Source organism: Candidatus Curtissbacteria bacterium, from assembly GCA_024654445.1.
Classification (GTDB): Bacteria; Patescibacteriota; Microgenomatia; order Curtissbacterales; family GWA2-41-24; genus JANLHP01.
This window is the reverse complement of sequence record JANLHP010000017.1, coordinates 113,057-228,399: the sequence shown is the minus strand read 5'-3', so window position 1 is coordinate 228,399 and position 115,343 is coordinate 113,057. Positions and strand designations below refer to the sequence as shown.

118 protein-coding genes, 1 pseudogene and 1 riboswitch (1 of these 120 cut by a window edge) are annotated in these 115,343 nt (G+C 42.8%); of the genes and pseudogenes, 76 read left to right on the top strand and 43 right to left on the bottom strand.

What is annotated here, in order from left to right; all coding sequences use genetic code 11:
• Window positions 1–108: 108 nt before the first annotated feature.
• The 12 genes from NUV69_03465 (at window position 109) to NUV69_03410 (ending at window position 11,418) form a co-directional block, all read left to right on the top strand.
• Window positions 109–1,251, top strand: coding sequence for a pilin (locus tag NUV69_03465; GenBank protein MCR4324722.1), 1,143 nt, complete (start codon window positions 109–111; stop codon window positions 1,249–1,251).
• 1 nt (window position 1,252) lies between these two features.
• Entirely contained in the window at window positions 1,253–1,885 is a 633-nt protein-coding gene (locus NUV69_03460; GenBank protein MCR4324721.1) for a pilin, read from the top strand.
• Between the two features lie 154 nt (window positions 1,886–2,039).
• On the top strand, window positions 2,040–2,348 hold the full coding sequence (locus NUV69_03455) for a hypothetical protein (protein MCR4324720.1): 309 nt from the start codon (window positions 2,040–2,042) through the stop codon (window positions 2,346–2,348).
• 101 nt (window positions 2,349–2,449) lie between these two features.
• Complete coding sequence (locus NUV69_03450; protein ID MCR4324719.1) at window positions 2,450–2,959, top strand: pilin; 510 nt, start codon at window positions 2,450–2,452, stop codon at window positions 2,957–2,959.
• 17 nt (window positions 2,960–2,976) lie between these two features.
• Window positions 2,977–3,393 (top strand): pilin, encoded by a 417-nt coding sequence (locus NUV69_03445; GenBank protein ID MCR4324718.1) that lies wholly within the window; start codon window positions 2,977–2,979, stop codon window positions 3,391–3,393.
• Window positions 3,394–3,428: 35 nt separating this feature from the next.
• Window positions 3,429–3,707 carry a pilin gene (locus tag NUV69_03440; protein MCR4324717.1) on the top strand — a complete coding sequence of 93 codons (279 nt, stop codon included), beginning with the start codon at window positions 3,429–3,431 and terminating at the stop codon, window positions 3,705–3,707.
• A gap of 121 nt (window positions 3,708–3,828) precedes the next feature.
• On the top strand, window positions 3,829–5,946 hold the full coding sequence (locus tag NUV69_03435) for a hypothetical protein (GenBank protein MCR4324716.1): 2,118 nt from the start codon (window positions 3,829–3,831) through the stop codon (window positions 5,944–5,946).
• Window positions 5,940–6,431: a hypothetical protein gene (locus tag NUV69_03430; protein ID MCR4324715.1), complete on the top strand. Its 492-nt coding sequence runs from the start codon at window positions 5,940–5,942 to the stop codon at window positions 6,429–6,431. Before NUV69_03435 ends, NUV69_03430 begins: the two co-directional genes overlap by 7 nt.
• Before the next feature lie 292 nt (window positions 6,432–6,723).
• Window positions 6,724–6,886: riboswitch (cobalamin riboswitch) on the top strand.
• 230 nt (window positions 6,887–7,116) lie between these two features.
• The gene (locus NUV69_03425) at window positions 7,117–8,400 is read left to right on the top strand and encodes a hypothetical protein (GenBank protein MCR4324714.1); all 1,284 of its coding nucleotides are present in this window, start codon (window positions 7,117–7,119) and stop codon (window positions 8,398–8,400) included.
• A 22-nt stretch (window positions 8,401–8,422) separates the two neighbouring features.
• Window positions 8,423–8,752 carry a hypothetical protein gene (locus tag NUV69_03420; GenBank protein ID MCR4324713.1) on the top strand — a complete coding sequence of 110 codons (330 nt, stop codon included), beginning with the start codon at window positions 8,423–8,425 and terminating at the stop codon, window positions 8,750–8,752.
• Complete coding sequence (locus NUV69_03415) at window positions 8,752–9,870, top strand: hypothetical protein (GenBank protein ID MCR4324712.1); 1,119 nt, start codon at window positions 8,752–8,754, stop codon at window positions 9,868–9,870. Before NUV69_03420 ends, NUV69_03415 begins: the two co-directional genes overlap by 1 nt.
• 66 nt (window positions 9,871–9,936) lie before the next feature.
• Window positions 9,937–11,418 (top strand): hypothetical protein, encoded by a 1,482-nt coding sequence (locus NUV69_03410; GenBank protein MCR4324711.1) that lies wholly within the window; start codon window positions 9,937–9,939, stop codon window positions 11,416–11,418.
• Between the two features lie 60 nt (window positions 11,419–11,478).
• Here the strand turns inward: NUV69_03410 and NUV69_03405 are convergent, their stop codons facing one another.
• Window positions 11,479–15,660: a hypothetical protein gene (locus NUV69_03405; GenBank protein ID MCR4324710.1), complete on the bottom strand. Its 4,182-nt coding sequence runs from the start codon at window positions 15,658–15,660 to the stop codon at window positions 11,479–11,481.
• 636 nt (window positions 15,661–16,296) lie between these two features.
• On the opposite strand from NUV69_03405, the gene NUV69_03400 reads away from it, so the two are divergent.
• The 6 genes from NUV69_03400 (at window position 16,297) to NUV69_03375 (ending at window position 25,395) form a co-directional block, all read left to right on the top strand.
• Entirely contained in the window at window positions 16,297–17,640 is a 1,344-nt protein-coding gene (locus NUV69_03400; GenBank protein MCR4324709.1) for a PrgI family protein, read from the top strand.
• A gap of 115 nt (window positions 17,641–17,755) precedes the next feature.
• Window positions 17,756–18,910 (top strand): hypothetical protein, encoded by a 1,155-nt coding sequence (locus tag NUV69_03395; protein MCR4324708.1) that lies wholly within the window; start codon window positions 17,756–17,758, stop codon window positions 18,908–18,910.
• A 316-nt stretch (window positions 18,911–19,226) separates the two neighbouring features.
• Window positions 19,227–21,080 (top strand): ATP-binding protein, encoded by a 1,854-nt coding sequence (locus NUV69_03390; GenBank protein ID MCR4324707.1) that lies wholly within the window; start codon window positions 19,227–19,229, stop codon window positions 21,078–21,080.
• A gap of 276 nt (window positions 21,081–21,356) precedes the next feature.
• Window positions 21,357–24,506 (top strand): hypothetical protein, encoded by a 3,150-nt coding sequence (locus NUV69_03385; GenBank protein MCR4324706.1) that lies wholly within the window; start codon window positions 21,357–21,359, stop codon window positions 24,504–24,506.
• A gap of 1 nt (window position 24,507) precedes the next feature.
• Window positions 24,508–25,077 carry a hypothetical protein gene (locus NUV69_03380; GenBank protein ID MCR4324705.1) on the top strand — a complete coding sequence of 190 codons (570 nt, stop codon included), beginning with the start codon at window positions 24,508–24,510 and terminating at the stop codon, window positions 25,075–25,077.
• Between the two features lie 132 nt (window positions 25,078–25,209).
• Window positions 25,210–25,395 (top strand): hypothetical protein, encoded by a 186-nt coding sequence (locus NUV69_03375; GenBank protein ID MCR4324704.1) that lies wholly within the window; start codon window positions 25,210–25,212, stop codon window positions 25,393–25,395.
• Between the two features lie 44 nt (window positions 25,396–25,439).
• On the opposite strand, the pseudogene NUV69_03370 reads toward NUV69_03375, so the two are convergent.
• From NUV69_03370 to NUV69_03355, 4 genes and pseudogenes are all read right to left on the bottom strand, one after another.
• Window positions 25,440–25,769: pseudogene (locus tag NUV69_03370) on the bottom strand (four helix bundle protein).
• 69 nt (window positions 25,770–25,838) lie between these two features.
• Complete coding sequence (gene dnaN / locus NUV69_03365) at window positions 25,839–26,978, bottom strand: DNA polymerase III subunit beta (GenBank protein ID MCR4324703.1); 1,140 nt, start codon at window positions 26,976–26,978, stop codon at window positions 25,839–25,841.
• Between the two features lie 301 nt (window positions 26,979–27,279).
• Window positions 27,280–28,638 (bottom strand): chromosomal replication initiator protein DnaA, encoded by a 1,359-nt coding sequence (gene dnaA / locus NUV69_03360; protein MCR4324702.1) that lies wholly within the window; start codon window positions 28,636–28,638, stop codon window positions 27,280–27,282.
• Between the two features lie 284 nt (window positions 28,639–28,922).
• Window positions 28,923–29,156, bottom strand: a complete 234-nt coding sequence (locus NUV69_03355; protein ID MCR4324701.1) for a hypothetical protein — start codon at window positions 29,154–29,156, stop codon at window positions 28,923–28,925.
• Between the two features lie 143 nt (window positions 29,157–29,299).
• Here NUV69_03355 and rpmH point away from each other — a divergent pair, with 143 nt between their 5' ends.
• From rpmH to NUV69_03295, 12 genes are all read left to right on the top strand, one after another.
• Window positions 29,300–29,437, top strand: coding sequence for a 50S ribosomal protein L34 (gene rpmH / locus NUV69_03350; GenBank protein MCR4324700.1), 138 nt, complete (start codon window positions 29,300–29,302; stop codon window positions 29,435–29,437).
• A gap of 55 nt (window positions 29,438–29,492) precedes the next feature.
• Window positions 29,493–29,819 carry a ribonuclease P protein component gene (rnpA, locus tag NUV69_03345; protein MCR4324699.1) on the top strand — a complete coding sequence of 109 codons (327 nt, stop codon included), beginning with the start codon at window positions 29,493–29,495 and terminating at the stop codon, window positions 29,817–29,819.
• Window positions 29,816–30,025, top strand: coding sequence for a membrane protein insertion efficiency factor YidD (gene yidD / locus NUV69_03340; protein MCR4324698.1), 210 nt, complete (start codon window positions 29,816–29,818; stop codon window positions 30,023–30,025). Before rnpA ends, yidD begins: the two co-directional genes overlap by 4 nt.
• Window positions 30,025–30,855 (top strand): YidC/Oxa1 family membrane protein insertase, encoded by an 831-nt coding sequence (locus NUV69_03335; GenBank protein MCR4324697.1) that lies wholly within the window; start codon window positions 30,025–30,027, stop codon window positions 30,853–30,855. Before yidD ends, NUV69_03335 begins: the two co-directional genes overlap by 1 nt.
• A 4-nt stretch (window positions 30,856–30,859) precedes the next feature.
• Window positions 30,860–31,339, top strand: a complete 480-nt coding sequence (locus NUV69_03330; GenBank protein ID MCR4324696.1) for a hypothetical protein — start codon at window positions 30,860–30,862, stop codon at window positions 31,337–31,339.
• Between the two features lie 97 nt (window positions 31,340–31,436).
• Window positions 31,437–32,678 carry an O-antigen ligase family protein gene (locus NUV69_03325; GenBank protein MCR4324695.1) on the top strand — a complete coding sequence of 414 codons (1,242 nt, stop codon included), beginning with the start codon at window positions 31,437–31,439 and terminating at the stop codon, window positions 32,676–32,678.
• Between the two features lie 48 nt (window positions 32,679–32,726).
• On the top strand, window positions 32,727–33,968 hold the full coding sequence (locus NUV69_03320; protein ID MCR4324694.1) for a flippase: 1,242 nt from the start codon (window positions 32,727–32,729) through the stop codon (window positions 33,966–33,968).
• The gene (locus NUV69_03315; GenBank protein ID MCR4324693.1) at window positions 33,965–34,360 is read left to right on the top strand and encodes a ribonuclease HI family protein; all 396 of its coding nucleotides are present in this window, start codon (window positions 33,965–33,967) and stop codon (window positions 34,358–34,360) included. Before NUV69_03320 ends, NUV69_03315 begins: the two co-directional genes overlap by 4 nt.
• A 24-nt stretch (window positions 34,361–34,384) precedes the next feature.
• Window positions 34,385–34,939 (top strand): hypothetical protein, encoded by a 555-nt coding sequence (locus tag NUV69_03310; protein ID MCR4324692.1) that lies wholly within the window; start codon window positions 34,385–34,387, stop codon window positions 34,937–34,939.
• Between the two features lie 128 nt (window positions 34,940–35,067).
• Entirely contained in the window at window positions 35,068–37,941 is a 2,874-nt protein-coding gene (locus tag NUV69_03305; GenBank protein ID MCR4324691.1) for a DUF4012 domain-containing protein, read from the top strand.
• A gap of 69 nt (window positions 37,942–38,010) precedes the next feature.
• Window positions 38,011–38,760 (top strand): 50S ribosomal protein L25, encoded by a 750-nt coding sequence (locus NUV69_03300; protein ID MCR4324690.1) that lies wholly within the window; start codon window positions 38,011–38,013, stop codon window positions 38,758–38,760.
• Between the two features lie 10 nt (window positions 38,761–38,770).
• Window positions 38,771–39,439: a hypothetical protein gene (locus NUV69_03295; protein ID MCR4324689.1), complete on the top strand. Its 669-nt coding sequence runs from the start codon at window positions 38,771–38,773 to the stop codon at window positions 39,437–39,439.
• Here the strand turns inward: NUV69_03295 and NUV69_03290 are convergent.
• The 7 genes from NUV69_03290 to NUV69_03260 form a co-directional block, all read right to left on the bottom strand.
• The gene (locus NUV69_03290) at window positions 39,436–39,762 is read right to left on the bottom strand and encodes a hypothetical protein (protein ID MCR4324688.1); all 327 of its coding nucleotides are present in this window, start codon (window positions 39,760–39,762) and stop codon (window positions 39,436–39,438) included. The two genes, NUV69_03295 and NUV69_03290, sit on opposite strands and share 4 nt — an antisense overlap.
• The gene (locus tag NUV69_03285; GenBank protein ID MCR4324687.1) at window positions 39,750–41,849 is read right to left on the bottom strand and encodes a valine--tRNA ligase; all 2,100 of its coding nucleotides are present in this window, start codon (window positions 41,847–41,849) and stop codon (window positions 39,750–39,752) included. The genes NUV69_03290 and NUV69_03285 overlap by 13 nt, the downstream gene beginning before the upstream one ends.
• A gap of 127 nt (window positions 41,850–41,976) precedes the next feature.
• On the bottom strand, window positions 41,977–42,309 hold the full coding sequence (locus tag NUV69_03280) for a hypothetical protein (protein MCR4324686.1): 333 nt from the start codon (window positions 42,307–42,309) through the stop codon (window positions 41,977–41,979).
• A 5-nt stretch (window positions 42,310–42,314) separates the two neighbouring features.
• Window positions 42,315–42,701, bottom strand: a complete 387-nt coding sequence (locus NUV69_03275) for a hypothetical protein (protein ID MCR4324685.1) — start codon at window positions 42,699–42,701, stop codon at window positions 42,315–42,317.
• Window positions 42,702–42,880: 179 nt separating this feature from the next.
• Window positions 42,881–43,858 (bottom strand): tRNA (adenosine(37)-N6)-threonylcarbamoyltransferase complex transferase subunit TsaD, encoded by a 978-nt coding sequence (gene tsaD / locus NUV69_03270; protein ID MCR4324684.1) that lies wholly within the window; start codon window positions 43,856–43,858, stop codon window positions 42,881–42,883.
• A gap of 162 nt (window positions 43,859–44,020) precedes the next feature.
• Complete coding sequence (locus NUV69_03265; GenBank protein MCR4324683.1) at window positions 44,021–44,527, bottom strand: DUF192 domain-containing protein; 507 nt, start codon at window positions 44,525–44,527, stop codon at window positions 44,021–44,023.
• A gap of 88 nt (window positions 44,528–44,615) precedes the next feature.
• Complete coding sequence (locus tag NUV69_03260) at window positions 44,616–46,478, bottom strand: VanW family protein (GenBank protein MCR4324682.1); 1,863 nt, start codon at window positions 46,476–46,478, stop codon at window positions 44,616–44,618.
• 72 nt (window positions 46,479–46,550) lie between these two features.
• Between NUV69_03260 and NUV69_03255 the strand changes: the two genes are divergently transcribed.
• A complete protein-coding gene (locus NUV69_03255) occupies window positions 46,551–47,879 on the top strand; it encodes an extracellular solute-binding protein (protein ID MCR4324681.1) in 1,329 nt (442 codons plus the stop codon).
• Between the two features lie 47 nt (window positions 47,880–47,926).
• The gene (locus NUV69_03250) at window positions 47,927–48,931 is read left to right on the top strand and encodes a hypothetical protein (GenBank protein ID MCR4324680.1); all 1,005 of its coding nucleotides are present in this window, start codon (window positions 47,927–47,929) and stop codon (window positions 48,929–48,931) included.
• A 7-nt stretch (window positions 48,932–48,938) separates the two neighbouring features.
• Here NUV69_03250 and NUV69_03245 read toward each other — a convergent pair whose 3' ends face one another.
• Entirely contained in the window at window positions 48,939–49,529 is a 591-nt protein-coding gene (locus tag NUV69_03245) for a hypothetical protein (protein MCR4324679.1), read from the bottom strand.
• Window positions 49,530–49,680: 151 nt separating this feature from the next.
• On the opposite strand from NUV69_03245, the gene NUV69_03240 reads away from it, so the two are divergent.
• The 4 genes from NUV69_03240 to groL all read left to right on the top strand — a co-directional run bounded on the left by NUV69_03240 (window position 49,681) and on the right by groL (window position 53,828).
• A complete protein-coding gene (locus NUV69_03240; protein MCR4324678.1) occupies window positions 49,681–51,303 on the top strand; it encodes a CTP synthase in 1,623 nt (540 codons plus the stop codon).
• A 64-nt stretch (window positions 51,304–51,367) separates the two neighbouring features.
• Window positions 51,368–51,766, top strand: coding sequence for a hypothetical protein (locus NUV69_03235; GenBank protein ID MCR4324677.1), 399 nt, complete (start codon window positions 51,368–51,370; stop codon window positions 51,764–51,766).
• A gap of 114 nt (window positions 51,767–51,880) precedes the next feature.
• Window positions 51,881–52,165 carry a co-chaperone GroES gene (locus NUV69_03230; GenBank protein MCR4324676.1) on the top strand — a complete coding sequence of 95 codons (285 nt, stop codon included), beginning with the start codon at window positions 51,881–51,883 and terminating at the stop codon, window positions 52,163–52,165.
• A gap of 37 nt (window positions 52,166–52,202) precedes the next feature.
• Complete coding sequence (groL, locus tag NUV69_03225; GenBank protein MCR4324675.1) at window positions 52,203–53,828, top strand: chaperonin GroEL; 1,626 nt, start codon at window positions 52,203–52,205, stop codon at window positions 53,826–53,828.
• Window positions 53,829–53,874: 46 nt separating this feature from the next.
• Here the strand turns inward: groL and NUV69_03220 are convergent, their stop codons facing one another.
• Complete coding sequence (locus NUV69_03220) at window positions 53,875–54,123, bottom strand: DUF5654 family protein (GenBank protein MCR4324674.1); 249 nt, start codon at window positions 54,121–54,123, stop codon at window positions 53,875–53,877.
• A 333-nt stretch (window positions 54,124–54,456) separates the two neighbouring features.
• The gene (locus NUV69_03215; GenBank protein MCR4324673.1) at window positions 54,457–55,080 is read right to left on the bottom strand and encodes a hypothetical protein; all 624 of its coding nucleotides are present in this window, start codon (window positions 55,078–55,080) and stop codon (window positions 54,457–54,459) included.
• Window positions 55,081–55,123: 43 nt separating this feature from the next.
• On the opposite strand from NUV69_03215, the gene NUV69_03210 reads away from it, so the two are divergent.
• Entirely contained in the window at window positions 55,124–55,702 is a 579-nt protein-coding gene (locus NUV69_03210) for a PH domain-containing protein (GenBank protein ID MCR4324672.1), read from the top strand.
• 7 nt (window positions 55,703–55,709) lie between these two features.
• On the opposite strand, the gene NUV69_03205 is transcribed toward NUV69_03210, so the two are convergent.
• Window positions 55,710–56,441, bottom strand: a complete 732-nt coding sequence (locus NUV69_03205; GenBank protein MCR4324671.1) for a M23 family metallopeptidase — start codon at window positions 56,439–56,441, stop codon at window positions 55,710–55,712.
• 384 nt (window positions 56,442–56,825) lie between these two features.
• Here NUV69_03205 and NUV69_03200 point away from each other — a divergent pair, with 384 nt between their 5' ends.
• The 5 genes from NUV69_03200 to NUV69_03180 are packed head-to-tail and all read left to right on the top strand — an operon-like array spanning window position 56,826 to window position 59,586.
• Window positions 56,826–57,614 (top strand): PEGA domain-containing protein, encoded by a 789-nt coding sequence (locus NUV69_03200; GenBank protein ID MCR4324670.1) that lies wholly within the window; start codon window positions 56,826–56,828, stop codon window positions 57,612–57,614.
• 40 nt (window positions 57,615–57,654) lie between these two features.
• Entirely contained in the window at window positions 57,655–58,194 is a 540-nt protein-coding gene (locus tag NUV69_03195; protein MCR4324669.1) for a hypothetical protein, read from the top strand.
• On the top strand, window positions 58,191–58,637 hold the full coding sequence (locus NUV69_03190) for a hypothetical protein (GenBank protein MCR4324668.1): 447 nt from the start codon (window positions 58,191–58,193) through the stop codon (window positions 58,635–58,637). The genes NUV69_03195 and NUV69_03190 overlap by 4 nt, the downstream gene beginning before the upstream one ends.
• A gap of 50 nt (window positions 58,638–58,687) precedes the next feature.
• On the top strand, window positions 58,688–59,266 hold the full coding sequence (locus tag NUV69_03185; protein ID MCR4324667.1) for a hypothetical protein: 579 nt from the start codon (window positions 58,688–58,690) through the stop codon (window positions 59,264–59,266).
• 14 nt (window positions 59,267–59,280) lie between these two features.
• Window positions 59,281–59,586 (top strand): hypothetical protein, encoded by a 306-nt coding sequence (locus NUV69_03180; protein MCR4324666.1) that lies wholly within the window; start codon window positions 59,281–59,283, stop codon window positions 59,584–59,586.
• A gap of 82 nt (window positions 59,587–59,668) precedes the next feature.
• Here the strand turns inward: NUV69_03180 and NUV69_03175 are convergent, their stop codons facing one another.
• The 5 genes from NUV69_03175 to NUV69_03155 form a co-directional block, all read right to left on the bottom strand.
• A complete protein-coding gene (locus NUV69_03175) occupies window positions 59,669–60,265 on the bottom strand; it encodes a hypothetical protein (protein ID MCR4324665.1) in 597 nt (198 codons plus the stop codon).
• Between the two features lie 18 nt (window positions 60,266–60,283).
• Complete coding sequence (locus NUV69_03170) at window positions 60,284–61,294, bottom strand: UbiA prenyltransferase family protein (protein MCR4324664.1); 1,011 nt, start codon at window positions 61,292–61,294, stop codon at window positions 60,284–60,286.
• Complete coding sequence (locus NUV69_03165) at window positions 61,255–62,340, bottom strand: undecaprenyl/decaprenyl-phosphate alpha-N-acetylglucosaminyl 1-phosphate transferase (GenBank protein MCR4324663.1); 1,086 nt, start codon at window positions 62,338–62,340, stop codon at window positions 61,255–61,257. The genes NUV69_03170 and NUV69_03165 overlap by 40 nt, the downstream gene beginning before the upstream one ends.
• A gap of 392 nt (window positions 62,341–62,732) precedes the next feature.
• Entirely contained in the window at window positions 62,733–64,211 is a 1,479-nt protein-coding gene (locus NUV69_03160) for a glycosyltransferase family 39 protein (GenBank protein MCR4324662.1), read from the bottom strand.
• Between the two features lie 2 nt (window positions 64,212–64,213).
• Entirely contained in the window at window positions 64,214–65,533 is a 1,320-nt protein-coding gene (locus NUV69_03155) for a glycosyltransferase family 39 protein (protein MCR4324661.1), read from the bottom strand.
• A gap of 468 nt (window positions 65,534–66,001) precedes the next feature.
• On the opposite strand from NUV69_03155, the gene NUV69_03150 reads away from it, so the two are divergent.
• On the top strand, window positions 66,002–66,289 hold the full coding sequence (locus NUV69_03150; GenBank protein MCR4324660.1) for a hypothetical protein: 288 nt from the start codon (window positions 66,002–66,004) through the stop codon (window positions 66,287–66,289).
• Between the two features lies 1 nt (window position 66,290).
• Here NUV69_03150 and NUV69_03145 read toward each other — a convergent pair whose 3' ends face one another.
• The 5 genes from NUV69_03145 to metG form a co-directional block, all read right to left on the bottom strand.
• On the bottom strand, window positions 66,291–67,361 hold the full coding sequence (locus NUV69_03145) for a hypothetical protein (GenBank protein MCR4324659.1): 1,071 nt from the start codon (window positions 67,359–67,361) through the stop codon (window positions 66,291–66,293).
• Window positions 67,362–67,363: 2 nt separating this feature from the next.
• Window positions 67,364–68,602 carry a glycosyl hydrolase family 18 protein gene (locus NUV69_03140; protein MCR4324658.1) on the bottom strand — a complete coding sequence of 413 codons (1,239 nt, stop codon included), beginning with the start codon at window positions 68,600–68,602 and terminating at the stop codon, window positions 67,364–67,366.
• Between the two features lie 130 nt (window positions 68,603–68,732).
• Complete coding sequence (locus NUV69_03135) at window positions 68,733–70,226, bottom strand: glycosyltransferase family 2 protein (GenBank protein ID MCR4324657.1); 1,494 nt, start codon at window positions 70,224–70,226, stop codon at window positions 68,733–68,735.
• Window positions 70,227–70,393: 167 nt separating this feature from the next.
• A complete protein-coding gene (locus NUV69_03130; protein MCR4324656.1) occupies window positions 70,394–71,389 on the bottom strand; it encodes a TatD family hydrolase in 996 nt (331 codons plus the stop codon).
• A complete protein-coding gene (gene metG, locus NUV69_03125; protein MCR4324655.1) occupies window positions 71,389–72,807 on the bottom strand; it encodes a methionine--tRNA ligase in 1,419 nt (472 codons plus the stop codon). Before metG ends, NUV69_03130 begins: the two co-directional genes overlap by 1 nt.
• A 193-nt stretch (window positions 72,808–73,000) precedes the next feature.
• Between metG and NUV69_03120 the strand changes: the two genes are divergently transcribed.
• The 3 genes from NUV69_03120 (at window position 73,001) to NUV69_03110 (ending at window position 74,422) form a co-directional block, all read left to right on the top strand.
• The gene (locus NUV69_03120; protein ID MCR4324654.1) at window positions 73,001–73,660 is read left to right on the top strand and encodes a hypothetical protein; all 660 of its coding nucleotides are present in this window, start codon (window positions 73,001–73,003) and stop codon (window positions 73,658–73,660) included.
• A 184-nt stretch (window positions 73,661–73,844) separates the two neighbouring features.
• Window positions 73,845–74,048 carry an AbrB/MazE/SpoVT family DNA-binding domain-containing protein gene (locus NUV69_03115; GenBank protein ID MCR4324653.1) on the top strand — a complete coding sequence of 68 codons (204 nt, stop codon included), beginning with the start codon at window positions 73,845–73,847 and terminating at the stop codon, window positions 74,046–74,048.
• Window positions 74,045–74,422: a type II toxin-antitoxin system death-on-curing family toxin gene (locus NUV69_03110; protein ID MCR4324652.1), complete on the top strand. Its 378-nt coding sequence runs from the start codon at window positions 74,045–74,047 to the stop codon at window positions 74,420–74,422. The genes NUV69_03115 and NUV69_03110 overlap by 4 nt, the downstream gene beginning before the upstream one ends.
• Before the next feature lie 149 nt (window positions 74,423–74,571).
• Here NUV69_03110 and pbpC read toward each other — a convergent pair whose 3' ends face one another.
• Complete coding sequence (pbpC, locus tag NUV69_03105) at window positions 74,572–76,875, bottom strand: penicillin-binding protein 1C (protein MCR4324651.1); 2,304 nt, start codon at window positions 76,873–76,875, stop codon at window positions 74,572–74,574.
• A gap of 330 nt (window positions 76,876–77,205) precedes the next feature.
• Here pbpC and NUV69_03100 point away from each other — a divergent pair, with 330 nt between their 5' ends.
• Complete coding sequence (locus tag NUV69_03100; protein ID MCR4324650.1) at window positions 77,206–77,685, top strand: Ig-like domain-containing protein; 480 nt, start codon at window positions 77,206–77,208, stop codon at window positions 77,683–77,685.
• Window positions 77,686–77,776: 91 nt separating this feature from the next.
• Here the strand turns inward: NUV69_03100 and NUV69_03095 are convergent, their stop codons facing one another.
• Window positions 77,777–78,151 carry a hypothetical protein gene (locus NUV69_03095; protein MCR4324649.1) on the bottom strand — a complete coding sequence of 125 codons (375 nt, stop codon included), beginning with the start codon at window positions 78,149–78,151 and terminating at the stop codon, window positions 77,777–77,779.
• 212 nt (window positions 78,152–78,363) lie between these two features.
• On the opposite strand from NUV69_03095, the gene NUV69_03090 reads away from it, so the two are divergent.
• Entirely contained in the window at window positions 78,364–79,359 is a 996-nt protein-coding gene (locus NUV69_03090) for a DNA recombination protein RmuC (GenBank protein ID MCR4324648.1), read from the top strand.
• A 90-nt stretch (window positions 79,360–79,449) separates the two neighbouring features.
• Here the strand turns inward: NUV69_03090 and NUV69_03085 are convergent, their stop codons facing one another.
• A complete protein-coding gene (locus NUV69_03085; GenBank protein MCR4324647.1) occupies window positions 79,450–81,306 on the bottom strand; it encodes a DUF2207 domain-containing protein in 1,857 nt (618 codons plus the stop codon).
• 53 nt (window positions 81,307–81,359) lie between these two features.
• On the opposite strand from NUV69_03085, the gene NUV69_03080 reads away from it, so the two are divergent.
• Together NUV69_03080 and NUV69_03075 are read left to right on the top strand one after the other, a co-directional pair.
• On the top strand, window positions 81,360–84,254 hold the full coding sequence (locus NUV69_03080) for an ATP-dependent helicase (GenBank protein MCR4324646.1): 2,895 nt from the start codon (window positions 81,360–81,362) through the stop codon (window positions 84,252–84,254).
• Window positions 84,254–84,778: a 50S ribosomal protein L11 methyltransferase gene (locus NUV69_03075; GenBank protein MCR4324645.1), complete on the top strand. Its 525-nt coding sequence runs from the start codon at window positions 84,254–84,256 to the stop codon at window positions 84,776–84,778. Before NUV69_03080 ends, NUV69_03075 begins: the two co-directional genes overlap by 1 nt.
• A gap of 143 nt (window positions 84,779–84,921) precedes the next feature.
• On the opposite strand, the gene NUV69_03070 is transcribed toward NUV69_03075, so the two are convergent.
• The 5 genes from NUV69_03070 to NUV69_03050 form a co-directional block, all read right to left on the bottom strand.
• Window positions 84,922–85,500, bottom strand: coding sequence for a hypothetical protein (locus NUV69_03070; GenBank protein MCR4324644.1), 579 nt, complete (start codon window positions 85,498–85,500; stop codon window positions 84,922–84,924).
• 11 nt (window positions 85,501–85,511) lie between these two features.
• Window positions 85,512–85,955, bottom strand: a complete 444-nt coding sequence (locus NUV69_03065) for a hypothetical protein (protein MCR4324643.1) — start codon at window positions 85,953–85,955, stop codon at window positions 85,512–85,514.
• Between the two features lie 125 nt (window positions 85,956–86,080).
• The gene (locus tag NUV69_03060; protein MCR4324642.1) at window positions 86,081–87,088 is read right to left on the bottom strand and encodes a peptidoglycan bridge formation glycyltransferase FemA/FemB family protein; all 1,008 of its coding nucleotides are present in this window, start codon (window positions 87,086–87,088) and stop codon (window positions 86,081–86,083) included.
• Window positions 87,085–87,747, bottom strand: a complete 663-nt coding sequence (locus NUV69_03055; protein ID MCR4324641.1) for a ferric reductase-like transmembrane domain-containing protein — start codon at window positions 87,745–87,747, stop codon at window positions 87,085–87,087. Before NUV69_03055 ends, NUV69_03060 begins: the two co-directional genes overlap by 4 nt.
• Window positions 87,748–87,775: 28 nt before the next feature.
• Window positions 87,776–88,357: a hypothetical protein gene (locus NUV69_03050; protein MCR4324640.1), complete on the bottom strand. Its 582-nt coding sequence runs from the start codon at window positions 88,355–88,357 to the stop codon at window positions 87,776–87,778.
• A 43-nt stretch (window positions 88,358–88,400) separates the two neighbouring features.
• On the opposite strand from NUV69_03050, the gene NUV69_03045 reads away from it, so the two are divergent.
• Entirely contained in the window at window positions 88,401–88,991 is a 591-nt protein-coding gene (locus tag NUV69_03045; protein ID MCR4324639.1) for a retroviral-like aspartic protease family protein, read from the top strand.
• Here NUV69_03045 and NUV69_03040 read toward each other — a convergent pair.
• Window positions 88,988–90,820, bottom strand: coding sequence for a UvrD-helicase domain-containing protein (locus NUV69_03040; GenBank protein ID MCR4324638.1), 1,833 nt, complete (start codon window positions 90,818–90,820; stop codon window positions 88,988–88,990). The genes NUV69_03045 and NUV69_03040 overlap by 4 nt on opposite strands.
• Before the next feature lie 126 nt (window positions 90,821–90,946).
• Here NUV69_03040 and trxA point away from each other — a divergent pair, with 126 nt between their 5' ends.
• From trxA to NUV69_03025, 3 genes are read left to right on the top strand one after another with little or no spacing between them, the layout of a single operon-like run.
• Window positions 90,947–91,210 carry a thioredoxin gene (trxA, locus tag NUV69_03035; GenBank protein ID MCR4324637.1) on the top strand — a complete coding sequence of 88 codons (264 nt, stop codon included), beginning with the start codon at window positions 90,947–90,949 and terminating at the stop codon, window positions 91,208–91,210.
• Complete coding sequence (locus NUV69_03030) at window positions 91,203–91,865, top strand: triose-phosphate isomerase (GenBank protein ID MCR4324636.1); 663 nt, start codon at window positions 91,203–91,205, stop codon at window positions 91,863–91,865. Before trxA ends, NUV69_03030 begins: the two co-directional genes overlap by 8 nt.
• Window positions 91,865–93,013: an LCP family protein gene (locus NUV69_03025; protein ID MCR4324635.1), complete on the top strand. Its 1,149-nt coding sequence runs from the start codon at window positions 91,865–91,867 to the stop codon at window positions 93,011–93,013. Before NUV69_03030 ends, NUV69_03025 begins: the two co-directional genes overlap by 1 nt.
• Before the next feature lie 67 nt (window positions 93,014–93,080).
• On the opposite strand, the gene NUV69_03020 is transcribed toward NUV69_03025, so the two are convergent.
• From NUV69_03020 to rpsT, 3 genes are all read right to left on the bottom strand, one after another.
• Complete coding sequence (locus tag NUV69_03020; protein ID MCR4324634.1) at window positions 93,081–93,254, bottom strand: hypothetical protein; 174 nt, start codon at window positions 93,252–93,254, stop codon at window positions 93,081–93,083.
• A gap of 63 nt (window positions 93,255–93,317) precedes the next feature.
• Window positions 93,318–93,551, bottom strand: a complete 234-nt coding sequence (locus NUV69_03015; GenBank protein ID MCR4324633.1) for a hypothetical protein — start codon at window positions 93,549–93,551, stop codon at window positions 93,318–93,320.
• 107 nt (window positions 93,552–93,658) lie between these two features.
• A complete protein-coding gene (gene rpsT / locus NUV69_03010) occupies window positions 93,659–93,940 on the bottom strand; it encodes a 30S ribosomal protein S20 (GenBank protein ID MCR4324632.1) in 282 nt (93 codons plus the stop codon).
• A 139-nt stretch (window positions 93,941–94,079) separates the two neighbouring features.
• Here rpsT and murJ point away from each other — a divergent pair, with 139 nt between their 5' ends.
• The 11 genes from murJ to NUV69_02955 all read left to right on the top strand — a co-directional run bounded on the left by murJ (window position 94,080) and on the right by NUV69_02955 (window position 104,636).
• Window positions 94,080–95,744 carry a murein biosynthesis integral membrane protein MurJ gene (gene murJ / locus NUV69_03005; protein MCR4324631.1) on the top strand — a complete coding sequence of 555 codons (1,665 nt, stop codon included), beginning with the start codon at window positions 94,080–94,082 and terminating at the stop codon, window positions 95,742–95,744.
• Between the two features lie 29 nt (window positions 95,745–95,773).
• Window positions 95,774–97,654 (top strand): elongation factor 4, encoded by a 1,881-nt coding sequence (locus NUV69_03000; protein ID MCR4324630.1) that lies wholly within the window; start codon window positions 95,774–95,776, stop codon window positions 97,652–97,654.
• Window positions 97,651–98,139 carry an NUDIX domain-containing protein gene (locus NUV69_02995; protein ID MCR4324629.1) on the top strand — a complete coding sequence of 163 codons (489 nt, stop codon included), beginning with the start codon at window positions 97,651–97,653 and terminating at the stop codon, window positions 98,137–98,139. The genes NUV69_03000 and NUV69_02995 overlap by 4 nt, the downstream gene beginning before the upstream one ends.
• A 68-nt stretch (window positions 98,140–98,207) precedes the next feature.
• On the top strand, window positions 98,208–98,435 hold the full coding sequence (locus NUV69_02990) for a hypothetical protein (GenBank protein ID MCR4324628.1): 228 nt from the start codon (window positions 98,208–98,210) through the stop codon (window positions 98,433–98,435).
• A gap of 127 nt (window positions 98,436–98,562) precedes the next feature.
• Window positions 98,563–98,847 (top strand): hypothetical protein, encoded by a 285-nt coding sequence (locus NUV69_02985; protein ID MCR4324627.1) that lies wholly within the window; start codon window positions 98,563–98,565, stop codon window positions 98,845–98,847.
• A 140-nt stretch (window positions 98,848–98,987) separates the two neighbouring features.
• On the top strand, window positions 98,988–99,710 hold the full coding sequence (locus tag NUV69_02980) for a hypothetical protein (protein MCR4324626.1): 723 nt from the start codon (window positions 98,988–98,990) through the stop codon (window positions 99,708–99,710).
• A gap of 6 nt (window positions 99,711–99,716) precedes the next feature.
• A complete protein-coding gene (locus NUV69_02975; GenBank protein ID MCR4324625.1) occupies window positions 99,717–100,280 on the top strand; it encodes a nucleotide exchange factor GrpE in 564 nt (187 codons plus the stop codon).
• Between the two features lie 146 nt (window positions 100,281–100,426).
• Complete coding sequence (dnaK, locus tag NUV69_02970) at window positions 100,427–102,334, top strand: molecular chaperone DnaK (protein ID MCR4324624.1); 1,908 nt, start codon at window positions 100,427–100,429, stop codon at window positions 102,332–102,334.
• Between the two features lie 93 nt (window positions 102,335–102,427).
• Window positions 102,428–102,859: a hypothetical protein gene (locus NUV69_02965; protein ID MCR4324623.1), complete on the top strand. Its 432-nt coding sequence runs from the start codon at window positions 102,428–102,430 to the stop codon at window positions 102,857–102,859.
• 164 nt (window positions 102,860–103,023) lie between these two features.
• Window positions 103,024–103,878 carry a DnaJ domain-containing protein gene (locus NUV69_02960; protein MCR4324622.1) on the top strand — a complete coding sequence of 285 codons (855 nt, stop codon included), beginning with the start codon at window positions 103,024–103,026 and terminating at the stop codon, window positions 103,876–103,878.
• Window positions 103,879–103,997: 119 nt separating this feature from the next.
• Window positions 103,998–104,636, top strand: a complete 639-nt coding sequence (locus tag NUV69_02955; GenBank protein MCR4324621.1) for a DUF3800 domain-containing protein — start codon at window positions 103,998–104,000, stop codon at window positions 104,634–104,636.
• 76 nt (window positions 104,637–104,712) lie between these two features.
• On the opposite strand, the gene NUV69_02950 is transcribed toward NUV69_02955, so the two are convergent.
• Window positions 104,713–104,907: a DUF5678 domain-containing protein gene (locus NUV69_02950; protein ID MCR4324620.1), complete on the bottom strand. Its 195-nt coding sequence runs from the start codon at window positions 104,905–104,907 to the stop codon at window positions 104,713–104,715.
• Window positions 104,908–105,180: 273 nt separating this feature from the next.
• On the opposite strand from NUV69_02950, the gene NUV69_02945 reads away from it, so the two are divergent.
• On the top strand, window positions 105,181–105,348 hold the full coding sequence (locus tag NUV69_02945; GenBank protein ID MCR4324619.1) for a hypothetical protein: 168 nt from the start codon (window positions 105,181–105,183) through the stop codon (window positions 105,346–105,348).
• Here NUV69_02945 and NUV69_02940 read toward each other — a convergent pair.
• Window positions 105,341–105,541: a hypothetical protein gene (locus tag NUV69_02940; protein MCR4324618.1), complete on the bottom strand. Its 201-nt coding sequence runs from the start codon at window positions 105,539–105,541 to the stop codon at window positions 105,341–105,343. The genes NUV69_02945 and NUV69_02940 overlap by 8 nt on opposite strands.
• Window positions 105,542–105,622: 81 nt before the next feature.
• Here NUV69_02940 and NUV69_02935 point away from each other — a divergent pair, with 81 nt between their 5' ends.
• From NUV69_02935 to NUV69_02925, 3 genes are read left to right on the top strand one after another with little or no spacing between them, the layout of a single operon-like run.
• Window positions 105,623–106,195 (top strand): hypothetical protein, encoded by a 573-nt coding sequence (locus NUV69_02935; protein ID MCR4324617.1) that lies wholly within the window; start codon window positions 105,623–105,625, stop codon window positions 106,193–106,195.
• Entirely contained in the window at window positions 106,196–106,699 is a 504-nt protein-coding gene (locus tag NUV69_02930) for a hypothetical protein (GenBank protein ID MCR4324616.1), read from the top strand. It begins immediately after the preceding gene.
• 40 nt (window positions 106,700–106,739) lie between these two features.
• Window positions 106,740–106,901, top strand: coding sequence for a hypothetical protein (locus tag NUV69_02925; GenBank protein ID MCR4324615.1), 162 nt, complete (start codon window positions 106,740–106,742; stop codon window positions 106,899–106,901).
• Here the strand turns inward: NUV69_02925 and NUV69_02920 are convergent.
• The 3 genes from NUV69_02920 to NUV69_02910 are packed head-to-tail and all read right to left on the bottom strand — an operon-like array spanning window position 106,898 to window position 108,067.
• Entirely contained in the window at window positions 106,898–107,203 is a 306-nt protein-coding gene (locus NUV69_02920; GenBank protein ID MCR4324614.1) for a hypothetical protein, read from the bottom strand. The two genes, NUV69_02925 and NUV69_02920, sit on opposite strands and share 4 nt — an antisense overlap.
• Window positions 107,204–107,250: 47 nt before the next feature.
• A complete protein-coding gene (locus NUV69_02915) occupies window positions 107,251–107,859 on the bottom strand; it encodes a uracil-DNA glycosylase (protein MCR4324613.1) in 609 nt (202 codons plus the stop codon).
• Between the two features lie 49 nt (window positions 107,860–107,908).
• Window positions 107,909–108,067 (bottom strand): hypothetical protein, encoded by a 159-nt coding sequence (locus NUV69_02910; GenBank protein MCR4324612.1) that lies wholly within the window; start codon window positions 108,065–108,067, stop codon window positions 107,909–107,911.
• Here NUV69_02910 and NUV69_02905 point away from each other — a divergent pair.
• The 7 genes from NUV69_02905 to NUV69_02875 form a co-directional block, all read left to right on the top strand.
• Window positions 108,006–108,149, top strand: coding sequence for a DUF378 domain-containing protein (locus tag NUV69_02905; protein ID MCR4324611.1), 144 nt, complete (start codon window positions 108,006–108,008; stop codon window positions 108,147–108,149). The two genes, NUV69_02910 and NUV69_02905, sit on opposite strands and share 62 nt — an antisense overlap.
• A 276-nt stretch (window positions 108,150–108,425) precedes the next feature.
• Window positions 108,426–109,787, top strand: coding sequence for a transcription termination factor NusA (gene nusA / locus NUV69_02900; protein MCR4324610.1), 1,362 nt, complete (start codon window positions 108,426–108,428; stop codon window positions 109,785–109,787).
• Window positions 109,788–109,821: 34 nt separating this feature from the next.
• Window positions 109,822–111,258 carry a translation initiation factor IF-2 gene (gene infB / locus NUV69_02895; GenBank protein ID MCR4324609.1) on the top strand — a complete coding sequence of 479 codons (1,437 nt, stop codon included), beginning with the start codon at window positions 109,822–109,824 and terminating at the stop codon, window positions 111,256–111,258.
• Window positions 111,259–111,269: 11 nt separating this feature from the next.
• Complete coding sequence (locus NUV69_02890; GenBank protein MCR4324608.1) at window positions 111,270–112,286, top strand: hypothetical protein; 1,017 nt, start codon at window positions 111,270–111,272, stop codon at window positions 112,284–112,286.
• A 42-nt stretch (window positions 112,287–112,328) separates the two neighbouring features.
• Complete coding sequence (rpsO, locus tag NUV69_02885) at window positions 112,329–112,595, top strand: 30S ribosomal protein S15 (protein MCR4324607.1); 267 nt, start codon at window positions 112,329–112,331, stop codon at window positions 112,593–112,595.
• Window positions 112,596–113,001: 406 nt separating this feature from the next.
• Window positions 113,002–115,194, top strand: a complete 2,193-nt coding sequence (locus NUV69_02880; protein MCR4324606.1) for a polyribonucleotide nucleotidyltransferase — start codon at window positions 113,002–113,004, stop codon at window positions 115,192–115,194.
• Window positions 115,195–115,197: 3 nt separating this feature from the next.
• Window positions 115,198–115,343, top strand: partial view of a hypothetical protein gene (locus NUV69_02875; GenBank protein MCR4324605.1) — the 5' portion only. It continues 826 nt past the right edge of the window; 146 of the gene's 972 nt are visible here — the first part of the coding sequence; it begins with the start codon at window positions 115,198–115,200; the stop codon falls past the right edge of the window.

The window sequence follows — 115,343 nt, the reverse complement described above, 5'->3', positions numbered from 1 at the left end:
GAAGGATGAGACCTTTTCCCTAACAATTTATCAATCACCAATTTAACAATGTAACAATTATCATTTCTTTTGCTACCTACACTTTCCTAGTGCTAAACTGAAATTGAGATGAATTTCAAGAAACTTTTTGTCGGACTAGCCGTCCTCGCAACCTCGCTTGTAGCCCAAGTCAATTCCGCCCACGCTCAAGAAATCATATTTCCTCCCACCTTTACAGAACTTAACGAAACAGTTCCTTTCGTAGACATTGTCTTTTCGGGATTACAGCCGAATAAAGATTATGACCTTTGTGTATTGTCTGACCCACATCACTGCGAGTCTATAACTCACAACCGGATAATCGTCAATGACGCTTGGGCTAGAAAAGATGTAAGGTCTGACGCAGAGAATAAGATATCTGTAAGAGTATGCGGAGACGGCCAGGATGCCGTTAAAATAAACCAGGACTGTGGCCCCGACGACTATTTTCACGGCGGACATACTTATAGGATTAGGCTTTACCCCGAAGGCAGTAATAGCGAGGTTCAAACAGCAGCCTTTAAGGTAAAACACGAATACCTATCGATAAACGTAACGGTTACTTCTTCGGGAACCTTCACGCCCTCGGACCAAACGTTCGTCGATGCAAGTGGCAGAAGACCAGGCCCCGACGACCGCAATAATTACCAAGCTGTTATGAAAACTCAAACCGGAGGCGGATTTAAACAGGAAAGATGCTTCACGATCCCAGAAACAGGCTCTACAAGAGTTTCTTTCCCCCCTGTAGAAGCTGGGACATACGTAATCGACATTAACGAGAAAGTTGACGAGCATTCGATATCTGGGGACACCCGCGAATGTTCCGGGGGATTTACGTATAAAAGGTTCGTAGTAAAGATAGACCCTGCGGGTGGGCAAGTTCTTCCGCCTACCAACGATCCAAATAAAGAAGACGCATCAAACCTAATCTCCGGCCAAAATCCTTGCCAAAACAATGTCTGCGATACGGCAGTAGGTGACATTCCCACCGACCCCGCCGGTTTTATTAAGAGATTCTTAACAATCTCATTGGGCGTAGCGGGCGGAATCGCTTTGATACTCATGTCAATTGGCGCGATAAGAGTAATCACCTCATCTGGAGACCAACAAAAGTTAACGGCGGGAAAAGACATGTTTGTCGCTGCTATTGCGGGCTTGATCTTTTTAATACTCAGCGTGCTAATTCTACGATTTATCGGTTCGAGTATCTTGGGCCCTACTTTGGGTTTTTAAAATGATCTGGCAAAAACTTTCTCTCACTATTTTAATTTTTATCTTTCTTATTTTGGCTCCACTTTCCGTCCTCTCGAACCCTGTCTCTGCCAATCATTGCTCAGATCCATATGTACATAATGTAACTACGGGCGGCCCCCGATGCGGACGAGACAGACCACCGGAGGGCTGCAACTCGGCTACTGAAGAAGAGATAGATTCGTACGGACATCCCGCGTGTTTTCTAAAAACCGCCTCCCCACCAGATCAGGACGACGGGAATACTCAACCAGACCCGGGTGGCAGGAACACACAACAACCCGGTTCGGGCACCTCGTCCCAACCATGTAAAGGCTTCAGTGACTGCCTAAAAGATATCGCTGTCGACGATTTGAAATTTAAAAAAGAGCAGGATTTGGTTCCAACTTTAGTTGAAGCAGCGCTCAAAGTTGTCCTCCCCATCGCTGGCATGATTACAGTCCTATTCATAATATTTTCTGGTATTCAATTCATCACGTCCGGGGGCAACCCAGAAGCCGTTGGCAAGGCACGAGGAAGGCTAATGTACGCCATAATTGGCTTTGTCATTATTCTTTTGGCTTTTGCTATATTACAAGTAGTTAACAGATTGTTCTTGGGAACGACGATAACGTAGAAAACTCGGAGAATCTGGTGTTCAAGGTGAGATCCTTGTTAAGGTCTCATCCTTGAACTTTTAAGATTTAAGGTAGGGCACCTCTCGAGGACTCAAGGATGCCACCTTAAATCAGATTTTTTAAAATTAAAAATTAGAAATTAACAATTAGTCCATGTTTGACACATACGCTGCAGAATTTAGAATTAACAGTGACATTTTTCAGCCAGCCGGACTCTTTTCCGACATAGGCAGCCTGGCAAGCGACCTCATTCTTATCCTAACAAGTATAGCTGGTGTAATCGCTGTTGTATTCATAATTATTGGCGGAATCAGACTCGTAACATCCGGTGGAGACCCCAAAAAGTTGTCGGCGGCAGGCGCGATGATAACTTATGCCGTTGTCGGCCTTGTTGTAACCGCTCTGGCATTTGTTATCCTAAAAGCTGTACAGTATTTCTTGGGTACAAACATTCAGTTTTAGAAGCTTCAAGGTCTCTCCTTGAGTCTTCGAAAGTCTTCGACTCTGAGGGACAAGCCCTCATCGCTCAGACTCGAAGAGGTGAGATCCTTGAACAAACGCAAATGAAAAAGCTTTTAATCACACTTACCTTACCTCTCCTGCTCTTCCTTTTCTCATCGACCACGGTTTTCGCTCAAGGAGAAGGTGACCCGTCCTTCCCGCCTCCGCAAGACGGCGTCGGTGATCAGGATGCTCCCCGCGGCCCTATTGATCAAGCGCCAGGGAATGTCCAACCCGGAATCGGAACGATAGAAGCCCCCTCAGGAGTGGTAGATATTGGCAACCAAAGCGTTTCCGATTTCATCGCGGGTTTCATCAGAAACGGCATCTGGCTTCTTATAATCGTCGCCTTCGTAATCGCCGTGATTTGGATGATATTCGCGGGCTATAGCTTTATCTTCGCGAACGGTGACCCCAAAAACATTTCAACCGCCTGGAGCAGAATATATTGGGGTCTTCTGGGACTGGTAATTGTGCTGGGTGCTTTTGCTATAATCAAATTGGTAGAAACCTTCTTTGGTATAGAAATTATTTCAGGAGGATTTCAGCTACCGACAAGATCAAGTCCATGAGGAGGTGAGATAAATATATGTTAAAAGTTAAAAAAATAATCGACTTAGTACACAAAAACGCTAATTTTTATGCTCCCGTACTAATTGCTCAACCTGCTCCACTTGATAGAGAAGGCCCAATAGTACCACCTCCCCTTGATGACCCCGGCGTCAACAACATAATCGGAATTGTCCAAGCAGTTATTCAATTCATAATCGTTGTTGCCTTTGTTATCGCATTCATCATGCTTTTGGTTGGCGGTATTCGCTGGATACTTGCAGGTGGAGATGAAAAAGCTGTCGCAAACGCAAGAAGCACTATAACAGCTGCTTTAATCGGTTTAGTTGTTGTCTTGATTGCTTTTGCGTTGATCAGGCTTGTAGAGACCTTCTTCGGAATCCCGATATTAAGCGGAGGAGTCTGTATTCCAACTGTAAAACAGTTAGAGTGCTAAAAAGTTAGCAAGGCAGACGATAACTACAGGTTTATATGGACGGCCCAGCCCAGATTACGGATATCCTAGACGTCTTGCAACGCATAATATCTTTGCTCGCTCCGGCGGCAGGGATCGCGTTTTTCGTCATGCTTATTGTCGGCGGTTTTAAATACATCACCTCGGGCGGCGATCCTAAAAACGTCGGCCAGGCGCAAAGCATACTCACCTATGCCGTAATCGGTATTGTTTTAGTTGTCGCGTCCTGGCTAATTCTCCAGCTTATTGGAAGGGTCACAGGCGTAGACGTCACTACTGTCAGAATTCCAGAGTAATTGTTAAATCGATACATCGTTAAAATTATTAGATTTAAGGTCTCATCCTTGAATCAAGGTGAGACCTTCTCCACACATCGTTAGCAACACAACAATCAACAATTATTGATATACTGAACTTATGCCTGCGCTGCCAAAGATTTTAAAGTTAATTATCTTTATCTTCCTCTTAACTCTATTCTCTATACCCTCTTCGGCATCCGCCCAAACGCCCGTTGCTCCCGACCCTCAACCATGTGCGTTTCCAAAAGACGCAAAAGATTTATCAGAAAATCCGATAATTGCCGAAGACGGCGAAGCCCCAATAATATTAAATTACTCTCTACGCAATGTTCAGGCACAAACTATACCTGTAAGCAACGAGAAATACATTCCCCTTGAATCCAAAGACTTCCCATTCCTAGTCGACTTTTCAAAACTTCAAGCAGTCTTTGCTCCCGAAAACTCCGACTTTGGGGGAGGAAAATTCCAGGATCCTGCGCATCAACTTTCTGATATAACCAGCTTCAATGGTGAAGATTTGAATAACTACCACGGCCCTGCACAAAAACTCTCAGATAAAATTTTGATCGACGATTTAAAAATTAAATACATTAATTACGTCTCTTCCGAAGCCGGCCACAATTTACCAGAAGCCGAAACTCAAATTTCAGACATTAAAGGAGGCGACCCCAGGACTATTTTTCAGATGGTAACGGATTTCGGCCACCCAAAACCTGTAGGAGAAACTCAAGACCCTAACACTTGGGGCAGATATTGGGAAAAAATCCCAACCTCCTATAGCGAATTCCATAAAGGTTTTATCAACTTTAAATCAGCAGTCGGACAAAAAGATATCAAGCGCTTAGAACAGGGTCAGTGCCTTTTTCAGTCTTATAAAATAAACATCACCCTCCCAGAACATTTCCGTACCGCCCATATTTCCGACCAGCTCAACCGCCTGATTGTTCCTTTGGACACCCAAAGAGACAAGTGCCACAGAATCTTGAACCCAGAATTAGATCCGAATGATCCACGATGCAAAGAGGTTCAAACCAGCTCTATAGACTCCGGCAATATCTTCGCGGCAACCATCGACCTCTGTAAAAATCTGCTCACCAAAACATCTGAAGGATTAGCTAAAAACCTCGGCAAAATAATACAGATAACAATGGAAAGGCTAGATCTCATCAGGCCCGCATTTGCCGAAGTAGTGCCTGAAAATTCCACTTGTATCATTACCAGCAAGGACCCCAAAGCGGGTCAGGCACCCTATTGCCCATTCCCTCCCGGTGAAATTGATCGCATAAACCAAATCGATGGCATGAATGTAAGGTGTGACAATCCCTATAAAAATATAGTAGATAACAACAAACTTGAAGAAGGCAATGACAATGTCGTTTGCACTTTTACACTTCGGTGGCCCGGATTATCAACTGAAGGGGGCAACGAGATGCCCATACTCAACCGATACCCCGTGCCAGGACCAGACTGTACCCTCATACAGGGAACCTCTGACCGGTACGACTGCGACATTACTGTCAGGATTTGGCCCATTTTTAACTTACCCTGGACAGCTGAAGCTTGGAACAACTTGAGCTACTCGGATAAAAAAAATCCAGGTGTTTATTCTTACTTCATACCTAATAGCTTAATCGGTGGAAAATATCTTCCTGGTCTTAAGCAACCGGGTCAAACACAAGGTGCTTCGGCAAATGACGACCCAAAAACAAGGGGCGTGGGCACAGTAAACTGCAGCAAGCAAACAGTTAATATTTCCCTGACTCCTGTTGACCAGCAAGATCCAACACTAAGAAGCGCGGGCTGCAGTGATTTCGGGCAAAGTGCCCCGGGAAGCCATCCCGTTACCGCTGACAATTGCGGGGGCAAGTACGCGCTCAATAATCCTCTCGGTAACTTCGGCGATCCGGCTTGTGATTTCAGCTTCGAATTAATGTCCCAAATGGTCCAAGCCGAGGATCCGGCGAATTTTTCTACTTGGCTAACAATCATCGCGGGAGAAAGCAGTTACGGACCAAATGCTTACCGCCCCCATCAACAAGCAGGGGCAGACGACACACCAGACACAGCTGGAGCCTGGGGATTGTTTCAAATGGGAAGGGGCAAAAATGGAACATTTGATCACGGTGATGTTCCTTGGCGAGTTCAAATAACAAATGCCATCAACTATAACAAATCCATTACGCCTTTCTGCTACTGGCAAGTAGCAAGGAAAAGCGGTATCGCAAAAGGATGTTAAATTTAAACGCGATTAGACAAAGATCACCACTGTTCACGATTGCGGTTATTTTTGTCCTAATTGGCTTAATACTCTTAAGCGTCTTTTCGGCACGCGACAAGAAGTCACCTACTCCATTAGAATCACCAAATCCTTCAGCTCTATCTCCAGAAGTAATAATCCCTCCTAAAGAAAAAACTGTTCAGGAAAACAAAGATATAAAACCGATAAGGGACAAAATTATAGCTTCGGAATTATCAAATCAAAACGGCGACATCGTATTATTTGAATCTCAAGATTTCAGGATTGTTTACGTACCTACTCCGGATATATTCTTCGTAATGGTCAACCAAAATCCAATTGAATCCAGAGTTCTCGCGCAAAAGTGGTTTTTGGATTTTGAACTCAAACAGCAAGACCTCTGCACTCTTCCGGTTAGGTTTATTCTAAATTTTGAACTAAAGCAGCAAAACCCCAACTTCAACATCCTTCCGGACGGCTGCTGAAATGATTAAAGGTGGCATCCTTGCCTGCTCGCCAGAGCTCTGCTCTAATAGAGCGACGGAGGGAGTCTTCAAAAGTCATCGACTCTGAGGTAAGCCTCATTGCTCAGACTCGAAGAGGTGCCCTACCTTTAGGCCCGCAGACTTTAGTCGAGGACCGCAAGGAATTTTAAAAAATTCCTTAAATCTAAAAGTTACTCCCGAGTATTTAAGGTCTCACCCTGTCAGGGATGAGACCTTCTGCTTTAGTAAACGAGGGCTATTGATTCCTCACACCCCCAGTGCTAATCTAGATTTACAATCTAAATTCCATCGCCTCGCCAAATAGAGTCAAAGACTCAATTTAGGCGGGCAAGCGGGGAATCCGGTTTGACTCCGGAACTGTGCCGCAAAGGTAATTACAAAGCTTTAGTAAGCAATGTATAAGTCCTAATACCGCAATGGATTGGAATCCTTAGCTAAAAAAGCTTGCTATCCGAAGCTTTAGCGCAGGATAGTCCCGAGCAGGATAACTCGCCCAAAAAGCGAAGCTTGCGATCCTCATTAGCATTGCGGGTCTAAAGCGACTTGTAAACCTCCTCGAGACTAAATAGGAGGTTTTTTAATGGAACGAATTCCAAGCAACCTAAATCAACAAGGAGAGACCTTTAGGCCCGCAGTCCGAAGGACGAGGACCGCATGGCACTGTATGACAAGGTCTCACCTTGTTACCCGCGAGTCGGTCCGCTGGAATATACCCGAAGATTTTGAAGGAATTCTAGCTTACAACCCTCGCCACGACATCCAGGATTATCTCGACCTCCAACCTCTGCGCGGGAAAATTCCCCAGACCGAGTATGAAAGCCTTCTTGATCAAACAAACGACAGAACCTATCACAACTTAGAAAAGACTCTAGGCGAGCGTCTGGCGGTCGAAAGAAGCACTTTTCATTACTACCTGGACGACGAGAGTCAACTCTGGAGCGACGATTATCCCCTACCCGTTATCGAAAGATATAAAAAGGGTCAACAATTTCTGGAAGAAAACGGCAGCAACGAAGTCGAAAGAGAGTTAGCAGAAATTGATGGTTTCGAAGAAATAATAAGGCTTCTAGCAGAGAGGAGAGATGTCACCTTAGTTGTCGCCTCTCCAAGATCGGAACGTTGCAAACACGGCGAAGAAGAGGAACCAAAAGGCGAGGACGACGACATCCTTTACCATGACAACATTTTTTACGTTATAGAACAGAATGGTGAAACCATCACCGCGAACAAATACCACTCCAACCACTCCAATGCCGGGTTTTTAGATGCGCTTTGCCAAGTAGACCCAGGCTACCAAAGACCAAATCAAGAGCAAACTTTAAACGCTGCCTATATGCTCTCCCGACCTGCCGAAACTAAATTTAATCTTCCCCAAATTCTGGAAAACTTCGCCCTCGACAATCGGGCAAAAAATACAGAGCTACTTCAAGAGGCATTGGAACCCTGCATTCCCTATTTTTTAGCCTACATCCGAACGCTCGCCGATACCCCCCTAGCAATAGAGCGACTCAAAATGATCTGGAATACTACCCTCAACACTTTCGACGAAGAAGTTGAGAAGATCAAACAAAAAGTAAAAAAAGTAAAACAGGATGCTTTTACAAAGTTCAAGCAAGAAAAAGCAAAAATTTTGTGGACCTCAAGAAACCTCGTTCGCACAAACGATGAAGACATCGAAGAACAAATCCAAATTAAGGGCAGACGCATGCCAAAAACAAGCAGACGAGGTTGCCCGGGGAAACAAAAAGGCTTCAGTCTCACCCCTGCCATATCGAGACTCGCAAAAGCAATCAGTGCTCAATCCGCCGCCGACTTTGCCCCTTCTACAAATGATGCTGGCGAAGACGACAGCGATTTCCCCTGCCCTCGCTGCGGCACCATAATCATTTATGGATCTGGCACAACAGAATGTCCAAGGTGTGGCCTCGAAGCGACATGCGCCGAATAACTACGTTTGATATGATTTAGTTATGACCGACCTCGAGCAATTGACCGATAGCGTCGAAAAAGACCTCCTTTTTTACATCATCACCCACATGCGCGAGAGCAAAATTACGATGGGCCAAGCCCAAAATCTTGCCCGCGATTTCCTAGCCATTCTGCCCGCTGTCAATAAAGAGGATTTTCTGGGAAAAATTAATACTCTTGGCGAAAAATACCCCGAAGCAAAATCTGTATACTTAAAGCATGCTGCCCCTTACGAGGACGAAAAGGCAAAGGCGGCAGTATCACAGATGCAACAATTAATAAGAGGCGGCAAAGTAGAAGAAGCACTAGAAGTTGCCAGAAAGGCGGCATAATGCCAGGAGATTTTACAGAAGTACCTCCAGTAACACCAGTTGAAGCTCCCAGACCCGTTCCGCCCCCAGAACCTGTTCCTCCGAGAACAGGGCCGGAAGCAACAGGACCTGACGCGGCTGCCGCTCTTGAACAAGCCGCCAGTGGAGCCGGCACAGAGCAAGTCGTACAAGAATTAGCCCAAGGCACAATTGCCCATGTACCGAGTGAGGGAGATCCGCCTCAAGTCTTACCTCCACACGCAGAACCACCCACACCTCCCCCTCCTGCTCCAGAACAACAAATACAAGATCCTGCTTATCAAGCGATGGTCGACCAGGCCGAGAGAACGACAAACGATAGCATCACTGCAAGAGAAACAGCAGGAGAAAATATCGCCCCCGAATTAAAAGCACAAATCCGCCAAAACAATCTTGAAATCGCCGCTTTCGCGTATGCCACGCAGCACCCAGATCAAGCTAGAGCATTAGCCGGAAGAGATCCCCTTGTAAAATCAGCACTTGATAAAATCGACGCTCAAAAACAGGCTGTGTCCGAGCCAATCGAAGTCTCAGATGTAGGCACTCCGGACTACGAAAACGTCCGAGAAGCAGCAGAAGCAAGAGTAACAGCAAGAGACGCAGAAATTAGAGCAAAAGAAACGAAAGCAAAGGAAAAAGACCCGGAAAATCCAGACCCAAGGGGTATAACGCTTGAGGAAAGGGAGCAAATAATACAAAATGAACTCGATGTAGCTGCTTATAAGTTCGTGAGAGATCACCCCGAAGAAGCCCAGAAACTGGCAGATTCAGACCCCAAAATAAAAGACGCGCTCAATCGAATAGCCAACACACCCGAGCGCCAGGAAGAAGCAATCGGGGATCTAATGGAACAAATGGCAGAGCTTAGAGGTCAGTTGCGAGAATCAAACAAAGCCTTAAAGGAAACCCAAGAAAATCTTGTAAAAATGGCCGATAAAATGCTCCAAGCCATTAAGGAGAACGACCCAGGGAGAAGATCTCTTCTCCTTGCAATGGTTGAAGAATTTATAAGAGGATTGCCGCGAGCCGCGGCGGTAAGCACCACAGAAGTACCAGCAACCCTTAAGGACCAACTGGCAGACCAACAGAAAGCCTCTTAACATTTGACCTACCCTACCCTTTACTCCTAATATGGAATTAAGCCACACAAGTCGGCTACAGCCCGCATGAAAATAACTGCCGTTTTATCGTTAATTGTTAATCGTAAATTGTCAATCGCTTTAGTAATTTTTGCGCTTTTAGCTCTACTCTCTATTCTCTTAACTCTGTCGCCAGTCTACGCTCAAACACCTCTCGACGCAGCTGAAAGCATCAGAGAACTCAACACAACGGCTGTAACTAAACAAGTTTACGACGATAAAATATTCAACTTAAACCAAATCGCGGGAACTGCCGACAGCTTGCTCACGCTTTTGACAGGTCATTCTCAGCTCCACTCAGAAACAAACGACGTTACAAAAACCACCGGAGCGCTCAACGTAACAGGCAGAATGGTCGCAGGCATAATCACGACTCCCCCCGCTTCCGGCACTCAATACTTCGCGCAACAAATAGAAAGGTTTAACCCGATTCAGCCGGCCTACGCCCAGGGAATCGGCTACCAAGCCTTAACACCAGTCCAGAATTTATGGACCGTCTTTCGCAATATTTCCTACATGGGCTTCGTGATAGTTTTTGTCATCATTGGCTTTATGGTCATGTTCCGCACACACATTTCCCCGCAGGCAGTCGCTACAGTTCAAGATTCCATACCGAGAATCGTTATCGCCTTAATTCTTGTCACCTTCAGTTACGCGATAGTTGGCCTCATGATAGACCTAATGTTCGTTTTTCTAAACGTTGTAATAACTACTCTTGAACAAGCGGGCCTTGTTAACGAAAATGCTCAAAACGTAGTTAAATCGAACGTGTTTAGCGTAGTCATGGGCTCACTTACGGGAATATTCGATCAAGTTTTTACGGCTATCCAAAACCTTATTAGTCAATTATTTGGAGATGGATTTTTGTCCAAGGTGGTCGGCATGTTTGGAGGGTCAATAGCCGGCATAATTTTAGCAATAGCGATGCTTTTCATCATGTTCCGGGTTTTCTTCATGCTTTTGATGGCTTACGTAACCATTATCATCCTTACAGTTTTCGGACCTTTTCTACTATTGGTCCAGGCAATGCCTGGTAATAACGGCGCCAGAGAATGGTTCAGGCAGCTAGGCGCCAATATAGCCGTTTTTCCAGTTGTCGCGATAATGTTCATTTTCGCGGGCATACTTTCCGGCGTTGGTAACCTAGGAGGCATAAACGACCAACCCGCGTTTAAACCGGGCGACATTGGACAATTTCCCCTTCTTTCTGGTAACCTTGGCCTCAATAATATAGGGAGTTTAATCGGCTTGGGATTCTTGCTGATGACCCCGAGCGCGGCGCAACTTGTAAAAGATAGGTTTGGAGTCAAAGGCGGATTGAATATCGGGGGCGGCGTAGCAGCTGTTGGAGCTGCGGGTAGTCTTGCGGCCAGACCATTTAGAGAAGCGTATAAACCAGTCGGTGAAGCACGAGCCCACGCGACCAGAGAAGCTGCATTTGAGAGAATTTATAGCAGGGGTATGTATGGAAAGGAAATGCACACAAGACCCGGACCGCGCGAAGAATAATGGAGAGAACGTAAAGGCTTCAGTTTTAGGATTAGAACATTAATTTGGTCGCCGAAGACGTTATTTTCCCTCTAGCTGAGCCATTGATTGCCCAAACATTCCTTTAAACATTTCTAGTAAGAAATTGAGGAAAAGATTGAAAGATCTTTTAGTGATTGTCTCTTCAGCTATTATTCTCCATGTTTCATAAAATTGAAATGCTCTGCGAACCGGAAGTATTCCTAAATTCTGCGCTTTAAAAGCACTCTCAGCCTCTTTTTCCAATCGGTTGATAGAAACGGCCTCTTCGATCATCTCTTCCTTCTCGGCGCTAGTCATGTTGTAGTTCGAGCTATACCATTCCTTCCAGTGATCCCCAATTTCGAAATGCGCAGGAAGCACTATTTTGTACCAAGACTTAAGCCGATTTTCCCTCTTGGAATAGAAGAACTTTTCACTCATAACATCGAAGAAAATCTTAGTGTTCGGCGTTTTCAGGTAGCGTTGCAAACCTTCTGTCCCATAAAAATCCCACGTCGATTTACGATCGCCCGTCCAGTCACCCATGTTGAATTTGGAAACGTTTGTGTCGTTATTATTGTAGACTTCGCTCCAATTAATTCCCTCAAAAGAGAGAAAGCCGTCCTCGAATAACTCCGCTAGAGCGGCCCCTCTTGCCCAGGATTCATCAAATTCATCATCGTTGATGTCCAAAGTTCTTACATTGTCCAAATTATTCATCGTATCCTTTAATAGTTTCTTAAAATCCTCAAAAGTACTATAGCCATATTCTTTGGCTTTAGCTGTTAAAAGTTTTGGCGCAAAATCTTTCGATTCTCGGAATTTATCGCTTGTGTACTTTACTGACATCCTATTGTTGTGAAGCATACCCCTTCTTTTGCCAAGCATTTTTTCCCATAATACCGTATTTGTATCCAAATCCCTGTCTACGTTTTTGCCTGTTTTCCCCCTAAGTTCATCGAGAATCCATTCAGGACCAAAATCTATCCTTCGTTGGTTATAAATATTGCTTTCTTCTCCGTAGACCGAAGAATACACCTGGTAATGGACAACGTTGTCCATATTTTCATACCCAGCAGGTCCTCCACCCGCAGGCGGTATTCCCATAATTTTTGCATTATCCAAACGATAGAACACTTTCCTCCTGTCAAAAATCCTCACAAGTCCAAACTCCGAAAAAGCCGAATCCATGTACCCTTCCCAATAGCCCACATTTACAGCCTGATCCAGTAAACCTGCTTCTTCCCATTCTTCTATGGTCTCGTTACTTATGTGGAATTCGTTCCTTAAGCGATCTACTAAATCCTGATGTATTCTGCCTTTCCAAACGTCCTTTTTTTGCTGAGCAAGAGCAACATTGGCAACACTATCATCCTTGCCATGCGCACCCACAAGAGTAGTCCTCTTATGCCAAGCAGAGATAATACCTTCGGCATTTTTCGGGTCAGCCCAATACTTGTCAATTTCAGCATCGGAAGGGGGACCGGGAGGACGATTCGGAATTAAGGAAACCTCGGGTGTAACCTCATTCTTAAAAATCTGCCTTAATTCGTTCAATCTCGTTATCTCCGAATCCAAAAGCCTTCTCCGAAGCATCCCCTCAATTTGGTTACACGTAGCGTCACCCCGTACTATTTGTGCCGAGATGTTTAAAGCTGTCAAAGGTTCTATCAAATTAAAATCCTCGTGGTCGCGATAAAGTTGTCTATACCAAGTCGTTGTGGACAAATCAGCCATGTTAAATTTTACTTCGTTGCCGAAGTTATCAGTCCCTTTGTATTCGTTCCCTTCATGATCTCTGTCAAACCTCGATTGAAAAACACCCCTCGTTTCATCATTCCATTGGTCACCTTCAAAAATCTGAATAAACTTCTCCGGGTTCCCGTCGCCATTCCACGTCAATTTTCTTTGATAATATTTACCTTCTACCGCGAGTTTTTGCTTGTCTATCTTCTCTTTCATTCGTAGAGCGTCAATCCTTTCAGTTCCTTTGATACGCGACAATGCCTCGGAAATTGCGACAACGTTTCCGAGAGCGGCACGCACTTCTTCCTGGGAAAGGTCCGAAGATTCTATGTATCTAAAGTTATTTTCAGCGTTTCTCTCCGATTCACTCCAAGCGCGAGGTACACCCACCTCCGCCTGTCGCAAAATGTTCCTTTCAACCCCTTCTGTAGAAATAGCCGCGCGCCACTCCAAAAGTCCTTCTGTGCCGCGAGGTGAAGGCAAACTTAAAGCAAAAATATATAGCTGCTCATCGATCTCGTCCTTATTAGTGCTTCCCATACTTGCCAACTTTTCCAATTCATCTATTTTTTCATTGAGGGGAATGTAAAGAGAATTCTTTGCCTTCACTCCGATCTGCCTCTCTACTTCCTTAAAATGCCCACCCATCTCCTTTAACAAAGCCCTCAAATCCTTCCTTCGTGTCTCAGAAATTGTGTCATCAAGGACATCTCTCTGGTTCGGAATCTTTTGCGTTAAAACTTCCTGCTTTTCCAGACCCTTTATCACGTTGTTCACCAACCTGAATCCTTCACCCTTAGCTGCTGCCAAATTCTCAGCAGTCCCGACTTGAAATTCGACTGCTCCAATCAGGGCTTGAAGTTCGTCATGTTGAGCGGGCGTTGGAGGCCCAGGAACAGGCTCTGTTTTTATATAAATTATTCTATGAAGAATTTCCTCTGTAGACCCAATGTCCGCTAACTCTCTATAAAGTGCTTGTCGTTCAGCCTCATAACCGGAGGTAGCGAAAGCTGCAGTGCCCATATTTCGCTCAAGAGACTCTAAAGCTTTAAGCTCAATTAGCGAAACTTCAATTACAGTACCTTTATAACGCTCGTAAGGGATACCTCGGGTGTTACGGAGAATGTCATAATATTCCCCCGAAACATCTCTCAGCCTTTCAAAAACTTCTTGTCTATCGACATTCGCAGCGGGTTGCGTCAGCTCGTCAGTATCCAGATCAACTAGCCTTCTCATCAAAAGCGTGGTTGCCTCCTGGTGATTCAACTGACGCCTGGGTGGAGTACCTGGAGGACCCGCCACCATCTCCACACCTAAGTCTTGCGTGTCATAGTAAATAACACCCCCACCAGCACCACCGGATGCGGGTAAAGGCAAGAAGATCTCCTTTTCTCTAAACAAGTCTTTCTTTCTATCAAAAGACATATCTTCCCAACCCTCTGGTTTTTCTATATCAACATCGATCCCGGCTCGGGCTACCAGTCCATTAAGCGCGTCAAAGTCTATATCTCGGCCTCGTTGACCATAAATAAGTCCTTTTTTGGTACCATCCTTGGCCACCACAAAAGTCATCCCGTGTCCTCTGTCCTTGTATATAAATCGTCCCTCGTCATCCACCTCCGGCAATTCGGTAGTGTTAACAATGTCGTGTTTGTGTAACCATTTTTGACGCACCCAACCGCTCGCCCTATTCCATCTTTCAGCACTCGGCACTTTGACATCGACGCCCTGCGACCTGAAAACAGCTTCTACTTGGCGATGTTCTAAGTTGTAAAGTCGCTTGGATGTGGCAACGACATACGTTGTCCCACCCTCGCCCTCGAGCTTGAGCGCACGACTGTCAGGATCAATTTCCGCTTGTTGTACTGCGGCCTTAGCCCTGGGTTTACTTACTTTTTCTGTCGAGACCTTCACATACTTTTCGACTTTTTCTGCATCGAGCTTCACTTCGTCCTTACTTCTGGCAGTCTCTATCAACTGCTGCACTTCTTTCTCCTCTGCGACTCTTTCGGGTTGTCCCTTCTCATTCAGCCAGTCCTCTTCCTCAGCGTCAGCCACAACAATACGCTCATCCTGCGCAACTTCTTGAACGGCAACCAACATTTGACCGACAGACATCTTTTCGACATCTTTCAAATCATTGCCAACAACCGTCAGAATATTTCTTAAGGATTGAAGTTCGTCTTCTGAAGCAACAATATCTTGCTTATTGCGAACCGCGTTTGAAAGTTCTGAAGCAACCCTCATGTCTTTGAAGACAACTACTCGTTCTTCTTCCTCTTCTTGTTTTTTGGGAGTTTTTTGTGCCTGAGAAGCAGCGTCTTCGTTGTTCTTTACCTGCGCCTCATTCTCTTTTTGCCTGCCTTTGCGCTCAGCCTCTCTTTTATCCTTCTCACGTGCTTTAGCCTCAGCCCTCGATTTTTCAGCTTGGGCGTCTTTTTTCAGCTCGTCTTGAGGATACTCGTCCTCTTTTCTACGGGAGGTTCCTTCAGGCATTAGTTGAATTATATCAAGTTCCATACTCATTTATATTTCTAAGTGCTCCTTCACTTTGGCCAATTATACCGACTTGTCCTATAGTTGCTTGACTTAACCCTGACACGAATCCGGACAGGAAAAGACACCCAAAAAACTCGGAATACTCAGAAAGTCAGATGGTCAGAGTGTCAGTAAAGTCTTAAAGAAGGTCTCACCCTTCTTTAAGGTGAGACCTTAAATACCTGGAAGTACTTTTTAGATTTAAGGTAGGGCACCTTTCAAAAACTCCCTCCAAAGGCGGGCAAGCAAGGATGCCACCTTAAATCACGAAGGATTTCACCTTTGAACTCAGGGAGACCTTTTCTCCGATTTTCCGATTGAGGCCCGGTTTTCTGATTTGGCTGAGTTTTCTGAAAAGGTAAATTTTTGTGAAAATGTCAGGTTTTTGAGACTAAATGTTCTACTATTCGCACCTTGTTTCATATGTTAAGGTTTAATCGTTACATTGATATATAGTTAAATCGTTAAATTTGTGAAATTGGTGAATCGTTTAACTGTTCAATCGTTCTAGCCACAACACAGTGACAATTTCAGCGATTATGCGATTAATCTATTTAGCAATTTATCGATTCAGCGATTAACCGATTTACGCCCATGGAACAACATCCTGTCCCGCAGCATATAGCTTCATTCCAATTCAAGCTCTTTGGGAATTTGACCATCCGCCAATTTATAACTTTGGCAATCCCGATGTCCGTCGCCGTTTTAACCTTTTTTTCCCCACTTCCAGCCGTAGTTAGGCTTCCGCTTGCCCTCGTAATCGGCCTTTTTGCCCTCTTTTCAGCGCTCATTCCCATTCAAGGCAGGCCGTTAGACAAATGGCTCGTAGATTTCATAAAGGCGGTCACTTCTCCTACTCAAAGAGTTTGGGTTAAAGAGACGAGGGTGCCCGAATATCTCAATGTCGTCACTTCTTTAGTTTCAAACCAGGACTTAAACCAGGAGCCTGTCACCGCCCAAGGCAGAGAGCGCCTCGACGCGTACCTGAGAACCCTGCCCCAACAACAATCCTCTCCTTTAGATACGAAAGAACAAATCGCGCTTCAAAGGCTCGGCCTTAGCCCTCAAATTCCCACCCAAGAAACGCTTACTGGCAAATTGCCCCCCGTAATTTCCTGGCCGACAAAACCTCGTGAAGAAGGACAATTTCTTGCCCCGGAATCTCTTCCACAGTTGGGCGAAGCTACATCTGTACACGCAGCCCCCACAAGCAGCCCCAAAATCGCCCATTTCGCCAAGCCATACGCAATCCCCGGCCTCGAAAAGAGGCTAAAGCAGCAAGAACCTCCTCACCAAACGGTAAATATCGCTCCACCGAACGTAAAAACGAGGCTCGCGTCAGAAGCAAACTTCACTATCGAAAACGTAATTTCTATTAAACCCCCAGGCGAGAATACTAGGCTGATACATGGCATCGGAAAGACTCGCACCAGAAAACTCCACTTCGCGCCCCCAGAAGGCTTTGATCTTTCCAAGCTTCCGATATTGGGAGAAAGACGCTTTGAAATTTCAGAGGAGTTAAAAAAACGCTTTGGTGGCGAAGAAGGCTCTCAAGAAACCACCGTTGCGCCAGTTGAAAACACGCCTGCGGCTCCTCAAGAAACTATGCAAAGTATTGTGCCACCAACGCCACCTGTCCAAAATCCTATCGCAAACCCGATAGGCTCAACACCAAACGTAGTTTCTGGATTTATCAAGAACAATGACGGGGCTCCCATAGAAAATGTCATCCTAATCGTTAAGGATCGCGATGGCGTACCTGTAAGAGCCTTAAAAACCAACAAGAATGGCCAATTTCTCTCCACTACCCCGCTCCGAAACGGCGCCTACACAGTAGAAATAGAGTCTCAAACCCAACAGACTCCACACACACTTCAAATAGACCTAAACGGGCAAATCGTCAACCCAATGGAAATAAAACTAAACAATGATTCATAATTTTTAATTCTTAATTTGAAATTTTTAATGAATTTTCAATGAATTAATGTTTTAAAAATTAGATTTTAGAATTTGATTAAAAATTAGAAATTTTAAATTAGAAATTAAAACCAATATGGCTAAAAAACAGTCCAAAACCACAGCTTCAACTCAGGCACATCTGGACATCGAGGACATCATCGACAACCTGGTGATTCTTAAAAATGGCACAGTCGCACTTGTTATGTCGACAACATCCGTAAACTTCGACTTACTCTCTGAAACCGAACAAGACGCCACAATTTATGCCTACGGCGCGCTTCTAAATTCTCTTTCTTTCCCTATAGAGGTACTCGTCCGCTCCAGAAAAGCGGACGTCACATCCTACTTCAACCACCTTGAAGAAGCCGAAAGAACGCAGCCGAATCCAGATCTCAAGCGCCAGATCCAAAAGTACAAAGACTTTATAGAATCGACAGTCCAACAAAAAACAGTTCTCGACAAAAAATTCTATATTGCCATTAACTACTCCTCGCTCGAAAAAGGCATCAAAGGCGTTAGATCCAATCCTAAAAACACAAAAAGTAAGGCCGCTTTGCTTACCGAAGCGAAAGCCGCGCTTGCGCCAAGACGCGACCACATAATCCAACAAACCACCAGGCTCGGCCTCACGACTAAACAACTCAATACTCAGGAACTTATCGAGCTTTTTTACGATATTTACAACCCAGCACCAACCGGAACCCAGAGAGTGCTTTTAGACGCACAATCCTACACGACGCCAATAGTCGAGCCTTCGGTCGAAGTACCCACCTCTCCTCCCAAAGAACCCCCAGTCATAACAGAAAACCCGCCAATTCCTCCAGAACCCGTCAGTCCTCCACCTCCACCGGTAGAGGTACCTCAACCGAGCCCGGTCGCGAGCGCCCCACAAAGTCAGCTCCGGCCCGTAGAGGCTCCGCCGCCGCAACCAGCCGCTCCTCCAACACCACCACAGGTGCCTCAAGAAATGCGGCAGTCGCCGATTTTTGCTACCCCACCGGCTCAACCACCCCTACCGCCAATTTCACACACACCTGAGCCATCACCTCAGAGTCAACCCTCATACGGCAACTACACACCAGCATCCGCTCAACAAACAAATGCATTGAAAGGTCTACAGCAAGCAACAGCAAAGGCTTCTAGCTTCCTGTCACAACCTCAATTCAGACCAAATCTGACAAATAGGAACACAAATGAAAATCAAAACTCAAGTAATCCTCAACTGAGACCTGTAGGAGATAATAAATGACTCGTATAAGAAAATTCAGAAAACTCAGCCAAATCGGAAAATCAGCCGGTCAAGGTCTCTCCTTGCCTGCCCGCCAGAGCTCTGCTTTGCAGAGCGACGGAGGGAGTCTTCGGAAGTCATCGACTCTGAGGGACAAGCCCTCATCGCTCAGACTCGAAGAGGTGAGATCCTTGATTCCTGAGTATTTAAGGTCTCACCTTAAGAAGGAATTTTTTTCAATTCCTTGCGGTCCTCGACTAAAGTCTGCGGGCCTAAAGGATGGGACCTTCTCCAGTCGGCATCTTAACCTTAACCATATGACAATCAACCATTAACAATGCTAAAACTATTTGGATCCAAAAAAACACCAGAAGCGGTAAACCTTTCCGCGAACGAGCAGAGATGGGCACAGACGATCTCTCGCGGAACAGTTTCCGTAAAAGACATCATTGCCCCGCCCGCGATAGAAGTAGATTTTGACTACATTAAAATCGGCTCAACGTTTTATAGAACTCTGTTTGTAGTCGGCTATCCAAGATTTGTTCAGGCAAACTGGCTCGCTCCTTTAATTAACCTTGAACACACGCTCGACATTGCGATGTATTCGTATCCCGTCGAGGCCAAAGGAGTACTAGACGATTTAAAGAGAAAAATCACCGAAATGGAAGCAACCATCTCGACGGATATTCAGCACGGGAGAGTGATGGACCCAGCCGTCCAAGCAGCACTCGAAGACGCGCAAGTACTCCAAGAAGAACTTGTCAAAGGGGCAGAGAGATTTTTCCAGTTCGGCCTCTACATCACAATTCCGGCAGATTCCGAAGAAGAACTCAGCGACGTTACAAAACAAGTCGAATCTACCCTTGGATCACTTCTTCTTGTTCCCAAGCACGCGACTCTACAGCAAGAAGACGCGTTCAAAACTACTCTGCCACAGGGAACGGATCACATATATATAACGCGCAACATGGACACAACGTCTCTCGCGACCACTTTCCCATTCATTTCATCCGCTCTTACCTCAAACTCGGGCATTATGTACGGCATCAATGAACACAATGGATCGCTCGTAATTTTCGACAGGTTCTCTCAAGAAAACGCCAATTCCGTAGTCTTTGCCAAATCCGGCGCCGGAAAATCTTATCTCGTCAAACTCGAAGCCTTAAGATCCCTAATGTTCGGGACCGAAGTAATCGTTATCGACCCCGAGCAGGAATATAAAAACCTCTGCGAAGCAATTGGCGGTGAATACATCTCCTTCAGCTTCAGTTCACCCGCGAAAATTAACCCCTTTGATCTTTCTGGCGTTTACGAAGAAGGCGAAAACGAACTCGGCCTTAAAATCCTTACTCTCCACGGTTTCCTCAAAGTTGTCATGGGCGAACTTTCGCCAACGGAAGACGCGATTCTAGATAAAGCGCTCGTCGCGACATATAAATCAAAGGGCATAACGCCAGACCCAGCCACTCAAAAGAACGAGCCGCCCCTGATGGAAGATCTCTACAAAGTACTTCTAGGCATGGAAGAAACAGCCGCCAAAGGTCTCGCTGACAGGCTCGAAAAATTCGTCAAAGGCTCGCTTTTGGGAATATTTAACCAGCAAAGTAATATCGACCTTAAAAACACGTTCACCGTTTTTTCAATTAAAGACCTCGAAGATGAACTACGACCGATTGCAATGTATCTCATTCTTGATTTCATTTGGACGAGAATCAAAAACGACATTAGGAAACGCTTGCTCATCGTCGATGAGGCCTGGTACATGATGCAGTATCCCGACAGCGCGACGTTTATGTACAGCATCGCCAAACGCGCCAGAAAGTATTTCCTTGGCTTGACCACCATCACTCAAGACGTCGAAGATTTCTTAAACACAGATTACGGCAGGGCAATAGTTACAAACTCTTCCATCCAAATTCTCCTTAAACAGTCGCCAGCCGCGATCGAAAAGGTCGCTGACACCTTTTATTTGTCAGAAGGCGAAAAGCATTTACTCCTCGCGGCTGATATCGGTGAAGGAATTTTTTTCGCGGGCGCGAATCACGTCGCGATAAGAGTAATCGCTTCAGAAGACGAACACTATCTCGTTACCACAAAACCGGAAGAGCTTCTGGAAATGCGAAAAAAGTCTCAACAAGTAGTTGATCAATTCGCTCAAGCTCCCACTCAGCCCAAGCCAGATCTACCGTAACTTTCAGAATACTCTGAATACTCAGAAGGTCAGGGTATCAGGTAACCTGAATGTCTGTGTTCAAGGTGAGATCCTTGTATTAAGGTCTCATCCTTGAACTTTTAAGATTTAAGGTAGGGCACCTTTCGATGACTCAAGGATGCCACCTTAAATCACATCCGAGTTTCAGACTTTCTGATATGCCGATTTGGCTGAGTTTTCTGAATCTTCTGATACTTGTGATACTTTTCGTACTTGTGATACCTCCCCAAATGCTATATTAGAGTTAAACCAGCCATGCCCGCCGACATAACCGCAAAGTCTTACCAAGAAGTTCTGAAAGAAGCCACTCTTTTATTCCTGAACTGCCTTCGTTCTGGTACCAGATTCCCCACCGATGAAGAACTCAAGGCACAATTTGGCGACGTCGAAATAAATCGCCAGTCGATTATGGTTCAGCTTGAAAACATTCTCGGAACCCAAGCAGTCGAAAGCGTGAACGATCCGGAAAAAATCCAAGAAGCCATTAAAAAAGTTGAGGGCGAAAATCACCTTGAATCACAAGTCCCTCATCTTACCCCTTTCGCGCACGACAAACGTATCGGGGCACTCGGCGTTTTAGCAGAACTAGAAGAAATTGAGCCATTACTCAAACACCACACCGAAATAATCAAGCCTGAATTAAACGGGGCCCTCCAAGAAAAAATTGTCGCCCTGTTGCCTACGATTGGCGTCACCAATTTAAACCACGAGGAGTTATTAAAAGTTGCCACAGAAATTAGCCAGGAAAGCGCAAGGGAAATCTTTGAAAACCTCGCGACCATTCAGGATGCTGCACAGATTAACCAGGTCGTTGCTGATAGCGTAACCCAAACCATACTTGTTCATCCTCAAACCCAACAAGTAAAAATCCCGGAAGAAAAACTTTACGATATGATCGAAAAAGAAACCACAGTCGTAGCCACGAACCCTTCACTGAACCTGGAACAAGTTGCAGTTTTAGGAAATCTTGAAAAAGTCGCGAAACTCTCAGCCCCTAATTCTCAAATTCCTGAAAAAATAGAGCTCGCAGTCGAAGAGGTCATCCAAAGCCAAGCCCCCCTAACAACACAAACGCGACAAGTAGATCTGGAACTAGATCTAGGAACGTATCTTGGAAATTATCAGGCGCAAATCGCGAGTTCCACAAAACCATCTATTGAATCCCGCAACTTGCCAAATTTAGAACAACTCGCGCGGATCAAAGAAGTAGCCCACAATAGGGCGATCGCGCGAACCGCGACCGCCGGAGCAAGAGCTCCAAGCACTCTTCCTTTCAAAGAAATCGCGGGAGAGTTAGCAAAAGATCTAGGCCTAAAACCGCTGGCACCCGATGAAATAAGCGCGCTTGGCCTAACAGGTATCCGGCCAAAAAATCTGACTTTTGTGTCAGGCATTAAAAATGCGGTAGCAGGTGCAAGACTGGGAACAGAAAATGGACAAAAAGAGGCAACTTACGCGCTTCTCACATTTAATCAGCAAAGATTCAGAACAAATCTGGAAAAAGCTGAAAGAGAAGTAAAATCATTAGAAACACGCCCTTCGTTGAGTCTTCGAGACAGAAAAAAGCTTAACCTTGCCAGGAAAAATTTAACAACACTTAAAGAAGCTCAAAAACTTTCCCTCAAAAGGCCAAAAATAACAGCCATCTTTAGAAGTTGGGCGCGAGGGCTTCCCAACCACAGAACTCTAGTCCAATCTTCTGCCGCAATGTGGTATTCGTACCGCGCAATCTTCAGGCAAAGCCCCGGGATTTTTGTACCAGTAAGTTTGAGCACTCAAGCTTCTCCCAAAAGGATGTTCACCTCGCTAGTCTATTCTCTGGGAACAAGTTATTCCGGCTTGGACCAGGCAAAGTCCATATTCCACACGGGCAAGGGTATCGTAAGTACCGCCAAATCCATCACGAAAATAGCGAAGTTGGGCCGCCTTGCTTTTGCCGCTAACCCATTAGGCCTGGCATTACTCGCGGCGCCGAAACTAATTAACCTAATCAAAAAAGCAGCAATGGTAGCGGGCGCTCTTCTTGCCGGCTTACTCATAAGCATGGGCATTAAAGCGCTTGGGCTTCTCGCCGGGATTGCGGCAGGCGCAACAATAGGAGCAACCGTAGGATTCTTCGTTGGAGGTATACCCGGAGCGCTCATTGGGGGAGCCATCGGCGGAACAATTGGTGCAGCCATTGGTTTTCTTAACCCTGGTAAAACCCTGGCTTTTGTTGCGCGCCCATGGGCACCAATAACAAGCGCCATTAACGGGATCGGGGGCTCCATTGGCGGGCTCTTCTCATCCATAGGCAGTGGCATCACTGGTGCAAGTTCTGCTGTCTGGGGAGGCTTCGCCGGCGCGGCAAGCGGACTTTTCGGAGGCTTAAGCGCGGGCGCGAGCTCACTGCTTGCGGGCAGTCTTTCGGTTTCCTCTCCTTTCCTGGCAATCTCAGTATTCGGGGGATTAGGCGCAATCGGAATCGGCGGAATCCTGATGGGAATAGTCACATCGACAGCATTTTCCAGCAACAACAGTTATATAAAAGGGCCAATCGCTGGAGATAATACCTTTTTTACGCTTACAAAAACAGCCCAACCCGACGTCATCTCGAACCAACCACCAGGCCAAACTCAACAAATCACATTCACCATCACCCTTACGGCAAAAGAGGTAAAATTAAACAATATCCAAAATTTGGACGAAACAAAGGTTTTGGGTAAAGCTATTGCACCCACAAACCCACAGGTGGCTTGCCCTGACACTCTCGCGCCAAACGAAAGCTGTACAGCGCAAATTACAATTGGAGTTAACGAAAGCTACAACGACTCTGTAATCTTAAATACAATTAAGGTAACAGCCGTGCCCGAAGGCGGAGACCCTATTGCCGACTTTGCGACCACTGTAGTCAGAGTAGGTTCGCCAGCTGCTATCAACTGCTTCACTTTTCAAGGTCCTTGGACAGACAGCGAAAAAGCGCTGGAAATGGAGGCAATTACTGCACTTTCTCGCGCCCCCGCTTACCTAAATCTTGTCTGCTCACAAGGGACTGTAATACTTCATAGAGACCATTCGGACGGCTTCAACTTTGTTACTTGCCCCAACCACATTGCAATCTCAAACCTAGGCGTCGGAAACCCGGACAACACCCTTTACGTATTGGCTCACGAATCCGGTCACATCGTCCAATGCTACGGACTGCAAGCGTATCAAAACTTTCTAAACGAATCTCCTTGGACAGAGGGCTATATATGTAGTTACCCCGCTCAAAAAAGCCAAGCCGAAGATTTCGCGGAGGCAATCGCAATTCACGTCGTCTGGAAGACACACAACTCCAGAACGTGCGGTCCTATAAATTACCCTTCAACTTACCCGAAACATTACAATTTCACGCATAGTCTAATGGGGGGTGTGGAATTTTAATATGACCGAAAGCTCACTAAATAGAATTTCAATTTTTCTAAAAAAAGAGTCTCCGCTCTTACTGCTTGGTTTAGCATCTTTGTTCATAACATCAGTCTTTTTATTTAACCTGCTGGGAAAACCTTCGGACGACGAAGTAAAATGGCTCGGCAAAGTAACCCCCGGCAAAACTACTGAAGAAGAGCTAAGACAAGCAGTCGGCGAACCAATTAAAATCGAGCAGCAGAACGGCAAAACAATCTACGTTTATCCGACAACTAACGAAAACAGGCAAACAACAGTCGAGATAGAAAACGACAAGGTTCAGCTCATTGAAGAGCCGGTAATCGCCAAAGAAAAAGGATCTTTAAATGGATACATCGCAAAATTCGGACAACCGGAGGCACTCATCTACGGCCAACACGGATTTGCAGCCCCCGGTCACTTCTGGGGCTCAAAAGGAGTAATAGTTTTCGGTAATCCTATCAGTAGTCTAATTGTAGAAATATGGCACTTTCCGACCACTAACCTCGCGACTTTTCTGCAACAACATCCGGAATTAAGAACAGAACCAAGCCATGAAGACCTTTAACTCTGCCTAAACTTTAGCCGCTTTACTGCCTTCCGTCCGAGGGCTTCATTAATGTCTTGTATTAGCCCCCCAGCGCGCATATGAAGCTCCGCGGAAAGCAAAGAGGGTGCAATTACATTAAGCACTCCGCCCTTGAAAGTAGAGGCGCGAACAAGCACCAAAGAAGTCTCAGGTAAGTCGGCACAAACCTTTTTAAGCGAACTCCCAAATACTTGCCTCACGTGCAGCGCAACAATCGCCTCGGGCGTTCTTGATCTTTTTGGCAAAGTTTTTAGAAGAGTCCCAATCGGAGTAAACACAACCTTAAGAATACAATAAAAACAACTGACATATAACCACTGACAACTGACAACTTTTGCTTATTATTTGGATGGACTAATAAGTAATTTTCTCCTAAACGCAGTAATTTGATCTCCCAATTCAGCTGCATGCCCTAAGTAATCTTCGTGAATTTTTATTGTGATGTATCCCTCTTCTAAGGCAATATCTAAACAAGCAACAACCTCGTTAAGAGACGTATGAGAACGGTTTAGAAAAAGCGCAAAGTCTTTGTCAGTACCACGATCAGACCCTTCTGCTATGTTTAAAACAATCGAGTTTGCTGCCCTAACAATCTGGTCAATTAATAAATATTTTTCTTCGGTCGGAAAATACTTTTTAGTAAGAACCCTTATACTCATCCTGAAGACGACTGCGTCTTTGTAACTTTAAAATCTCTGAACCTGAACTTCATCATGTTGTCAAATGTCAGTGGTCAGTTGTTATGTCTGCAATCTAACTGGCATCACGATATGAAAGTAACTCTTGTCTTCGGGAACCGTCAGCCTTCCAGGATTTAAGCTTTCTATCATCTCAAATTCGACATCAGAAGATTCAATAGAAGAAAGCATCTCCAGCAGATACTTAAAATTAAATGCGATTTCCCCACCTTTGCCGGTAAGCTCAACCTCGGCTTCGGCTTCATTCGACCCTACTTGCACATTGTTTGCAAAAACCTTGAGTACTGCACCTTTTGCGCCATTTGCCAAAAGCTGCAAGCGGATTATGTTTCCTGAGTCCCGCGCAAAAATTGACGCGATTCTAATCACCTTAATAAAGTCCTCTTTGGAAACCCTAGCCTTCGAAGCAAACGTGCTGGGGATAATTTTCTGCCAATTAGGAAATTCTCCTTCGATGAGTCTGGAAGTAAACTCCACATTTCCAATCTTAAAATTGACCTGATTCAAACCATCAGCTATCAAAAGCTCAATCTTGTTTTCTCCTATTTCGCTAGAAAGCTCGGAGACAATTTTGGCTGCTTCAATTAAAGACTTTGAAGGGACGACAATTTTAAGCGAGGAGGGAATATCCCCCTCATAAGGCACGGATTGGAAACTTAACCTGTAACCATCTGTCGCAACACAAGAAAGGGTTTTTTTCTCAAATTCACAAAGGACTCCGGTTAAAATGGGCCTTCCTTCGTCTTGTGCGGCACTCATCGCCACCCTCGAGACAGCCCTCATAAAATCCTTCGGGTCGAGCTTTATATGCTTTCCTTTTTCTATCTTCGGAATTGCCGGAAAATCCTCGACCGCGAGAGTCGCAAACCTTGCGTTGTATCCCTTTGTAGAAACAATCACCTCTTCACCAAGTTTCTCCAAAAGTATCTCCCCCTCAGGCAACTGTGAAACAAACTCCAGAAGGGTTTTGCCCGGAAGAGTCGTTTTTCCGTCAGCTTCACCGGTACAATCAACAACTACCTTGGTTGCTGTTTCGAGGTTTGTTGAAAGAACTTCCAGCTTGTTGCCGGAAACAGAAAACAAAACATTAGAAAGAATAGGAAGATTTACCTTCGAAAGAAGAGATTTGTTAACAGAAAGTAATGTTTTGGTCAGTTGGCCCTGTTCAATCTTAAACTTCAACGTATATTCTCCTCAATTTGTAGTTAGGGCAGAAGTGAACCGATTATATACTTGCTCACCAGGGCTCACAAGTATGTACTCGCAAGCATATAAAAGCGAGCGCCTGCGAGCGATTATAAATAATCCACACGTTTTCAACAAGTGCCCTATTAAAAGGTATTTATATAAAAGTAGTAGCAATAATAACATTGTTTATATCTTGACGAATAAGCTCAACAAGCAGCGTAAAGAGTTGTTTAAACATTTGTTTAAAACAAAAACATTATTGTTAAAAACAATTTTTATATTGTGGAAAACTAAGTTAATTTTGTTGAAAATTGGCGCGGATTCTAGCAACTTCGTCTCTCGTGTTTTGATTTTCGCCGATAAGCTTATTTACCCTTTCAACGCCGTAAATAATTGTAGAATGGTCACGCCCTCCAACGAGCTCTCCGATTGCCTCCAAGGCAAGCCCAAGATCCTCTCTTAAAATAAACATCAAAATTTGTCTCGCAAAAACAATATTCGCCTTCCTTTTTGGCCCGCACAATTCTTCTCTCGGAACCCTAAAGTGTCTTGAAACCGAATCGATTATTTTCCCAGGACTTGGAGGAGCCACGCTCGGCCTTTTGTTTCTTTCAATTGCCCTTTTAATTTCATCGAGAGTTATTCCCCCGGAAGTTAATTTAGACAGAGACAACACCTGAAGCAGAAGACCTTCAAGCTCTCTTACCCCACCCTGTGAAGAATCTGCGATAAAGTTGAGAACGCCATCTCCCAAAACAACATTTTTCTCTTTGCATTTTGCCTTCAGTATCGCAACCCGCAGTTCCAAATCAGGACGTGAAATATCAACAGCCATTCCTCCCAAAAACCTACTCACAAGTCTGTCTTTTAACTTTCCAAGATCTCTAGGGTGGTGATCGCTAGCAAGAACAATTTGTTTACCCGCAAGATAAAGTTCGTTAAATGTATAGAAAAATTCATCTTGAGTGCTTTCTTTGCCTGCTAAAAATTGAACGTCGTCAACCAACAAAACGTCGACGTTTCGGTATTTATGCCTAAAGTGAGATTGGGTCCTGTTGTTCAGCGATTCTATGTAGTCATTAGTGAATTTTTCCGCGCTTGCGTACAAAACTTTGGCATCGGGAATTTTGTTTAGTATTTCGTTACCACATGATTGCAAAAGATGAGTTTTGCCTACGCCCGTTGCGCCATAAACAAAAAGAGGATTATAAGATGTGCCAGGATTTTCAGAAACTTGCTTGAAGGCCAAAAATGCCAAGTTGTTAGAGGCCCCAACGACAAAGTTATCAAAAGTGTGAAGAGGGTTTAAGTTGTCTATCTTTTTGAAGCTATTAATAAAAGTAGGCGCTTCGCCGGAAAAAAGAGGAGCATCGGAAATTTGTGAACTCGAATCTGTTTGCTCAGAAACGACAAAAGTAACTTCGCAGTCGGAAAATCCTTTTTTGCGGATGATGTCATTGATTACTGTTTGGTATCTGGTTTCAACTTGCTCTTTAAGGAAGTTGTTCTTAACACCTACTACCAGAAGCCGCCTCGATTCCTCTTCTCGAAAGTCCATTACATACGATCCTGAAAACCAGGTCTTAAATGTAGAAGAAGAAACTTGCGATTTTACGCCAGACAATATACTAGCCCAAACTTTTTGGCCGTTCATAATAAAACTTACACCTAAGTATGATTAAATTTAGCTCTAAGCAGGCTAGCTTATTTTTCGCGTTCTTTGCGAAGAGATCTGACTGAAAGAAGATCTTACAAAGGGTCATACAATTTGGCAGAAATTGTAGGACACCTCTTGAATTTTTAGAGCTGAAATCCATCATTGCAGAAATTTTCCACAATTGTCAAGGACCCAAAATTTATGTTGATAAACTCCAAAACTTGAGGCTAAAATCCACAGAGCTTACTCTGTATGCTTGTTTGTTATTCCTGAAAAATCTGTTAAGAAGTTGGCTCTGAAGGAGTTGACACATCAAGGTAACTCTTCAGTGTTGGCGGCAGTTCTTCGATACTCTCTAAAAGTTTGTCATGATTATCCTGGGTTGGTTGAAGTATAAAAGCACCTATTCCGTTCGCAACTGATTCCACTTCTAGTGCCAACCGAAGCCGTTCTTGTGCTCGAACTTGCTCTTGAGCCGCACCTTCTGTATTAACTTCCGCACGCATAGTGAGCATGTAGTAAATCTATTCAAAGTAGGTGTCAAATTTGTTAATTATTGATATATCATCGCTTTTTTAGTACTCTACCTCTATATTCTAATGAAATTTAGAATACAAGCTCTCTTATATTTGAGTGAAACGAAAATACAAGCTCTCTTATGCCAAAAAGAACTTATCAACCGAAAAAAAGAAAAAAGGCCAAAACCCACGGTTTTAGAATTCGTATGAGGACAACAGATGGACGCGCAGTTCTCAAAAGAAGAAGAGCAAAAGGCCGCAAAAAGCTGACACCTTAGGTAATTTAAAAAGAGCCTAATTGACCTAAATAATTTAGAAATTAGAAATTCGAGAATGGTATCATTCGAAAAAATGTTGCCTTCGAAAAATCGCTTAAAATTACCTTTTGGCAAAAAGTTAAATAGCTCGGTAACCAAAAGAGCAAATAACGACTTTACGATAGTACTGCACAAGAATCAGGAAGTTTTTAAGGCAGCAGTTGTTGTTTCAAAAAAAACCGCCAAAAAGGCAGTCGACAGAAACAGGATAAGAAGAATAACGACAGAAGCGATTAAAGAGTTAGGTTTGAAGAATTGCGAACTGACTGTAATAGTAAAAAATAATATTTCAGAGCAAAAAACTGAAAAAGTTAAAGAAGCACTCAAAGACCTTTTAAAATGACCATTAACTTATTTAAAATTTCTTTCTTCCTTTACCAAGGACTAACCAGAAACGTAGTTGCAACATGTAGGTACTCCCCAACTTGTTCACAGTACGCGCTTGAAGCTATAGAAAAATATGGCCTTTTAAGGGGAGGCGCGAAAGCAATCATGAGAATCTTAAGTTGTCATCCACTTTCAAAAAGACCTTACATTGACCCCGTTTAATGAACCCATTTGAACTTTTTTTAACCAACCCAATACTAAACATACTCATTGCAATATATAAAGTGCTTGAGGGCGCAGGCATTCCCGGCGCGCTTGGTTTTGCAATTATTCTCTTGAGCATAATAATCCGCATGATTATGTGGCCATTGACTACTGCTCAACTAAGAAGCACACAAAAGATGGCAGCCCTGAAGCCTCACCTTTCGCGCATAAAAGAGCAACATGGTCACGACAAAGCAAGGCACCAGCAAGAAGTATCCAAACTTTACAAAGAGCACGGCGTAAACCCCTTAGCTGGTTGTTTGCCTCTCCTTTTACAGATACCCGTATTTTTAGCTCTTTATAACGTGCTCCAACACGTTGTTCAGTTTAGTAGCGCAGACTTCCTAACAAATATAAATAGTAAGCTCTATTTTCCCTCACTTCACCTCGACAAAATTCCAGAAACATCATTTTTGGGCCTTAATTTAGGGATAAGGCCCAACGAATGGCAGCAAGTCGGCGTTCTCATCCTGCTGGTTCCAGTCGTAACCGGTCTACTGCAGCTTGTCCAATCATTAATGATGGCTCCGCCAAAAGTCCAAACAAGTGGAAAAAAGGAATCCAAGAAAGAACAAAAGCAAGGTTTCGAAGACTCAATGGCTCAAATGCAGACCCAGATGGTTTTTATCATGCCGCTTTTAATTGCCTTTTTCTCTTACGGCTTTCCCTTCGGCCTTTCGCTTTACTGGAATACTTTTACTATAATTGGCGCAATCCAGCAGTATGTTATCACTGGGGCTGGACAGCTTAATAAGTATCTACCTAAAGGTCTGCAAAAAGGTGTTTAACCAAATGACAACCGACGCGAAAAAACAAACTTTAGACGAGAATTTCGTAGCAGAGCAAGTAAGACAAATAATCGAAAAACTCGGAGTCTCTGCAACAGCAGAAGTTTCAAAAGTAGACAACACGTACTCTGTCGATATCGACTCCGAAGACTCGTCTCTTTTAATAGGAAAATACGGCACAAATCTCGAAAGCCTCCAGTTCGTTCTCGTCGTACGCTTAAAAACATTAACGGGCGATGAAGATTTTGAAGTATTTGTCGATATCGACGGGTGGCGTAAACAAAAAGAAGAAAAGCTCAAATCGATGGCGCTTTCTGTAGCCCGTGAAGTTGCAGAAAGTAAAAAACCCGAGCCTCTTTACAACTTAAAGGCTTCTGAAAGAAGAGTTGTGCACATGGTCCTTACCGATCATCCTGACGTAATAACCGAATCGCAAGGCGAAGGCCAGGAAAGACATCTCGTAGTCAAGCCACGAGAAGGTTAATAAAAGAATAATTTTTAATTTGTCATTAAAATTTGATTTTCGAGCTTGTCGAGAAAATAAGCTCTCTTATTAGAAATTAAGAATTAGAAATTAGAAATTGAAAGTTAAATCCCACCATCCTACAATCCCACTATCCTTTCACCTGTCAGACCTCCTTTTTCTGACAACAATCGCAATAATCCCTATTCAGCTTGGCAAATATTTTTTTAGCGACTCTTCATACGTCCTTGGGATTCCAATAGACTACCGCGCTGCCAGCATTTATCTGTCTGACATTGTCGTTTCCCTATTCATACCCGCATTCTTATGGGAAAACAGAAAAAACCTAAAGTCGATCTGGGAAAAGTACAAAAGTTTTATCTCGGTTCTACTTGTCCTGAATCTTTACTTGATAGGATCTAGCTTGCTGACCTCTAACGACAATCAAATATCAATAATCTTTAATTTAAAAACCTTAACCTTTAGCATGTTTGCAATATTTGCTGCGCACTCTCTTTCCAAAAAGAAAATTAGGGAAATGGCTCTGCTTGTTATTACGGTAACCTCAGCGGTGGAATCCTTAGTAATATTCGCTCAATTCGCACTCCAAAAGTCCCTTGGTCTGTGGATATTAGGGGAAAGAGCATTCGATTCGACAACACCCCTTATTGCCCATCTACAGTTCTTAGGCAACCAACTTTTGAGGCCTTACGGAACTTTTCCTCACCCCAACGTCGCAGGAGCTTATCTCTCCTTTTCATTGATCCTCCTAATAGGATCGCAGTTCAGAAGAAAAACCGCCAATTTGCTTCCCCTAGTAATATCAACACTCGCACTTACCCTAACCTTTTCAAGAACCGCAATTATTGCGTCTATAGTAGGGCTGGTAATTATCGCCAACAAATTTAAATTCACGACACTCTTACTCCTGATTGCGATCATCGCAGGAACCACTCTCATAATTTCGCAAAGCCTCGACGTCGCGCCAATCGCCGAAAGGCTTACTCTTGCTCAAGCCGCTCTCAACATCACGCTTTTAAATCCACTTTTTGGCGTTGGAAGCAACAATTTTATTCTCGAGCTCTCCAGACTAAACCTATTCGCGCTTTCAGAAACCAGACTTCTCCAACCCGCTCATAATGTTTTCTTGTTAATACTCGCCGAAAACGGAATCGTCGGGCTCTTACTCTTCGCGACGCTACTACTGGTTATTTCGAAGAGCATAAACGACAAAATTAAACTTGCGCTTTTTGCGGCGATCCTTATCTTTTCAACAACAGATCATTTCCTGTGGACGCTTCAACAAGGCCGCCTGATGTTTTGGTTTGCAGCAGCCTACATCGTCAGTCAGGAAAAATAACACTCCCCAATCTAACAATTTAGCTAGCTTTCAATGTAAAATATTCTCGTGTTCAAAAAAGTCATTTACAATACTGGCGCGCAAGTAATTGCCAAGGGAGTTTCTGCGACAACGACACTCATCGTCACCTTAATAATCGCCAGAACTCTCGGCGCTCGAGGCTACGGAGAATTCACTAAAATTTTCGTTTTTGTCGGATATTTTTACACTCTTGCTGATTTCGGGTTAAATGCTTTCTTTGTAAAAGACGCAGCAGCACCAGACGAAAGCAGACTGTTTAGAGCCCTAATCGGCTTAAGGATATTGCTCTCAATTGCCCTAGCGCTCATTGCTATTTTGGTCACCTTTTTTCTTCCATACGACCACAACACCTCAACGGGATTCAGCCCGCTCGTAAAGTTAGGGATCTCAGTCGCTTCGCTAACTATAATCACACAGGCCCTCTTCACGACCGCAAATGCCCTTTTCCAAAAACACCTGCGCTACGACCTTTCGGCAATCGCAACCGTCGTCGGATCATTAGCGACGTTAGTTGGGGTCTTCTTGCTTTCCTCGCTTTCAAATTCGCTGATGCCATTTGTTGTCCTTTTCATTCTAGGAAGCGCAGTTTACACCTTAGTGTCATTTATTCTCATTGCAAAAAAATTCAACCAGTCACTAGCACCTATTTTCGACATGGAAAACTCCAAGTCTCTTCTTTTATCATCTTGGCCGGTGGGCCTCGCATTGCTTCTCAATCTTATCTACTTCCGCGTAGACGTTCTTATCCTTTCCACAACAAGAACAACTGTAGAAGTCGGTATTTATGGCCTTGCTTACCAGTTTTTCCAAGCAGCTCTTGCAGTGCCGATATTCTTTGCAAATGCGCTCTATCCCCTGTTGCAGAAAGTATTCAAAGAAAATTTAGCCGAGTTTAAAAAACAAATAAGATTCTGGTCTATCTCTCTCGTAGGATTTTCAATACTTCTTGGAGTTTCTTTGATGGCCGTGTCGCTTTTTATTCCAACGCTTTTCGGTGAAGAATTTGCTCAGTCTAAAATATCCCTCCAAATTCTTGCCCTTGGCATGCCTTTCTTTTTCCTCTCGGCACTCGTCTGGCATGTGTTAATAATCCACAACAAACAGAAGTACCTCATTGCAGTTTATGCATTAGGCGCAGTATTCAACGTAGCAGCCAATCTGATTTTCATCCCAAAATACGGCTTCATTGCCGCAAGCACCGTTACCGTAATTTCCGAAGCCTTAGTTCTCGCGCTCTCCCTACTTGCCTTGAAAGTAGGTAAAAAGTGATAAAAATTTTTACAGATGGAGGTGCACGAGGAAATCCTGGTCCTGCAGCTTACGGGTTCGTCGTCAAAGTCGACGATAAAACGGTCAAGAAAGAAGGCGGATATCTTGGAATTGCAACCAATAATTTTGCCGAGTATACTGCCCTCATCAAGGCTCTTGGGTGGGCAAAAAAAGAATTCGAAGGGAAAGACCTTAATGTTTTTTTGGATTCTCAACTCGTTGTTTATCAGCTCTCAGGTCTTTACAAGATAAAAAACGCAAAAATTCGCGAGCTTGTTCTAGAAGTGAGAGGTCTTGAAGCAAGCTTCGGAAAAGTTAATTACATACACATTCCAAGAGAAAAAAACAAAGAAGCAGACACACAAGTAAATATCGCACTCGATGCCCAATAAACAATCAACAATTAACAATTTGTAATGGAACTTAAAGATTACTTAAAAATCCTTAGAAAAAACGCAACCTTCGTTTTAATCCTCATGCTTTTTGGAGCAGTGATCGCAATTCTTGTCACTGTCAAAATCCCTTCCGGGTATAAATACAGTAAAACTTTTTTCATCAAACCGGGCGTCGAAGCAAACAATACAGAAGCATTTTTCGTTCAGGAAAAAACACGCAACTTTACAGATACAGCCCAAGCCATAATAGAAAGTGCGGATTTTAAAACCGAAGTTATGAATAGTGGCGAGTCGATCAGTGTTAAAAAGTTAGCGCCTCAAGTGTTGCAAATAACCACATTTTCCAAAAGCAAAGAAGCTAGCACATCTCTGATGCAAAAAATCCAGGATTCGTACAATACCAAAGTCGCAGCCTTAGAAGTTTCAAACCAAAAATCAACTTTGCAACCCCTAGGCACTGCGCCAGAACCCGCTTTCACAAAAGCAAACAAAATAGTCTTCGTTACAGCAGGACTACTAGCAGGTGCCGCAATGGCGATTTTTGCAATTAGTTTAAAAACTTACTTTAAGGTGTAAACAAATGACCAAATCGCAAATTACTAATACCAAACAAATAAATTTTAAATTCTTAATTAGAAATTAGAAATTGAAAATTACTTTAACCGTTTGTAATTTGGTGCTTGTGATTTAGAATTTAAACCAAAATGGAACCTGCCCACCACACAAAGAAAATTCATGTCTTAATAACAGAAGTCGGCTCGTTTTTGGGAACCGAACTCGCCAAATCCCTTCTTGCACAAAATTGCGTCGTCTACGGCGTAGGCTCCTCTCATCTTCCCCACGCTGTTTTGGCAAACCATGATTTCACGCTCCTCGAAATTGATCTAGGCCAACCCTTACCTGATTATTTGCCTCCATTTAACGTAATTTTCGATCTTTCAGTTTTAAATACAGCTAAGGTCGCGCCGTCTCACATTCCTCACATTTCTCCTCAAACCGCGAACATAATCCATCTTTCACAAAGGGATAGTTCTGGTGTCTTTGTAGTTTCCCCAGTAAGAACGAGCCCTGATTTTCTTGATCATTTAATCTTAAGAAGTGCCAGCGATCGCAATCACCAGGAAGATCTCAAAAAAAGGGTAAATCTGCTTCTCTTGGGCGATCTTTATGGCCCCGAGATGCCGGATCACGAAAATAACGAGCTGTCCAAATTAATCTTTCAGGCGATAAAAAGCGACAAGATTATTCTCGACAATGAAGGGCTGCGTCAGGTCTACCCCGCTTACATAACAGACGTAATTTATGCGGTAATCAAAATTGCATTTTCAGAAAATTCAAAAAAAGTCCACTTCCTCCTTTCTGAAGGCGCAAAAACGTCGCTCTCTACCGCTTATGAAATTCAAAACGTAATGAGAGTTACAACCGGAAAAGAAATTGGACTTTATTTTTCCGGCCCCGAAGGTCATGGAGTCCACGAGCCGGAAATCATAGCAAGAGAGCATGCTGACCACGTAAATCCCAAGGTCAAACTACAAGAAGGTCTCAAGAACACAATCGATTATTTCGTTGACAAAGAAGAAGTGCATGTTCAGGAACCCAAGCCCGAAAACAAACCCCAACCCACGTACACAGACAAACAAGACGAAGTAGTCAGAGAAAAGGAAGAAAAGCACAAAAGAATTAAGGCCCATGTACCAAGACCAAGCTTCGCCTCTTACAAATCTTTTCGCAAAAGACCTCTTTTTATTGCGCTAATTTTAATTACTCTATTTTTCGCAAAAATGAGCCTGGATCTGTTTTTTGGGGCCAGTGGTCTTAAAGGAGCAAGAACGAACCTGACTGCAGGAAACTTTCAAGAGGCCAAAGAAAATGCAACGCGAGCTAAAAATTCATTTGCTTCAGCTCGCAACCTGGTCAAAGCCGCTACCTACCCATTTTCCTTTATTCTTCCAAACCAGATAGACAGCATCAATAATTCTCTAGAGGCTGCGCATTACGCATCAGCGGCAACGCTCTCGTTTACAGAAGGCAGCCAGTCTCTGCAAAAAAACTTACAAACAATAATCTCGAGCGACACACAAAAAGGCGACTTTGACGTCGAGACACCAACGGCTAATTTTAGAAAGGCTTACATAGAATCTTCACGCGCCAAAAACCTGCTGGAAAACTCCAAAAGCCTACCCTTCAAGGGTACTCTTTCAATATCCCAACAAAACGCCCAAAAATTAAATGCAATTTCCAATTCAGCCCTCGAGATGACACTTCTGATGGAAGAGCTGACAGGAAATGGTGCTAAAAAAACCTACCTCGTTTTAATTCAGAATAATACCGAACTTCGGCCGGGCGGGGGGTTTATCGGAAACGTCGCACAGGTCGAATTTGACGGCGGCCAATTAAAAAACATTTCAGTCGAAGACGTCTACACGATAGACGGTCAGTTAAAAGAATCAATAAAACCCCCGCCAGAACTCACAGAAAAACTTGGTACGCAAAATCTTTATCTAAGAGATTCAAACTGGACCGTAGATTTTGAAGTTAACGCAAAAACCGCTCGAGATTTTTTTAAAAAAGAAACGGGCAAAGACGTTGATGGTGTCATAGCGATAGATCTAACTTACGTTCAAAATATTCTTTCAAAAATGGGGCCGGTCAAGCTTACAGATTACAACGAAGAGATCAGCGCAGATAATCTCTTCGAAAGAGGAGAATACCATAGTGAAGTAGGGTTCTTTCCAGGTTCAACTCAAAAACGCGATTTCTTCGGCTCTTTGACCAGGACACTCATCGACAAAACTCTGGGCAGCATCAAAACTGAGGCAGCAAATAATCAAGAAAACACGAGTCCTTGGCTCGCGCTAGTAGAAGCGACCTCAGAAGCACTTTCGGAAAAACACTTAATGCTTTCATTTGATAGCCCAACACTCTCAACCTTTGTTAAAACCAAAGGATGGAATAATCCTCTTCCCCCGCTCACCTATAATCCAGCCGACACTTCTGGTCAAACTCGTGATTTCTTGGCACTTTCGGAAGCAAACTTAGGAGCAAACAAAGTAAATAGATTTATAGAAAGGAAAGTTTCATACGAAATGACAATCGGCAAAGACGCCGACTTAGTTGGTAAGTTAAAGATTAATTACAAAAACAACAGCCCAGCAGAAACATGGCCTGCAGGCAGATACACGAACTTTCTAAGAGTCGTAGTTCCGTTTTCAGCCGGGCTCAATGAGTTTAAAGATGCAGGCCAAACGCGTACTTCCGAGGTAAATACAACCTCAACCGGAAACTACACAGTTTTTTCGACATTTGTCGAAGTCCCCATAAAATCCGAAAAAGAAATCATCTTCACCTATCACGTTCCGAAAAACATAAAACTCGAATCTGCACCGGTTTATTCTCTCTATATTCAAAAACAACCGGGCACCGAAAAAGATCCACTCGAGTTTAAACTCAATCTTCCAGGGTACTTAATTCTTAAATCTATAAACGGGGATGAAACTTACTCAAAATCGCAAAATGCGCAAATCACAACCGACCTTTCAAGGGACCGCGAGTTTAAAGTAGAGATCGGAGAAAAATGACAGAGCTTATTTCTCCCCAGATCCAACAATAATTGACCAAGCTTACCGATTTCTGCTACCATTTCCGCTATGGAGCAAATCCCGCTTTCCGCACAACCAAGAACAGTGCTCGGCAAAAAAGTTAAAACCCTCCGTAAGGAAGGCGTCATCCCTGCTCATGTTTTTGGTCACAAAATAGAAACAATACACGTTCAAGTCAACGCGGAGGACTTTAAAAAAGTTTTCGAAAAAGCTGGTGAAACCGGGATAATCGACCTTTCAATAGACAAAGACAAAAGACCAGTTATGGTTCGCGCCATTCAAGTTCACCCGATGACAGATGACCCTCTGCACATCGATTTTTACCAAGTAAATCTGACGGAAAAGGTAAACGTCAACGTCCCTCTTGAAATTGTAGGTGAAGCTCCCGCAGAGGAAAAGAAAGTTGGTCTTCTTCTGACTCCAGTTTCCGAAATAGAAGTTGAAGCTCTTCCGACAGATATTCCGGAGAACCTCGAAGTAGATGTTTCTAGGCTTGCCGCAATTGGGGACGAAATTAAGATTAAAGATCTTCCAATAGACCGAGACAAGGTCGAAGTTATGTCAGACGAAGAGCTCGTTGTTGCCCAAATTGGTGAACTTGTAACTAAAGAAATGGAAGAAGTCGAGGCAGAAATCGAAGCCGAACAAGCTGAAGTCGAGGCAGAAGCCGCCGCCGAAGCTCCTGTGGAAGGCGCAGAAGCTGGAACCGAAGGTGAAGGCGAGAAAAAACCTGAAGGAGAACAAAAAGATCAAGGCGGCGGCAAAGAAGATAAACCTCCAGAAGAAGCAAAAGAATAATTATCCTCTTATGTCTGAAAGAAACTTCCTTAGAAAATCTCTCCTCGTGGGAGTGCTCGGAATCTCTGCCATCTCATGTGCTGAAAATCAGCAACCAGACGTAACTATAACGCCGATAGTTAGGCCAGTTTTAACTCCAAACCCAACACCACAGTTAAAAGAAACTATTCCTCAAATACCCGAGGTCAAAATTCCTCCAGATAAAGTGATTAAAGTTAATGTAAAGCAAAATTCGACAACCGACATCGGAGTGAATGAGCTCAGGATCTATCAAGACTCGAAGACGGGCTTGACATTCCTTGGCATGAAAGCTTCCAATAGCGCAATTTTACTTACTAAGACTGAAAGAGAACAACTCCTGCTTGAAGAACCAGTCTTTGGCTTCGTGCCTTATGATGAAAATTTCAATGTTGAAGAATCTATAAATAAATTTGAAAAACCAAATAGTGATGCCACATTGAGCCTGGAGCAGGCGTATTCTACTGCTTCAAAAATGTGGGATGGTGAATTCTACGGGACGTCTTTTTCGTACACTCTTACCCCCCAGCTCAACCAAGAGTTAATGTATGTTTTTGGACCAAATTTAACATTTGTGTGGCAAGGACCAGACCTAGTTATTTCCGAAGCAGGAATATTAAAAATGAAATTTAAATTTGTAGAAAAACCACCTCAAACCTAAAGGTCAGGATTTAACCTCTTAGACTCATCAAGCGCCCTTTTTGAAGAATCCATGTCCCCCACTCGCTCGTACAACACTGACAACCGTAGCCAAGCCTGAGAATAATCGGGTCGTGCGCTAACAATATCCAAAGTTTTCTCAATTTCACCGTTTAAATACTCCCTATCCTCATCTGTAATACTGCCCCCTTGTACTTTTTCAGTTGAGTCAAAAACTTTGATATTTGGCAATAGAAATACGATGAAAAACAACACCAGAAGCAAAAGTACTAAAAATATGCGGGAAATAATGCGGAAAATATGCGGGGAAACTACTTTGGCCATTCCTCGAGCATTATAGATTTTTTCTTATTTTCGAACTTTTGATATATCTCTTCGGTAACGAAAGGCATGAACGGATGCAGGACTATAACCGAGCTTCTCAGAATATACTCCAAAACAGGTTGCGACTCTACCCTTCTATTTTTAGTCTTTTCGATATAAACATCGGCAAAATCATGCCAGACAAAGTTGTAAAGAACATCAACCGCCAAATGCAGCTCAGCCCTTTCCAAATGACTCGTCAACTTCTTTAAAGCTTCATCAAACATTTTCTTTATATGTTTATCATCGGCATGGCTAAAGGAAAGTTTATCGCTGGTACCCTCCGGCTTAAGCTCCAAAATAAATCTTGCAATGTTTCTGATTTTTGTCGCATAATTCCTGAAATTTTTCCCGCGCTCATCCGTTATCTGTTTGGAAACTCTTCCGTCTCTTCCTGGGACGCTGTACGTGTAGAGCGCCATCCTTGTCGCGTCCACTCCCCAATTATCAATCAAATATGTCGGCTCTATCCCATTTCCAAGCGATTTTGAAAACTTTCTGCCTTCCAGGTCTCTCAACATGCCATGGAAGAACATAGTTTTAAACGGAGATTTTCCCGTAAAGTATTTAGAAATCATTATCATTCTGGCGATCCAAAGATATTTGATCTCTGGCGCCGAAATTTCAAAATCCCAAGGAAAATACCTCTCGAACTCCTTTGTTTTGTCAGGCCAGCCGAGAGTCGACATCGGCCAAAGACCAGAAGAAAACCAAGTGTCCAAAACTTGCTCGTCCTGCTTCCAGCCTTCACCCGGTGAATGCAAAGAAACCTTTTGCTCTCCATCTTTGTACCAGACAGGAATCCTGTGTCCCCACCAAAGAGATCTTGAAATGCACCAATCATGGATATTCTCCAACCAGTCTGTCAAGATCTTTTCGTAGTTTTTCGGCAAGAATTTAATCTCGCCATTTTTGATCGCCTCTATAGCACCTTTTGCTAGATCGTCAACCTTCAAAAACCATTCCTCCGAAATTAAAGGCTCTATGGTCGTTCTGCATCTTTCACAAACCGGCACAGAATGAACGATTTCCTCAATCCTTTCGAACGCCCCCTTCTTTTCTAACTCTTCGACAATCACTCTCCTGACCTCCTGGGCATTTTGCCCCGCGAACTTTCCTGCATTCTCATTAAGTTTTCCGTCCTTTCTGATAACGGATATAACTTCCAGATCATGTTTCATTCCAATTTCGTAATCTGTTATTGAATGCGCTGGGTCCACCTTGAGAGCCCCGCTACCAAATTTAATGTCTATGCCATCATCAGCAACAATTGGAACCTCACGATTAACAAAAGGGACCAGAACCTTTTTGCCTATTAGATCTTTGTATCTTTTATCTTTTGGATTAACAGCAACAGCGACATCCGCAAACATCGTCTCCGGTCTAACAGTCGCGATCGTTATGTTTTTGTCTTTCTCTCCAACTAATTTATATTTGATGTAATAAAGATTCTCTTTCCTCTCTTCGTAGTCCATCTCAACATCTTCAATCGCAGTCTTGTCTTTAGGACACCATTGAACAATGTAAGGACCTTTGTAAATCAGACCGCGGTCAAAGTAGGTTTTGAATTCTTCAAAGACAGCTTTTTGTGGACCCGGGTCTAGTGTGAAAACCTCTCTATTCCAATCCGCAGACAGACCCATTAAGCGCCAGCTAGAAGAGACCGCTTTGTAAATTTCCTCTTTAAATTCCCAAGCTTTTTTCATCCACTCTTCCCGACCAAGCTTTTGTTTAGACAAACCATCTTTGGCAAGTTTTTTATCGAAGGTTGTTTCGAATTGAATACCAGCATGGTCCACTCCCGGCAACAACAAAACGTCAAAACCCTGCAATCTTTTGAAACGAGCAAGTGCATCGAGAATAGAATGTTGCATCGCATGTCCTAAGTGAAGTTCACCGGTTAAGTTTGGCGGAGGTATTAAAAGAGAATACGGTTTCTTAGAAGACGACGGATCAGCGGCAAATAAATTTTCCTTCTGCCAAAAATCGTAAAGATTTTTTTCCGAATTTTCCGTCTGTGGTTTTTGTGTAATCATTTCGTCTTTCACGTGAGCACTAACATTTTACCCTTTTTCTCCCACGTGTAAAAAGTTCCAAAATCTGAGTCCTGTTGATAACTCAGTCAACAAGTCAAAGTACCACGTGAGACAAAAGAATTTTAATGAAAATAAAAACCTATTTTTCGGGAGCGATTCTTGCCAAACTATCCATGACTCCAGTGTCGACAAAGAACTCCAAAACGGACTCTTCAGTAATGCAGCCCTCGCGGAGTTCACTTAGGACTCTAGTTGCACTTTCTATTCCAGGGTGGCAGGTCTCATTTACATACTCTGCAAATTGACGAACAACCCGATCTCGCTCACCATTCAGCTTTCCGATGCCGCGGTCGTGTTCTTCTTCTTTAACCCAGCCGAGTTGTCTTTGAAAGTTATAAAAATTTATGCCAGCATAGTTATCATAAATTTTTTCAGCTATTGTCTTTTTAACATCCGGGTGAATTCTTTCCATTTTACTTATGTATAAAGCTGCTGTGGATGACCAAGCGTTCGAAAATCAAAAGATGTTTGGCTTAGTACCTTTTCTTCATCAGAAATTTTCAGTTCCGCGAAAAACGCCTCGGCTTCGTCGTGCGGAATGCATGTTGAGCGTCCCTCATCATCAAACATTGCCTCGAGCTTCTTAGTTCTAGGAGAATAATCTCCTCCAAGAGCCTGAACCAAGTCGCGAATTAGAAAGTCCCTTTCCAGAATTACTCTCCTCATCTCGCTGGTATAGACACGTCGTCTCGAAATACCTGAGTTCGCAGCAATAAAAATTACCTCTGCGGTCTGCTTTAATCGCTCAAGCGTACCCCTGGCCTCGACAAATAAATTAACTCTGTTTTCAGATCTGTCTATCATTTTTCCACCAAAAAACCGAGGCCTCTGCCATCGGTAAATTTTGTCTATTTTAACCTATAATAGAAGTTTTGTAAACCCCGATAGAAGTTGCGGATAAAAAGTTTTTTTTCGCAATTTTGTTATCTCACAAGATTTAGAAGTATTACCTCGAACTTCAGAAACTTTCTTTCGGGTAAAGTTTAGTCGAAGTAAAGATCAGGTCTGGCAGTAAGCTTAAGAGGATCAATTTTTTCCTGATTATAATACGCCGCGGACGCGATCATTGCTCCGTTGTCTGTTGAGAGTCTCTTCTCCGGGAAATAAAACCGAAGGCCTTCTTTTTCCCCGGCCCTTTTCATCACATCCCTAAGTCTGAAATTTGCGCTAACTCCCCCGCCTACAACTATATTCTTTACCTTAAATTTCCTCGCAGCTAAAACTGCCTTTGTAGTTAAAACATCGACAATCGCCTCCTGAGCTTCAAAAGTAATTGGAGCTTTACTGGCGTCCTTACCACTCTTTTCTACTAAATAAGCAACAGCCGTTTTTAAACCCGAAAAAGAAAAGTCAAAATCACCACTGTTTTTTAAAGGTCTGGGGAATTTTAGAGAAGTTTTGCCCTTCCATTTTGCAGCTTCTTTCTCAATCCCCGGCCCACCCGGGTACCCAAGCCCCAAAAGCCGTGAGATCTTATCAAATGCTTCACCTGCTGCGTCATCTCTTGTTCCCCCAAGCCACTTAAACTTTCCATGACCCTTCATCAAAAGCAAATCCGTGTGACCTCCGGAAACAATAAGCGCTATTAGCGGAAATTTCGGAACGTTTTCACCGACCCAATTCGCGTATATGTGACCAAAAAGATGATTTACACGAATAAGCGGAACGTTCCAGGCTAAAGATAAAGTCTTCGCTGCTTCTACACCGACTAGAAGTGACCCTGCAAGTCCCGGTCCGTACGCAACAGCAACTGCATCAACCTTATTTTCCCCTACAGCCTCATCGATAACGGGCACAATCAACTTAACCTGTTCTCTCGCGGCTACTTCCGGAACGATACCGCCATATTTGCTCTGGAGTTCAAGCGAGGTAGATACGACATTCGTAATTATTCTTGTTCCATTCGAAACGACAGAAGCACTTGTTTCATCGCAAGTTGTTTCGATTCCGAGAACATTCATATTATTTTATATAAATTTTGTTTGAGGAATATCAGAGGAGCGCCAGAATGGCGAACTGCTGATATTCCAAGTATTAACATAGTTAAGAAACAACCCTGAGTTTAATCGAACGGGTCGTTTCAACGCCTAAAATGTTCATGAGGGAATTCTATCACTTAAGAGTTATAGTTCGAAGTTTGCCTGGTCGTCTATTTGCACGCCATTAAGATTGGCAAGACCGGCATTTACTTCCAGAACGTAAACAGCGGGCGTCGGTGGGCTATACTTAGTCAACTCGCGGTCACTGCTGTCAGGCTCCGGAGGAGCATTATGAACTATATGAACCACTCTCTTATTTTCGTCCAGCCAAATTATGTCTATCGCAAATTTCATGTCTTTCATCCAGAATGTGAAGTTGCCTTTTTCAGGGAAAACAAACAACAAGCCCTCGTTTAGCGGCAAAGAATCCCGTTTGCTCAACCCATTCTTTCGGCTTTCTTCATCTGCTGCTATCTTTGCATTCACAGAGAGCGTCTTGATAGTAACTTGCGCACTTTCCTTCGGGCCGTTTTGGGAACCAGTATCACGGGCAGGCTTAAGAAAAGTCGTGGTAGTAAAACCTTGGCCGAAAACGAGTAAACCTATCACAAGCAAAAATAATCCGAAAATAATCGATAAATCCTTCTTCATAAACTACTTCATGTTTCTTTTCAATTTTTCATAGCCATTTGAATTTGAAATTTGACATTGGTAATTGTTTGAAATTACTTAAGCATGCTTAAGTTCCTGTTCCTACTAAGTATACCGCTTGCCATGGACGATAGTTAGATTTAAAGGATTCATCTGTAATTGTTTCTCCCCCTCGAAACACTTTTCTGGTAAAAACAGAGTTAGCCCCAGGGGCCGCGAAATCCACTTGTTTCACCGTGCCCTTCAGTAAACTTGGGTCATCTTGATATTTAGGCTCTGGTGCTGGCCTAATATTTGTAACCACCGGCTCTCCTAATTCCACGGTTCTGCCGTCACTTGTTCCATATATATCAACCTGAAGTCTGGCGTTAGAAGGGTCCACAATCGCTTGTACCAAAATATGATGCTTCGTGTCATTTTTGAAAATTAGATCAACAGCCGGAGACCAAACAGTAGCATCCAGTCCAGGCTTAAACCCTCTTTGTTCATAGTAACCAACCCTGTAGGCGTGTGCCGTCCTCGCAGTGATTGGAAGTCCAGAGTTTAGGGCAGCTCTAAAAATAGTCGTTGATACCTGGCAAATTCCGCCTCCGTCGTCCAGCACAGTTCTTCCTCCAGAGATCACGTAAGCAGGTTTGTATCCTGTTGCTCCGGAAACCTCACCCACTGCCTTGTTGAAAGAAAAACTCTCACCAGGTTTTACTATCGTCCCGCTTGCTCTCGATGCTCCCAAGCTCAAATTATAAATTCTATTTGCAATCGATCCTGAATAGTAAGAAACGCCCCTTCCGACCAATTCTTTAATTCCCAGCGTGTTTATTTCATCGCTAGCGATTTTTGCTCGCGTAACAAGAACCGGCAAATCAATTACGATTTCCTTGTCAGTTACATTGCTTTGTGTGGAAACATGACTTAGCAGAAGACGTTTGGTCTCCACCTCGTCAAGTGCTTGACCATCCTGCGCTGGTATGAAGTTTTGAACCCTCTCCCCATCGAAAGAAAGTGTTGCGTCGACCGTTTCTTTGTTAACAGATGACGCAATACCACCAACAAACTTGTCGAGCTGCTCCTGATTAACCCCCACATCTAATTCTCTTTTCCCTATACTTCCAATCGCCAAATCCACAATTGTTACTTCTTGCCCCAAGTTCATTCCGGCGAAACGTCCGCCTTCCTGACCACTAGGTCCAAACTCGAGAATATTAATGAAGTTTGAACCAGATAGCGTCCACAAGTCCGCCTGAAATTTAAGAGTAATCCTTTGACCGGAAAGGGCATTAACCTTAGATAGGGCTTTCTGCGCTCCCTCAAAATCAACCTTAGGCTCAGTAGTAATAATCACAACCTCTATTGGGTCGGGATCCAAAGAATTAAGCGCCATAGCCAAGTCGCGATTTAGTTTCGACGAATCGATGGTCCTTCCCCCTTCTCCGTTTTTGACAACAGATCCCTTTTGCCCTGGAACAATTGTTGCGTTACTAACTTCCCTTAATGCCAAATCCGCTCCAGCATCACTCTTAAGCCGAGATTCAAGTTGGGTCAACTTGTCAAAATCGACTTCAAACGATGGAGCAACATCTTTTTTTGTGAATAAAAATAGCAGTGACTCAAACAAATCGTCAAGTCCTTTCGGTTTACCAGCAGCAACCGCTTCAAAAGTCGTCTTATCGTAGTCAAAAGTAACACCTATTTCTTCCCAAGTAAGATCAACGACACGATTGCTATCCTCGATCTTAAAAGAAACAGGCTTATTCTTAAAGCCAGACAGTCTAGACTCGATCGAGTCTTCAATCTCCACCCTCGTTTTATTTGACACGTTTTCTCCAGCAAAATAAGTGTTAAACAGTACGCGGTCACGCCAAAAAGAATAAACAAAAACGCCCAAAAGAATAAGAGCAACAGTCAAAATCAGAAAGAATCTAATCTTATCTTGTCTTAAATCAATATTCATCTCTTGATTTTAGTAGCCATTTGTACGCATTATGATATCATAGAAAAGAGCCACAAAAGTCCAATTAACCACATGCCCAAATCGAAATTTTCGAAGCTGCCAAAATTACTTACAGTTTTCGCCTTTCTTATTATAATAAGTATCACCCTCTCCGCGTGCTCATACCTTCCCTTTGGTAAAAAAAGCCAGGGACCTGTAGAAATCGAATACTGGGGACTGTGGGAGTCACCTACAGTCATGGACGCGGTGATAAAAGATTATCAAAAAATCAAACCCAACGTCACAATCACCTATAAAAAAAGAACCCCTCAGCAATATAGGGAAACTCTCGAGAGCCAAATACAAGCAGGCAAAGGCCCCGACGTATTTAGGTTTCATAACACTTGGACTCCCATGCTCAAAGAAGAACTTGATCCGGTGCCATCGAGCGTAGTCTCGAACTCAGAATTCGCCAAAAACTTCTACCCCGTTGTTTCCAGTGACCTTAAACAATCGGGTAAATACGTTGGAGTACCTCTTGAAATTGATGGCCTCGCGCTTTTTTACAACGAAGATATCCTCCTTGCAGCAGGCATTACCGCTCCACCAAAAACATGGAGTGAATTTGCCCAAATTGCCGCCAAATTAACGGTCAAAGACACAGCCGGAAACATTCAGACAGCAGGCGGAGGTATTGGCACAGCAAGTAATATAGACCATTTTTCTGACATTCTCGGTTTAATGATTCTTCAAAACGGCGGCGATCCCAAATCACCCAAAGACAAACGAACAGCCGATGCTCTGGAATACTACACCCGCTTCGCTCAAGGGCAGAACCGTATTTGGGACGAAACAATGCCAGCCTCGACGGTTGCATTTACAGGCGGAAATCTAGCCATGTACTTTGGTCCTAGTTGGAGAGCAATAGAAATCAAAAACGCGAATCCAACTCTTAAATTCAAGGTCACAGCTGTTCCTCAACTTGAAGCAAATAAAAATACATGGGTTACTTGGGCTAGCTATTGGGCCGAAGGAGTTTCCGCAAAAAGCACCAAAAAAGAAGCAGCCTGGGAATTCGTTAAATATCTGCAACAAGACGAAACTCAAATAAAACTCTATTCTCAGGCAGCCAGCACTCAAGGAAGATTCTTAGGAGAGCCTTATTCTAAAATCTCACTAGCCGCCAAAATCGCCGCCGACCCATTTGCGGGTGCATACGTTGCTCAAGCTCCATACGCAAGATCCGCCCCAATAGCGTCACGTACATTCGATAATGGCCTCAACGATCAAATAATCAAAGCTTACGAAGATGCTATTAACCGAAGCCTTGCTGGCTCCCCCGCCAACCTGGCCTTAGAATCTACGGCTAACAACGTCGCAACAATTCTGGCAAGATTCACCGCGCCGGCACCAGCAAAGTAATTTTTTGTTTACACTTCCCACTTTCTGATATATAGTTTTCTAAGAAAATGACGCTTAAATCTGCAATAATTGCGACGCTTGCCTTAGGCCCGCAACGAAGTGAGGGCCGCAAGCTAAATACCTTAAATTTGGGAGAATCTATAATTGCTACTTTAGCTTACCACGACCTCTTCGACTACCCTCTCCCTCAAGATGAAATTTACCGCTATTTAATAGAGAAGAAGTCGTCTCTGGGGTCAGTCGAAAAAGAGCTGGCGAACCTGAATAGAAACAAAAAGATATTTCACGGAAAAAGCTACTATTCCCTACCCAAGAGGAGCAAAATCATAAAAACGCGAATCCAAAGGACCAAACACTCCGAGGCTAAATACAAAAGAGCCCTCCTTTATGCCAAAATCCTCAAAACCATCCCCTTCCTCAAACTCGTTGCCCTTTCCGGCGCTCTTTCCATGCGAAATTCACAAAAAGATGACGATATCGATCTTGTTTTAGTTTCAAAAAAAGGTACGCTATGGACTACCCGCTTTCTGGCAAATACCCTACTTTTCAACGTAAAAAGAAACCCTCAGTCCCCTAAAACTTCAAACAAAGCATGCCTGAATATTTTTATAGACGAGTCGAGCCTCACGATAAAAGATCAAAATATCTACATCGCTCACGAAATTTGCCAAATGAAACCACTATGGGATAGAAATGAAACCTATAGTAGATTTATCAACAGTAATCAATGGATATACAAATATATGCCAAATTGGAGACCTCAAGAGATGGAAAGTGGAAAATGGAAAATGGAAAATCATCAAAGTAGGGGAGCAGCCAAAAAAGACTCATCACTCAACACTCTAGGCCCGCAGTCCGAAGGACGAGGACCGCATGGCACTGTATATCACTCAACACTAGTCGAAATTTTACTCAAGAAGTTTCAATTATGGTACATGAAGGAAAAAATTTCGACCGAAAAGATAGGGGACAAACAACTGTTTTTTCATCCTAAAGACACTCAATCGTGGGTTATCACAGAATACGAAAAAAGGTTAAGAAAGTTGCCGTGAATGAGATCTAGATTTCCTCACCATACCGTTGTACAAATTCACCCCTCCATTGATCCAAAAATAGTCGAATATCCTCATTATCACTAGGACTCCCCATTGTTTGAGATTGTAGGCCACGACTAACAAGCACATCATTTATTGAATCAAAAAGCCCCCTCGTGACAGGGGAGTATTCAGATACCTGCCCATAAGCTCTCTTCTCTAGCGTCTCTACTTTTTCATGGTCAAAAATACCCCCATCTTCATCGTCAAAAACCCAAGAAATTCTTCCCCTAACTCCATCATTTTTTCTCACGCCGCTTATTGAAGCGTCTGAAAATTCTCTCAAAATAAAGGTTTTAAAACTATACGTCCCAGAAGAATGGTTTAATAAACTCCAAAGTTTCACTAATAACAACCAATTCATTTCCGACCTTGACCTCCTCAGACTTACAAACGAATTACTCTCAAACCTTTCCATCAGATCCTCCGCACTGGAAGGGAAATCATCCCCGGTCAAAGTAATTTCACGAGGGAGCATTTCACATAATTGTCTAGCATTACTATTCAACTCCTTAGGGTCCGGTCTTGGACGAAATTTGTATTTTTCCCAGCTCACAATGCTGCAAATTATACTATATGCGTAAACAAAACAAAAAACCCTCGCTTGACAAGCGCAACTTCCCTTTGAGAAAATCATGGTGGGCCCTTAAAAATATCAAAAAGGGCGCGTGCCCTCCCCAAGCAGTTAGCCTAAGGAGGGTTTTTTCGTGACAAGAACAAAGTTCATTTTCGTTTCAGGTGGTGTCATTTCCGGGATAGGGAAGGGGATTGCCACCTCTTCTATTGCTCTTCTTATTAAATCCCGCGGTTTTACGGCAACCGCGATGAAAGCCGACCCTTACCTCAACGTTGACGCCGGCACCCTAAACCCCATCGAACACGGCGAAGTCTTCGTCCTCGATGACGGCATGGAATGCGACCAAGACCTCGGTAATTACGAAAGATTCCTCGACCAAGACCTCAACGCCACAAACTACATGACCACGGGCCAAGTCTTCAAGTCGATTATCGACCGCGAACGCGCGCTCGGCTACGACGGCAAAACCGTCGAATTCTTCCAGCATCCTCCGGAAGAAATCATAGAAAGGATAATAAAATGCGCCAAAAGGAATCGCGCCGAGTTCGTAGTCTTCGAAGTCGGCGGAACAGTAGGGGAGTACCAAAACCTTTTGTTCCTCGAAGCCAATCGCCTGTTGAAACTTAAATATCCCCGCGATGTTCTACACATCCACTTAACTTACTTACCTATTCCTTCATCGATAGGGGAAATGAAGAGTAAACCTGCCCAAATGTCGATCCTTCAGCTTGCCCAAGCTGGAATCCAGCCGGACTTTGTCCTTGCTCGCGCAAACGTCGCGGTCGATGCAAAGCGTAAAGAAAAAATCGCCATTGCTTGTGGGCTTCAGCCTGAAGACATAATTTCAGCTCCAGACGTCGAAAACATTTATCAGGTTCCACTCAACTTCGAAAACCAGAACCTTTCTGACAAGATTCTCAAAAAACTCTTCGTCAAGCCGAGAAAAACAGACCTTTCAGATTGGAAAGTCATGGTCAATGATTCGCTAATTGCTCCAAATACCGCCAAAATCGCTATGGTTGGCAAGTACTTCTCAACCGGCGACTTCACGCTTTCAGACGCTTATCTTTCGGTAATCGAATCGATAAAACACGCTGCAACCAAATTCGGCATCAAACCTAAAATTGTCTGGATCGACAGCGCGGATGTAGAAAAAGAGGGTACAAAAATCCTCGAAGGGTTTGATGGAATTATAGTTCCTGGCGGTTATGGCTCAAGGGCGGTAGAAGGCATCATTAAATCTATTAAGTACGCGCGCGAAAACAACGTTCCTTATTTTGGCCTTTGCTACGGCATGCAGCTTGCCGCTATCGAATTTGCCAGAAACGTTTGCGGCTACAAAGACGCCAACACAACAGAGATTAACCCCAAAACAAAACATCCAATCATTCACGTAATGGAAACGCAAAAAGACAAAGTAGAGAAGCAAGACCTCGGAGGAACTCAGAGACTAGGCGCTTGGGAGTGGAAGGCCAAACCTGGCACAAAATTCGCGAGAGCCTACAAAAAGCTTACAGGTTCCGACCGCCATCGTCACCGATACGAATTTAATAATAAATATAAAGAAGTATTCGAGAAAAACGGCTTGCAGATCGCGGCAACCACAAAAGACGGTAAACTTGTCGAAGCTCTCGAGCTCAAAGACCACCCGTTCTTCCTCGGCACGCAATTCCACCCCGAACTTAAATCCCGCCCACTTAACCCACACCCACTTTACATGGCCTTCATGGAAGCGGTCAGCAAGCGTCAATAAAACAATCATCTAATCTATCGCAAGAATTAGACTTTTTTAAATTCTTCGAATATAATTTCCGCCCATGGCTGAACGCAGACCTCGCTTACCAAAAGAAAGAAAGGCTACTTTGTCCCCAGAAAGGCTTGCCTTTGCAAGCATACTTTACAATGCTCTTCACGATCAACCGTTTGATGTTACACCAGCAGAACTTTTCATCGGCAGACGCAGCAATGGTCAAGAATTGACATCATGGAACGATTTTAGAGAAAGCTCAAATCCAAATGAGCGCCGAAATATAACAATCACCCTCGACGCCCTTCTCTCTGTCAGCCATACCCCTTTCTACATCCTGTCCGATTCTGAAAAATTTGACCTTGCGACATTAAATAAAAACGGAAGGATAGGCCCCGGAACTGCTCTGTTTCTCGAGATTGCTCTTCAAGGAAGAGGGCTCGAAGAAGACGGGGTTGACAAACCATAAATTTTTGCTATCATATTAGCAATCGCAATCACATAGTGCTTGCGCTTTTTGTAATTTATCCTTATAATTCTGCTCTGATCAATTACGATCAACAATTAACGATAAACGATTGTCATGATTAAACCATTAGCTGGATACGTACTCATAGAACCTGCTCCAAAAGAAACTAAAACTGCTTCCGGAATTGTCCTTCCTGATTCTGCCGACGAAAAACCTCAAGAAGGTAAAGTTGTTGCTTGCGGTCCAGATGAAGTGACTGACGGAAAAACAATTTCTTGCCCGGTAAAAGTAGGGGACAGGGTCGTTTACAAAAAGTGGGGCGGAAACGAAGTTAAAGTCGACGGTCGCGAAATGTTACTTATAAAGTTTGAGGATTTAATGGCTGTAGTTACTAAATAACTACCCACTACCACCTACAAACTACAAACTAAATAAAATGGCGAAGCAAATTTTATACGCAGAAGACGCACGAACAAAATTAAAATCCGGAGTCGATAAGCTCGCAAACGCAGTAGCTACCACTCTCGGCCCCAAAGGTAGAAACGTCGCACTCGACAAAAAGTGGGGCGCCCCAAGCGTTATCCACGACGGCGTAACTGTCGCAAAAGAAGTTGAACTCGAAGATCCATTCGAAAACATGGGTGCGAGTCTTGTTAAAGAAGCAGCCAGTAAAACATCCGACGTTGCCGGAGATGGTACAACCACAGCCACAGTTCTCGCTCAAGCAATAGTCGAAGAAGGCCTCAAAAACATTACAGCTGGTGCAAACCCAATGATTCTTAAACGTGGAGTCGAAAAGGCAACAGAAGCAGTAGTCGCGGAACTTCGAAAAATGACTAAAAAGGTAGCTGCAGATGAAATCGAAAAAATAGCTACAATTTCTGCAGCCGACCAGGAAATCGGCAAGCTTATTGCAGAAGCTCTGCAGAAAGTTGGTCCAGACGGCGTTGTAACCGTAGAAGAGGGCAAGGGCTTAGGCCTTTCTGTTGAATACAAGGAAGGAATGGAGTTCGATCGTGGCTTTGTTTCTGCTTACCTTGTAACCGACCCGGACAAAATGCAATCAGTCGTCGAAGACGCTCACATTTTAATTACCGACCAAAAAATCTCCTCTCTTCAAGAACTCGTTCAGTTCCTCGAAAACTTTGTCAAAGTAAGTAAAAACCTGGTAATCATTGCAGACGAAGTCGAAGGTGAAGCACTCGCAACCTTAGTTGTAAATAAACTTCGCGGCGTATTCAACATTCTCGCGGTTAAAGCTCCAGGTTTCGGAGACCGCAGAAAAGAAATGCTCGAAGATATCGCAATTCTAACCGGCGGAACAGTCATTTCCGAAGACATGGGTAGGAAGCTCGAATCAGTTACAGTTGAAGATCTAGGCAGAGCGGACAGAGTAGTTTCCGACAAGGACAACACCTTAATTATTGGCGGCAAAGGCAGTAAAAGCGCACTCGACGCGAGAATTAAACAGATCAGGAATGAACTTGAAAAAACGGATAGCGATTTTGACCGAGAAAAGCTGGAAGAAAGACTAGCTAAACTTGCAGGCGGAGTAGCAGTAATCAACGTCGGAGCAGCAACCGAAATCGAACTAAAAGAAAAGAAGGAAAGAGTAGACGACGCCGTTAACGCAACCAAAGCTGCAGTCGAAGAAGGATACGTTGTGGGCGGGGGAGTAGCCTTGCTTCGAGCAAGCAAAGTTCTTGATAAACTTCCAATGGCCACAGATGCCGATGAAAGAATAGGCGTCGAAATTGTGCGCGATGCGCTAAAGAGACCTCTTGCTAAAATTGCCGAAAATGCAGGTGCAGACAGTGGCTGGGTTGTCAAAGAAGTTGAAAAAGCAGTCGGCAACAAAGGATTCAACGCGATCACAGGTCAATTCGAAGATTTAACAGTCTCCGGAGTTATCGACCCTGTTAAAGTAACCCGTTCTGCTTTGCAGAACGCGGCTTCTGTCGCAATGATGATTTTAACTACAGAAGCATTAATTACGGATCTTCCGGAGAAAAATCCGCCGGCCATGCCTGGAATGCCTCCGGGTGGCGGCATGGATTACTAAAAGGAGGCTTCTCTCCAATTTAACAATTCAACAATTTAGCACTTAATTATTTCTTCTCTTCTTCCCTCACCAACATGCTCAGCTGATATGTGACCAGAACGGCGAAAGTTGTGACTAAAATTGCATAGATAAACTTCGAAGCAAGTCCGGACCCAATGGTCAAATAACCTACAATATAGTCATTGATAAAAGTTTGGATGGCCTCGTTCCACGCAAGAGCAGCCACTACTCCGAACCCGGAAGTAGACAACGTAACAAGTTGTTTCAATAGTTCTCTCCTGAACCCCTTGGTCATGAGTGTCGTATTTTACGAGACGGGCAGCATCGATGTCAAACCAAACAAAAAAGGTCTCACCCATCAAAAATTGCCGTTTGTTAGTTCATATTGACTTCGACCCATTCGGTTTACACTCAGGTCTTCGACTCCGAAGTCGCTCAGACTCGAGGAGGTCGTACTGAGCGAAATCGAAGTACGACAAGCTCAGTCAATATTCCCCGGAGCAAATGAAGTGAGTCGAAGAGCCTTATTTTCAGTTTCTGTTACCCTTTCCAACTCTGTCTCTTTGTCCCCAAAAACAAACCGACTGCCGTCTTTTCCCCTAAACTCTTAACTCTAATCTCTTTTACCTTACTTTAATGTAATTTTAATTCGTGCGTTATCTATGTGCACGGCAAACTCGGTTATATCCGTTTTGCCCCGCACTCCGTACTTCTTGTTTCCGCTTGGAAGCGGAATCTTGCCTGAAGTTTGGACATCTCCCGTCCCGCTCGCACTGGAAATTGTGCTCTCGATAAAAGGATTATTGTCCGAAATATTCTTAAGCTGGGCATAACCTCTGCCGTTTCCGCCAGTTACCCACACAGAAGCCTCAAAAAACACAGAGTCAATCTGCCCATATTTCCCGGTATCAATCGTCACTTCCATTCCCGCAACATCTGCATAACTATTGCTATTTGTTGTGCCCGAACCAACAGGAACAAATATCTCTTTTTGCGCAGTCTGAACTATGATTTGTGTTTCTTTTTCGACAACCGTCTTAGTTTCGACCGTTTTAATACCCGCAGGTGGCGGAGTCGGGGAAGCTGAAGCAAGGGGAGTTGGACTTATTTCAATCTTCCGATCGGCTTCTAAATTTTGATCTTTGATCTTTGAACTTTGATTTTGCACCACCCACCAGTTCAAATAAACGAGGTCGAGAAGAGCAATTATAAAAATCGCGGCGATAATTTTGCCTAGTATCCTAGAACCCATACGATCTCCATGATAGCAAAAAATATTGTGATAAACTGGAAACGTGGCCAATAAATCCCCCTCCGAAAAGCAAAAAAAAAGACTCGCCAAGTTCTTGACGAGCGATGAAAAGCCAGAGCTAGTCTCATCTATAGGGAAACGCTATTTCTGGATCAAGGTTATTCTAATCTTCATAATCCCATTAATCTGGTTTTACGCTTCTTTTTTAATGCTCCTTGGCTTTTTTGATATCCAAGGTTATTCGTACCTAAAATACTTTGGAATCTTCCCGCTTTTTGTGTTGATCGCAAAACTAAAAAGCTCCAGCCAGCTTATCAGGCAAAAACAATCGTATATTTACGCCCTGACAAATAAACGCCTTTTGATAATAACGGGCATATTTTCCAGAAAAATCCTAAGCGCTCCACTCGAGCGTATTACGCACGTGACAGTGGAACAATCAGTAGCGCAGCGGTACCTTTATAATAATGGAAATTTAGTAGTAATTACCGCTGGCTACGATCAAAGAGAAATTGTTATCGAAAATATAGGAGACCCAGTGAAATTTAAGATTATGATCGAGGAACTATCAGACAGAGACGATACCAAAGAGGAAGACGATACCCCTATCCGCAAGCTTTAAATCGCGCTTACTTTAGGTTGCCTTCTGCGCTCGGGAGTAAGTTTCCAGGGTTTACCGCAACACCATTATCGTAAAGCTCAAAGTGGACATGGGCTCCTGTAGTACGACCCGTAAGACCAATAGTACCAAGGTCAGTTTGCGTATTAACTGTAGAACCAGGTTTAACGTAAATCTTACCCATGTGAGCATAAGCAGTTTTAAGCCCGTCACCGTGGTCAATAACAACTAAGTTACCTTTACCGTCGGAAACGAAGCCGGCAAACTCAACTGTACCAGCACCAACTGGCTTAATAGGCGTACCAAGAGGGGACGTAATGTCGAAAGCTCTATGGTATCCACTAAATCCTTGTGAAATATTTCCGCCAACAGGCATTCTGAACTCAAAAGGAGACAACTTAGCGCCTACACTTTGTGCAATCTCAACAACGTTGGCATCGCCTTCAACGTGCTCAGCAACCAAAATAGGCTGGCCGTTGATTTTTACTTCAGCGGTCTTAGGCTCAACAAATGAAGCAATTTGGCTTGTCGCTATAAAAGCAATGGTAAGTACAGGAAGTACCTTGGCAAGCAATCTAAGCCTTGGTCTAATAGAAAGTTGAAACTTGGTGAACTTTAAGCCGTTAAGGGCTATTTGTTTAGCCTCGATTTGACGAGCCCTTTTGAGAGCCTTTTCAGCTTGTGCCTGAGCCTGGACTTTAAGCTCAGATATGGCAGGTTGTAGTATTTGTATGTTTTTCATATATTTTCCCACTAAAAACCCACATATATATTTGTGGGAATCCTGGGCAGAAGCCCATAGTGGAGATCTTACAAGCGTGAAGTATAGCATAGTAAGGCTCCTTTGTCAAGTCCCATAGTAAGCTAAATGAGGCCTAAATGGAGCTAAAAATCGTGGCTAGGGGATAGCTTCAATCTCACGCTCGAGCCTGAGCACAAATAGCCTCGAATTACCTTCCAGCCTCGAAGCAGACCTATAATCTTTTCACATGAGCTCCCGCCGCAGGAATTAGCCTCAAATAGTCATGACCCTGAGCGAAGTCGAAGGGCTCACGCTTGCACCGAAGCTCAGCTAGGTGGTACCTTTAATCCAATGCCTGAGTATGTATCAAGTATCAAGTGTCAGGTGTCAAGAAAGCTCCTACATGTCACATGTTACCTGACACTTGTTACACTCCTAACTGGCTGCACAGTCGTGGGTGGCCCCAAAGCCGCAGCCTTAAAAGTAACCTCAACGCCCCAATCTTCAATATTCCTGGACGGGAAACATGTCGGCAAAACCCCCTTTTTCTCTGACCAACTCAAAGACCAGGAGTATATGGTTAAAATAACCGCGGGCGAGGCGACATACGTAGAAAAGGTAACTTTGGTCGAAAATACCCTCACAGTCGTCAATCGCGAACTCAATAACAACTTTTTAGCCCAATCCGGCGAAATACTTAGCCTCCAGCCTGGTAAAAAGGGTATTTTTGTTACATCCACGCCTGACGAGGCTGATGTTGCCATCGACGGCAAATCATATGGGAAGACACCCATCCAGATTGAAGAAATAGAAGAAGGAGAGCATAAATTAATACTTTCCCATCGTGGCTATTTAGAAAGAACGATAACCGTTAAAACGTCCCCAGATTTCCAAGTTGTCGCGCACGTAACTCTCGCGTCCGAAATAGCCAAAGGAGTTACAGCTGCTCCCGGACTCCCGGAAGAGCCTGAGAAAGTTGAAATTTTGGCGACTCCGCTTGGGTTCCTTCGCGTCAGGCGTGAATCTACGCTCACCAGCCCGGAAATAGGCAGAGTAAAAACAGGCGACCAGCTTGAAATATTACAAGAAATTCAAGGTTGGGTTCAGATAAAATTCGAGGGGAAACAAGGCTGGGTCTCAACGGAATACACAAAGAAACTGCCCAGGAATTAATCCCGATCAAATTTCCCTGTAATTCTGATAATATGTATCTATGCTGTCAAAATCCATTATAAAGTTAATAGACGAAGCAATAGTGCCCGCCGCAGCCTTAATTGTGGGTAAAATGATCGGCTTTTTTATAGCGACTTACGCCCTCGGGCTGTCTTTCACGGTTGCCGGAGGCACAGTGTTAGGCGTCTTACCCTCAATTAGCTTCGGCTCGCTCAAAGACTACATAATAGCGGAAAACTACTCGAATATCACTATGCTAACCGTCGTCGTCGTCGGGAACTTATATGTTCTGGTTCGTGCCCATTTTTTCCACGAAAGCCATATAAAGCCATCTTTTCATGCCAAGTTAGCCTCTATGAACATGGAAGGGTTTGTAGCTCCTACCTACCATCTATACCACCAGGCCGTCATTTGGCTCGCATTTCTGTGGCTAACGACTGGATTTCTCCTCGTTTCCACCGTCATCCTGAAAGTTACGCACCCCATGATCTCCATAGCCGCGTTACTAATTGCTGCTAACTTTACCTGGATCCTGTCGGTGGATATCGAAAACGAGATAGAAATATCAAAACAAGCATGAAACACTCACTATTTCGGACCTTTGCCAACTTCTCAGCCGTAGTCCTGCTTTTAGCGCTTTTGGCCTTCCCCTTCTATTTTGCCTCGAAATTCGCCCAAGTTGCGGGCGTAAAAAGCGCTTCACACTACCTTATCGTGCCCCAGATAGACAAATTCCCGAACGTAAGCTTTTCCCAGGAGGGCGAAACCTACAAGCTAACAGCCACGAAATTCGGAGAGAGCCAAGCATTCTTGGGTATTTTGATCCTAAATAACCCGACAGAGGAGACTAAAACTTACTCAATCGAAAAAACAGCAGGGGAGGCCAAAGTCTTTTTCGGCCAGGACTTCAAAAATCCAGACATAACTGCCACTCTTTCACCTCAAACATCCACAACTCTCAGCCTTCTCTCCGAAGAAGCCTCCGCTTCCTCAAACGTTAGCTTCAAGATCAAAGCTCAATAATCCGACCCATAGTTTACAAACACACAGGGAGAGGAGTATAATCCGAGATTATGAAAGATCAAGAAGCAGGCCCTAGTCAGCCGCAAGAAATTTTGCTCGCACCCGAGGATCAGGCAGATATTGCACGAATCGTATCCTGGGTAAATACCAACCTTCGAAGGCACTACCCAGACGCACCAGAATTGAGTGTAGACCAAGTAAAGGTTGTCCCAGATCTTAATGACACAGAGACAGCAATCAACCTAGCAAGCCTACACCCTTTCTTTTTAGAAAAAATTAAAGGCAAGGTAGTAGTGGGTGCTCCACCAGGAGCTCGATCATGGGTAGATAGAGACTCTAACAGCATTTATTTTGATTACAGGGTTGTAGAAGATCTGAGAAAAAATAAGGTAGCAGGATATTTTGGAATAGGTATGGATAGTATCGATGCTACAGTACTTTTAGGGACGGAAATTGTCAATGTCGAATCGGAAACAGCAACCAAACTAGCGGTCGATTCGACGACAGCCAGTTACCGACAAACGTTAACAGGAATAGTAACAGAAACCGACCTTGAAGCAGCAATTCAATACATAAAAGAAAAAGGCTGCAAAATCCGCATCATTGGACTCCAGACTACAATCATGTAGATGATAGTATGTTCATGCCATCAACAGTCATAAATAACGACAATCTTCTTCTTAGACATCTTGCAAGACCAGCAATGGTTAAGTTTGGTAAACAGTTAGGCAGCGAGTTTGACCTACCATTTCAGTTACGCACCAGAATAAATAGACATGCGGAAGTGTCTGTACCGCTAACTGTTTCCTTAACAACACAAAACCCACGGAAAGAAGAAAGAGAACTACTCGCGGCCTTAGACAGAATGGGATTTAGGGGAAGAAATAACCTATTGAAAGCTTATCAATCAGGAGAAATAGGGAGAAAAATAGTCGAATCTCATAGATAAACTACTGAAGATACTGAAGTAACTTTTGAGGTAAAAATTCCCCGCCGCCCCCATCAAGATAGCTGTACATAGAAAAGTCCCCTTACTGTAAGAATTTAATTGAATCAAGTATTGGAATAACTAGAGGAGTATAGTCTGAGTTAGAAGGACTAAAGTAAGCAAAATAAACACGTTTTTGATTGTTAAAAACGTAAAAAGGTGCATCAGGATTACTATGGAACAGAACTAAAGCAGGATTACCTGCTATTGTTTTTTGTTCTACCTTAGTTGGATCATCTTGTTGAGCGCTACTATATCGGTTCTCCTTCTCGAGCCAATCTAAAAGTGATAGGTCTTCCTCAAGTGATTCGTCATATTGACCAATTGTGATGGATATTTTGTCCGGTTTTAAAAGGATAGGACCCTGAAAGTCTGATTCAGCAAGATTCGCGTCAAAGTAATTTCGCAAAACAACGGTCTTTGAGTCACCTGCCTCTAAACGCCAAGTATTGGGAAATGTTATCGAAAAACCTAAAACAGTCTCTTGTGTTGTCCAGGCAGAAGTATTTTGAATATCATCTTGTGAGATTGATTGATCTTTGGGTTGCTGCCATTCCATAATTTTGTGAGTTCCAAAAACCGTAACAACGACAAACAAAACGCATAAGAGCAAAACTACAGGAGCGAAACCTTTTTTCATGAATTTGATAAACAATAATTACTGCAAATACTGAATTAACTTTTGAGGTAAGAATTCTCCGCCGTAGATTACAAAAAAGACGATTACGATCCAGAACAGCACTGTCGAAAGTAAAGGAATATCAGACAATAATACTCGCTCCGGTGATTCCCCTTCTTTTTTTTCGTGAATGACGTACATGTATCTCATTACCCCATAAATAACAAAAGGCACAGTCACCATCAGCCATTTAGAAGCCAAAAACGTCCTAGGCAGATAATCTCCAAACAACACCAAAACCTGTGCGCCGGAACCTGGCGGCGGCTGCAAAAAAGTAAACATCGTATAAGAAAACCACGTAGCCGTTGCAAACATTACTGTCAACGAATCCAGAAGTGACTCGGGATAATGAAGAAGAATAGATCTTGTCGCAAGCGACTTCTCCTCCGAACCCATCAAAAGAGTCCGTTCCGACCTTCTTTTTCCGATAGCCAAAAATAGCGCCAGACTTGCAACCGTCAAAATAAACCAAACAGTAACGTGCGCGTCGATCAAAACCGCTCCGGCGAAAACTCTTAGCAAAAATCCCGACGCAATCGCCATAACGTCGATTAGAATAATCGACCTTAAAAATAGCGAGTAAAGTATCTGCAAAATTGCGTAGGCGGAAAGCGCCAAAGTAAAAAATGGCGAAAAACGGCTCGAAACAAATATCGCCAGCGCAAGTCCCAAAATCGCAATAATAAGAGCAACGTTAGGATGTATCCTTCCGGCTGCAATTGGGCGTTTCCTCTTAAATGGATGAGCCCTGTCTTTTTCGACGTCAATTACATCGTTGATTATATATATGGAAGAAGTTGCAAGCGAAAAAATAAAAAAGCCTAAAACGACGAGCCAAAATTTAATGGGGTCAAAAAAAACGCCTTCAAAAACAAGTGGAGCAAAAAGTGCTAAATTTTTAAGCCATTGACGCGGGCGTGCGCTAACAAAAATCCAAAAGGGCAACCAGATTATCTGCGGGCCTTTTGTGGTAAATTCATATTTAGCCAAACTAGTCCTCCTAAGACAATAACAGCGACAACTACTGCTGCAAAAAGTTTTTCAATAGAGGCAAGTTGCAATGCAGCCGCACCTAAAATAGCACACAGAAACCAATAAAACAATGCTACTCTTCTCTGCGACCAACCCAACTCTATCAACCTGTGGTGTAAATGTTTCCTGTCTCCAAGAAAAGGAGACTTACCACTTACTAATCTTCTTATAATAGTAAATACACCGTCAATAAGCGGGATGGCCATTACTAAAATCGCAGTCCCCACTTTTGCTCCCGAAAGGATTGCAACGACCGCGACTAAAAACCCCAGAAAATAAGAGCCGGAATCGCCGGGGAAAATTTTTGCAGGATAAAAATTAAAAATTAAAAATCCAAGCGCTGATCCAGCTCCAATTAAAGCCAGTTGACTCACAACGGTCTGGCTCGGATCATGAGGATAAAATCGGAGTGACGCGACAAAAATTACCATTAGAGTAACAATTACTATTCCCGGCATTTGTCCATCGACGCCACTCGAAAAATTAACCATGTTGATTACCCAAACGATCCAAAAAAGCGCAAAAAGATCAGCGAGCAATAAAAGTGAATGATTACCAAAAAACTCAAAAGACAAACGAATAGTATCGAGTCTAATAACATCGTAACCCTGACCGAGTAGCGCTGAAACCGGGTTTGGGATAAAAGCGATACCGACACCGCTGGCAACAACAACCAGCGCTGCTAGAAATTGGAAAAGAAGTCTTACGATACTCGGCAATTCCGCTTTATCGTCAATTAAACCGACCAAAACAAGAATCCAACCTCCAAGCAGGATCCCCGCTAATTTTTTACTCGGTTCAACTAAAAGAATGCTCACCAACAAAAAAGCAAGAAAAATTGGCACACCACCAGCTCTTGCGGTTACAACTTTATGAATAAGAGCCGGATGCTTTCTAAGCTTCGGGTCATCAACGAATTTAAATTTTTTAGCGAGCACAATTGTAATTGGGGTTAAGATTAAAGAAACTAAAAAGGCAGCTAAAAATGTCAGCGTGAACGTCATGTTAAAAGCGTAACAATTTTGAGAGTGTCGTAAAGTGTAAGAAGGGAAACAATGAAACTAAAAACCACAATAATTCTAAAAAGAAATAAATTTCCCCTCGCCAAAGTCAACGAAGCGAAATAGTTTACGAAAAAAAACAGAACTGTAATAATAGGCAGCGACCACAGGAAAAGCTTAGGCGCGAGAACGTTCTCCCCCCAAGGCCTTGAAAAAAAGATAGGCAATTGCGGAGGCAGTTTCGACCATACGAGCAAAATTAACATCGACTGAATCAAAATCGAGAACAGAAAGAAAGAGAACGAAAAAAATGAAAGCCTATCTCCAGCGATGTTCTTCTGAGCATTTTGTGTAAATTCTATCCTCGCGCCAGACAGATTACCTACCCTCATAACTTAATCCTTTCTTTGAAAAATTCGTGAATCTTCAACAGTTGAGGTATGAGTATACGAAGTTGCAAGTAACTTCTCAAGTTCGTCAAAATAACCGATCGAGCTGGGTGCGAGGATTATGTAAACAGGGGGGTTTTCGCGCAAATTATTTATTACTTCTTCCCGTCCGCCTGGTACGCCAAAAACATGGAAGGATGTAACGTATCTCGAGGGGTTGTTAAGATCAGAAATTGCATAAAGCCAAGCAATGTCCCCCCACACATACACAGTTTTACCTCTCGCTTCCCGGCTCCTTATGAAATTATCAAGCGCCATTATCTTGTTAACGTTAGAATCGTACGAATCGTTGTATTGGCTTAAAGTTCTACCGTCCGAAGCAAAACTAAAAAAGTTCTTCCAGTATTTAACCTGCGTCCTCAGTTCCACTACACCGTAGTCGGCAAAAAGAAATTTAAAAAGCAAAAGTAAGGGAAGTGCGAAAAAAACAAGAAAAACAACAAAGCTCCGTCTGAAGTCTATTTTTCTTGGAATGGACGCAAGAAGAAGTGAAAGCGCAGGGACTCCCTGGACCAAATAGTGACCATAAGTTCGGCCCGAAAAAAAGCTACCAAGAAACGAAAAAGCACCCCAGAGGAAAAAAAGATTTAAAAGACTTACCTGCCCTTTTTTCTTTTGATAAATTGCAAAAGCAATGCTTGCAACAATTGGCATAAACTTCAAAATATTTATAAAAATCTGATACTGTGGGCTTTCGTTAAGGTAAATTTGGTAATAAGTGTAAGCCGCAAAAATATATTCCCCCACAAGATTTTTTTGAGCAAAGTAAAGAATAAAGAAAAGATATGGGACTAGAAAACCCAGTGTCAGCACAAAACCCTTTTTAACAAACTCTAAAAACCTTTTTGTGTAGACGAACAAGAAAATACCAAGGGCTGCAGCTTCTAGTGCCCCGACTTGCTTGTAAAGAGAACCTAGTGCAAAAAGTAGACCTGCAGCAAAAAGAGAAAGATAATCAAAATTTCTCTTGATGGCAACCAAAAATGCAAGAGAAATCGGCAGAATCATAAAAATTTCTGTTAGAGCCAAGTTGCCCTCAATGATCCGCAGAGACGACAAAACCCCAAAAATCCCAGTCGCCAAAAGTGCCCTTTTTTCTCCCAGTACTTTCTGCGCAATTTCGTAAATCGCAGCAGCTGTAACAAGTGCGACAACTAGGGTAACCAACCTTAACCAAAACATCGAGACACCAAACGTTTTAAAAATCGCAGCATAAGTCAAATAAATCATTGGGGGTTTATTGTCCCAGGCAGTTTGGTACAAAGTCCCACCAAAATTTAAGTTTCGCCCAACTGCCGCAAAAATTCCCTCATCTCCATACCAAAAAGGTTCAAACAGAGAAGGGAGCCTAAACAGAAAAATAGCACCGAGAATTAAAAGAAAAATAATATGGTGGCGTCTAAAGTCAGCGAATACTTTTTTCATAATTACCTCCGAACTTCAATTTTTGGTCCTGGCGAAAGATAAAAATAAGGCTCCTCTACATTTTCTTGAATTTTAACAACCCCATTTGCAACGTATGCATCTAGCAAACTTTTGCCGGAAAATTGTACAAGACCCACGGAAAGCACAACAAGTTCATTAGTGAGACCATTCCTGTTTCTGTAATACAAAACTTCTGCAAAAGAAGGAAGAACCGTTACTATCTTGTCGCCCTGTTGAATTTGCGGGACAACCTCTTGAGCATAAATTTGTTTGAACGTAAGAGGATAACGACTTAATGTCAGGTAATCTATCGCCAGGCTCAAAACGATCACCGCAGTAATCGATAGCTTATAAAAAGGCCCGGGAAATTTCTGGGCGCTGTGTACGATGATCATCGAAAAAGGAACCGCCGCAGGTATCAAATAGCGCCAGAAAAAAATGGGTCTGAATGGCAGCCGAAATTCGCCGACCTTAAGTCCCGGCAGTGAAGCCAGAATTAGCGGCATAACTGCCCAAAGCCAGATTAAGGCGTACGGCTTTTCAAAAGACCTGCGTCTTATGTGCTGCACAAGGCCAAGCACAATAAGCGCCGTCGAAACAGCAAATAAAATCATCTGAAATGGATTAAAATGTTCTCCGGCAAGTATCCTCAAAACCGCTTCAAAGTGCGTCCTCTCGTCGATTCCTCCAATCCAATAACTCTCTCCGACCGAAGTAACCTGCGAAAGCAAGAAAGGTACCCAAGGTAAAAACAAAGCGCCGACGACGGCAAAAAGGCCTACAGACTTAATTAAAATTTTGCGGTCAAAAAGAAGAATATAAAACGCTTCTGCCGCAAGTACAAAAAGCATGTAATAATGCGTGTACAAGCCCAGAGCCGAAAATAATACGAAGCCGATTACGTTAACAAAATTAAATTTTGAAGAAAGCCGGTTCAAAAAGTAAACAGAAGAAACCGAGGCAAAAGCAAACATCGTATAGTTGCGCGCTTCAAACGCGTAAGTTAAAAATATGGGGTTAACAAGAAGAACAAGAGCAGACAGTAGTCCGAATGTTTTACCCTTAAATTCACTGGCAAACTTGTAAACGACCAAAATTGTCAGAAGATAAAAAAAGACGGAAATGAGCCTTGTGGCGATTTCGGTAGGAGGAAAAAACCTATAAACGAGGCCGACAACCGTATAGTAACCCGGAGGATGAAAATCCGCAGCCGTAGTTTTAAGCATTTGCGAGTACGGGAGTTGAGAAATTAAAGAAGTCCACGCCTCGTCTCCCCAAAAACCTCGAGTTACGTAGTTTTGGGCAAGGGAAAACATTTCCATTTTAGTATAGGGTCACAGGTCCAAATTGACAAATAGCCACATAGCCAAATACCATCAAGTTATGGAGTCTTCTCTGGAAGAACCCAAACCCGGACTCTTTAGACGATTCTTTAAAAGAAGAGAAAGACAGAAAAAAGAGATAACACCGGAAGTGTTATGGCAAAATCAGGCGGAAAACCTAGTGGAATTAGGTTGTGCTTCAAGTGTTGATTCGTATTCTTCATTAAAAAGTCAGTTCACTTCTCTTCAAGAGCAAGGCCTCATGCCGTTGTTGTAGACCCAAACGCCCCCTTAAAATTAATAGAAAAGGGAAAAGTTCCGAGAGAGCTTATAACACAGGAAGCAAGGAGAATTAATATTCTTAGTTTTGATCCGCCTGCAAGCACCGGCCCGTATGTTATCTCGCAAGAAGTTAAAGACAATAAATCTGTAAGCCCAAACGAAGCCGGCCTGAGTCTTGTTGAAGGATTGAACCTTTTTTTTCAAAATCCAAACGTCTTAAATTCCACGGGGCTCCTTTTAACCGGTTCTCAAAAAGAAATGGGCGTTCCCTATTTAACGCGTTTGCCCGGAGCAGGCGGAGTTAGTATCGGGCTTGTAGACGGACATGACCCTTCGGTATATCTCTCTTGGAGATACACTGTAAGAACAGACAGAAAACAACCTGTCATAAAAGGAGTGACAGCGTCAAATCGTGCACCAATCTTAAAAACTAATGCCGCTCACGTTGTAAGCGCGAAAATCCCCAAAACCTAGTTTAGGGTAGCATTGTCAGCTGTCTTTTCCAGTCCTGAAATCTTTCCACCAAATCTAGATCGTCGACAGAATAAGGTTCCACTCCTCTTTTTTCGAATCCGTAATTAAGAAGCGTTGCGGCTGCAATTTCTCGGTCTTCGAGAGACTTCGCACCAATCACGATAACTATCAGTTTTTTACCTTCACGCTCTGCCGTAACCGCAGTAACATGACCCGCGTTTTCCGTATATCCTATTTTCAGCCCGTCCACACCGGGATAAGTACCAAGAAGCGCGTTCCAGTTAGGGAGATCAAACAACCGATGATTTCCATTAGGCGCCAACCTAATGTACTCACTAGACGCGATTTGGTTTATAAAAGGATAGTTTGCTTTTGCTTCATGGGCAAGAATTGCCAGGTCGTAAACAGTAGAATAATGGTTGTTGCCATCAAGACCAGTGGGAGTTTCGAAGTTCGAATCCAGCGCGCCGATCTTTTCAAGCTTCAAATTTACCAAATTCATAAAGGCCCCAGAACCGTCTCCGATATCACTGCCCAAATAATCAGCAATTGCTTCCGCTGCGTCGTTTGCCGAAGTTAGCATTGATGCTTTGATAGCTTCCTCGAGTGTCAGCCTTTCGCCAAACTCAAGCCCCAGTTTCGTTGGAATTTGCTCTGCGGCTTTTACAGAAACGGAAATTACCTTGTCTTTTGAAGCTATATCAAGAGCAGTCATCACCGTCGCGACTTTAGTAATAGAAGCGGGGGAAATTCTATTCTTTAAGTTCTGCGACCAGATTACTTCCCCACTATCAAAATCGATAACCGCCCCTGCCTTGATTCTCGGAATCGTCTCAAGGTATTCGCCGGACCCATATCCCTTTGGAGTCCAGTTACTCCCGGCAGTAAGTTTTTTAGACGCTTCAACGAAAGCCGTCCTTTTTGGGTCTGCATATGTTTGTTGAGAGCTCGCGGAAAGATCGCTCTCTGAACGATAAAAAAGAACCATAAGAGCAACAATAAAGGCTATTAAAATTATCCTTTTTTCGACTTTAAAGACCGAGCCGAGTAACTGTGGTATTTTTCTTAACAAATTTAAAATATCCAAGATTGATTGGTGTTGTTTGAGCTTAAGAATTCATCATCGAATTTGCCGGCGAGCACAGACCACATATTGTCGCTGTCCGCGTCAAATCCCAGCGCCCACATACCGACGCCCGCAAGCTTTTTCTCTTTGGCAAAATCGTATTTGATCGAAAGCGACTTTTCGTCCTCCATGTAAACCACGTGCCAGCCATTGTCGTCCCAGTAACCTCTCCAGGCAACTTGCGCTTGACTGTCCCAGCCTCCAATAGGTGTTGTCGAAAGGAGCTTGTTGTTTTGAGCTTTTTCGAGTGTTGTAGCGAACGCTTTTAAACCAAGATTTCTATCCGATTTCGGCGCGGCCTCAGCAGCAGCTGGATAAGTCCAACCATAATAGGGAACTCCCATGATAATTTTGTCGGCGCTCGCGACTTTCAAAAAATCGTCAACTGCTGTCGAAACGTCGTACCAGAAAGGACCCTTGCCTCCGTTGTAGCCGTAAAGGGGAGCCGAAGGACCTATTGTTTCCGAACCAGGGTAGTAGAAATCGTAAGCCATCATAAAAACGCCATCCGTCGCTTCAGCCAATTTTCCGACGTCATAAATTCTGTTAAACCTCGCAGAAGAAGCAAGTACGGAAACGGTAATATAAGGATCGTCCAGATTTTTATTTAAAATACCTGAATATATTTGGACAAACTGGGAAAATTGATCTTTGAGGTGGTTGTTTGAAGGAATATATTCTATGTCTATGTTCACTCCGTCAAGATCCCGACTCTTAATAACGTCGACGCTCTCATAAGCGAGTTTGTTCCAAGCCTCAGGATTCTCAAGAAACACTTCGATAGTTGAGGCGTCCATCTGTGTTAAAGTGACCACCCTTTTTACCTGATGGTTTTTTGCCTTCTGGAACAGAGAACTTAATTTATCACCCTCGAAAACGCTCCACTCATGTGAATTTTTGTCGATTGTCCCGTCAGCATTCAATGGCAGAGAAAAATAAGCAAAGGTTGTTAAAACGTCCCAATCAATGTTGTCCATCTTGGATAAGGTCCAAAATGGAGCAAACCCAAAAACTTCATAAGGAGATTCTCGCTCCACAATCGGAGAGATGAATTTTTTAAACCCCTGGCTGTTGTTGGTCAAAAAAAGACCTAAAAAAAAGACCCCTAAAATTAGGGCCCCAAAAATTCCCCACATGAGGGAAGCGGTAAACTTACGCCGGAGAGGATCAGAAAGAACAGTTGGCATCAGAAGCAAGTAGGGTACCAAGTGAAAATTCCAAAGTCAAGTTTGATAGGGGACGATCAGACCTTTTCGGTTACACGTATTTGCTTGCGTAGCGTAAGCGAAGCAAGGAACAGGGTTACTTCCTTAAAATCTATACTTTTTCCGTGACCCTATATTCCAAGTATTTTCCAAGCATCAGCCTTGTATGAGCGTCGATCCCCGGCAGGGCGGTGAATATAAATGTCACAACAGGCATCAGGGCAAATTCAAGAGGCATAACTGCCTTTTTAATAAAAGAAACCTGCCCTTCTCTTTTTGGTCTCTGCCTAAAATCAACAATTAAGATAATCGCCAAAAATACCCAACAGACAGAAAGTATCCCGAAAGAAATCCTCGGCAGATTTTGTCCCATCACAGTTTGCGCGAAAACAGGGTTCAAAAGAACAGGAATTGTCGCCCCCAACGTTATCGCGAACCAATTAACCGGCCAAAGAAAGTGATCTTCCAAGACCTTAAAAACCCTGACTGTTCTTTGCCAGAAAGGAATGTGGCTATGCGTTAACCATTTTTTAATAATGTAAGCGTCGTCACTTACTCCCCAAGCCCACCTTTTTTCCTGTTCGTAAAAATTGGTTAGCGACTTTATATACGTCGTTGATTCCGCGGCATCTGCCATCGCGGGCAAAAATATCGGGTCAACATCTACTTTACCGTCTTTTGCAAAATAGCTCTTGAAGAAAATTCTATAATCTTCGGGAATAACATCTACGTCCCAATAACCAACATCGTCCAAAAGCTTTAGAGAAAGCGAGTACATAGAATAGTTAATAAGCCTGTCCGTTCTACTGTTCTGACCAGTTTGCCAAACGGAACTTAAACTGTTCATCACTCGTATCGGAACTGGGACTCTCCAAATATTATTGTAAAAAAGAATGACCGGCTGCCAAAAAGTAAGATGCCTCCCGCTTTCATCGGATAAGAATTTATAAGAAAGACAAGACAAGAACTTTTCGTGGAATATCCCGTCAGCGTCCTTTGAAGTCACTGTAATGTAATTTATGTCTCTTTTTTGCTCATTTACTAAAACCCTTTTCGCGTATTTCCCGGCATGCGCCTCGTTACTCGATTTTCCTTTAACTTCTCCCGCAATATCGGGGTGATAAGAAACCAAAAGGTTTGCAAATCTCTTTTCGAACTTTTTAACAAGCGCCTTTGCTTTTTCTTTCGCGTCATCTCCCTCTCGTTCTTCAAAAGCAAGAATTACCGAAATCGCGCTTTTGGGAACGTCTTGATTAGCCAGAGATTCAAGCCCCTTTTCTATTGTATGGAGAGGTTCTTTGTATGTTGGAATAACAATCAGATGATGCAGCTTATTAAATCCCGGCTGCTTTTTTGCGTCCGAAAGCCAGTTGTATCTTTTAGCGGCATTCAATTTTAAGTGGGACATTACAGAAGTTATCGCCAAAGATCCCGATTTGTAAAACCACAAAATGTCAAAAAGTATTATGTAATAAGCAACGTAATGAGGAATCCAGAAAGAGCCCCAAACGGGAAATAAAATTAAACTCCACGAAAAGGTCCCAGGTAAAATTTCCAAGAACCTATGAACTTGACGGTCGTACCGTTCAACGAACTGTTTAACCATATTTAATTTGATGTCATCCTGGAGGGAGCGAAGCGACCGATAAGCAAAGCTTTTCTTCGAATAGGATCTGAAACTAGAGATTCTATTTTGAGCTTGCGAGAAATACGTTCTCGTTTCACTTCGTTCTGCCAAATTGCAGAACTTCGCTCCGGAATGACATGGATGGGCTAACTTAACCCGAATAACTTTTCGGCATTTCGAGCCGTCACGTCAGCAATTTCTTCAAGGGAAGTATTTCGCAGTTCGGCTAGAAACTCGATTGTAATTCTAACATTTTTAGGTTCATTTTTCTTGCCGCGCAAAGGTTCTGGCGAAAGGAAAGGGGAATCCGTTTCCACAACAGCCCTTTCAAGCGGCACCTTTCTTGCGACCTCTTGGATAAGAGGAGCGTTCCGAAAAGTTAAAATTCCAGAAAAAGAAATGTAAAAACCCAAACCGAGCGCTTTTTCGGCAGCAGTCCAGTCTCCAGTCCAGGAGTGAAAAACGCCCTTTAGTGTTGATTGTTGTAAGCCCGCAGCGTTAGCGAGGACCGCAGGACTCTGTCTATCGTTAATTGTTAATAGGTCGAATATTTCATCCCAGCCATTACGGCAATGAATAATTAAAGGTAAATTCAGATCAGCTGCGAGTTTTATCTGGTCTTTAAAAAGCTTTCTCTGAAACTCTTTCTCTTCGTCAGTTGTCAGTTGTTCGTTGTCAGTTGTTAAACGGTAATCCAATCCGCACTCTCCAATTGCCACAACTTTTTTCGACGATTGAGCTACCTTTTTTAACTCAGCCATGCAACCAGCCAGACTATCCGTCATTCTGGCCGATTCGGTAAACTCACGGCCCTTGATAGGCCCTGAGCGAAGTCGAAGGGCTTGTCCAGAATCTGATTCTGGAGTCGCTTCGCTCCTCAGAATGACAGAGGAGTGGCCATATTTTTTAATGTCGTCTTTTCCATCTTCCGGGTGAATCCCGCAGCTGGCAAAAATCTCTAAGTCTTCATCTGAATGTTTTTCCGCGATCTCGATACACTTTTTAGAAGCATCAATCGAAGTCCCCACACAAATTATTTTTCCAACTCCTGCTTCTTTTGCACGCGAAAGCCACCCATCCAAATCAGAAACCTGCCTGCCGGCAGGCAGGTCCAAATGGGCATGAGTATCAATTAATTTCATTAAATCCTTGGGAAAATTGGTTTTTCTGCGGAAATTCTTCCGGTGAATTGATTCAAAATTTTCCCACTCGTTTGAGGCAAGAATGGCGAAAGATTAAACGCGATTTCTCTTATCTCTTGCGCTATCGGGGTAATGGATTTTTTAAGCTCTTCGCCTTCTAACTCCCAAGGCTTTTCGTCGTTAATTTTCTTATCCAAAATCGAGACCTCATTCCAAAGAGCCATTATTGCCTGGTCGAACCGAAAGGTTTTAAGATTATCAGAAACTGCTTTTTTAAATGTAAAATTCTTTTTTTCCGGCAAACTCAGATTTGTGTCTGCTGCAAGTCTTGCAACTCTCGCCACCAAATTACCAATTCCGTTAGCGAGTTCTCCGTTATACAAATCCTTAAATCTAGTGATCGAAAAATCTCCGTCTCCCCAAGACGGAATCTCGCGCAACAAGTAGTACCTGACTGCTTCAACCCCAAATTTTTCTACCAAATCAAATGGGTCAATTACATTCCCCAAAGTTTTCGAAATCTTTTGCCCTTCAACGGTTATATATCCGTGAACAAATTCTTCTGTCGGAAGTTTTATCCCAGCAGAAGCAAGTATTGCCGGCCAATAAACTGCGTGGAATCTTATTATCCCTTTACCAATTACATGCAGACGGTTAGGGTTTTCCACCCAATATTTTTTGTATAAATCGTCGTCTGTTCCAAACCCTAGAGCAGTTAAATAAGTAGTCAGCGCGTCGAACCAAACGTACATCACTTGAGATTCATCTCCTGGAACAGGAACACCCCAACCCCTCGCTCTCTCGACAGACCTCGAGATGCTGAAATCCTCAAGCCCACCTTTAATAAAGGAAAGAACCTCATGCTTTTTGGTCCGGGGAACAATTTTCAGTTTATCTTTAGAAATTAGATCCTCAAGGAACTTTTGGTAATTTGAAAGTTTAAAAAAATAATTTTCTTCCTCGATTTCCTCTATGTTCGAATGTCCATCAGGACATTTACCATCCGCGATCTCGGCTGCCGTATAAAACGCTTCGCACCCAACGCAGTAAAGGCCACGATACTTCTTTTTATATATATCTTCGCTCCGGCATAAACTCCAGAATTTTTGTGCTCCCTCAAAATGATGTTTTTGGCTAGTTCTATTAAAAACGTCCCATGAAAGATTAAGCGCATCTTTTAGATTTTCAAACTGCCTTGCGTATTTGTCGACCAGTTCCTGAACTTTTAGTCCTTCTGCTTTCGCCGCCTGTACATTTTTAAGACTGTTTTCGTCTGTTCCGGAAGAAAACAATACATCCCATCCCTGTGCACGGTAAAACCGTACGATTGCGTCTGCCTGCACTGTTTCCAGGGCAAACCCAATGTGCGGCGCAGCATTTACATACGGAATAGCCGTAGTCACATAAATTCTGTTCATGACCTAAATTATATATTCTTCGAGCGAGCGTAGCGAGTCGAGATTCTATTTCGAGTCTGCGAGAAACAAGCTTTCTTATCGGTCGTAGTACTCCCTCCAGAACGACAATCAGAATTGAATGTTGTCATCCTGGAGCGAAGCGATAGGATCTATTACCTTTGACTCTTTTTCTTAAAGATGAAATGATAAAAGTATGAGAAAAGTCTTGCCCGCCGGTAGGCGGGGCTTCATTCCTGCCCCAGTAATGATCGGCCTTGCCGTGATTCTGCTAATCACAGCAGCAACTATCTACGTCAACTCTAACCTGATCCGAAAAGCCCACGAACAACCTACTGATAAATCAGCAGTACCCGTAGATGTAGTTATGGACGTTCCTGCCAACTGGATAACATATACAAATACCGAATATAATTTTTCTTTGAAATACCCCCCAGACCTTAAAGTAATTAGCCCGACAAACTTTTCGGAAAAATCGAACATCGTTAGTTTTAATAATCCAAGTGATGAAACAGTAAATAGCAAGAATATACTTATAAATGTTTATCCGAACCCTCAGAATATTCCTCTGGAAGAATTTCTAGAGACTGTATTCACACAGACTGGGGTCGATGGAAAAACACCAGTGATCTCAATTCTTAAAGCAAACCTCAAACAAACTCAATCGCCATTGCCTAGATCGCTCGTATTTGTCGGGACATTGGGAGAAACACCAAGTAAACACGTATTTTCTTCTCAAAAAGGTAATGTTTATGAATTCATTCTTTCAAGTGGTATTGGTTCAGAGATAGAGTACTCTGCTGAATCGGAAAAAATCTTCGACCAAATGCTCTCAACCTTTAAATTTGTTGAATAGGCTCAACAAATTTACCCTGAGTGAAATCGAAGGGCAAATTCACAGAATAAATTGTTTAATCGTTAAATTGTTGAATTGTAAGAGTGCACAGCAATTTTGTCCTGCTGATTCGAATCACCAGGACAAAAACGAGTTAATAAAACAGGTTGACAAAATCGACGCAGTGTTATAACATTGTACTAACATGATCCAAAAAACTTTTCAGGTCGGCAATTCTGTTGCCGTGACTATCCCGAAGAAAGTTCTTGAAGAAAAAGGTATCAAAGTAGGCGATCCTGTAAATTTCTCTGTAGATCCAGTTTTTACTGCTGATCGTGAAATCCACGATCTGACGAAAAAGTTGATAGATCAATACCGACCGGCCCTCGAAGAACTCGCTTCAAAGTGAAGTTTTTAACGCCACAAAATATTATCCAAATCCATTTTGAATTAGTCGAGGCAACCGGTGGTTTACAAGGGCTTCGCGATCTAGGCCTTTTAGAATCTGCGGTCTTAAGATCACGAGCAAGCTTTGGGGGGAAAGATCTTTATCCAAACCTAGTCCTAAAAGCAGCAGCTCTTGTTCATTCCTTACTTCTAAATCATGTATTTGTAGACGGCAATAAAAGAACCGCAACGATTTCGATGATTGAGTTTTTGTTACTAAACGGCAAAAGCTTTAAGGCGACAAACAAAGAGATCGTTATCTTCGCTCTTTGGGTCGAAAACAAAAAACCTACGATTGAAGAAATCGCTGACTGGATAAAAGAACATTTGAAATAAACTACCCACGGCTTGAAAGCTGAGGTTCCGCGTGCTCGAAATAGAAAAATCATCACAAAATACGCAATGGCGAAAATTGTGATGAAATTAGTTGTTTGTTAATTACGAAATCGTGTGCTTTTTTTAAATGAATCATCATCCTCCTCAAGTCATGTAGGGGGCGGACTTGGGGAAGCCTCCGGCCTAGGACAACTCGCACAGAAGTCTTGTTTAGAGTAGGGGTCCGAAATAATAACTTCGTCTTTCTCTTCCGCGTTTGGTGATCCCGACTGAACAACCTTTCCCGTTTCCTTGTCTATCCACACTTTAGATCTCGCGAATGTATCTTTAGTTGGCTCTGTCCCAGCTAAGAAATATTCAAATCGATTATTGCATCCCTCGTTTTTTGTCCCCCCGGTCAAGGTGCAAATTTCTTTGCCAACAACACCCGAAGGTACTTTGAATGCTTCATTCACCTTGTCATTCAAAAGCGCCGTCATTATTCCGTTCCAAATAGGAGCAGCACCGGTTACACCGGAAGAAAGTGAAGGATGCATCGGAGAGTTGTCATTATTGCCGACCCAAGTTACAACCAAAAAGCTAGGGTTATAACCAATCGTCCAGTTATCTCTCTTATCATCTGTAGTCCCGGTTTTTACAGCGACAGTCTTTCCTCTAATATTAAGCATGCTGTTTGCGCCAAAAGCAGCACTTCTTGCGCCGTTGTCGGAAAGTATCGAAGAAATCAAAAATGCAATCTCCGGAGAAAGAACTCGCCTACCCGCTTTTGGCTTGAACTCTTCAAGAACTCTGCCGTTGGAATCCTCAACCTTCAAAACGGGGACAAGATCTACGCGGACACCTTCGTTGGCAAAAACGCCAAACGCAGTCGCCATTTCTGTCATCTTAACCTCTCCTCCTCCTAAAGTTAAAGAAAGCCCATATCGCGACTCATCCTCAAAAGTAGTAATACCCATTTCCCTGGCCATTTTTATCATCTCGCCGACGCCAACTAACCCTAAAACCTTTACAGCCGGAATATTGTAAGAATTAGCAAGCGCGAACCTTACCTGAACAGGACCATGAAATTTACCATCGTAATTGACAGGCCTGTAAGGTTGTGGTCCTCCCGAAAAAGTAGTTGGCACGTCCATAATCACGGTAGCCGGCGTAATAAGTCTTTTTGCGAGCGCTGTCGCGTAATTAATTGGTTTAATGGAAGACCCTGGTTGTCTATTGGCAACAGTTACGTTTACATTACCGTCATTTTCTGTATCGAAAAAGTCTTTTGACCCTACCATCGCTAAGATTTCACCGGTTTGTGGTTTAGTAACTACGGCAGCCCCGTTTCCAACTCTTAATGCTTTCAGCTTGTCGATGTTTTCCGTTACTTGGCCTTGGGCCATCTCTTGAACTTTCAACTCAAGAGTTGTAGTCACCTTTAACCCGCCTTGCGCGGCAGCAGCCTCGCCATATTTTTCAGCCAAGTATTCACGGACGAACATTACAAAATGAGGCGCCCTAATGTCGGTTGCCGCGGACCTGTATTCCAACGGTTGCGCTGCGGCTTCTTCGGCTTGCTCTCTTGTGATGTAATTTTCTTCAACCATTCTTGTCAAAACCTGCCTCTGTCTTTCGACTGACCTTTGTTTATCTTGCCCAAACGGGGAATAGTAAGTTGGTGCTTGGGGCAATCCCGCAAGAAGCGCGGATTCCGCGAGCGTCAAATCCTTAACATCTTTCCCGAAATATTGCTCGGCAGCTGCGGCTGCTCCCCAGGCCGTTCCGCCATACGGAACTTGGTTGAGATACATTTCAAGTATCCTGTCTTTGGGGTATGCCATTTCTACCCGGAAAGCCAAATATAATTCTTTAACCTTTCTTGTTATAGTTCGCTCCGGCGTCAAAAAGGCGCTTTTAACTAACTGTTGCGTTATCGTCGAACCACCTTGGATATCTCCTTGGAACACTGTTTCTCTAGCTGCTCTTATAATGCCGTAGACATCGAAGCCTTTATGTTTATAAAAATCCTGATCCTCAATCGCAATCGTTGCGTATTTTAAATTGTCTGGAATTTCGGAAAGTGGAACAACAGTTCTGTTTTGGTCTGTGTACACATTAAAAAGTAGTTCTCCATTTCTATCGTATATTTTAGTTGTCAATGGCACTTCTCTAGTTTCGAGCTGTCTTGGGCTTGGAAGATCTTTTGTCGCAAACCAAATTAATCCCATTGAAACAAAAATCATTAAAAGCCCCACCTTAAAACTGAAATCTTCACGGATAACGGGATGTCGGAAGACCTTAGTAACACCCTTGAATCTACTGGGCATCCTCTTTGGAATCCGCAGAACTCTTCTTAAGCCCTCAACCCAAATAAAAATCCCTCGAAACCCCCAAATAGTTACGTCTCCGACAAAAGTGACAAGATTAATAAAAAGGGTAAGGAAGGCAGTAAATACTTTTAAGATTTTCATACAGCAGCTTTCAAAACAGAAGAAATTTCAACCCTAAATCAAATTTTAATTTGTTCCTCCTCTTCAAAATTCGCTAGGCGAATTTTGTCTAATATTGATTTTGGAACTGGCTCCGCCAGTCCGAAATCGTCCTCTTGGGAAGAGGAATATTAAGGGGAAACTTTTAGTGTCCCCTTAAAGTAAAGCCATTCTATCTCAAAACAATTCAATTTGACAGTAGGCTAATTGCGATATAGACTTCTCCAAATTCCTACCCAAGAGAAGTATGTAGCCGTTTGGCACAAATTGCGAAAAATTCGCATTTATGCCAATCCGTTATAATAAAGAACAATGGAAGAATCCTCAGAAAAACGAGGCCCTATAGAAAAAAGTAAAAAAGGGTGGCCAGTTAATCCATTTGGAGTTGCCGCTCTAATTATTCTTGGACTAATTGCGTTGTTTTTAATTGGCAAACCACTCCTTTCCCGACAAACCACTCAAATCACAAATGAACAAGGAAACGCAAGCGGAGGACGGCTCACCAGTCCGGAAGCCGGGGAAATTGTAAGAGGTGGGACCCTTAACTTAGAACTTTCCGTAGACCAACCTAGCTCTGCTCAAGAAGTTCAGTTCTGGGCAAAAACTTACGCCGACAATAAATGGCAAATGATTGGTAAGGTTCAAAAATCTCCCTACAAACTGGATTGGCAAATACCACCACAATTTGAAAATAAGGCGATTGCCATCACCTCGCACATTCTTCAAAAAGACGGCAACGTTATCAAAGACCCCGGCGGTTGGAGAGAAGGAATTATAATTCTCTCAGAGTAACGACAAGTTTAATTTCTAATTAACCTAATTACTAATTGACCTAAAAATTTTAGAAATTCTTCAATTTAGGAATTGATTAGAAATTAGAAATTTACCCTTCTCTCTTTCCCAAATAACTCCAAACGGCAAAAAGAACAACTGCGACAATTCCAAGTCCAATATTAATTACTGTCACCTGTTTTAAAATCGCAAGAGCAGCACAAATCGCGATAAAAATGGAAATAAAAAGTGACATCTTAAAAGACGTTTTAACATACCAACTTGCGCTATAGCGCTTATAAAACCTGGTCCTAACAAAATAAAGAACGAGACTCAGAAAACTAAAACTAAAAGAAAATACTAAAAAAACAAAGGACGCAAAAATAAACCATGGTGCAGCAGTTGGATCTACTACGACAATTATCCAAGAAAGTCCAAATAGAGATAGAAAAGCAATCAATGCCGCTACAGGTAAAAGTTTGACCACAAATACATTGTAAACTCGAAATTAGAATTTCGAAACTCGAAACAAAACTGTCACTCTGGCCGTTCGATAAACTCACGGCCCTTAATAGGCCATGAGCGAAGTCGAAGGGCTTGTCCAGAATCAGCCTTAATCAGATTCTGGAGTCGCTCCGTTCCCCAGAATGACGATTACCGGTTCGGATTTCGTGCTTCGAATTTGGTAGAATCTACCAGATGGATTCCCAGACTATTCTGCTTGTAGTTGGTGTTCTAGTTTTAGCCACAATGGGGCTCCTCTACTTGCAGATCAAAAAACTCGCAGACAACAAAAAGAGCGACGAAACTACCAAGCTCCTCTCACAACTTGTTTCCGACATGCGCGGTTCTATGGACAACACGACAGATTCGATGGTTCGGCAAACAAAAGCAATCAATGAAAGACTGGATAGAGCCGCGCAAGTAATTTCTGAAGTCTCCAAATCCGTAGGCGAAATGACAGAACTTGGCAGGGGAATGAAAGACCTGCAGGAGTTTCTGAGGTCTCCAAAGATGCGTGGCCAAATGGGGGAGGCAGGACTGAAAGATCTTTTAGGCCAATCCCTCCCGAAACAAAATTTCCATCTTCAGTACGCTTTTAAATCCGGAGAAATTGTGGATGCCGCTCTAAAGTTAGAACAAGGGATTATTCCAATTGACGCCAAATTCCCAATGGAAAATATCCGCAAAATGTCCAAAGCCCAGGACGAAAAGGAAAAACTTCTTTACAGAAAAGCATTTATAAACGATGTCAAAAAACACATAGACGCCATTTCCAGTAAATATATCAAACCGCAGGAAGGAACAATTGATTTTGCCCTCATGTATATTCCTTCCGAAGTCGTCTACTACGAAATTCTCACCGAAAGTCCGGAACTCGAAGAATACGCTTACAGAAAGCGCGTCCGCCCGGTTTCCCCCAACACCCTCTACGCATATTTACGCGCAATCATTATGTCGCTTGAAGGCAATAAGATCGAAAGACAGGCCGGCCAAATTTTGGCAGCCCTTCGAGAAATCGCCGACGAAACAGAAAAATTTAGTGGCTCACTCTCGCTTCTCACAAAACACATCAAAAACGCCGCAAATTCCAGCGACGACGTCAACACCCGCTTCGCCCGCCTTTCGTCAAAAATATCAACAGTACAAACTATCGAAGATCGTACAGTCAAAAGTTTAAAATCAAAAACCTAAAAACAGTTTACCCTCGAAGTTCTGCGTAGCAGAACGAAGTGGGGTCCAAACAATCGAAGCAAAAGCAACCAAAAGTTTAAAGACAAAACTTTAACCCGCGCCTCCGCCTCCGCCTCCTCCACCTCCACCACCCCCGCCGGAGAAACCTCCACCTGAGCCGCCGGAAATGCGAGCCGAAGCAAAACTTGAATTAAAACTACCGATTCCATCTGAAAAATCAGAATAACTAATGTGACCTCCACGAGACGTCACGTACCAACCCGGAACCTGGTCACCGAGTTTCTCCGGCATTAGCTCTAAAATCTTTTTTGTCTGACCGAACAAAAGACCATAAACTAAATACTTTTCCCATAAGGGCAATTGTTCCGGCAATGTCCTCTTGAAATGCGAAAAATCATCTAGAAAATTTATAAACCCCTGCCACTTTCTCGCTTCTTTACCCCAAGCATGTGTCCACTTTTTCATAAAAGCAAAGCTAAAATAAGAACCCTTTTTCCTTCCAAAAGGTAAGAGAACAAACGTTGAAACCCAAATAATCATAAACAAGAACCAAAAAATAATAGCGAAAAATGCTTTGGGCGCTCCAAATAAATCATCTGTTATCTGAAACCCGATTATCCAAACTCCGACAATTAATACTAAACTTCCAAAAAACCACGTGTTTCTCGTCGCGCTCCCTTGTTCTACAAAGTTCCTTTTGCTCGCTTCTTTTCTTATCTCCGCTTGCCAACCTGGCCAAAAAGCTCTATGCCGTCTCAACCCTGCCTTCAAATTATCCAGCTTGATAATAAAATCAAGAGGTTTTAAGCCATAACCAACTCTTTCTTGGTCACTCGGAGCTTCCTGATATATGCTAATTTCCTCAAGCATCTTTTTCTCAAAGTCTAAAAGCTGCTTATCTTTCTTAAGTTCCTCAAGCGGCTTTCTAAAAACAATCCCATATTCTTTCTTTTCCGAAGTGATCATCAAAAAATTTCTCAGCTGTCTGTAAACAGCAATGTCCAGATACCTTCTCCTCGCCAAATCCAAAATTGTTGCACCAAAAGACTTTGGGGTGATTGTGTTTTCTTGGGAAAGTAGCATTTCGACAAGAGCCGGTTGCAAGTCTGAAGGCGGTTCATGTACGTATTTGGGCCGGTCTTGCTCGTGTTCTTTTCCGTATTTGTGCCATTGCCAAATCCAGAAAACCAACCATCCTACCGTCAATACAAGCAGTAGGGGGAAAACTATTTTTCTCCAAAGAAACGGCGATCTGTAATTCTCCTCTTCGCGTATTATTTGTTCCAAAGATTTGTTTGAGCTGTTAGTAGCGGCAAGAGTACCCTTGGGAAAAACGAGTCTTACTTCAACAAATTGTTTAGGCGGGACATTAGCAACCTGGAATCTGACACTATCGTCATCGACGAAATCGTATTTTCCATTAGTCGGGCCATGCGCAAAAGCATAAACTTGGTTTTTATCAATATCCCCCGGGAAATTTACAGTAACATCGACAGCTTCCGTTCTCTTATCCCATTCGTCCCCAATAACCTGCCAATAAAATTCGTCAAAATCACGTCCGGAAGTCAAAGCATTAGAAAGTGTGTAAGAAAGCTCAAACGTTCTGGTCTCGTCAAGGGCAGAATATCCCCACATCGCGTAAAATTTCCCTGCTTTAAGGCCAGCTTCCGTCGGTACAATCTCTTCGCCATTTTCAGAAACCTTAAAGTTGGTAATCGAAGCGTTGTAATTTGTCCCTTTTCTCGAAACCTTTAGGGGAATATAAATATCTGCCCACGAAAAACCTCCGTCGAATTCATAAGTCCTTTTTTCAACGACATCTATGGAACCATCAACGTTAATATCATAAGTCACCTCAACACTAGGAAAATAATAATCTTTTGCAAAAACCTCTTGCGGAAAAAACAAAAATGCAAAGACCAAAACAACAAAAAAATATTTTTTCATCTCCGCACTAATTTTAATCCTTTTGTTAAAACCTTTCATGCTAAAATAGCCGCGTGACAAGCCAAGTCTTAAAATACCTCAACCCTGAACAACTTAAAGCAGTAACGACTACAGAAGGCCCGCTGCTGATCATCGCCGGCGCAGGAACTGGTAAAACGACGGTTATCACGCATCGCATTGCATACATTATCGAAAAGAAACTTGCAGAACCCTCTGAGATTTTAGCGCTCACTTTTACAGATAAAGCATCCGAAGAAATGGAAAGAAGGGTAGATATTCTTGTGCCTTATGGTTTCATCGATACATGGATTTCTACCTTTCACGCTTTTGGGGATAGAGTTCTTCGTGACAATGCACTAGAAATGGGACTGAATCCAGTGTTTCGAGTTCTAACAAAACCTGAGCAGATTCTATTCGTTAAGCAAAATTTATTTGACTTCAATCTAAATCATTACAAACCCTTATCTAATCCGTATAAGTTCATAGAAGCTGCGCTTTCGCTAGTCTCCCGCGCGAAAGATGAAGATTTAACACCGGATCAATATATGGCTTACGCAACATCTCTAAAAGACGAAGAAGAGCGTCAACGACAATTAGAATTAGCTAATTTTTTTGCAAAATATGAAGAATTAAAAAGAAAGGCAGGCCTAGCGGATTTTTCCGACCAGATAAATCTTGTTTTAGACTTATTCCGTAGACATCCTAAAGTTTTAGAAACTTATCAAAACAAATTTAAGTACATTTTGATAGATGAGTACCAAGACACAAACTACGCTCAAAATGAATTCGTGAAACTCCTGGCAGCTAAACATAAAAACGTCTGTGTTGTCGGTGATGATGATCAATCTATTTACAAATTCCGCGGCGCCGCAATTTCTAACATCCTGGAATTTAAAAAAATCTATCCAAAAGCCATTCAAGTTGTCTTAACCAAAAATTATCGTTCCACCCAACCAATTCTCGACGCTGCTTACAAATTAATTAGTCATAACAATCCGGACCGTCTTGAGATCAAAAATAAGATTAACAAAAAACTGATAAGTGAACGGAAGGAGCCCGGCCAAGAACCAAAGAACATTTTTGGCGCAACATTGTCTGAGGAAACCGATATCGTAGCTCAAGAAATAAACGCATTAGTCAAAGATAAAAAAATTATGTATCGAGATATTGCAATACTGCTTAGAGCAAATAGTAGCGCACGGCCATTTATCCAAGCCCTAAATATACTCTCGATACCATCAACATTTGTGGGGTCTTTCGGCCTATACGACCGAGAAGAAATAAAATCTTTAATTGCATTTTTACGTGCCCTTTCAACATTTGATGACAATTTAAATCTATATTATCTTGCAACTTCTGAACTTTACAATATCCCGCCGGAAGACATGATAGTATTGAATGATTTTTCCAGAAGAACAAACCTAAGCCTCTATAAAATTATCACCGGCTCCAACATTGACGAAATGGAAATATCAGACGACTCAAAAATTGCTTTAGAAAAACTAAAGAGTGATTTAGAAACGTACGTAAAATTATCTCTCAAGCAAAATGCCGGTAAAACGCTTTATGCATACCTTGAAGAATCAGGTTATTTAAAAAAACTAAAAGAAGAAGACCCTGAAGATACTCAAGGAAAAATTGCGAATATCGCAAAGTTTTTCAAGAGAATTTCTGAGTTTGATGAAGTAACGAACGATCAATCCACCATAAATTTCTCAAACTTTCTAGAAGTTATGCAGGAGTCAGGTGAAAATCCTTCAACGGCACAAATCGATCCCGACCTTGACGCAGTAAATATTATGAGCATACATTCAGCCAAAGGCCTTGAGTACAAGGTAATCTTTCTCGTCAGCCTCGTAACTGATAAGTTTCCTGTTCGTGACCGTTCAGAGCCCATACCTCTTCCCGACAGTCTAATAAAAGAAAGTTTACCAAGTGGTAATTTTCACATCCAGGAAGAAAGGCGCTTGTTTTATGTTGGTCTTACTCGTGCAAAGGATTTTCTCTACCTTACATATGCAAGAGATTATGGCGGGAAAAAAACCCGCAAAGTCTCACCTTTTGTTCTTGAAACACTAGATGTGACACAAGTAGAAGGGATGCCTCAAAAGTCTTCAGCAATAGAACAAATTGAAAGATTTAAACCTGATAACGCTGCTCAGATGACTCTTGATTTCGAAAAGAAAACGGTGTCTTTTCAAGACAGAATATTAGATCTTTCCAGAATAGATGTTGAAAGCTATCTTTCATGCGCTCTTCAGTATTGGTATGGACATATTGTTAAACTCCAAGTTCCTCGTGCGTTTAATCTAGTTTATGGCATAGCCCTTCACAAGGCTGTTGAAGAATTTTATCGCTATAGAATCCGTGGTCAACTTTTACCCCTTTCCGACTTAATCACTGTTCTAGAGAATGCCTGGGTTAGCGAAGGTTTTATCAGTTCTGAGCATGAAAAACTGGTTCTAACAAAAGCTCGCAAAGTTATCAGTGACTTCTATGAAAGAGAAAAAAGCCAAGATGTTGACAACGTAGTAGTGGAAGAACCTTTTAAATTCACTCATGAGAAAATAATTGTTAGGGGAAGAATTGATTTTTTGCAAAGAGGCGATAGAGTTAGACTCATCGATTTCAAATCTACAGAAAATGTTGACGAAAAAAAGGGCACGAATCACGTTAAACAATCTATCCAGCTCAAAATTTACACTCTTTATTACTTTAAAAAGTATGGCAAACTTCCTGATGAAATCGGTATATACTTCCTAGAAAACGGAATGATTTCAACTATTAAACCCGCACAGTCTATAATATCCGAAGCCATAAGTGCCCTGGAAGTAACGGCATCTGGTATAAGAGCAGGCAAATTCAACGCAAATCCCAAGGAGGGCTCTTTTACTTGTCAGTTTTGCTCATTCAAGGATATTTGCCCATTCTCCTTAGCTAAAAGTTAATGGAAGTAATAGCCGCCTTAATTTTAATAGTTGTTATTTTTGCTCTTCTTTTTGTGATCCTTTCGTCTTTTCTTTTTATGTTTGATTTATTTTTAGATCTTCCTTACGTTGCGACCGACAAAAAAAAGATAGAAACAATAATGAAATTCGCGGATCTTAAAAAAAACCAAACTGCTATCGATCTTGGATCCGGTGACGGAAGATTGCTCCTCGCATCCGCCAAAAAAGGAGCTGCTGCAATTGGTTATGAGTTGAATCCATTTTTGATTGCAATTACAAAAATTCGCGCAAAAGCAAAAGGTGCCTCCGCCCAAATAATTGTAAAGCGCTCAGATCTCTGGAAGGCAGATTTGAAAATTGCAGACGTAGTTTTTGTCTACGGACGCAAAAGAACAATGCAAAAATTTGAAGATTTTGTTTATAAGAATAGTAAAAAAGGGACACGCATAATAGTAAATACAAATCAATTTCCTTCTAATCAACCGATTAAATCGGAGAATAATATTTTCTTGTACATTAAGTAGCTTGCCCCGCGAAATTGCAGCACAAGCCGTCTATGAATAATAGTGAAAAGGTGAGTGCTAAAATTCAGCGGGTCAACACCAACCCATTCCCAAACAAAAAACCAACTAAAGTTGAAAATGGAGTTTTTCTGTACGTAGTTTAGTTACTCTGCACCTTTTGCCTGACCCAGTGAATCCAACTTCTGTTTATCGAAATGACCTGGCCCGAACTTCGACATATCAATATCCTGTTTAGCAGCGACAACTAATCCCTGAATAATTCTTCTGGCGCGGTTTGCATCAGATTTATGTAAAAAGTTAACTGCGATTTCGTTTTCTATGAATCCCTCGTCAACGACACTTAATCTGGAAAAAAATATTCCGTCCGTTGTAAAAACATCCGAAACATCTTTGATAAAAACACTGTGTACGCGTTTCGTTAAAAGGCTATTACTTACAAAATTCACCTTATTCATATCGACAGTCACCTCATCAGGGAAAAAATCAAAAGGGAAAATTCCTCTTATATGGACAAGGCATTTGTCCGATTTTTCTACTAAGTCATTAACTTTCTGCTCGACCTTTTCCTCCTCCTTAACAGACTCTTTAATAAAGTCTTTTTCACCCTCTCTCGCTGCTTTAGTTTCCTCGTCTTCCCACCCCAAATCAGCGGGTGCATGGCCGCTCCCATTTTGTTTTAGAAAACCTTGATTAATAAACGTATAACCTCTGGCCATATTCATACCTCCGCAATTTATACTGCTTCTAATAACTGTTGTCTGCCTGCCGTCACATTCTGATAATCCACTCTAGGATTGTCCCTGTAGCCCAATGCAATTCCTTCGACTAAATTGCGTACTTCGTAAGCGTCACGCCGCGCTATCTTATCCAGAAATATTTCCGGTCCTCCGGTTGTACTTTTTATATGGACTCTGCCGAAAAATAATCCGCTCGACGCGTAAACCGTTGCAATATCAGAAGCCATAATAGTTATAATTTCATCTTGCCAAGGACCGTTTCTTTTAATCCACACAACTCTTCCAGGTTCAACCACTATTTCACCCGGAAAGAGGCTTATGGGATAAACTTGCTTAAACCTGCCTAAAAGTCTCACTTTGGTATCTGCATCACCCGATTTAGCCCTCATCTTAGGTACTTCGTAGTATCTCCATAAATCAGTCTGGGTAACGTATTTCATGACTTGCCTATTCTAAAGGAAGAAGCATATGTTTTAGATGTGAAGATTGCAAGAATTTGGTAAGGGTTTAGACTGTCACATTAAGACTTTCTAGCCTCATTTTGATCTCAAAAAACGCGTAAATATCACCTTGTAGCTCTCAAGAAAATCCATCTTATTTTCTCTGCGATATTTAAAGTACTGTAAACAGCAGGTTTCAAAACAAGATCCCAGGTTCCTACGTATTCCACGTGTTTTGGAGCATATCCAGCCTTAAATCTATGAAAGCCGTACCATGGATCTTTAGGGTCGGCATCGGGTCCCAATGCCCCCCACATGTCGAAGTTTTTAAGCCCCAGACTGCGCCCTAACTTGATTGCTTCCCACGCGACCAAATTAGAAGCCATCACCTCTCTGTGTTCTATGGACGACCCCCCGTAAGGATAATAAAGTGTATTTCCAAAATTAAGAAGCATCCACGCAGTCAGTGGTTTACCTTTGTATTTGGCGATTAATATCTTTGCCATTCCTGCAGCTTTTAACGTCTCCCATGCAAGTTTGTGATAGTGTGGTGTGTGGCCAAAATATTTCTGCCTTTTTGTCGTTTCAAAATATAAATTTAAGTAAGTTTCAAAATCCGCGTCCGCGTCCGTTGTATAAACCTCGACACCTTTTTTCTGTGCAACTTTTATGTTGTAGCGCGTCTTTGAGTGCATCGCGCGCATTAACTCTTCCTCACCCTTCGTAAGGTCCAAAATAAAATTGTATTTTGTAAAAAGCGATTTTTTGGATTTGACCAACCCCAGCCCTTCCAGCTTGCTGTTTTCTTGTTGCTGATTTCTTGTTTCAACATCCGGCTCAATCTTAATAAAAGCAGCATTCTTTTCCCTACCAAGCCGCGACAAACTATCAACCATCCATTTGGTTGGCATGGACCCTTTGGGAAAATATCCAATCGTTTGGTTTGTGTAAGGGACTGAGTGAAAGGTTAATTGATAAGCGGAAACCAACTTTTTACCGTCAAATTGACCCACTCGCGCAAGATCGACGCCAGTCTTTTTTCTAAACTCTCCCCACTCCCAAGATTGGATAATATGGGAAACAACTTTATTGTAGACGGATTTATCCTTGTCTGTTAGTTCACGAACAGTCATGATTTTAATTGTTCAGGTTGAGACTTAGATTTAAATCGAGCGTAAAGAAGCGAAGCGACTTCAAGAGCAGCAAAAATAAAAATAAAAACAGACCAAATGCTAATTCTTTGCAAACCAGTGTGAAGAACTAATAACCACAGGACTACATACACAATCCGATGAGTCCTTTTCCACCATCTGCCCAGTGTTCTCATACTGTAGTTATTTGAAGTTAAAAACATTACAAACAAAAGACTTAATGCAGCAGCCCCCAAGTATTCAAACAATTGCCATACAGTCCAAAAGGGAAATAGTCCAGTGACCCATGGCATAAACCTCACTAAGTAAAAATGCGAAAAAGCCAGAATAAATACTAAGATTCCAAGCTGTCTTCTAAAAACTGTAATTATTCTTGTTATTCTTATTTCGATTCCAAACCTGCCCAAAATTCCAGGGAGGACGACAATTCCAAGCAAAATGATCGCCGCCTGCCCCATTGTCCTACCCAAGTCATAAAACGTTTGAAAATATGGCCCAACCGATTTTTCAAAATACGTCCCAAGACCAACAGAAATAAAAAGTATTACAAGGTATAAATATTTAAATAGGGGAATAACAGAAGGACTCTTTTTGGCAACAGCGATATAAAATCTATCTTGCCAAGATTGTTGTAGCTCCATACAAAGATTCTAGCAGAATTAAGAGAGTCTACATCAGGCCAAAAACCTCCAGAATTATATAAGGTTCGATTATTCCAACAGCGAAACCAGCCAAAATCTGAGATAGCGTATGCTTCTTAAGATAAAATCTTGCAAACGCAACCACTGGGACTACCGCAAAAAGCCACAACAACTTCCAATCAAAAAGATAGTTTATAACAAAAACAGATGTGGTATTGGTAATGACGTGAACACTTATCTTCCATTTAAAAGTTATAATAAATAAGGTCAGAGTGACGATAAATACAGTAAAACTTATTACGAAAAAAAGGTAATTTGCGAGAAAATAAACTAAAGTTGTTGAAAGTAAAAAACTCAAAGTAGCGACTCCCCACACAATGTGCCTTTCTTCTCTCTTTGTCATATCGATATCAGTGACGCGCCCCGATTTCAGAAGATACAAGAAAATGCCTACTGGCACTATCAAATTTAGAGTTAACAATAATGGCACAAGAAGAGTTATTTGTTGACTGGTAAGCCCTGTGGTAAACACAGAAAACATAACAATAGGGGACCAAAACCAAAAATCAAAAATACGAGAAATAACAATAGAAAAATTTCTTAAATTCATAATTTAGTTTAACAAATAAACCATTTCTTCTATAATTTGCAAAATGGCTGCTGAGTTAATTATCCCTACACCAGATCTGTTTGTCGCAACAGACAGAGACTTCGACCCAGAGTCATACTATGTAGGCCGAGCGATAGATCCCCTAATTCCTTCAGTTCCCGGATTCTTTTCGAGTTATGCTTCAGAATGGCCGATGGTCACTGTTCATGCTCGAAACCAGAAAAACGGAAGAGGGCACACCGTCAATTTTCTGTTCGACACGGGAGCTGGCGCAACAATTATCAACGGCCGCGACGCCGAGGCGTTGAGTATCAGTTACAGAACTACAACTGGGAATAAGACCTTAGGTACCGGAGATTTCAGGATGGATTCCAGGCCCGCCAAATTAAGGTTTTCTTTTATCGGAACTTTTCTTTCGGGTGACGAAACACGTGTAAGACAAGCTCTTCTCCAATCATCAGTAAACGTCCTTGTGCCGGATACCACATTTAATGAGGAACTCCCATCTCTAATGGGAAGAAACCTCATTCAATTGTTTGAATGGTCAATGGCTCACGGCTCTCTGCTATTAAACGTTCGTCCGGCGTCCTCAAGACGCTTTACTGCAAACGCAATCTCGAGGAAAAATTATTAGACAGCAATTACTAGCTCTTGAGGAATATCAACGACGAATCTCGAAACCATATTAGAACCCATTATTCCGAAATATAACCTGTTTGTCGCGTAAGTAAGATAAAGCTTTTCTCTGGCTCTCGTCATCCCCACATAAGCCAGTCGTCTTTCTTCCTCCAATTGATCTCCGTCCAGCATACTTCTTGAATGCGGGAAAATTCCCTCTTCCATCCCAACCAAAAAAACGTTTTCAAACTCCAACCCTTTGGCGGCATGGATAGTCATCAAGGTAACGGCATCAGTAGACCCTTTTTCCTCGTAAGATTTACCTGGCGCGACTCTTCCTTCCATTAAAGTTACACTTTCCAAAAAGTTTGACAGGTTTTCAAAGTCGGCAGCAACCGATTTCAACTCCTTAACATTTTCAACTCTCATCAACCCTTGTTCCGTTCCGTCGTCAATCGTCAAAATATAATCCGTAGAATCAAGAACCAGATCAATTAAGTCCATCGGCTTAGGAACTTTCCCTTCCAAAGCATCAACCATCTCCTGAAACTTATTGAATCTTCTCTTACCCAATTTTTCGACCCTGTTTTTAGAAACTTTATCTTTTGGATTTTGAATCAACCTTAAATAAGCCATCACGTCCTTTACCTCTTTTCTTGCGTAGAAACTCACTCCGCCATAAAGTCGGTAGGGAATATTGGCGTGTAAAAGTGCCTCCTCGATTGTTCTAGATTGCGCATTTGTTCGATATAAAACAGCAAAAGCAGAGAGTGGTTTCCCGGACGTCAAAACCCGCTCCACAACAAAATTCGCTTCGTCGACCTCGTTCTGTGCAGCATAAATAGTGATCTTTTCCCCCTCGTCGTTTTGCGTCCAGAGCTTTAAAACCGGATGAGAACTGTTGTGAGAAATAATTGTGTTTGCAGCATTTAAAATATTTTGCGTGCTTCGGTAATTCTGTTCCAAATTAAAAATAACAGCTCCCGGAAAATCCCTTTTAAAATTCAAAATATTTCTAAAATCTGCTCCCCTGAAAGAATAAATTGCTTGCGACGCGTCCCCAACTACCGTCAAATTTCCGTAAGCGCTCGAAAGCAGCTTAGTCAAGGTGTACTGCGACGTATTAACGTCCTGATACTCGTCGACCAAAACATATTTAAATCTACCAGCCCATTTCTCAAGGACATTAGGGTTGGTTCTAAATAACCTGACCGTTTGTGTTAGCAAATCATCGAAGTCGCAAGCGTTCATATCCTCAAGTTCTTTTTGGTAAATCTCATAAACTCTGGAGACCGTTTCCGCAAAATACCCTCTCGCAAACTGCGCGTAATCGGCAGGGGAAAGGAGTTCGTTTTTAGCAGAAGAAATAGAATTTAAAATAGAATGCGGTTTAAAGCTTTTAGAAGAAATATTTGCATCTTTCATAATTCTTTTAACAAGCGACAAACTGTCGTCGCTGTCAAAAATTAAGTAACCACTTGGAATTCCGATAAATTTTCCATCCGTTCGAAGTAACCGCGCGCAAAAGGAGTGAAAAGTACCTACATAAGGCATGTCGGATTGTAGGATGGTAGGATTGTTGGACTTATCTTCTCCCACCATCCCACTATCCCTTTTACCCACTAACCTAAATACTCTCTCCTTCATTTCATTGGCCGCTTTATTTGTAAACGTAACCGCTAAAATTTCGTGAGGTTTCACCCCAAGGCTGATAAGATACGCGATCTTATAAGTTAAAACTCGCGTTTTTCCACTGCCGGCCCCTGCCAAAATCAAAACAGCTCCGTCAGTCTGCTTTACTGCCTCTTGTTGAGATTTGTCTAAATCCGAAAGTAAATCTTTCATAAGTTTTTATATTTTACATTGTTATAATGACATCCGGCTCTTTCGACTCTTTTATCTCCTTCGCAACCTTTCTGATGTTGTCAAGATATCGATTTCACAATTCGTGCTGATATATAATACCTAGACATGGTCAAATTGTTAGACTTCTGGGCCGAATGGTGTGGCCCGTGCAAATTCATGGAGCCGGTTCTTGAAGAACTGGAACGAGAACTTTCCGGCAAAGTTGAAGTCGAAAAAATTAACGTCGATGAAAACCAGGATATAACCATAAAATATGGCGTCATGTCTATCCCAACCTACGTTGTAGAAAAGGACGGCCGCGAAATAGAAAGGATAGTCGGCGCTACTTCGAAAGAGAATCTGCTAAAAGCCCTTTTGAAAAATGAGTGATTTTCCTTTGCTTGTCGCAAACCTCAAGGCCAATAAAAGCTGGGACGAAATGTCAGCATGGATTGAAGAAGTTGGCAAAAACGCTCAAGGCTACCCAGGAACAATTGTAGTTTGTCCGACCCTCCCATTTTTATCAGCAGCTAAACAAAAAATTGACCAAGAAGGATTAAAAATTACGCTCGGAAGCCAAGATGTCTCCGCTTTTGAAGCTGGGCCTTACACCGGAGAAGTCGCAGCAAGCCAAATAGTTGGCCTTTGTGAGTATGCAATAGTTGGTCATTCGGAAAGACGCGGCAATTTTAAAGAAGATGAAGATACACTCGAAAAAAAGGTCAAAAATACACTTGCTGCTGGGCTAAAGCCAATTTATTGCGTCCCTGACGAAAATTCGCCGATTCCAGAAGGAACCGGAATAGTGGCATTCGAACCTATAGCGGCAATAGGAACAGGGGAGCCAGATTCTCCTCAAAATGCTCAAAGAGTTGCTAGCGTTATTAAATCGAACGGTCAACACACTGTAATTTATGGCGGTTCGGTAAATGCCCAAAACGCGAGAGCCTTTTTAAAAGAAGACATAATCGATGGATTGCTCGTAGGGACCGACAGTCTTGAAAGCGCAAAATTTATAGCGATAATAGAAGCAATAAGCCTTTAATGCGAAAGTACAGCCAAAAGCCGCAAAAGAGTTTTTCTGTGGTCAAAATTCTGATAATTGTCACAATCGTTGCGGCTTTATTTTTTGCTCTAATAAAGTATTTCGACCTCGGAAAATATTTTTTCAAGGGTCCCCAAACAGTAGTTCAGCTAATTACCGATTCAGGGTTAAAGTCCGACAACGACCGAATTAATGTTCTTCTTTTGGGAATTGGCGGAGTTGGGCACGACGGTCCCGACCTCACAGACACAATTATTTTGGCTTCTGTTAAAAAAGATGGTTCTGACGTCGCCTTGATATCAATTCCTCGCGATCTTTGGGTACCCGACGTGTCTTACAAGATAAATCACATTTACGCAATTGGCCAAGAAGATGACGAAAACGGCTTGGAGCTTGCCGAGGAAAATGTGTCCGTTTTAATGGGGCTACCTATTCATTACGCGGCGCGTGTTGACTTCAACGGATTTATCAAAGCAGTCAATTTAGTAGAAGGCCTCGACATTAATGTCGAGAATTCATTTGTAGACCCACGATATCCGATTCCAGGCAAAGAAGACGACCTCTGCGGATTAACCATAGAAGAGCAGGAAAAAGATGGGGTAAAAGAGCAAGTCGTTAAGGATGCAACGGGAGCCGCGATTCCACTTATTGATATTACGGACGATGGTAGCCCATTTGTGTGCCGCTACGAAACTCTAAGCTTTAAAAAAGGGCCAACGCAGATGGATGGCGTCACAGCACTCAAGTTTGTAAGATCTCGTCACGGCACCAACGGTGAAGGGTCAGATTTTGCAAGGTCCGCTCGTCAACAAAAAGTAATTTTAGCTTTCCGCGAAAAAGTATTCTCTACAGGAACTCTCACCAACCCAAAAACGATAATTGACCTTATCGGAACGTTCGATCAATCAATAGACACTAACATTAAAAACGAAGACGTACCGCTTTTCGTTAAATTAAGCCAAAAAATAGATCCTAATAAAATCAGGGCAATCGTTTTGGACGCAGGACGTGAAGAAAGCGTTTTGGAATTCGGTTTACCTCAAAACTATGGTGGTCAGTCGGTAATAATTCCCAAAGATGCCAACTGGACAGAACTTTCCGAATACGTTCAAGGTGAAGTGTTTAAATTAGAAGAACAGGAAAATTAAAAATTATTCTTCTCGATGCCTCTCGAGTCTCGAAAGTCCATTTACTAAGAGCATTAAAGCGGGTGTGCTAGTAGCAACCAGCAAGAGCTACCAGCCTTGTAGATTCGTTGTCAGAGGACACAACAGCTGCGCCTAGCACAGCTGCTTCCGACAGAAACCAGCTTACTGCAATAAAACCAAGCATCCTTGGAGACCAAGGACTTTCAGATTCTTGAGAGTTATCACTTAATCTCTCTTCCATTAAGCAGCATTTTAAAGCTGAACGATTTAATTTTGCAAATAGATTAAAAAATTAAGAAGAAATTTAGTCTCGGTAGCTGAGTGCGAACTTCAAAGTTCCGACAACGAACAGAAGCACTCCAGTAACGAAAATTAAATATGTAAGCTCTGTCGAGCCTGCACTTGGAAGAGAACTACTTGTTCCGCCTTTTGCAGCAGACGACGTTGCAGCAGAAGTTTGCGCAAGAACATTTTCTGCGGAAACTAAAAATAAGGAAAATGATGAACCGAAGCCGAGTAATCGGGCAAGCTTTGTCATATCAGGCGAAATTAACCTCTCTTATTTTCGAGCTTGCGAGAAAACAAGCTCACTTATAACAGTAATATGAACGTGCTTGGCTTGTCAACCCCAATTTAAGCGAAGAATTATTTTGCTGTTGCAGCTTTAACTTTGGGCTCAACTTTTTTATCAGAACTTTGAACAAGTTTAGACAGTCTTGATTTAAGCCTAGCAGCCTTATTGGCATGAATAACGTTAGTTTTAGCTGCTCTGTCTAAGCTTTTAAACACAAGAGTAAGCCCCTCTTTCGACGGGTGTTTTCTAAAAGCGCGAATAGCGCTCTTAAACGTGCTTTTCACCTTTAAGTTTATTTGCGCCTTGCGCTTGTCTTGTCTGACCTTTTTTATCGCTTGTTTTATTACTGGCATCTAAGATAATATAATCGAGTTTGGCTTCACTGCGATTCTAATCGAATACTAATTGCACTGTCAAATAGGACGATTCAAGATGATTTTTAGAAGCTATCTTCCAATTCACCCAATTCGCTGTGGATTGGGGCTGTAAATTATGCTCGAAATATTTAAAAACGGCGCCAGTATTTTCAAAAAACGACAAGAAGATATCCTCTCTGCAGCCTTCGTAATCGCTTTTTCGGTCGCAATTTCTAGAATTCTCGGACTGGTTAGGTACCGTTTACTCGCATCTCGCTTTGGTGACGATATCCACCTTCTGGATAGTTTTATTGCGGCTTCGATCTTACCCGACGCCATTTTTGAAGTACTAATTCTAGGCACAATTGCCCTAGCTTTCATCCCTATATTTTCCCAATATCTTTCTCGCGACAAAATCGAGAAGGCCTGGGAGCTTTCTTCAAATATGATCACAATCGGGGTGGTAATTTTTGCAGTTTTTGCAGTCATTATCATTGCACTCGCAAACTTTATCGCGCCCGTTATAGCGCCAGGTGTAGTTGAAAACACGCCAGAGACTCAAGGACTTATTGCCAATCTTCTAAGAATAATGATTCTTGCACAATTCTTTTTTGTAATCTCGATTTTTTTAACCGGAATTTTGCAGTCTCATCAAAGATTTTTAATTCCCGCCCTCGCTTCAATCCTTTATAACGTCGGAATAATATTCGGAATCATATTTTTAACGCCAATGTTTGGCATTTTTGGTCCAGCCATCGGCATGATTATTGGAGCTATTCTGCACTTACTTTTCCAGCTGCCTCTGGCGCTGTCATTAGGTTTTAGATACAAGCCAAAAATAGATTTTAAAAATAAAGATGTTAAAGAAATGTTTTCTCTTATGTGGCCACGATCTCTTGCCCTTGCCTTAATTCGTGCAGCAGATGTTGTTAATATTGCTCTTGCTTCCATCGTCACAATTGGTTCCGTAACAGCATACAACTTCGCCCAGGTACTTCAGGTTGTCCCAACAGCCTTATTCGCGGCTTCGATTGCTCAAGCCGCACTGCCATCACTCTCGATCGAATTCAACGCTCAAAGAAAAGAACAGTTTAAAAAAATCTTTTTAAATTCCTTTCACCAAATACTTTTTTTGGTTTTACCAGCAGCAGCAATCCTCGCCATTCTTAGAATCCCGGCAGTCAGGCTCGCTTTTGGTGCCAAAGATTTCCCTTGGGACCTAACAGTTTTAACCGGTAGAACCCTGATCGCTTTTTCGGTTGGAATAGTTGCTCAAGCCGCAAGTCTTCTTTTAACTCGAAGTTTTTACGCAATCAGAGACAGCATTACACCCGTAAAAGTCACGGCTGTCATCGTTACGTTAAGTATCATATTGAACCTGTTTCTAATTAAAGTGCTCAACCTTTCTATAATGTATCTCGCGATCAACTATTCTGTCGCCAATATTTTAAACGCTCTTACTCTCCTTTATCTTTTAGACCGAAAAGTCAATTTCAATAAAAAAGAACTTCTTGTTCCCGCACTCAAAATGATATTTATTACTATTCTGACGGCTATTTCTCTTTATATTCCAATGAAACTTCTCGACCAATTAGTTTTCGACACTACACGAACGTTTGGACTTATTCTTCTAACAGGGGTAGCATCATTGGTCGGCCTTTCCGTTTACATCTTTTTCTCCTGGCTCCTAAAAGTCCAGGAAGTTCAAATTTTCTGGGGCCTGGGCAAAAAGATAGTTTCCTTCCCCAATAAGCTGGCAAACCCGGCTCCAACTTCCATCGAAGCACAGGAAAATAGATAGCCACGTCCTTATCTGATAAACTGACCTTCATGGAGATCCGCAATTTCGCAATCATTGCCCACATAGACCATGGCAAGTCGACGCTTGCCGACCGTATTATGGAAATCTGCGGCGCGATAAAAGCTGGTCACCAGGAACAACTGCTGGATAGCTTAGAACTAGAGAGAGAACACGGCATCACGATCAAACTCAAAGCTATCAGACTTGTTTACAGTAGACAGTCAACAGTTAACGGTAAAACAAATGAAGACAACCGTGAACCGACAACCGTGAACCGACAACCGGTTCAAAATTTCATTTTGAACCTCATCGACACTCCCGGACACGTCGATTTCGGCTACGAAGTATCGCGTTCTCTAGCCTCTGTCGAGGGAGCAGTCCTAATTGTCGACGCAACGCAAGGTGTTCAAGCGCAAACGCTTTCCAACTTTAATCTCGCACTGGACGCAAATCTAACGCTCATTCCGGTCATTAATAAAATCGACTCTCCTCAAGCAGAAGTCGAAAAGACGGAAGAAGAGCTGATAGGTCTAGGATTCACTAAAGAAGAAATAATAAAAGTTTCCGCCAAAACCGGAGAAAATGTTGAAGCAGTAATTGCGGAAATAATTAAAAAAGTTCCAGAACCAAACTCCTCCTCTCGTCATTCTGAGCGAAGCGAAGAATCTCAAACTAAAAAGAGATCCTTCGGCCTACGGCCTCAGGATGACAACAAAGGACTGCAGGCACTTATTTTTGATTCTTCTCTCGACCCCTATAAGGGAGTAATCGCCTCGGTGCGCTTATTTGGGGGAAGCTTGAAAGTAGGGGACGAAGCAGCTTTTGTTGCAACCGGCAAAAAAGCGACTATTTTACAAATCGGTTATCTTTCTCCTAAACCCACGTTCGTAGAAGAAATTACAGCTGGCCAAGTCGGCTTCATTGTCACCAACACCAAAGACCTTCAAAGCGTAAAAGTAGGCGATACTGTCACTTTAGCCAGCGAGCCACAAAAAGCGCTTCCGGGTTATCAAGAGGCAAAACCCGTTGTTTTTCTTTCACTTTTCCCGACAGATACAGCAGATTTATCCAAACTCAAAGACGGCATCGAAAAACTCAAACTCAATGACGCTTCACTTAGCTTTGCACCCGAATCATCAACAAGCCTCGGCCAAGGATTCCGCGTAGGATTTTTAGGCTTGTTGCACGCACAAATTACTCAAGAAAGGCTAGAGCGGGAATACGATCTGGACATTATCGCGACCTCTCCCTCCGTCAATTTCATGATAGGCGACGAACTCGTCAACAAACCGCAGGAATTTGACCCAGCGGCTAAAGACGTCAAAGAACCATACGCAAAAGTTACACTTTTTACCCCGGAAAAATATTATGGAATTATCTCCAACTTAGTCCACGATAGAAGAGGAGAGATAGTAAATTTCGAAAACATCGGTAACCTTTCCAAAATAGAAGCAAACATGCCGCTTCTCGAAATCATAATTGGTTTTTACGACAATTTAAAAAGTTCTACTTCCGGTTACGCTTCTATGGACTTTGAAGTCACAGATTATCGACCTGCCAATCTTTCAAAACTCGACATTCTTGTAAATCATGAAAGCGTAGAAGGTCTTTCGCAAATAGTTCCCAAAGAAAAAGCGGCAGAAATCGGCAGGAAACTAGTTGAACGACTAAAGGATGCAATTCCCAGGCAACAAATCGCGGTTCCAATCCAAGCAGCAGTCGGAGGCACGATTGTTGCCCGCGAAACTGTCGCATCTTTTAGAAAAGACGTCACGCAAAAACTTTATGGCGGAGACGTCACCCGAAAGATGAAGCTTTTGGAGAAACAGAAAAAAGGTAAAAAGCGAATGAGAAGGTTCGGAAACGTCGACATCCCTCAAGAAGCCTTCCTAGCAGTTTTAAAAATATGATCCCAATTGTCAACATTGTCGCAAGCCCCGTAACTTTCAACGATAAATTTTTGTTAATCAGGAGAATTAAGCCTCCTTACGAGGGTCTGTGGAGCCTGGTCGGAGGCAAGATTGAATATGGAGAGCATATCGAAGACGCGATTATAAGAGAAGTAAAGGAAGAAACAGACCTCGATGTAAAATTCGTCGCAGTTTGTGGAATAGTTGTAGAGATCCTTTACGACAAAAACAAAAAAGTAACAGGCCATTATTTAATGTGGATTTGCGAAACTCAGCCCAAACAAGATACATCAAAAGAAATGGGGGAGGGCGCCATTCGCTGGTTCACAAAAGAAGAGCTTCTGGAAAATAAAGAAAAAGTAATCCCGAGCGACTTTGCGATGGTCCAAGAGTTTTTCTTAAAACCAAAAAGAGAACTGAAAATTCATAAATCCCACATGCTGGAAAACGGCAAAACCTACGAACTCGAATACTTCGGGATATAACGCTGTAAATCCTACTGAATTACCCTATAGTTGCATTTCACCCTACTTTACCCTATAATACGCAACTTATGGCTGAAAAAGAATCAGGCGCGGACGCACGCACTACTGCAAGGAGTGTAGAGGATTTAATTGCAAAAGAAATAGATCCAAGCTTACCTATTAAGCGGGGGGCTCTAAAAATTCACCAAATGCGCCATTTGCAGGAAACTGTCAAAGGAATTCCCGCCGATGAAACGCATTCTGTGTCTAGAAGCGAAGCAATAAATATCCTCAAAAGAAACATTTGGTACGACTAATCCAACCTCTTGACCATTCGACCCATTGGAAACGTCGACATCCCTCAAGAAGCCTTCCTCGCCGTCTTAAAGATTTAGCTGCCCGACTTGATTAAACTAACCACAAAAACCTACAATTGTGCCGATTATGAGCGAAAGACCGAGGCCGGTTAACAAGAGAGATGGCCCGAGAGCAATATCCGAATGGCAACAAATACTCTCCCGCCAACGCGACCCGGAAGGTTTTCAGAGGATACAAGATCTTCGGATGCACGAAGAAACTGACCCTGCCATCAACAAAGTAATTCAAGAAGCTACTGGAAGCCCCATTGGTCACGAACGGGCTATATATTTAATAGAACGAGAAATACACGGTCCGCTCGCAGAAGCCTTCAGAAAGATAAAGCGAGCCCGTGGAAGAAAAATCTCTTGACAACTTTTAGCAGTCGTAGTACACTGTCTGCTAATGACTAACGTCATTTAACGGATGTGTACAAAACCGACCTAATTTGTACGAATATTCGCTCGAATTAGTGATTTATTCGTTCATATTCGTTAGTAGTTGCAACTACCATGGACTTAACTGATAGGCAAAAACATTTGCTTAGAGCGGTTATAGAAAAGTACATCGAAACCGCCGAACCTGTCGGATCTGAAACCGTAGAAAAAGAAACTCGACTTGGAGTTTCTCCGGCTACCATCAGAAACGAGATGGTGAAATTAACTAGTCTTGGTTACCTTCGCCAGCCTCATACTTCTGCAGGCAGAATACCGACATCGACAGGAATGAAGTTTTTTGTCGATCAGTTGATGGAAGAAAAAGCGCTTTCATTAAAAGACGAAGTTTCTATAAAAGAGGAACTTTCAGAGCCAAATAAGCGCTTAGACCAGATTTTGAGCCAAACTGCAAGAGTTCTTGCCAACCAAACGCATTCTTTGGCCTTGGTAACAAACGAAGAAAACGACGTTTACGCTGCAGGAATGGCAAATATTCTGGATATGCCGGAATTTTACGACATCGATATAACCAGAACTGTTCTTGCGATGCTCGACAAAGTTGAAATTCTAGCCCAAATCTTCGGACAGTTAGCAACCGAAGATCAAATTAAAATTTTGTTTGGAGAAGAATTAGGTCTACCCTATCTTGAACCTTGCGGATTTGTAGTCAGTCGCTACGAAATGCCAAATCACAGAGGAGTAATCGCGATAATTGGCCCGTCCAGGCTTAACTATCCGGTCGTTATTCCGACAATGAGATACTTTTCGCAGCTTTTGTCACAAATTTCCGGAGTTTAAAAAAGTATGAGTAAAAACAAAAAGACTGTCAAAAACGATAACACGGACAAAAAGGTAAAAGACGAGAAAGAATTAGTTGACCCACAAGTATCACAACTCGAAGGTCAACTGAAGCGGGCACTCGCCGATTATCAGAACTTAGAGCGAAGAATCGATGAAGAAAGACGACTGCTCGGGACTTTAACATCGGCCCTGGTTATCGAAAAACTTTTACCCGTTCTCGATAACTTGGAAAATGCTCAGAAACACTTGAACGACAAAGGCCTCGAAATGGTAATTAGCCAATTTAAAGAAGTTTTAAGGCAAGAAGGCGTCGAAGAAATACAAGCAGAAGGAACACAATTTGACCCAAACGAACATGAAGCAATTGAGGTTGTAGAATTAGAGAACGCCAAAGGCCCCGAGCGAAGTCGAGGGGATAAAGTGGTGAAGGTTTTAAGAAAAGGTTATAAAATAAATGATAAGGTCCTAAGACCGGCGCAAGTGGCGATAGGCCGAAGTCAAAAAGAAGAAAATAATCAACGAATAGAGAAAAAGGAGGCAACCGAAGAATATTCTTCGAGCGAGTGAAACGAGTCGAGAAGTGTCATCCTGAGCGAAGCGAAGGATCTATAATATAAATAGATTCCGGATCAAGTCCGGAATGACAAAGGTAAGTTCTCATTTTGAGAGCGAAGCGAACAAAACAAGCTCTCTTATTTCATTCGAACAATAACATGAGCAAAGTAGTAGGAATAGATTTAGGAACAACAAATTCAGTAGTTTCTGTAGTCGAAGCTGGGAAACCAAAAGTAATCCACAGCGCGGAAGGCAGAAACATAATTCCGTCTGTCGTCGACCCCGAAAAACACATCGTTGGGGATGTTGCTAAGCGCCAGATGGTCGTAAACCCCAAAACAACAATTTTTTCAATTAAAAGATTAATGGGTCGCAAATATAAAGACCCCGAAGTTCAAAGAGACATTAAATGGCTCCCATACGAAGTCAAAGAAGGCCGCGATGGCATGGCTATCGTTTCGGTCGAAGGCAAAGATTACACTCCACAAGAAATTTCGGCAATGATCCTTCAAAAGATCAAGGCGGACGCTGAAAGCTACCTCGGTGAAAAAGTCGAAAAAGCAGTTATTACTGTTCCCGCCTACTTCGACGATTCACAAAGACAGGCAACCAAACAAGCTGGCGAAATTGCTGGTCTTGAAGTAGAAAGAATCATCAACGAACCGACAGCAGCCGCGCTTGCTTATGGTCTCGACAAAGCCCACGCGCACACAATCGCGGTTTACGATCTTGGTGGCGGAACTTTCGATATTTCAATCCTCGAGCTGGGTGAAGGCGTTTTCGAAGTTAAGGCAACAAATGGTGATACTCACCTTGGTGGAGACGATTTTGACCAAAAAATCCTCGAATTTTTGGCAGACGAGTTCAAAAAAGAATCAGGCGTCGACGTTAAAGAAGACAGACAAGCTCTGCAAAGACTTAGAGATGCTGCCGAAAAAGCAAAGATCGAGCTTTCGTCTACAACTGAAACTGAAATTTCGATCCCCTACCTCACAGCAGACGCAGCCGGTCCAAAACATTTGCAGCTAAAACTTTCACGCGCGAAGTTAGAATCGATCGTCGGTGAATTAGTCGAAAAAACTTTTGGTCCTGTAAAAGATGCTCTCAAAGACGCCAAACTCGAAAACAGCAAAATCGATGAAGTAATTCTTGTCGGTGGTATGACCAGAATGCCGCTCGTGTCACAGAAAGTTAAAGAATTCTTTGGTAAAGAACCACACAAAGGCTTGAACCCTGACGAAGTTGTCGCGATCGGAGCCGCAGTCCAAGGCGCTGTTTTGACCGGCGAAATGAAAGAAATGGTTCTTTTGGATGTTACCCCGCTAACTTTGGGTATCGAAACATTAGGCGCAGTTTCAACACCACTTATCACAAGAAACACAACCGTCCCAACATCTAAAACAGAAGTATTCTCAACGGCTGCCGACAACCAAACATCCGTCGAAATTAACGTTCTGCAGGGTGAGCGGCCAATGGCAGCAGACAACAAATCTCTCGGCCGCTTCATTTTAGACGGCATTCCGCCTTCACCCAGGGGTATGCCACAAGTCGAAGTCACATTCGACCTTGATGCAAATGGAATCCTAAATGTTAAAGCAAAAGACAAAGCAACCGGCAAAGAACAGTCAATAAAAATTACCGGATCTACTGGTCTAACCGACGAAGAGATTCAAAGGATGACCAAAGAGGCCGAAGAACACGCCAAAGAAGACGAAGCCAAAAAAGAAGAAATCGAAACAAGAAACAAAGCAGACTCCTTAACTTACCAAGCCGAAAAAGCGCTCAAAGACGGGGGAGACAAAGTTCCAGCAGAAATCAGAACCGAAGTCGAAGAAAAAATTAAAGCCGTCAAAGAAGTTCAATCATCTGGGTCAATCGAAGAAGTCAAAGCAAAAACAGACGAACTCTCAGCCGTACTATCAAAGATAGGCGAATCTATGTACCAAGGCCAACAAGCACCTGGCACAGAGGGGCAAACAACCGAAGCCAACGACCAAACTCCACCGGAAAACGGCCAGCCTAAAGCGGACGGAGACGTCCAGGAAGGCGAAGTCGTAAAGGAGTAGAGAATTAACCTAATTTCTAATTGACCTAATTGTTCTAAATTATTTAGAAATTTTAAAATTGGGATTTGATTAGAAATTAAGAATTAGAAATTTATGCAAAGCTTAACAACCGAGATTTTCGTTCTTTGCGATTACGCGATGGTTTCTCGTGAACAAACACTTTCGATCCTTGGAATTTTTGACCAGTTCTTTGTAACCGATCTTCCAACTTCTTGGCCAAAAATGTTTTTGGTTGCTGTTCTCGTCGGCGACGCGGGCAAAGAATACGATATCTTACTCAAACTTACCCCACCACAAGAAACGGACCAATCTTTCCCAGACAAAGAACTAAAAGTAGCGCTTGGTCCAAACGGTCGCGCCAATCTGATTACAGAACTTGTCAATTTTCCACTCCCTCTCACGGGTACTTACAAAGTAGAAATACTGACAGAAGGTCAAAAAGTAGGGGGACTGGAATTTAAAGTCAATAAAACTACTCCAACCTACCAAGGACAAGATCTCCAAGGCAACAAAGTAGGCAACTAAAAGTTAAAGGTGAGATCCTTGTATTAAGGTCTCATCCTTGAACTTTTAAGATTTAAGGTAGGGCACCTCTTCGAGTCTGAGCTTGAAAGCTCATCCCTCAGAGTCGAATGACTTTCGATGACTCAAGGATGCCACCTTAAATCATACTTGTATAATATGAAGCTATGGCCAGTAAAGAAGACTACTATGAAATCCTTGGCGTCAATAAAAGCGCTAGTGCAGAAGAAATAAAAAAGGCATACCGCACCAAAGCGCGCAAGCATCACCCCGACGTCGACAAAACTTCAGGCGCCGAGGAAAAATTCAAACAAATTAACGAAGCGTACCAGGTACTTTCTGACCCGCAGAAGAAAAGCGCCTACGACCAATATGGCCATAGCGCCTTTGAACCGGGCGGCGGTTTCGGTGGTGCTGGGCAAGGACGGGGCGGTTACCAAACCTACAGCTGGAGCAATATGGGACAGGGCGATGGAGCAGGATTCGACTTCAGCGGATTTTCCGACCCATTTGATATTTTCGAAAGTATCTTCGGTGAAAGATCACCTTTTGGACGACAAGCACGGCTCCCCCGCTATTTAGTAAACGTCGACTTTATGGACGCGATTCATGGAGCGGAAAAAGAAATCGAAGTAAATGGCAAAAGACAAAAAATAAAAATCCCCCCCGGCGTTGACAACGGTTCCGAAATCCAATTCAAAGATTTTATTTTAGTAGTTCAAGTTGGTTCTCATCCTAAATTTCAAAGACGCGCAGCAGACGTTATCAGCGAAAAACAATTTTCGTTTACAGAACTCGCCCTTGGAACAGAAGCCAAAATAGAAACAGTCGACGGCAACGTTAAAATACGAGTTCCAGCAGGCACCCAACCCGGAACTCAAATCCGTCTTAAAGGTCAAGGAATTAAACGCGTCAGCGGCCCCGCCAAAGGCGACCACTACGTCATCGTCCGCCTCAAAGTCCCAACTAGATTATCCAAAGAGCAAAAAAGATTACTCGAGGAGTTAGATAATCTATCCTGAGCGAAGTTCTGCAATTTTGCAGAACGCAGTCGAAGGGAAAAAAGAACTCTTGGAAGAGTTAGAAAACTCCTAAAATCATTGATCATAAGTTAGGAAGAGACTAATACACAAGACTGATCATGGCTTATATATTCTTGGATGAATCAGGAGACTTGGGATTTAACTCGAAAAAGAAAAATTCAAAATTTTTCGTCATCACTGCTGTTTCAATCGAAGACAAAAAGCCTCTTGAAAAAGTAGTCAAGAAAGTGCATTCACAACTTAGGAAAAAAGTTAAAAAATTAAGCGGTGGCGTGCTCCACTCTTACAAAGAAAAACCCAGAACCCGATTAAGTCTTCTCAAACTCTTAAATAAAAAAGAGATCACAATAATGACTATTTATTTGAACAAAGAAAAAGTCTATACGAGGCTAAGGCAACAAAAACATGTTCTTTACAATTATGTTACCAATATTTTACTTGACAGAATCATGACCAAAAAGCTGGTTGATACCAATAAAAATGTAACTTTTATAGCAGCAAAAAGAGAAACAAATAAATTTCTTAATGAAAATTTTAAAGATTATATCGAGAAACAAACCATTGATAATCACAAAGTCAAAATAAGCGTTCAGATAAAATCTCCATCAGAAGAAAAATCTCTGCAGGCAACGGATTTTGTTAGTTGGGCTATTTTTAGAAAGTATGAAAAATTAGATGGTATTTATTATGATGTGATTAAGAAAAAAATAGTCGAGGAAAATGGTCTATTTAAATAAACAATGCCCCATGTGCTTTTATGAGGAACCATCCGGAACCCCACACATAGGGACTTACTTGCACTTATATTATACCCTATGTTTGCAACGTTAATGGCACGAGGTGTTTTGGCATTTCCACCAAAATTGGATTTTGGTGACCTTTCTTCTTTGCAGATTCAAGAGCCTTAACTGCAGTTTCGCCAGCAGCAATTACAGTTTTCTCATCGTCCTTAAGAGCAATCCATTTACCCCTATATTTTTTAAAAATTGTCGACCAGTCAATAGCCATAGGAATAAATTATACCTCAATCATACAACCATTCATGAAACAGTTGCCACTTCACTCAATAGTCTAATGCTATAATTTTCCAAAATGAAAAATGCCACAATTCTGTGGTCTAAAAATCTCAATTTCTCTCGTTATACTTCAAGATTTGAACCATGGTGGTCAATGGTCAACTTTGGACTAATTGTGGCAATAATAACTCACTCTCTCATCAACATAGTCTGGCTAAGTTTCAGACGACCACACTCTCAATTCTCCCGGTGATATAATTTTTGCGTGAGGGAAGCATTTGGGCAAATAATTACAGGAGTTTTAAAACTTGTTGGAATTATTGGCGTAACCGGAGCAATTGTAATTCTAATTATCTTTTCCGCGGTGCTAATATTTGTAATTATTTTCTACTGGGGAAGAAAAAACAAAACTAGTTCCCAAAAAATTATTTAGCTTGTGGATTTGCTGGAGGAACTGGTGCTTCTGGCTTTGGTCCTAGATGAAGAGCAGCTCGAGCTTTAGCAATAAATGCTCCCAGCCCAGAAGGTTCTTTAGGGGCTTCAGTGTTTTGAGCAGGAACCACAGGTTCCGCTACTGTTGGTTCTGGTGTTGCGACGCCTGGTGAGCTTTCTCCTGTTTCTGTCATTTCGAATTTAGTATAGCACACCTGCCCCCAATTCCAAGTTTGACAAGGAAATTATCCAAGGAGTATTATCCACACCAATAAATGCTTGAAAGAATTGGAGAATTCGTCAGAAGCTTCAAAAGCACAAGCAATCCGGAAGCGCCGCAAAGAAGCGATTTAATCAAAGCGGCAAAAAGCGTCTTTACTGTTTACCGTTTAGAATTTCATTTAAGAGATATCGAAGAATTAGATGAAGTTACAAACAACCATCGGTGGACAGAAACAGCCAAAAATAACCCAGTTTATTCAGAAAAAATCTTGGAATTACAACAAGCCTTAAAGAAAGCTCAAACTGCACAAGAAAACGCTCCCGAAGACTTGAGAAATCTTGTTCAGAATTATTTCCCTGGAACCAGATTTGCTTACGCTCCCCATCTCTTAATCGATATTCTCTGGGCAAGATCCACAAGTTCGGAAGGTCGACTTAACCGAAGGGTAGATAGAATTGTCGAATCAAGAACTATGTTCAATGAAATGGGAATCAGAAACAGTAATGAACTAAAGGATATAAAACCCGAAACAGTTATCGCGTACGTACTTACAGGGAGACTAAAACTTACTACTCAAACTGACCACTCGTACACCGACAATAATCGCAGTATACTTAATTTATAGATGCCCGTGGAAATAGGTGGCCAGATAGGCGTTCTCTTTAAAAAAGCAATAGGAAGGGAAGCTCGTAAAACTCCCGAAAACCCCGAACCGTTAGAGGCGGTAGCCCAGGACGTGCTGCATGCATACCAGGAAGGAACAGAAGAAAGTTGGCAAGCAGCCGCTCACAACCACCCCCAGTATTTTCCAAAAATCAGAGAGCTGCAACTAAAACTCGAGGATGGAGAAAATGCAAGAAGGCATTTTCCAGCCGAATTAAAACCTAAACTTACAACATTTTCCGTTGTTAAAAACCCGAAAACACAACAGCTTTTGGCAGACGTACTTATAGCAAGATGCGCGGGACCCGTAGGGCAAGTTGACGAGCAAGTGTTCAGCGTCGAAGAACCGCGCCAAATACTCGATACATTTCACATTGCTGACCCTCGTGAGCTGGCAAGGCTTGAACCCCGAGCAGTTGTGGAAAAAGTACTTTCAGGGCAACTGCCACTCACAGTCCAAACTTAATTTGACTTAGAATCAAACTAGTTCTATTCTTAAATTAGATATGGCAGACGAACAAACAACAACCCCAGAGAAAAAAGGCTACGGGAAAAGGCCTCTTTGGCAATGGGTTGTTATTTATTTAATAATCGGGGGTCTTGTTTACGCAGCAGTTTACTATTTCTTCCTCTCCGGTTCCGGAGCACCTAGCATTCCAGGCTACTAAGTTTCTACTGATTTGTCGTGTTCATGCCTATAAATTAAAATTGCTCCTGCTGTACCTGCAAACGCCGCTACTCCTACGCCAATCAATATTACCTTCCCGTGAGATGAAGTCCTGGCAATAATATCTTTACCTTTTTCTTTCGCGTGATCTAAAATGCCAGGCTGACCGTCCAAGTAATTTTGGGCGTCTTGCTTCAAGTTGTCCACATGTGAAACATCATCCCTAGATTGAACCAAAATTTCTCCAGGCACCAGCGCGTGCAGTACAGGAAGAGTTTGACTTGTTTTTCGTTCAGCGCTCATAAACTAGAATTATATAGAAAAGAGAGGCAGTATTACTAGAAGTGGATTTACCCTTTCTTCCCGAACTTAGCAATAACCTTAAAATCTTCGACTAAAACTTTTTTGGAACCACCGCTGTAAAGCGCGACTGCCGGGTGGTAAAGAGGAATAATTTTAGCTTTGCCCCACGGAACTTTCACATCGATCACTTTTCCGTGTAGTTGAGTGATTGTCTGCGTTGCTTCCGGCAAACCAAACTTTTCCAAAATATATTTGGTTGAAAACCTACCCAAAGCCGCGATAACTTTAGGCTTAAGCACCTCAAGCTGTCGATACAAAAAGGGCGAATAAAGCTCAATTTCAGCAGGCAGTGGATCACGATTATTTGGTGGCCTGTCCTTTACGACATTCGAAATATAAACGTCCTGTCTATCCAAGCCGATCCCCTCAAGCAACTCATCCAGGATTCTGCCCGCCGGACCACAAAACGGCCTCCCGGTCAAAGCCTCTTTTTCTCCCGGTGCTTCTCCGATAAAAACAATATCAGCATTATGATTTCCTTCTCCCAAAACCGGAAAATAATGATTTTTGACCCTATATTCATAAAGGGGAGATTCCTTTAAATCAAGGATATCGTCCCTGATCTTCTTCATCATCTCTGTGTTAGTCTTCGTCACGCCTAATATTGTAAAGCATCATTGACTAAATTTTTCGACTCTCATAAACTTAAGTTGTCCTCATCCCTTTAATAGAGGAGGTGATTTTAATGAACTCGACAAAACTCGTAAATATGGTTGCCTTCGTTCTTACGGTTGTAGGTGGTGTGAACTGGGGTTTAGTTGGACTTTTGGACATAAACCTAGTTGAAACAGTATTAGGTGCCATGCCTTCATTAGTAAGAATTGTTTACATATTAGTTGGTGTATCAGCGGTATACGTTGGTGTTACCATGATGCCTAAAAAGTAAACGAAAACCGTAATTATTTTGAGCGAGAAAACCCTGGCTTTTAAGCCCAGGGATGAAAGCTGAATCTAGCGAAGAAAAAAATACCCCGGACTAAAGTCCGGGGAAGTTTATTTAATTCTTTTTAAACAAGAATTGTTCTTGGAGAGTCATTTGTTGACTCTCCTTTTTCATTTTGCTATCATTCGCATAGCATTTTAAAGCTGAGGAAAGAGTTTTAGGCGCACTTAGCGCCTTTTTTTGAATTCATGACTAAACTATCAACGATCAACAACTAAAATGGCTATTCAAGCACGAACAGAATTTGCAAGCGCACTAAATCAGGTTTGCTCCGAACGCGGAGTAGAACCTGAAGTGGTTATCGATTCAATAAAACAGGCGATTTTAGCAGCCTACCGCAAAGACTACAGTGACCCCGAAGGAATAGACGTCGAACTCGACTCAAATACGGGTGAAGTTGCCCTAAAAAAAGGCAAAAAAGACGTAACCCCCGCCGGTTTTGGAAGAATTGCCGCCCAAACGGCAAAACAAGTTATCCTGCAGCGAATAAGAGAAGCAGAAAAAAACGCCATTATGGAGGAATATTCGGCAAAAATCGACACAGTCGTTTCCGGAATAATTCAGAGAATTTCTGGCCCGATTATTACCGTAAATCTTGGCAAAGCCGAAGGGATTATGCCTCCACCCGAACAATCTCATAGCGAACACTATTTGGTAAACCAAAGGCTAAAGTTCTACGTAGTTGGCATAAAAGAAGGCCCACGAGGCGAAGAAATAATTGTTTCCAGAAGCGCTCCAGGTCTACTGGCTGCTCTTTTTAAGCAGGAAGTTCCCGAAATTTCTTCCGCCAGCGTCGAAATTAAAGCAATCGCCAGAGAAGGCGGATCTAGGTCTAAAATCGCAGTCGCATCAAGCCAAATGGGTGTCGATCCAGTTGGTTCTTGCGTAGGCCAAAAAGGCGTCAGGGTCCAAGCTGTTATGAACGAGTTAGGCGACGAAAAAATAGATATCATCGCGTATCAAGAGGACCCTGCAGAATTTATTAAAGCCGCTCTTTCACCCGCAAAAGAGCTTCAGGTAACCGTAAATGAAGAAGAAAAGACCGCAGTAGTTACAGCACCAGACGATCAATTGTCTTTGGCAATCGGAAGAGAAGGCCAAAACGTAAGACTAGCCGCGAAGTTGACCGGTTACAAAATAGACATTCAAGGTAAAAGTGGTTCGCCGCGAGAGGTAGAAGCAAAAGAAAAGGCAGCTCAAGAAGAAGCGAAAAAAGCTTTGGGGGTAACTGAGCCAAAAAAGCCAAAAGAGGCAGAAAAGTCAATGGACCAAAGGGAAACAAAAGCACCCAAAGAAGCAGGGACAGAAGAAACTACAAGCGCGGCCGCAGAACCAGCAGCTCAACCGGCACCTCCAGGCGACGATAAAGCTCAGCCAGAACCAAAAACATCAGATGAATCAGAAACCTCGGAAGATTCAGAGAATCAGAAAACCAGCGGATCAGATAAATCAGCAAAATCAGAGAGCGAGACTGCCGATGAGTCGGACAATACAGAGAAGTCTGACAAATCTGACATTCCGACAAACGGAAACACTGAGTCACAAGACCCAGATGAAGACGACGGCCAAAAGCCTGCTTAAATGAAAGCATTGCCGGGAACGCTAACAATTAAAAATGCAAAAAGACAACACATCATTAACAAGACCGCCGATCGTGACCATTATGGGTCACGTCGATCACGGTAAAACTACCCTTCTTGACGCAATCAGAAAAACAAACGTCGTTGCACGCGAGCACGGCGGAATCACGCAGCACATCGGCGCCTACAAAATAGAATTTGAAGGCAAGCCCATTACTTTTATCGATACGCCTGGCCACGCAGCATTCGAGAAAATGCGCTCCCGTGGAGCCCTCGCTGCCGACATTGTCGTTTTGACAGTTGCCGCAAACGATGGCGTTAAACCTCAAACAGTTGAGGCTATAAAGCATATAAAAAGTGCAGATAAACCCATTATCGTCGCAATTACTAAAGTCGACCTCCCAAACGTTAATGTAGAAAAAGCCAAAAAAGAACTGCAAACACAAGAAGTAACAGTAGAGGGTTACGGTGGAGACGTTCCGGTCGTCGAAGTCGCAGCCCCAAAAGCTCAAGGCATTAACGAACTTCTCGAACTTATCCTTTTGGTTTGGGATCTTAACCCGCAGCCATTCCTGCCATCAGAGCCTCTTGAAGCCTTCGTCGTTGAGTCATTCATGGATAAAAGAAGGGGACCAATTGTAACTGTGATTGTAAACCGCGGCACGCTAAAAATTGGGCAAAAAATTATTGTTGATTCTGACACAATTACCGTCAAAGCGCTTGTTGATGACGGAGGCAAAAATCTAAAAGAGGCACTTCCCGGCGACCCCGTCGAGATACTCGGCTTTAAAAAGACTCTCGAAGTCGGCAGTATTGTAAAAGACCAAATCGTAGCTGCAATTCAAGAAGAATTATCTCCAGTTTCATTTGCTGACATAATCGCCAAAGCCCAAGATGCAAAGAGCAAATTTAAACTGATTATTAAAGCTGACGTTAGGGGAAGCTTGGAAGCAATTTTAGAAAATCTCCCCAAAACCATCCTTGTTCTTTCGTCCGCGACCGGAGACGTAAGCGAAAAAGATATTGATTTTGCTAAAACTGCAGGCGCGCCGATAATTACTTTTAATATTAAAACTCCAAGTTCTGTAATTTCTAAAGCTGAACGGGACGGCGTTTTAATTAAAAGCTACGATGTCATATATAAGCTTTTGGAAGATATGGAGGGCGTAGCCGAAGGGTTCGAACAGGCCAAAGTTCAGTCTAAAGTAGTAGGCAGGGGAACAATAATTGCGAGTTTTGTAATCGAAGGTAAGAAAATCGCCGGCACAAAAGTCACAAAAGGGAAGTTCACCGTCGGTGACCAAGTCGCTCTAATGCGAAACGAAAATCAGGTAGCAACGGCAAAAATCGCAACTATTAAAAAGTTCAAAAAAGATTTCCCTTCTGTTCTTGCCGGCCAGGAATGTGGAATCGCATTTTCAGGCGAACTTGACTTTCAAGAGGGTGATACATTAGAATCTTTCGGCCCATAGTACAAAATAGCATGGATCCGAACCTGAAAAATAAAGTACTGGAAGACATAACCGAAGCCCAAAATATTTTAATCGCCGTTTCCCCTAATCTTGGGTTTGACGGCCTTGCGGCCGGACTCGGACTTTATCTTTCTCTTGCTAAACTCGGCAAAAAAGCCCAAATTGCGGCTAAAGACCCCTCGGTAGGCGATGCTCAACGACTCTATGGAGTCGACAAAGTAGGCAAAAAAGGAAGCACAAAAACGCCTGTGATCGTAGTAGAGGATGCTGTTGACACTGTAGAGCGAGTTTCTTACTCCCTCGAGGGAACCAGGCTCAAAATCGTAGTTCACCCACTTCCCGGATCAAAACCCATAACCGAAGAGCAAGTTTCCCTTGAATACACTAGTTCTCCTGCTGATTTAGTCTTCGCGATAGGCTTTAACAGCTCTCAAGAGTTGAGAGAAAAAGTTACTCGTGAACAACAAATTGACTCAGAAGCCACAATAATTAATGTCAGCAATAAAGAAGTGAGCCAAAAATTTGCTCAAGTTGATTTTGTCAGTCCAGTTTCCTCGGGCGTTAGCGAAGTGACCGCAAAAATGGCCCAGGAACTCTCCCTCCCCGTAGACGAAGATATAGCCTTTAATTTTTACTCCGGCATTCAAGACTCTACCAACAATTTCTCACCCAACCTCGCTTCTCCACTCACATTCGACGCGGCTTCGTGGCTAATTAAATTTGGCGCGGGTAAAGCCAGCCTTGCACAAACTGCTGCAAAACCTCAAATTCCGGAAAGGCAAATCCGGACAGAGCAAAGACAACAGCATCAAATTCCACAGCAGCCCAGACTACAACCAGACCCCAGATTCCAGCGCCCACCTCAGTTTCCCAGGCCGCAAAACACGATGCAGTACCCGACAACAGGCAGCAATAAATCTATAGAAGAAGTAGAAGGGGAGCCTCAAGGCTCGAGGGATCCCAACGAATGGCTTAAGCCCCCAAAGATCTACCGAGGTTCAAAATCTTTCGGCGAAAACAAAGAATAAGTTTGACCATTTCAGGCTCATAAGATATACTTACAATCCAATATGGCATCGGCAACTGCAAAAAAATCAGTAATAGACAAATTTGCAACTCATGCAGGAGACACAGGCTCTCCAGAGGTTCAAGTCGCGCTTTTAACCCAGCGTATACAAAACGTCAGTGACCACCTTAAATCTCACGGCCACGACGACCACTCAAGGCGAGGCTTGCTTTCCATGATCAACAAACGCAGACGACTCCTTCATTACTTAACCCGCAAAGCCCCAGACAGATATAAAGATATTATTGGTAAATTGGGATTATCCAAGTAAAAAGGAAATATCCTTGCTCCCCCTTAATACTGATCCTTGGCACTTGTTTTTGAAAAGGTCTCATCCTTGTTAAGGTGAGACCTTAAACGTAAGGATCCCACCCTTCTAGGAATCAAGGAAAGACCTTGATCAGTCAGCTTGTCTACCTAATACAAACCGGGTTGTACAAGTTTTTAACACAAACCCTAAAAACATCATAAATTTCGCAATTGCAAAATTTATGATGGCCATTCATCTTCCCCAACTCACACAGCCCTCAACCCTTGCAAAATAAGTGACTATAAGATATAATTACCTTGGAATTAAAAGAAATAGGGCTGTTGGAAGTTGAGTACTTCGAATCAATAAATTGATTCTCAGTATCCGATTTCTAACTCCCCTCTTCTTGTTTCATTCCTTTTAGTAAATGGCAAAAGTTGTACGTAAAGAATTAGAATTAGCAGGCAAAAAACTCGTTCTCGAAACTGGAGAGCTGGCAGGCCACGCCAATGGTTCAGTTCTCGCTCAATACGGCGACACCGTCGTTTTGGCAACCGCTGTTTCTCAAAAATCCTCCGTCGATCTCGGATATTTCCCTCTGGCCGTTGATTACGAAGAAAAACTCTACGCGGGTGGAAAGATTCACAGTTCACGCTTCATCAAGCGCGAAGGCAGACCTTCTGAAGAAGCAATTTTGACTTCCCGCCTTATCGACAGATCAATAAGACCGCTTTTCCCCAATGACTATAATCAAGAAGTTCAGGTGATAGTTACCGTCCTTTCAATTGACCAAGAAAACGACCCCGACGTTCTTTCTCTAATTGCGGCCTCCGCAGCACTTTCAATCTCTGACATTCCTTGGAACGGTCCAATAGGTGCAATCCGTGTTGGCCAAAAAGATAACGATTACTTTTCAAACCCAACAGAAGAAGAGAAGAAGTTCTCCGATCTAGATCTCGTGCTTGTCTCGAGAAACGATGAAGTGGTCATGATCGAAGCCGGCGGAAACCAAGTTGCTGAAGACAAAATGGCCGGTGCCATAAAATACGGCGTCGAAGCAGGCCGCGAAGTAATTAAATTGATCGAAGACTTAGTAAAAGAAGTAGGGAAACCCAAGCAGGAATACGAAGCCAAAACGCTTGAAGAAACCTTGCTGAAGCAAGTCAGGGACGCGATCGAAAAAAACATTATCAAAGACTTAGAAAAACCTGGTGTCGCCCAAGACGAGCGCTGGTTCGGCGAAGCCCTCGATAAGCTTAAAGAAGAATTCTTAAAAGAAGACGCGCCGATTGAAGGTTTGTCTCAAAAGGTACTTGCCAACATCCTTGACGGGGCCGTTGCCGATTTTCTCAGGAACCAGGTTCTTACAAAGAAAATCCGTATTGACGGTAGAAAACCAGACGAACTGCGAAAAATTACAGCCAAAGTTGGAGTTCTTCCCAGAACTCATGGATCCGGTCTTTTTCAAAGAGGAGAAACCCAAGTCCTTTCAATAGTCACACTGGGTTCGCCGTCTCTCGAACAACTTATAGACGGCATGAACAAAGAAGAGAGAAAAAGATATATGCACCACTACAATTTTCCGCCATTTTCTGTCGGAGAAGTCAGAAGACTAATGGGCCCGGGCAGAAGAGAAATTGGCCACGGAGCACTTGCGGAAAAAGCTTTGGTTCCAACTTTACCATCCCCGGACGAATTCCCTTACACCATAAGAATAGTTTCCGAGGTCCTTTCCTCAGCAGGGTCGACCTCGATGGCAGCAGCCAGTGGGTCAACTCTCGGCCTTATGGACGCAGGCGTTCCTATTAAAGAATCGGTCACGGGTATTTCAATCGGCCTAATAACGGACAAAGCCGATAAATCAAAGTACGTTCTTCTTACCGACATCGCCTACCAAGAAGATTCTCAAGGCGACATGGACTTTAAAGTAGCCGGTACCAAAAACGGCGTCACCGCAATCCAGATGGACATTAAACTCGACGGCGTTCACCCAGATGTTCTTGCCGAAGCGCTCCAAAAAGCAAAAACAGCCAGAGGCGCAATATTGGAAATCATGAACGCCGCAATTCCAAAATCAAGAGAAAAGGTTTCGCAGTATGCTCCGACCGTTATTTTGGTCAAAATCGATCCTTCCAAAATCGGGGAAGTTATCGGCTCGGGTGGCAGAATAATAAACAAAATAATCGACACGACCGGCGCATCGGTTGATATCGAAGACGACGGAACAGTCTCAATAAGCTCAATAGACGCGGAAGCCGCACAAAAAGCAGCCGAATGGGTGGAAGGTATTGTCAAAGAACCTCAACCGGGCGAAATTTTTGAAGGGCCAGTTAAGCGAATTCTTCCTTTTGGCGCAATGGTCGAAATGCTGCCGGGCAAAGAAGGACTGGTTCACATTTCAAAACTTGCCCCTCACAGAGTAGAAAAAGTAGAAGACGTAGTCAAAGTTGGGGATATTGTTAAAGTAAGAGTTGCCGAAATAGACGATATGGGACGTGTTAACCTTTCGATGAATTTGGAAGGAGACCCAGACCGCGGTCCGAGTAGAGACAGCAGGGGTCCAAGGCCAGGAGGCGACAGACGAGGCCCAAGCAGAGACAGACGACCCAAAAGATTTTAAAAAATGAAAAAATACCCAAAATTAGTTTTGGGCATCCTTCTTGTAACAGGTATTGTCATCCTATCATTATTTCTTGTTAAACCCAAAACAACAAGTAAGGCTTACTTAAATTCTGAAAAAAATAAATTTTCTCTTGCCTTTGATATCAA

Excerpts from the sequence above, each read along its gene's own strand:
- NUV69_03465 (MCR4324722.1), top strand. The coding sequence starts at position 109 with ATGAATTTCAAGAAACTTTTTGTCGGACTAGCCGTCCTCGCAACCTCG.
- NUV69_03460 (MCR4324721.1), top strand. The coding sequence starts at position 1,253 with ATGATCTGGCAAAAACTTTCTCTCACTATTTTAATTTTTATCTTTCTT.
- NUV69_03455 (MCR4324720.1), top strand. The coding sequence starts at position 2,040 with ATGTTTGACACATACGCTGCAGAATTTAGAATTAACAGTGACATTTTT.
- NUV69_03450 (MCR4324719.1), top strand. The coding sequence starts at position 2,450 with ATGAAAAAGCTTTTAATCACACTTACCTTACCTCTCCTGCTCTTCCTT.
- NUV69_03445 (MCR4324718.1), top strand. The coding sequence starts at position 2,977 with ATGTTAAAAGTTAAAAAAATAATCGACTTAGTACACAAAAACGCTAAT.
- NUV69_03440 (MCR4324717.1), top strand. The coding sequence starts at position 3,429 with ATGGACGGCCCAGCCCAGATTACGGATATCCTAGACGTCTTGCAACGC.
- NUV69_03435 (MCR4324716.1), top strand. The coding sequence starts at position 3,829 with ATGCCTGCGCTGCCAAAGATTTTAAAGTTAATTATCTTTATCTTCCTC.
- NUV69_03430 (MCR4324715.1), top strand. The coding sequence starts at position 5,940 with ATGTTAAATTTAAACGCGATTAGACAAAGATCACCACTGTTCACGATT.
- NUV69_03425 (MCR4324714.1), top strand. The coding sequence starts at position 7,117 with ATGACAAGGTCTCACCTTGTTACCCGCGAGTCGGTCCGCTGGAATATA.
- NUV69_03420 (MCR4324713.1), top strand. The coding sequence starts at position 8,423 with ATGACCGACCTCGAGCAATTGACCGATAGCGTCGAAAAAGACCTCCTT.
- NUV69_03415 (MCR4324712.1), top strand. The coding sequence starts at position 8,752 with ATGCCAGGAGATTTTACAGAAGTACCTCCAGTAACACCAGTTGAAGCT.
- NUV69_03410 (MCR4324711.1), top strand. The coding sequence starts at position 9,937 with ATGAAAATAACTGCCGTTTTATCGTTAATTGTTAATCGTAAATTGTCA.
- NUV69_03405 (MCR4324710.1), bottom strand. The coding sequence starts at position 15,660 with ATGCCTGAAGGAACCTCCCGTAGAAAAGAGGACGAGTATCCTCAAGAC.
- NUV69_03400 (MCR4324709.1), top strand. The coding sequence starts at position 16,297 with ATGGAACAACATCCTGTCCCGCAGCATATAGCTTCATTCCAATTCAAG.
- NUV69_03395 (MCR4324708.1), top strand. The coding sequence starts at position 17,756 with ATGGCTAAAAAACAGTCCAAAACCACAGCTTCAACTCAGGCACATCTG.
- NUV69_03390 (MCR4324707.1), top strand. The coding sequence starts at position 19,227 with ATGCTAAAACTATTTGGATCCAAAAAAACACCAGAAGCGGTAAACCTT.
- NUV69_03385 (MCR4324706.1), top strand. The coding sequence starts at position 21,357 with ATGCCCGCCGACATAACCGCAAAGTCTTACCAAGAAGTTCTGAAAGAA.
- NUV69_03380 (MCR4324705.1), top strand. The coding sequence starts at position 24,508 with ATGACCGAAAGCTCACTAAATAGAATTTCAATTTTTCTAAAAAAAGAG.
- dnaA (MCR4324702.1), bottom strand. The coding sequence starts at position 28,638 with ATGAACGGCCAAAAAGTTTGGGCTAGTATATTGTCTGGCGTAAAATCG.
- NUV69_03355 (MCR4324701.1), bottom strand. The coding sequence starts at position 29,156 with ATGCTCACTATGCGTGCGGAAGTTAATACAGAAGGTGCGGCTCAAGAG.
- rpmH (MCR4324700.1), top strand. The coding sequence starts at position 29,300 with ATGCCAAAAAGAACTTATCAACCGAAAAAAAGAAAAAAGGCCAAAACC.
- rnpA (MCR4324699.1), top strand. The coding sequence starts at position 29,493 with ATGGTATCATTCGAAAAAATGTTGCCTTCGAAAAATCGCTTAAAATTA.
- yidD (MCR4324698.1), top strand. The coding sequence starts at position 29,816 with ATGACCATTAACTTATTTAAAATTTCTTTCTTCCTTTACCAAGGACTA.
- NUV69_03335 (MCR4324697.1), top strand. The coding sequence starts at position 30,025 with ATGAACCCATTTGAACTTTTTTTAACCAACCCAATACTAAACATACTC.
- NUV69_03330 (MCR4324696.1), top strand. The coding sequence starts at position 30,860 with ATGACAACCGACGCGAAAAAACAAACTTTAGACGAGAATTTCGTAGCA.
- NUV69_03310 (MCR4324692.1), top strand. The coding sequence starts at position 34,385 with ATGGAACTTAAAGATTACTTAAAAATCCTTAGAAAAAACGCAACCTTC.
- NUV69_03305 (MCR4324691.1), top strand. The coding sequence starts at position 35,068 with ATGGAACCTGCCCACCACACAAAGAAAATTCATGTCTTAATAACAGAA.
- NUV69_03300 (MCR4324690.1), top strand. The coding sequence starts at position 38,011 with ATGGAGCAAATCCCGCTTTCCGCACAACCAAGAACAGTGCTCGGCAAA.
- NUV69_03295 (MCR4324689.1), top strand. The coding sequence starts at position 38,771 with ATGTCTGAAAGAAACTTCCTTAGAAAATCTCTCCTCGTGGGAGTGCTC.
- NUV69_03290 (MCR4324688.1), bottom strand. The coding sequence starts at position 39,762 with ATGGCCAAAGTAGTTTCCCCGCATATTTTCCGCATTATTTCCCGCATA.
- NUV69_03280 (MCR4324686.1), bottom strand. The coding sequence starts at position 42,309 with ATGGAAAGAATTCACCCGGATGTTAAAAAGACAATAGCTGAAAAAATT.
- NUV69_03275 (MCR4324685.1), bottom strand. The coding sequence starts at position 42,701 with ATGATAGACAGATCTGAAAACAGAGTTAATTTATTTGTCGAGGCCAGG.
- tsaD (MCR4324684.1), bottom strand. The coding sequence starts at position 43,858 with ATGAATGTTCTCGGAATCGAAACAACTTGCGATGAAACAAGTGCTTCT.
- NUV69_03265 (MCR4324683.1), bottom strand. The coding sequence starts at position 44,527 with ATGAAGAAGGATTTATCGATTATTTTCGGATTATTTTTGCTTGTGATA.
- NUV69_03260 (MCR4324682.1), bottom strand. The coding sequence starts at position 46,478 with ATGAATATTGATTTAAGACAAGATAAGATTAGATTCTTTCTGATTTTG.
- NUV69_03255 (MCR4324681.1), top strand. The coding sequence starts at position 46,551 with ATGCCCAAATCGAAATTTTCGAAGCTGCCAAAATTACTTACAGTTTTC.
- NUV69_03250 (MCR4324680.1), top strand. The coding sequence starts at position 47,927 with ATGACGCTTAAATCTGCAATAATTGCGACGCTTGCCTTAGGCCCGCAA.
- NUV69_03235 (MCR4324677.1), top strand. The coding sequence starts at position 51,368 with ATGGCTGAACGCAGACCTCGCTTACCAAAAGAAAGAAAGGCTACTTTG.
- NUV69_03230 (MCR4324676.1), top strand. The coding sequence starts at position 51,881 with ATGATTAAACCATTAGCTGGATACGTACTCATAGAACCTGCTCCAAAA.
- groL (MCR4324675.1), top strand. The coding sequence starts at position 52,203 with ATGGCGAAGCAAATTTTATACGCAGAAGACGCACGAACAAAATTAAAA.
- NUV69_03220 (MCR4324674.1), bottom strand. The coding sequence starts at position 54,123 with ATGACCAAGGGGTTCAGGAGAGAACTATTGAAACAACTTGTTACGTTG.
- NUV69_03215 (MCR4324673.1), bottom strand. The coding sequence starts at position 55,080 with ATGGGTTCTAGGATACTAGGCAAAATTATCGCCGCGATTTTTATAATT.
- NUV69_03205 (MCR4324671.1), bottom strand. The coding sequence starts at position 56,441 with ATGAAAAACATACAAATACTACAACCTGCCATATCTGAGCTTAAAGTC.
- NUV69_03195 (MCR4324669.1), top strand. The coding sequence starts at position 57,655 with ATGCTGTCAAAATCCATTATAAAGTTAATAGACGAAGCAATAGTGCCC.
- NUV69_03190 (MCR4324668.1), top strand. The coding sequence starts at position 58,191 with ATGAAACACTCACTATTTCGGACCTTTGCCAACTTCTCAGCCGTAGTC.
- NUV69_03185 (MCR4324667.1), top strand. The coding sequence starts at position 58,688 with ATGAAAGATCAAGAAGCAGGCCCTAGTCAGCCGCAAGAAATTTTGCTC.
- NUV69_03180 (MCR4324666.1), top strand. The coding sequence starts at position 59,281 with ATGCCATCAACAGTCATAAATAACGACAATCTTCTTCTTAGACATCTT.
- NUV69_03175 (MCR4324665.1), bottom strand. The coding sequence starts at position 60,265 with ATGAAAAAAGGTTTCGCTCCTGTAGTTTTGCTCTTATGCGTTTTGTTT.
- NUV69_03165 (MCR4324663.1), bottom strand. The coding sequence starts at position 62,340 with ATGACGTTCACGCTGACATTTTTAGCTGCCTTTTTAGTTTCTTTAATC.
- NUV69_03160 (MCR4324662.1), bottom strand. The coding sequence starts at position 64,211 with ATGAAAAAAGTATTCGCTGACTTTAGACGCCACCATATTATTTTTCTT.
- NUV69_03155 (MCR4324661.1), bottom strand. The coding sequence starts at position 65,533 with ATGGAAATGTTTTCCCTTGCCCAAAACTACGTAACTCGAGGTTTTTGG.
- NUV69_03140 (MCR4324658.1), bottom strand. The coding sequence starts at position 68,602 with ATGCCAACTGTTCTTTCTGATCCTCTCCGGCGTAAGTTTACCGCTTCC.
- NUV69_03135 (MCR4324657.1), bottom strand. The coding sequence starts at position 70,226 with ATGGTTAAACAGTTCGTTGAACGGTACGACCGTCAAGTTCATAGGTTC.
- NUV69_03130 (MCR4324656.1), bottom strand. The coding sequence starts at position 71,389 with ATGAAATTAATTGATACTCATGCCCATTTGGACCTGCCTGCCGGCAGG.
- metG (MCR4324655.1), bottom strand. The coding sequence starts at position 72,807 with ATGAACAGAATTTATGTGACTACGGCTATTCCGTATGTAAATGCTGCG.
- NUV69_03120 (MCR4324654.1), top strand. The coding sequence starts at position 73,001 with ATGAGAAAAGTCTTGCCCGCCGGTAGGCGGGGCTTCATTCCTGCCCCA.
- NUV69_03115 (MCR4324653.1), top strand. The coding sequence starts at position 73,845 with ATGATCCAAAAAACTTTTCAGGTCGGCAATTCTGTTGCCGTGACTATC.
- pbpC (MCR4324651.1), bottom strand. The coding sequence starts at position 76,875 with ATGAAAATCTTAAAAGTATTTACTGCCTTCCTTACCCTTTTTATTAAT.
- NUV69_03100 (MCR4324650.1), top strand. The coding sequence starts at position 77,206 with ATGGAAGAATCCTCAGAAAAACGAGGCCCTATAGAAAAAAGTAAAAAA.
- NUV69_03090 (MCR4324648.1), top strand. The coding sequence starts at position 78,364 with ATGGATTCCCAGACTATTCTGCTTGTAGTTGGTGTTCTAGTTTTAGCC.
- NUV69_03085 (MCR4324647.1), bottom strand. The coding sequence starts at position 81,306 with ATGAAAAAATATTTTTTTGTTGTTTTGGTCTTTGCATTTTTGTTTTTT.
- NUV69_03075 (MCR4324645.1), top strand. The coding sequence starts at position 84,254 with ATGGAAGTAATAGCCGCCTTAATTTTAATAGTTGTTATTTTTGCTCTT.
- NUV69_03070 (MCR4324644.1), bottom strand. The coding sequence starts at position 85,500 with ATGAATATGGCCAGAGGTTATACGTTTATTAATCAAGGTTTTCTAAAA.
- NUV69_03065 (MCR4324643.1), bottom strand. The coding sequence starts at position 85,955 with ATGAAATACGTTACCCAGACTGATTTATGGAGATACTACGAAGTACCT.
- NUV69_03060 (MCR4324642.1), bottom strand. The coding sequence starts at position 87,088 with ATGACTGTTCGTGAACTAACAGACAAGGATAAATCCGTCTACAATAAA.
- NUV69_03055 (MCR4324641.1), bottom strand. The coding sequence starts at position 87,747 with ATGGAGCTACAACAATCTTGGCAAGATAGATTTTATATCGCTGTTGCC.
- NUV69_03050 (MCR4324640.1), bottom strand. The coding sequence starts at position 88,357 with ATGAATTTAAGAAATTTTTCTATTGTTATTTCTCGTATTTTTGATTTT.
- NUV69_03045 (MCR4324639.1), top strand. The coding sequence starts at position 88,401 with ATGGCTGCTGAGTTAATTATCCCTACACCAGATCTGTTTGTCGCAACA.
- NUV69_03040 (MCR4324638.1), bottom strand. The coding sequence starts at position 90,820 with ATGAAAGATTTACTTTCGGATTTAGACAAATCTCAACAAGAGGCAGTA.
- trxA (MCR4324637.1), top strand. The coding sequence starts at position 90,947 with ATGGTCAAATTGTTAGACTTCTGGGCCGAATGGTGTGGCCCGTGCAAA.
- NUV69_03030 (MCR4324636.1), top strand. The coding sequence starts at position 91,203 with ATGAGTGATTTTCCTTTGCTTGTCGCAAACCTCAAGGCCAATAAAAGC.
- NUV69_03025 (MCR4324635.1), top strand. The coding sequence starts at position 91,865 with ATGCGAAAGTACAGCCAAAAGCCGCAAAAGAGTTTTTCTGTGGTCAAA.
- NUV69_03020 (MCR4324634.1), bottom strand. The coding sequence starts at position 93,254 with ATGGAAGAGAGATTAAGTGATAACTCTCAAGAATCTGAAAGTCCTTGG.
- NUV69_03015 (MCR4324633.1), bottom strand. The coding sequence starts at position 93,551 with ATGACAAAGCTTGCCCGATTACTCGGCTTCGGTTCATCATTTTCCTTA.
- rpsT (MCR4324632.1), bottom strand. The coding sequence starts at position 93,940 with ATGCCAGTAATAAAACAAGCGATAAAAAAGGTCAGACAAGACAAGCGC.
- murJ (MCR4324631.1), top strand. The coding sequence starts at position 94,080 with ATGCTCGAAATATTTAAAAACGGCGCCAGTATTTTCAAAAAACGACAA.
- NUV69_03000 (MCR4324630.1), top strand. The coding sequence starts at position 95,774 with ATGGAGATCCGCAATTTCGCAATCATTGCCCACATAGACCATGGCAAG.
- NUV69_02995 (MCR4324629.1), top strand. The coding sequence starts at position 97,651 with ATGATCCCAATTGTCAACATTGTCGCAAGCCCCGTAACTTTCAACGAT.
- NUV69_02990 (MCR4324628.1), top strand. The coding sequence starts at position 98,208 with ATGGCTGAAAAAGAATCAGGCGCGGACGCACGCACTACTGCAAGGAGT.
- NUV69_02985 (MCR4324627.1), top strand. The coding sequence starts at position 98,563 with ATGAGCGAAAGACCGAGGCCGGTTAACAAGAGAGATGGCCCGAGAGCA.
- NUV69_02980 (MCR4324626.1), top strand. The coding sequence starts at position 98,988 with ATGGACTTAACTGATAGGCAAAAACATTTGCTTAGAGCGGTTATAGAA.
- NUV69_02975 (MCR4324625.1), top strand. The coding sequence starts at position 99,717 with ATGAGTAAAAACAAAAAGACTGTCAAAAACGATAACACGGACAAAAAG.
- dnaK (MCR4324624.1), top strand. The coding sequence starts at position 100,427 with ATGAGCAAAGTAGTAGGAATAGATTTAGGAACAACAAATTCAGTAGTT.
- NUV69_02965 (MCR4324623.1), top strand. The coding sequence starts at position 102,428 with ATGCAAAGCTTAACAACCGAGATTTTCGTTCTTTGCGATTACGCGATG.
- NUV69_02960 (MCR4324622.1), top strand. The coding sequence starts at position 103,024 with ATGGCCAGTAAAGAAGACTACTATGAAATCCTTGGCGTCAATAAAAGC.
- NUV69_02955 (MCR4324621.1), top strand. The coding sequence starts at position 103,998 with ATGGCTTATATATTCTTGGATGAATCAGGAGACTTGGGATTTAACTCG.
- NUV69_02950 (MCR4324620.1), bottom strand. The coding sequence starts at position 104,907 with ATGGCTATTGACTGGTCGACAATTTTTAAAAAATATAGGGGTAAATGG.
- NUV69_02940 (MCR4324618.1), bottom strand. The coding sequence starts at position 105,541 with ATGACAGAAACAGGAGAAAGCTCACCAGGCGTCGCAACACCAGAACCA.
- NUV69_02935 (MCR4324617.1), top strand. The coding sequence starts at position 105,623 with ATGCTTGAAAGAATTGGAGAATTCGTCAGAAGCTTCAAAAGCACAAGC.
- NUV69_02930 (MCR4324616.1), top strand. The coding sequence starts at position 106,196 with ATGCCCGTGGAAATAGGTGGCCAGATAGGCGTTCTCTTTAAAAAAGCA.
- NUV69_02925 (MCR4324615.1), top strand. The coding sequence starts at position 106,740 with ATGGCAGACGAACAAACAACAACCCCAGAGAAAAAAGGCTACGGGAAA.
- NUV69_02920 (MCR4324614.1), bottom strand. The coding sequence starts at position 107,203 with ATGAGCGCTGAACGAAAAACAAGTCAAACTCTTCCTGTACTGCACGCG.
- NUV69_02910 (MCR4324612.1), bottom strand. The coding sequence starts at position 108,067 with ATGGCACCTAATACTGTTTCAACTAGGTTTATGTCCAAAAGTCCAACT.
- nusA (MCR4324610.1), top strand. The coding sequence starts at position 108,426 with ATGGCTATTCAAGCACGAACAGAATTTGCAAGCGCACTAAATCAGGTT.
- infB (MCR4324609.1), top strand. The coding sequence starts at position 109,822 with ATGCAAAAAGACAACACATCATTAACAAGACCGCCGATCGTGACCATT.
- NUV69_02890 (MCR4324608.1), top strand. The coding sequence starts at position 111,270 with ATGGATCCGAACCTGAAAAATAAAGTACTGGAAGACATAACCGAAGCC.
- rpsO (MCR4324607.1), top strand. The coding sequence starts at position 112,329 with ATGGCATCGGCAACTGCAAAAAAATCAGTAATAGACAAATTTGCAACT.
- NUV69_02880 (MCR4324606.1), top strand. The coding sequence starts at position 113,002 with ATGGCAAAAGTTGTACGTAAAGAATTAGAATTAGCAGGCAAAAAACTC.